The organism is Nemorincola caseinilytica, from assembly GCF_039540515.1.
GTDB lineage: Bacteria > Bacteroidota > Bacteroidia > Chitinophagales > Chitinophagaceae > Nemorincola > Nemorincola caseinilytica.
Map to the genome: position 1 here is coordinate 115,343 of NZ_BAABFA010000007.1, position 99,912 is coordinate 215,254.

Annotated in this window: 93 protein-coding genes, 1 tRNA gene, 1 pseudogene and 1 riboswitch; of the genes and pseudogenes, 43 read left to right on the forward strand and 52 right to left on the reverse strand. The window is 53.1% G+C overall.

From position 1 onward, the window contains the following. The first annotated feature begins 26 nt into the window (after nt 1–26). From ABD843_RS04520 to ABD843_RS04530, 3 genes are all read left to right on the forward strand, one after another. The gene (locus ABD843_RS04520) at nt 27–404 is read left to right on the forward strand and encodes an STAS domain-containing protein (protein WP_345079165.1); all 378 of its coding nucleotides are present in this window, start codon (nt 27–29) and stop codon (nt 402–404) included. 75 nt (nt 405–479) lie between these two features. After that, nucleotides 480–986 carry a SixA phosphatase family protein gene (locus ABD843_RS04525; RefSeq protein ID WP_345079168.1) on the forward strand — a complete coding sequence of 169 codons (507 nt, stop codon included), beginning with the start codon at nt 480–482 and terminating at the stop codon, nt 984–986. Then, nucleotides 970–2,469: a RapZ C-terminal domain-containing protein gene (locus tag ABD843_RS04530; protein WP_345079171.1), complete on the forward strand. Its 1,500-nt coding sequence runs from the start codon at nt 970–972 to the stop codon at nt 2,467–2,469. The genes ABD843_RS04525 and ABD843_RS04530 overlap by 17 nt, the downstream gene beginning before the upstream one ends. Before the next feature lie 139 nt (nt 2,470–2,608). Here the strand turns inward: ABD843_RS04530 and ABD843_RS04535 are convergent, their stop codons facing one another. Next, nucleotides 2,609–7,090, reverse strand: a complete 4,482-nt coding sequence (locus ABD843_RS04535) for a T9SS type A sorting domain-containing protein (protein WP_345079174.1) — start codon at nt 7,088–7,090, stop codon at nt 2,609–2,611. 40 nt (nt 7,091–7,130) lie between these two features. Continuing rightward, complete coding sequence (locus ABD843_RS04540) at nt 7,131–7,526, reverse strand: hypothetical protein (RefSeq protein ID WP_345079177.1); 396 nt, start codon at nt 7,524–7,526, stop codon at nt 7,131–7,133. A 347-nt stretch (nt 7,527–7,873) separates the two neighbouring features. Here ABD843_RS04540 and ABD843_RS04545 point away from each other — a divergent pair, with 347 nt between their 5' ends. Beyond that, entirely contained in the window at nt 7,874–8,461 is a 588-nt protein-coding gene (locus ABD843_RS04545; RefSeq protein WP_345079180.1) for a NifU family protein, read from the forward strand. 169 nt (nt 8,462–8,630) lie between these two features. Beyond that, entirely contained in the window at nt 8,631–9,716 is a 1,086-nt protein-coding gene (locus ABD843_RS04550; RefSeq protein ID WP_345079183.1) for a mannose-1-phosphate guanylyltransferase, read from the forward strand. A 6-nt stretch (nt 9,717–9,722) separates the two neighbouring features. Here ABD843_RS04550 and ABD843_RS04555 read toward each other — a convergent pair whose 3' ends face one another. The 3 genes from ABD843_RS04555 to ABD843_RS04565 form a co-directional block, all read right to left on the reverse strand. Beyond that, on the reverse strand, nt 9,723–10,163 hold the full coding sequence (locus tag ABD843_RS04555; protein WP_345079186.1) for a c-type cytochrome: 441 nt from the start codon (nt 10,161–10,163) through the stop codon (nt 9,723–9,725). A gap of 79 nt (nt 10,164–10,242) precedes the next feature. Beyond that, nucleotides 10,243–10,776, reverse strand: a complete 534-nt coding sequence (locus tag ABD843_RS04560; RefSeq protein WP_345079189.1) for a GNAT family N-acetyltransferase — start codon at nt 10,774–10,776, stop codon at nt 10,243–10,245. Between the two features lie 103 nt (nt 10,777–10,879). Then, complete coding sequence (locus ABD843_RS04565; protein WP_345079192.1) at nt 10,880–11,392, reverse strand: hypothetical protein; 513 nt, start codon at nt 11,390–11,392, stop codon at nt 10,880–10,882. A 142-nt stretch (nt 11,393–11,534) separates the two neighbouring features. Between ABD843_RS04565 and ABD843_RS04570 the strand changes: the two genes are divergently transcribed. Then, nucleotides 11,535–11,954 carry a hypothetical protein gene (locus tag ABD843_RS04570; RefSeq protein ID WP_345079195.1) on the forward strand — a complete coding sequence of 140 codons (420 nt, stop codon included), beginning with the start codon at nt 11,535–11,537 and terminating at the stop codon, nt 11,952–11,954. Here ABD843_RS04570 and ABD843_RS04575 read toward each other — a convergent pair whose 3' ends face one another. The 11 genes from ABD843_RS04575 to ABD843_RS04625 all read right to left on the reverse strand — a co-directional run bounded on the left by ABD843_RS04575 (nt 11,955) and on the right by ABD843_RS04625 (nt 23,679). After that, nucleotides 11,955–12,371: a DUF4293 domain-containing protein gene (locus ABD843_RS04575; protein WP_345079198.1), complete on the reverse strand. Its 417-nt coding sequence runs from the start codon at nt 12,369–12,371 to the stop codon at nt 11,955–11,957. A gap of 17 nt (nt 12,372–12,388) precedes the next feature. Further along, nucleotides 12,389–13,660 carry a serine--tRNA ligase gene (serS, locus tag ABD843_RS04580; protein ID WP_345079201.1) on the reverse strand — a complete coding sequence of 424 codons (1,272 nt, stop codon included), beginning with the start codon at nt 13,658–13,660 and terminating at the stop codon, nt 12,389–12,391. Nucleotides 13,661–13,724: 64 nt separating this feature from the next. Continuing rightward, nucleotides 13,725–15,107, reverse strand: a complete 1,383-nt coding sequence (gene dgt / locus ABD843_RS04585) for a dGTP triphosphohydrolase (protein WP_345079204.1) — start codon at nt 15,105–15,107, stop codon at nt 13,725–13,727. 247 nt (nt 15,108–15,354) lie between these two features. Beyond that, on the reverse strand, nt 15,355–17,106 hold the full coding sequence (gene rho, locus ABD843_RS04590; protein ID WP_345079207.1) for a transcription termination factor Rho: 1,752 nt from the start codon (nt 17,104–17,106) through the stop codon (nt 15,355–15,357). Between the two features lie 285 nt (nt 17,107–17,391). After that, nucleotides 17,392–17,967 carry a S24 family peptidase gene (locus ABD843_RS04595; protein ID WP_345079210.1) on the reverse strand — a complete coding sequence of 192 codons (576 nt, stop codon included), beginning with the start codon at nt 17,965–17,967 and terminating at the stop codon, nt 17,392–17,394. A 181-nt stretch (nt 17,968–18,148) separates the two neighbouring features. After that, nucleotides 18,149–19,282: a type IX secretion system protein PorQ gene (gene porQ, locus ABD843_RS04600; RefSeq protein WP_345079213.1), complete on the reverse strand. Its 1,134-nt coding sequence runs from the start codon at nt 19,280–19,282 to the stop codon at nt 18,149–18,151. Nucleotides 19,283–19,338: 56 nt separating this feature from the next. Then, on the reverse strand, nt 19,339–20,166 hold the full coding sequence (locus ABD843_RS04605; protein ID WP_345079216.1) for an enoyl-ACP reductase FabI: 828 nt from the start codon (nt 20,164–20,166) through the stop codon (nt 19,339–19,341). Between the two features lie 135 nt (nt 20,167–20,301). Further along, on the reverse strand, nt 20,302–21,318 hold the full coding sequence (locus ABD843_RS04610) for a hypothetical protein (RefSeq protein WP_345079219.1): 1,017 nt from the start codon (nt 21,316–21,318) through the stop codon (nt 20,302–20,304). A gap of 121 nt (nt 21,319–21,439) precedes the next feature. Continuing rightward, entirely contained in the window at nt 21,440–22,732 is a 1,293-nt protein-coding gene (locus ABD843_RS04615) for a M28 family metallopeptidase (RefSeq protein WP_345079222.1), read from the reverse strand. A gap of 41 nt (nt 22,733–22,773) precedes the next feature. Continuing rightward, complete coding sequence (locus ABD843_RS04620; protein ID WP_345079225.1) at nt 22,774–23,445, reverse strand: M15 family metallopeptidase; 672 nt, start codon at nt 23,443–23,445, stop codon at nt 22,774–22,776. Beyond that, nucleotides 23,446–23,679 carry a hypothetical protein gene (locus ABD843_RS04625; protein WP_345079228.1) on the reverse strand — a complete coding sequence of 78 codons (234 nt, stop codon included), beginning with the start codon at nt 23,677–23,679 and terminating at the stop codon, nt 23,446–23,448. Between the two features lie 111 nt (nt 23,680–23,790). Between ABD843_RS04625 and ABD843_RS04630 the strand changes: the two genes are divergently transcribed. Both ABD843_RS04630 and ABD843_RS04635 read left to right on the forward strand, forming a co-directional pair. Further along, entirely contained in the window at nt 23,791–24,720 is a 930-nt protein-coding gene (locus ABD843_RS04630; RefSeq protein ID WP_345079231.1) for a geranylgeranylglycerol-phosphate geranylgeranyltransferase, read from the forward strand. Between the two features lie 6 nt (nt 24,721–24,726). Further along, nucleotides 24,727–25,293 carry a Maf family protein gene (locus ABD843_RS04635; RefSeq protein WP_345079234.1) on the forward strand — a complete coding sequence of 189 codons (567 nt, stop codon included), beginning with the start codon at nt 24,727–24,729 and terminating at the stop codon, nt 25,291–25,293. An 18-nt stretch (nt 25,294–25,311) separates the two neighbouring features. Here ABD843_RS04635 and ABD843_RS04640 read toward each other — a convergent pair whose 3' ends face one another. Next, nucleotides 25,312–25,992, reverse strand: coding sequence for a DUF4397 domain-containing protein (locus ABD843_RS04640; RefSeq protein ID WP_345079236.1), 681 nt, complete (start codon nt 25,990–25,992; stop codon nt 25,312–25,314). 133 nt (nt 25,993–26,125) lie between these two features. Here ABD843_RS04640 and ABD843_RS04645 point away from each other — a divergent pair, with 133 nt between their 5' ends. Then, nucleotides 26,126–27,550: an MBOAT family O-acyltransferase gene (locus ABD843_RS04645; protein ID WP_345079239.1), complete on the forward strand. Its 1,425-nt coding sequence runs from the start codon at nt 26,126–26,128 to the stop codon at nt 27,548–27,550. A 2-nt stretch (nt 27,551–27,552) separates the two neighbouring features. Next, entirely contained in the window at nt 27,553–28,707 is a 1,155-nt protein-coding gene (locus tag ABD843_RS04650; protein ID WP_345079242.1) for an alginate O-acetyltransferase AlgX-related protein, read from the forward strand. Nucleotides 28,708–28,713: 6 nt separating this feature from the next. Here the strand turns inward: ABD843_RS04650 and ABD843_RS04655 are convergent, their stop codons facing one another. The 4 genes from ABD843_RS04655 to ABD843_RS04670 all read right to left on the reverse strand — a co-directional run bounded on the left by ABD843_RS04655 (nt 28,714) and on the right by ABD843_RS04670 (nt 33,916). Beyond that, nucleotides 28,714–30,684: a tetratricopeptide repeat-containing sensor histidine kinase gene (locus tag ABD843_RS04655; protein WP_345079245.1), complete on the reverse strand. Its 1,971-nt coding sequence runs from the start codon at nt 30,682–30,684 to the stop codon at nt 28,714–28,716. A gap of 61 nt (nt 30,685–30,745) precedes the next feature. Beyond that, on the reverse strand, nt 30,746–32,029 hold the full coding sequence (locus tag ABD843_RS04660; protein ID WP_345079248.1) for an adenosylmethionine--8-amino-7-oxononanoate transaminase: 1,284 nt from the start codon (nt 32,027–32,029) through the stop codon (nt 30,746–30,748). A 31-nt stretch (nt 32,030–32,060) separates the two neighbouring features. Next, a complete protein-coding gene (locus ABD843_RS04665) occupies nt 32,061–33,221 on the reverse strand; it encodes a glycosyltransferase (protein WP_345079251.1) in 1,161 nt (386 codons plus the stop codon). Then, nucleotides 33,218–33,916, reverse strand: a complete 699-nt coding sequence (locus tag ABD843_RS04670) for a sugar phosphate nucleotidyltransferase (RefSeq protein WP_345079254.1) — start codon at nt 33,914–33,916, stop codon at nt 33,218–33,220. The genes ABD843_RS04665 and ABD843_RS04670 overlap by 4 nt, the downstream gene beginning before the upstream one ends. A 202-nt stretch (nt 33,917–34,118) precedes the next feature. Between ABD843_RS04670 and ABD843_RS04675 the strand changes: the two genes are divergently transcribed. Next, the gene (locus ABD843_RS04675) at nt 34,119–36,929 is read left to right on the forward strand and encodes an outer membrane beta-barrel protein (protein WP_345079257.1); all 2,811 of its coding nucleotides are present in this window, start codon (nt 34,119–34,121) and stop codon (nt 36,927–36,929) included. Nucleotides 36,930–36,936: 7 nt separating this feature from the next. Then, entirely contained in the window at nt 36,937–37,689 is a 753-nt protein-coding gene (locus tag ABD843_RS04680) for a GLPGLI family protein (protein WP_345079260.1), read from the forward strand. 3 nt (nt 37,690–37,692) lie between these two features. Here the strand turns inward: ABD843_RS04680 and ABD843_RS04685 are convergent, their stop codons facing one another. From ABD843_RS04685 to ABD843_RS04695, 3 genes are read right to left on the reverse strand one after another with little or no spacing between them, the layout of a single operon-like run. Continuing rightward, the gene (locus ABD843_RS04685; RefSeq protein ID WP_345079263.1) at nt 37,693–38,550 is read right to left on the reverse strand and encodes an FkbM family methyltransferase; all 858 of its coding nucleotides are present in this window, start codon (nt 38,548–38,550) and stop codon (nt 37,693–37,695) included. 36 nt (nt 38,551–38,586) lie between these two features. Continuing rightward, complete coding sequence (locus ABD843_RS04690) at nt 38,587–39,219, reverse strand: response regulator (protein WP_345079266.1); 633 nt, start codon at nt 39,217–39,219, stop codon at nt 38,587–38,589. Nucleotides 39,220–39,265: 46 nt separating this feature from the next. Further along, entirely contained in the window at nt 39,266–42,250 is a 2,985-nt protein-coding gene (locus tag ABD843_RS04695; RefSeq protein ID WP_345079269.1) for a ligand-binding sensor domain-containing protein, read from the reverse strand. A 157-nt stretch (nt 42,251–42,407) separates the two neighbouring features. On the opposite strand from ABD843_RS04695, the pseudogene ABD843_RS16445 reads away from it, so the two are divergent. Both ABD843_RS16445 and ABD843_RS04705 read left to right on the forward strand, forming a co-directional pair. Next, a pseudogene (locus ABD843_RS16445) lies at nt 42,408–42,722 on the forward strand (BglII/BstYI family type II restriction endonuclease); the annotation flags it as partial. Between the two features lie 64 nt (nt 42,723–42,786). Further along, on the forward strand, nt 42,787–43,029 hold the full coding sequence (locus ABD843_RS04705; RefSeq protein WP_345079275.1) for a BglII/BstYI family type II restriction endonuclease: 243 nt from the start codon (nt 42,787–42,789) through the stop codon (nt 43,027–43,029). 62 nt (nt 43,030–43,091) lie between these two features. On the opposite strand, the gene nusG is transcribed toward ABD843_RS04705, so the two are convergent. The 4 genes from nusG to ABD843_RS04725 form a co-directional block, all read right to left on the reverse strand. Continuing rightward, complete coding sequence (nusG, locus tag ABD843_RS04710) at nt 43,092–43,673, reverse strand: transcription termination/antitermination protein NusG (protein WP_345079277.1); 582 nt, start codon at nt 43,671–43,673, stop codon at nt 43,092–43,094. Between the two features lie 11 nt (nt 43,674–43,684). Then, a complete protein-coding gene (gene secE, locus ABD843_RS04715; protein WP_345079279.1) occupies nt 43,685–43,882 on the reverse strand; it encodes a preprotein translocase subunit SecE in 198 nt (65 codons plus the stop codon). A 130-nt stretch (nt 43,883–44,012) separates the two neighbouring features. Further along, nucleotides 44,013–44,083, reverse strand: a tRNA-Trp gene (locus tag ABD843_RS04720). 142 nt (nt 44,084–44,225) lie between these two features. After that, on the reverse strand, nt 44,226–44,966 hold the full coding sequence (locus ABD843_RS04725) for an MlaE family ABC transporter permease (protein WP_345079282.1): 741 nt from the start codon (nt 44,964–44,966) through the stop codon (nt 44,226–44,228). A 66-nt stretch (nt 44,967–45,032) separates the two neighbouring features. Between ABD843_RS04725 and ABD843_RS04730 the strand changes: the two genes are divergently transcribed. Then, nucleotides 45,033–45,224: a hypothetical protein gene (locus ABD843_RS04730; protein WP_345079285.1), complete on the forward strand. Its 192-nt coding sequence runs from the start codon at nt 45,033–45,035 to the stop codon at nt 45,222–45,224. A 25-nt stretch (nt 45,225–45,249) separates the two neighbouring features. Here ABD843_RS04730 and ABD843_RS04735 read toward each other — a convergent pair whose 3' ends face one another. The 5 genes from ABD843_RS04735 to porX all read right to left on the reverse strand — a co-directional run bounded on the left by ABD843_RS04735 (nt 45,250) and on the right by porX (nt 49,402). Further along, on the reverse strand, nt 45,250–45,951 hold the full coding sequence (locus ABD843_RS04735; RefSeq protein ID WP_345079288.1) for an ATP-binding cassette domain-containing protein: 702 nt from the start codon (nt 45,949–45,951) through the stop codon (nt 45,250–45,252). Next, nucleotides 45,927–46,226, reverse strand: coding sequence for a hypothetical protein (locus ABD843_RS04740; RefSeq protein ID WP_345079291.1), 300 nt, complete (start codon nt 46,224–46,226; stop codon nt 45,927–45,929). The genes ABD843_RS04735 and ABD843_RS04740 overlap by 25 nt, the downstream gene beginning before the upstream one ends. 198 nt (nt 46,227–46,424) lie before the next feature. Next, nucleotides 46,425–46,610 (reverse strand): type II toxin-antitoxin system antitoxin, encoded by a 186-nt coding sequence (locus ABD843_RS04745; protein ID WP_345079294.1) that lies wholly within the window; start codon nt 46,608–46,610, stop codon nt 46,425–46,427. A gap of 80 nt (nt 46,611–46,690) precedes the next feature. After that, nucleotides 46,691–47,560 carry an SPFH domain-containing protein gene (locus ABD843_RS04750; protein WP_345079297.1) on the reverse strand — a complete coding sequence of 290 codons (870 nt, stop codon included), beginning with the start codon at nt 47,558–47,560 and terminating at the stop codon, nt 46,691–46,693. Nucleotides 47,561–47,845: 285 nt separating this feature from the next. Further along, nucleotides 47,846–49,402, reverse strand: a complete 1,557-nt coding sequence (gene porX / locus ABD843_RS04755) for a T9SS response regulator signal transducer PorX (RefSeq protein ID WP_345079300.1) — start codon at nt 49,400–49,402, stop codon at nt 47,846–47,848. A 144-nt stretch (nt 49,403–49,546) separates the two neighbouring features. On the opposite strand from porX, the gene ABD843_RS04760 reads away from it, so the two are divergent. Next, nucleotides 49,547–50,011: a GNAT family N-acetyltransferase gene (locus ABD843_RS04760; protein ID WP_345079302.1), complete on the forward strand. Its 465-nt coding sequence runs from the start codon at nt 49,547–49,549 to the stop codon at nt 50,009–50,011. A gap of 144 nt (nt 50,012–50,155) precedes the next feature. On the opposite strand, the gene porG is transcribed toward ABD843_RS04760, so the two are convergent. Next, the gene (porG, locus tag ABD843_RS04765) at nt 50,156–51,016 is read right to left on the reverse strand and encodes a type IX secretion system protein PorG (RefSeq protein WP_345079305.1); all 861 of its coding nucleotides are present in this window, start codon (nt 51,014–51,016) and stop codon (nt 50,156–50,158) included. Between the two features lie 132 nt (nt 51,017–51,148). Here porG and ABD843_RS04770 point away from each other — a divergent pair, with 132 nt between their 5' ends. Next, nucleotides 51,149–53,464 carry a GH92 family glycosyl hydrolase gene (locus ABD843_RS04770; protein ID WP_345079308.1) on the forward strand — a complete coding sequence of 772 codons (2,316 nt, stop codon included), beginning with the start codon at nt 51,149–51,151 and terminating at the stop codon, nt 53,462–53,464. Between the two features lie 32 nt (nt 53,465–53,496). On the opposite strand, the gene ABD843_RS04775 is transcribed toward ABD843_RS04770, so the two are convergent. The 3 genes from ABD843_RS04775 to ABD843_RS04785 all read right to left on the reverse strand — a co-directional run bounded on the left by ABD843_RS04775 (nt 53,497) and on the right by ABD843_RS04785 (nt 55,732). After that, entirely contained in the window at nt 53,497–53,823 is a 327-nt protein-coding gene (locus tag ABD843_RS04775) for a HesB/IscA family protein (protein WP_345079311.1), read from the reverse strand. A gap of 143 nt (nt 53,824–53,966) precedes the next feature. Continuing rightward, nucleotides 53,967–54,383 carry a Fe-S cluster assembly scaffold IscU gene (gene iscU, locus ABD843_RS04780; RefSeq protein ID WP_345079314.1) on the reverse strand — a complete coding sequence of 139 codons (417 nt, stop codon included), beginning with the start codon at nt 54,381–54,383 and terminating at the stop codon, nt 53,967–53,969. A 128-nt stretch (nt 54,384–54,511) separates the two neighbouring features. Next, entirely contained in the window at nt 54,512–55,732 is a 1,221-nt protein-coding gene (locus ABD843_RS04785; protein ID WP_345079317.1) for an IscS subfamily cysteine desulfurase, read from the reverse strand. A 122-nt stretch (nt 55,733–55,854) separates the two neighbouring features. Between ABD843_RS04785 and mce the strand changes: the two genes are divergently transcribed. Together mce and ABD843_RS04795 are read left to right on the forward strand one after the other, a co-directional pair. Beyond that, on the forward strand, nt 55,855–56,256 hold the full coding sequence (gene mce / locus ABD843_RS04790) for a methylmalonyl-CoA epimerase (protein ID WP_345079320.1): 402 nt from the start codon (nt 55,855–55,857) through the stop codon (nt 56,254–56,256). 94 nt (nt 56,257–56,350) lie between these two features. Next, nucleotides 56,351–57,034: a peptidylprolyl isomerase gene (locus ABD843_RS04795; RefSeq protein ID WP_345079323.1), complete on the forward strand. Its 684-nt coding sequence runs from the start codon at nt 56,351–56,353 to the stop codon at nt 57,032–57,034. Between the two features lie 107 nt (nt 57,035–57,141). On the opposite strand, the gene ABD843_RS04800 is transcribed toward ABD843_RS04795, so the two are convergent. Both ABD843_RS04800 and ABD843_RS04805 read right to left on the reverse strand, forming a co-directional pair. Further along, nucleotides 57,142–58,122, reverse strand: coding sequence for a hypothetical protein (locus ABD843_RS04800; protein WP_345079326.1), 981 nt, complete (start codon nt 58,120–58,122; stop codon nt 57,142–57,144). Next, complete coding sequence (locus ABD843_RS04805; protein WP_345079329.1) at nt 58,122–59,582, reverse strand: MBOAT family O-acyltransferase; 1,461 nt, start codon at nt 59,580–59,582, stop codon at nt 58,122–58,124. Before ABD843_RS04805 ends, ABD843_RS04800 begins: the two co-directional genes overlap by 1 nt. Before the next feature lie 142 nt (nt 59,583–59,724). Here ABD843_RS04805 and ABD843_RS04810 point away from each other — a divergent pair, with 142 nt between their 5' ends. After that, the gene (locus ABD843_RS04810) at nt 59,725–60,450 is read left to right on the forward strand and encodes a pyridoxine 5'-phosphate synthase (RefSeq protein WP_345079332.1); all 726 of its coding nucleotides are present in this window, start codon (nt 59,725–59,727) and stop codon (nt 60,448–60,450) included. A gap of 36 nt (nt 60,451–60,486) precedes the next feature. Then, complete coding sequence (locus tag ABD843_RS04815; protein ID WP_345079335.1) at nt 60,487–61,467, forward strand: sensor histidine kinase; 981 nt, start codon at nt 60,487–60,489, stop codon at nt 61,465–61,467. Nucleotides 61,468–61,555: 88 nt separating this feature from the next. Here the strand turns inward: ABD843_RS04815 and ABD843_RS04820 are convergent, their stop codons facing one another. Beyond that, nucleotides 61,556–63,055, reverse strand: a complete 1,500-nt coding sequence (locus ABD843_RS04820; RefSeq protein WP_345079338.1) for an oligosaccharide flippase family protein — start codon at nt 63,053–63,055, stop codon at nt 61,556–61,558. 56 nt (nt 63,056–63,111) lie between these two features. Here ABD843_RS04820 and ABD843_RS04825 point away from each other — a divergent pair, with 56 nt between their 5' ends. Next, nucleotides 63,112–64,242: a glycosyltransferase family 4 protein gene (locus tag ABD843_RS04825; RefSeq protein ID WP_345079341.1), complete on the forward strand. Its 1,131-nt coding sequence runs from the start codon at nt 63,112–63,114 to the stop codon at nt 64,240–64,242. Nucleotides 64,243–64,267: 25 nt separating this feature from the next. Here ABD843_RS04825 and ABD843_RS04830 read toward each other — a convergent pair whose 3' ends face one another. Then, the gene (locus tag ABD843_RS04830; RefSeq protein ID WP_345079344.1) at nt 64,268–64,900 is read right to left on the reverse strand and encodes a hypothetical protein; all 633 of its coding nucleotides are present in this window, start codon (nt 64,898–64,900) and stop codon (nt 64,268–64,270) included. Nucleotides 64,901–65,083: 183 nt separating this feature from the next. Here ABD843_RS04830 and ABD843_RS04835 point away from each other — a divergent pair, with 183 nt between their 5' ends. The 7 genes from ABD843_RS04835 (at nt 65,084) to rpiB (ending at nt 71,916) form a co-directional block, all read left to right on the forward strand. Beyond that, nucleotides 65,084–66,454 (forward strand): HAMP domain-containing sensor histidine kinase, encoded by a 1,371-nt coding sequence (locus ABD843_RS04835; protein ID WP_345079347.1) that lies wholly within the window; start codon nt 65,084–65,086, stop codon nt 66,452–66,454. A gap of 177 nt (nt 66,455–66,631) precedes the next feature. Beyond that, on the forward strand, nt 66,632–68,593 hold the full coding sequence (locus ABD843_RS04840) for a T9SS type A sorting domain-containing protein (RefSeq protein WP_345079350.1): 1,962 nt from the start codon (nt 66,632–66,634) through the stop codon (nt 68,591–68,593). Nucleotides 68,594–68,737: 144 nt separating this feature from the next. Continuing rightward, nucleotides 68,738–69,760 carry a Holliday junction branch migration DNA helicase RuvB gene (ruvB, locus tag ABD843_RS04845; RefSeq protein ID WP_345079353.1) on the forward strand — a complete coding sequence of 341 codons (1,023 nt, stop codon included), beginning with the start codon at nt 68,738–68,740 and terminating at the stop codon, nt 69,758–69,760. Nucleotides 69,761–69,843: 83 nt separating this feature from the next. Beyond that, complete coding sequence (locus tag ABD843_RS04850; protein ID WP_345079356.1) at nt 69,844–70,050, forward strand: hypothetical protein; 207 nt, start codon at nt 69,844–69,846, stop codon at nt 70,048–70,050. 2 nt (nt 70,051–70,052) lie between these two features. Beyond that, a complete protein-coding gene (locus tag ABD843_RS16365; protein WP_425575665.1) occupies nt 70,053–70,319 on the forward strand; it encodes a type II toxin-antitoxin system RelE family toxin in 267 nt (88 codons plus the stop codon). Nucleotides 70,320–70,603: 284 nt separating this feature from the next. Further along, nucleotides 70,604–71,470 carry a twin-arginine translocase subunit TatC gene (gene tatC / locus ABD843_RS04855; RefSeq protein WP_345079359.1) on the forward strand — a complete coding sequence of 289 codons (867 nt, stop codon included), beginning with the start codon at nt 70,604–70,606 and terminating at the stop codon, nt 71,468–71,470. Further along, nucleotides 71,467–71,916 (forward strand): ribose 5-phosphate isomerase B, encoded by a 450-nt coding sequence (gene rpiB / locus ABD843_RS04860; protein ID WP_345079362.1) that lies wholly within the window; start codon nt 71,467–71,469, stop codon nt 71,914–71,916. The genes tatC and rpiB overlap by 4 nt, the downstream gene beginning before the upstream one ends. 163 nt (nt 71,917–72,079) lie before the next feature. Here rpiB and lolA1 read toward each other — a convergent pair whose 3' ends face one another. Together lolA1 and ABD843_RS04870 are read right to left on the reverse strand one after the other, a co-directional pair. Further along, entirely contained in the window at nt 72,080–72,736 is a 657-nt protein-coding gene (gene lolA1 / locus ABD843_RS04865) for an outer membrane lipoprotein periplasmic chaperone LolA1 (RefSeq protein WP_345079365.1), read from the reverse strand. Nucleotides 72,737–72,814: 78 nt separating this feature from the next. Next, nucleotides 72,815–75,394 carry an FtsK/SpoIIIE family DNA translocase gene (locus tag ABD843_RS04870; RefSeq protein ID WP_345079368.1) on the reverse strand — a complete coding sequence of 860 codons (2,580 nt, stop codon included), beginning with the start codon at nt 75,392–75,394 and terminating at the stop codon, nt 72,815–72,817. 172 nt (nt 75,395–75,566) lie between these two features. Here ABD843_RS04870 and ABD843_RS04875 point away from each other — a divergent pair, with 172 nt between their 5' ends. The 4 genes from ABD843_RS04875 to ABD843_RS04890 all read left to right on the forward strand — a co-directional run bounded on the left by ABD843_RS04875 (nt 75,567) and on the right by ABD843_RS04890 (nt 79,147). Then, nucleotides 75,567–76,619 (forward strand): AI-2E family transporter, encoded by a 1,053-nt coding sequence (locus tag ABD843_RS04875; protein ID WP_345079371.1) that lies wholly within the window; start codon nt 75,567–75,569, stop codon nt 76,617–76,619. Between the two features lie 155 nt (nt 76,620–76,774). Then, entirely contained in the window at nt 76,775–77,491 is a 717-nt protein-coding gene (locus tag ABD843_RS04880; protein WP_345079374.1) for a T9SS type A sorting domain-containing protein, read from the forward strand. Nucleotides 77,492–77,621: 130 nt separating this feature from the next. Then, a complete protein-coding gene (locus ABD843_RS04885) occupies nt 77,622–78,317 on the forward strand; it encodes a T9SS type A sorting domain-containing protein (RefSeq protein WP_345079377.1) in 696 nt (231 codons plus the stop codon). Between the two features lie 128 nt (nt 78,318–78,445). Then, nucleotides 78,446–79,147: a T9SS type A sorting domain-containing protein gene (locus tag ABD843_RS04890; RefSeq protein WP_345079379.1), complete on the forward strand. Its 702-nt coding sequence runs from the start codon at nt 78,446–78,448 to the stop codon at nt 79,145–79,147. 6 nt (nt 79,148–79,153) lie between these two features. On the opposite strand, the gene ABD843_RS04895 is transcribed toward ABD843_RS04890, so the two are convergent. Continuing rightward, nucleotides 79,154–82,189 (reverse strand): tail fiber domain-containing protein, encoded by a 3,036-nt coding sequence (locus ABD843_RS04895; protein ID WP_345079382.1) that lies wholly within the window; start codon nt 82,187–82,189, stop codon nt 79,154–79,156. 128 nt (nt 82,190–82,317) lie between these two features. On the opposite strand from ABD843_RS04895, the gene ABD843_RS04900 reads away from it, so the two are divergent. Next, on the forward strand, nt 82,318–84,603 hold the full coding sequence (locus tag ABD843_RS04900; protein ID WP_345079385.1) for an ATP-dependent helicase: 2,286 nt from the start codon (nt 82,318–82,320) through the stop codon (nt 84,601–84,603). 6 nt (nt 84,604–84,609) lie between these two features. On the opposite strand, the gene ABD843_RS04905 is transcribed toward ABD843_RS04900, so the two are convergent. Further along, nucleotides 84,610–84,897 carry a GNAT family N-acetyltransferase gene (locus ABD843_RS04905; protein ID WP_345079388.1) on the reverse strand — a complete coding sequence of 96 codons (288 nt, stop codon included), beginning with the start codon at nt 84,895–84,897 and terminating at the stop codon, nt 84,610–84,612. 85 nt (nt 84,898–84,982) lie between these two features. Beyond that, nucleotides 84,983–85,197: riboswitch (cobalamin riboswitch) on the forward strand. 149 nt (nt 85,198–85,346) lie between these two features. On the opposite strand from ABD843_RS04905, the gene ABD843_RS04910 reads away from it, so the two are divergent. From ABD843_RS04910 to ABD843_RS04920, 3 genes are all read left to right on the forward strand, one after another. Next, nucleotides 85,347–86,327 carry a DUF4465 domain-containing protein gene (locus tag ABD843_RS04910; protein ID WP_345079391.1) on the forward strand — a complete coding sequence of 327 codons (981 nt, stop codon included), beginning with the start codon at nt 85,347–85,349 and terminating at the stop codon, nt 86,325–86,327. Nucleotides 86,328–86,401: 74 nt separating this feature from the next. Next, nucleotides 86,402–87,397 carry a T9SS type A sorting domain-containing protein gene (locus ABD843_RS04915; RefSeq protein WP_345079394.1) on the forward strand — a complete coding sequence of 332 codons (996 nt, stop codon included), beginning with the start codon at nt 86,402–86,404 and terminating at the stop codon, nt 87,395–87,397. Continuing rightward, complete coding sequence (locus ABD843_RS04920; RefSeq protein WP_345079396.1) at nt 87,370–88,440, forward strand: DUF5074 domain-containing protein; 1,071 nt, start codon at nt 87,370–87,372, stop codon at nt 88,438–88,440. The genes ABD843_RS04915 and ABD843_RS04920 overlap by 28 nt, the downstream gene beginning before the upstream one ends. 75 nt (nt 88,441–88,515) lie before the next feature. Here the strand turns inward: ABD843_RS04920 and ABD843_RS04925 are convergent, their stop codons facing one another. Beyond that, on the reverse strand, nt 88,516–89,808 hold the full coding sequence (locus ABD843_RS04925; protein ID WP_345079398.1) for an aminopeptidase P N-terminal domain-containing protein: 1,293 nt from the start codon (nt 89,806–89,808) through the stop codon (nt 88,516–88,518). Nucleotides 89,809–89,978: 170 nt separating this feature from the next. Between ABD843_RS04925 and ABD843_RS04930 the strand changes: the two genes are divergently transcribed. The 3 genes from ABD843_RS04930 (at nt 89,979) to ABD843_RS04940 (ending at nt 92,731) form a co-directional block, all read left to right on the forward strand. After that, entirely contained in the window at nt 89,979–91,853 is a 1,875-nt protein-coding gene (locus tag ABD843_RS04930; protein ID WP_345079400.1) for a vWA domain-containing protein, read from the forward strand. Between the two features lie 71 nt (nt 91,854–91,924). Next, nucleotides 91,925–92,227, forward strand: coding sequence for a hypothetical protein (locus tag ABD843_RS04935; RefSeq protein WP_345079402.1), 303 nt, complete (start codon nt 91,925–91,927; stop codon nt 92,225–92,227). Nucleotides 92,228–92,281: 54 nt separating this feature from the next. Further along, nucleotides 92,282–92,731 carry a GNAT family N-acetyltransferase gene (locus ABD843_RS04940; protein ID WP_345079404.1) on the forward strand — a complete coding sequence of 150 codons (450 nt, stop codon included), beginning with the start codon at nt 92,282–92,284 and terminating at the stop codon, nt 92,729–92,731. Nucleotides 92,732–92,829: 98 nt separating this feature from the next. Here ABD843_RS04940 and ABD843_RS04945 read toward each other — a convergent pair whose 3' ends face one another. Beyond that, entirely contained in the window at nt 92,830–93,549 is a 720-nt protein-coding gene (locus ABD843_RS04945; protein WP_345079406.1) for a hypothetical protein, read from the reverse strand. A 365-nt stretch (nt 93,550–93,914) separates the two neighbouring features. Here ABD843_RS04945 and gyrB point away from each other — a divergent pair, with 365 nt between their 5' ends. Further along, the gene (gyrB, locus tag ABD843_RS04950; RefSeq protein ID WP_345079409.1) at nt 93,915–95,888 is read left to right on the forward strand and encodes a DNA topoisomerase (ATP-hydrolyzing) subunit B; all 1,974 of its coding nucleotides are present in this window, start codon (nt 93,915–93,917) and stop codon (nt 95,886–95,888) included. Between the two features lie 80 nt (nt 95,889–95,968). On the opposite strand, the gene ABD843_RS04955 is transcribed toward gyrB, so the two are convergent. From ABD843_RS04955 to ABD843_RS04970, 4 genes are all read right to left on the reverse strand, one after another. Further along, a complete protein-coding gene (locus ABD843_RS04955) occupies nt 95,969–96,328 on the reverse strand; it encodes a PDZ domain-containing protein (protein WP_345079412.1) in 360 nt (119 codons plus the stop codon). A 4-nt stretch (nt 96,329–96,332) separates the two neighbouring features. Beyond that, entirely contained in the window at nt 96,333–96,878 is a 546-nt protein-coding gene (locus tag ABD843_RS04960; protein WP_345079415.1) for an SRPBCC family protein, read from the reverse strand. Nucleotides 96,879–96,891: 13 nt separating this feature from the next. Next, nucleotides 96,892–97,308: a hypothetical protein gene (locus ABD843_RS04965; RefSeq protein WP_345079418.1), complete on the reverse strand. Its 417-nt coding sequence runs from the start codon at nt 97,306–97,308 to the stop codon at nt 96,892–96,894. A gap of 151 nt (nt 97,309–97,459) precedes the next feature. Beyond that, nucleotides 97,460–98,002, reverse strand: a complete 543-nt coding sequence (locus tag ABD843_RS04970) for a 5-formyltetrahydrofolate cyclo-ligase (RefSeq protein ID WP_345079421.1) — start codon at nt 98,000–98,002, stop codon at nt 97,460–97,462. Nucleotides 98,003–98,086: 84 nt separating this feature from the next. Here ABD843_RS04970 and ABD843_RS04975 point away from each other — a divergent pair, with 84 nt between their 5' ends. After that, the gene (locus ABD843_RS04975; protein ID WP_345079424.1) at nt 98,087–98,770 is read left to right on the forward strand and encodes a hypothetical protein; all 684 of its coding nucleotides are present in this window, start codon (nt 98,087–98,089) and stop codon (nt 98,768–98,770) included. Next, nucleotides 98,771–99,052, forward strand: coding sequence for a DciA family protein (locus ABD843_RS04980; protein WP_345079427.1), 282 nt, complete (start codon nt 98,771–98,773; stop codon nt 99,050–99,052). It abuts the gene before it with no gap. A 100-nt stretch (nt 99,053–99,152) separates the two neighbouring features. Here ABD843_RS04980 and ABD843_RS04985 read toward each other — a convergent pair. Beyond that, nucleotides 99,153–99,912, reverse strand: a 760-nt coding sequence (locus ABD843_RS04985; protein WP_345079430.1) for a T9SS type A sorting domain-containing protein, incomplete at its 5' end; no start/stop codon positions are given.

Genomic DNA, 99,912 nt, shown 5'->3' on the forward strand with positions numbered 1-99,912 from the left:
CCATCACCTCTAAATGAATTATACCAATGGACTTCAAAATTGATACCAGAGACACTTTTTCAGTAATAACGCCTATGGGCGATGAAATATCGGTTAATTTGTCAGAGGAGCTGCATGCTACTATCCGAAAAATGAGGCAAAGCGGCAGTCAGAACTTCATTGTAGACCTGCAGCACTGCAGCAGCATTGAAAATGAGGCCATTGAGGGGCTGGTGGCCATGCACGAGGAAAGCTACAGCATGGGCAGATCGCTGGTATTCACGGGGGTAAAGGGCAAAGTGCTGGCCGCCATAAAGCAGAGCGAGACCGATGAACTGATAAACCTGGCACCCAAGATGATAGAGGCAATAGATATAATAAGTATGGAGATACTGGAGCGCGACCTCTTTGAAGAGGAAGGATAGCTTAGGGCAAGTGCGCGGTTTTTAGTTACTTTGCGTTTGTGTAGCACTGCCCAATAAGACACCCCTTCTTTGAATATGGAACGTACCCTTGTAGTGATAAGGCATGCCAAATCGAGCTGGAACGACCCTTTGAAGAGCGACTTTGAAAGGCCGCTCAACGACAGGGGCAACCGCGATGCACCCGAAATGGCGGCAAGGCTGAAAAAGGCAGGGCTGATACCCGACCTGGTAATAGCCAGCTCTGCTAAAAGAACACGCCAGACGGCACTGCTAATGGCCGAGGTGCTGGGGTACGACAAAGACCGCATACAACTGGAAGAGAAACTGTACCACTGTGTGCCTGCCACTATGGAAGAGGTGCTGTATGCCGTGGCCGATGATGTGAGCACTGTGTTCATGGTGGCGCACAATCCCGGCATCACAGAGTTCGCCAATCAGTTGTCGCCACAGTTCTATGTAGGCAACCTGCCTACATGCGGCGTGGTAGCGGCCAGCTTCTCTGCCGCAAGCTGGGCCGAGCTGGCTACCGCAAAGAAGAACGTTTTTTTATACGACACCCCTAAAAATGAGCATGATCGCTAATAAGGCCACTACAGCACAGATAACGGCCACACTGGAAAAACTGTTCGAAGAACACTTCGATAAAAAGCCGGAGTCTATAGAGGCGCTTGCCGTATCGGGCTCCGACAGGCGATACTATCGCATCACATCGGGCAGTACAGTGGCCATAGGTACCTACAATACCAATGTGGCCGAGAACAATACCTACTTCTACTTCACAGAGCTTTTTCGCAGGCACCAGATAAATGTGCCCGAGATATACCACCGCAGTAAGGACCGCAGGGCATACCTGCAGCAAGATGTAGGCAAGACCACCCTCTTCGACCTGGTGATAAAGGAGGGCTATACCGAGAACGTGCGCAAGCTGTACCACAAGGCGCTGGCACAACTGGCCAAGGTACAGTGGGTGGCCGGCCGCGAGGCCGACTACAAGCAGTGCTTCTCTGCCCGCCAGTTCGACGAGAAGGCCATCATGTCCGACCTGCTGTATTTCAAATATTACTTTGCCGACCTGCAGGGCATACCTTACGACCGCTCGCTGCTCATAAGCGAGATGGAGCTGCTGAGCAAGGACCTGGGCCGTGTGCAGCCGCAGACCTTCATGTACCGCGACTTCCAGAGCCGCAATATAATGGTACATGAGGGCAAGCTGTACTTCATAGATTTCCAGGGCGGCATGCAGGGGCCGCCGCAGTACGATATAGCATCGCTGCTGTGGCAGGCGCGCGCACAACTGCCCGCGCCGTGGAAGGAAGACCTGCTGAACAGCTATATAGCATCTCTTGCCGACCTGCATGTACCGCGTATGGACGAGATATACTTCAGGCGCGGCTATGTACAGTTCGTACTGGTGAGGCTGCTGCAGGTACTGGGCGCATATGGCTTCAGGGGACTGCTGCAGCACAAGGCACACTTCATCACCAGCATAGGCCCCGCGCTGAAGAACCTGGAGACCTTCCTGTCCGGTCATCCGCAGACACCCAACTACCCCGAGCTGCGCTCGCTGCTGGAAAAGATCACCTCGCGCGATATGCAGGACAGGTACGCTACCGCCATTACAGACAAGGAGCCCAAGCTGGAGATACAGGTATGCAGCTTTTCTTACAAGGGCGGCATACCCAAGGCATCGGGCCCGCATGGCGGTGGCTATGTGTTCGATTGCCGTGGCCTCCTCAACCCCGGCAGGTATGCGGCCTACAAATACCTTACCGGCAATGACGAGCTGGTGAAACAGTTCCTGGAGCGCGAAACGCGCATGCCCGACTTCATGAACCATGTATATGCCCTGGTGTCTATAAACGTGGAAGACTATATAGCACGCGGCTTCGAGCAGCTGAGCATCTCCTTTGGCTGCACCGGCGGGCAGCACCGCTCGGTATATGCCGCCAACGAGCTAGCAAAGCACCTGCGCGCCCGCTACAACGTAAAGGTGGAAGTGACCCACCTGAACGAGAAGAAGTGGCTGCTGGCCGATGAGCAACCTACCGATACCAATGCACACTAAACCATAGCGCAACGCGATAATGATAATGGGCCAATGTCTTCCGACATTGGCCCATTTCTTTTAGTGGCCGCACGCTAGCAAAACAAAGGGCCGGTATCATACCGGCCCTTTGAAAGGATAAGAATAGCAAAGCACGCTACTACTTCTGCACTACGAAGCGTATAGTGCGGTTCTGGTCATTCCCTGTGATCCTCAGCAGGTATGTACCATTGGCTATCTCATCATCCATTTTCACTGCGGCCTTTATGTGTCCGTTCGTCACAGGCACAGTGTTCTTGTATATCGCCCTTCCCAGCATGTCCACTATCTCCATTTCCATGGTCTTTTCGCCGGTCATGCCAGCTATATCACCCATCAGGGTGAATGTGCCGGTATTGGGGTTGGGTATTATACGCACCAGGCTTGCTGCATCGGCCGTAGCGGCCATATCACCTTCTTCGGCAGCGCCTGGTCTTGGCGCAGGATATGGCATATGCACATTGCAATCAAAACCCCATGTACAATCGCCTATACCGAACTGGAACACTGTGAGGTACAATGCACCGCTATACAATGGCGACATAGGTGTAACGGCCGCTGTGAGTGTGATAGTACCTCCTGCCACAGGGTTCAGGCTGGCATCCAGCGCCCATATTTTCACAAATACGCCGGGCACCCAGCCTACCACTACCAGCGAATTGGTAACATCATCATAGTACACAGGGCAGCCAGTAGGCGGCGTTACCACCGAATCGGTGATGCTGCAACCGGCCAGTATATGGTGGTTGGTACAGCCGCCATCTGCGGCAGATGCTGTAACGCTGGTAAGCGCAAAGTGTACCGGCATGGACGAGGTAGGCACAGCTACCGTAGCAGAGCCATCGCCACTGATATTGAGCCCTGCAGAGCCAGAACCACCGGGGAACGAAGGACTGCTGGTGAATGACACCGAGCCAAGCGAAGGACCACCCGTGAAGTTAAGTGTGACAGGCGATGTGGCCGCCGATGGGCATACAGCGCCACCACATGTCATAGACACTACAGGCAGCGGGTGAACAATGACATCTACTACAGAATTCGCCTCGCAGCGAAGCCTTGCATTCCTGTCAACTGCCGCACCGGTAACCGCATACAGGCCATTGTATGCAGGCGTAACACCCGATATGGTATATGTAGGGGTAGATGAATAGTCTGGCAGTATGCCCATACCTGTTGGGTAGGCAGGCCCTTCCCAATAATACGGGTCGGTACAGCCGGTGCAGGTGGCAGTGAGTACCAGGTCATTGCCCTCGCACAGCGGGTCGTTATACGTCAGCGTCATGGTAGGGTATGGCAGCCTTACCACCGTTACAGGTGTACCGGCAACAGTATGCAGGCAGCAGCCCAGCACCCATGCCACCTGGAAAGTAGTGGTAACACCTATCGTCCGGGTGAATGAACCATTGCCCATAGCATCCAGCGGTACCAGTATGGGTGGGAACACCGCCGGTGTAGCCGTAACAGACACCGTAGTATTGGGGGAGCCGCATATCTGCAGTGTCACAGGCTTGGTGCCACAGGCTGCCTTACCATTGCTGCATATATCGGCATAAGGCCAAGCTACTTTTTGCTTGCAGCTCTGCAGCTTCACACCCTTGCAGTATGGCGCGAGGTGCGAGGTGACGCTGGTAGCCGTCATCACCACCATGCCTTCATTGTGTACGCCATATAATACTGTGGCATAGCCTACGCCCGAGCTATTGAGCGTAACGGGAGACCCGGTGATCGTTCCGGGGCAGCAGGGGTCGTTGTATTCCCATGTCACGGTAGCGCCGGGTGTACCTGTTATCTTGTACACCAGCGGTGTACCGGGGCATGGTATCTTGCAGCCTACATAGGTGATAGAGGTGACCACAGGCAGCGCCCTTACCACCAGGTTCACACTGGCGCTTGTGCCGCAGCGATGGTTGTATACGGTAACACCGTTATACCCATTGTCTGCCATTGTCACCGAAGAGAGCGTTACAGATGGAAGACCCACAATAAAGCCCGGCCTTACAGGATCGGCGAAAGACCATACATAGTCGGTAGCTGTAGGTGTAACAGTAGTGGTGAACACTACATTATCGCCCTCGCATACAGGGTTTGGCGTAGCCGATACTACTACTGTAGGATACTCGTATACCGTGAATGTAAAGCAGTTGCCTGCATACATGTGGGTGCAGCAGCCTGTAGCGCCGGTGATGCAGTAGGTATAGGTGCCTGCTGCCAGGGGCCCTGTAGTATAGGTGCCCTGTCCTGTTGCATCGAGGTCTACATACATATCGGGGCCGGAAGGCGCCAGGTGGAACCATGCCTTGCCATATTTAGGCCCCTGGAAGTAGAGTGTCATGGTCTGTCCTACACACTTGGTCTCGGGGTCGTTCATTATCGTAGCCTGTGGCCATGCTATCTTTATCATGCCGCCGGCATTGTTGCGGCCGTGGCAGCCTTTGTCGCTTATTATGTCGTCTATGCGTACATATACCATACCTTCTCCCGAGGCGCCAGGTGTAGCAAAAACAGTAGCTATACCTGAGGCAGGTATCGTTGCGGTCAGCCCGCTATGCCATATCAGGGTAGCTGGGTCTTGCCAGCTCCAGTATACGGTAGCGCCCGGTGTGCCGGTGATGTGGAAATAGAGGTCCATATTGGGGCATGGCAGCAGGCAGCCGAAGTACGATATATCTGTTACCGACGGCAGTGGGTTCACAGTGATAACGGTAGAGTTGCTGGAAGAAGCGCAGCAGTTGGTAACGCCATAGTATACCGTAGCAGTGCCGGGGCCAACGCCAAGGCCTACATATCCTGCCAGCCCCAGATCTATAACACCCGGGTTATCTGTGCTCCAGGTACCGGTGCCGCTACCAAGGCCCATTATCAGTGAAGAGAACGTTACTGTTTCGCCTACACATATCTCCAGCTTATCGCCCCATACCGATCGTACATCGGGTACAGGGTCTACGCAAATGTGGAGCCATGCATCGGGGTATATGGTACAATGCGATAGCGGGTCCTCTATACTGATGATGTGTATAGATGTATTGGGAGACGCTGCAGTAGTACTATAAGAGAACAGACCAGAACCAAGCGCAAGACCGTAGGCGAGGCCACCGGGTACAGTTTCGAAATAAATGATCGCATTTGGTGCCGTATAGAACTGAAAGGTAAGTTCAGTGCCTTCGCAGTGATGACCTGTGACCTCGGCAAAGCCGGTGAATGTTGGTAAAGGGTTGACCGATACCAGCGCGGTGGTGAATGCAGTACCACAGGCATTTGTATAGGAATATGTGACAGTGGTCGTCCCTCCTGCAACACCTCTGATACTGCCATCAGCATTTATATCGGCAATGGCAGTATTATCTATACTCCATGTACCACCCGGGCTATAAGGCCCGGTATGTACCGGCATGACAGAGGACCCTTCGCACATTGTCATATCGTCTATGTGCCCAGCCAAAGGCGTGGGGATCACGGTAATGGTAGCTGTAGCATATGTAGGGCCGCAGTCGTTAGAAACAGAATAGGTGATCAATGTCGTTCCTCCTGCAAGACCGGTAACGGTCCCCCCGGGGCTCAAGCTAGCTATCAATGGGTTTTGTATGCTCCACGTCCCGCCGGGAGTTGGGGTACCGGTGTGTGAGGGGGTAACTATATCGCCCTGGCACATCGTGATATCGGCTATATGCCCGGGATCGGCACCTGGTCTTGGTTCGGCATGTACATAAAGTGTCTCGTTACATCCGAAACCTGGGAAAGCCGTCATTACAAGAGCATAGTCTGTAGGGCTGCTGGGAGCTGAAATGGAAGGAGCGCCGCCAGCAGTTGTAGAGCTTATGAATGTCCATAAGGGCAACTCATACCAGTTGTAAGTGCTATAACCCTGAGGGGCATTGGGGAGCGAGGTAGTTCCCGGATAGCAAGGACGTATGGTGGATAAGAATGGCGTACAATCGACATCGACATAAGCATATGCAAAATGTCCGCCTTGAGAACAGTCTGCCGTAACGAATTCTATAGTGGCAGGGGAAGCACTCAAAGGTATCTTCAGGCTGCCTGTACGCCAATTCTGATACCATGTCATACCGCCGCCTATTGGATTGGCAGACAGTATGAATCCCGGAAGGCTCACGGCATTGTAATTGTAGGAAGCACAAGAGAGGACGTTGCCACTATTATCATAAGCTGAAGCCTTGAAGAATGGCTGGTCTACTTCATCATGACCCGGATCCTGTATCACAAGAGCGAAAGCATAGTTCACTACGACATAAGACTCGGTAGCAGGTACGGTCACAGTATATTTTGCCCTGGTGGCTCGCTGGCCGGCCAAGGTACCACCTAGCTTTAAAGAGAAATTGTTGCCGGGCAATATGCTAGTCGGACAAACCACAGGGAATCCGCCATATCCATCTGTGCCTGTACCAGACATGATCTCGGCCTGATTGATGACCGGCGGTACTACGGTCGCCGACCATGCGATAGGGGGAGCATTGGAACCTAGTGTGATCTGCCAGTTGCTAAAGCCACCCGTTTCAAAGTCCATATTCGGTGCGAAGCTGCATTGCGCCATCGCAGAAAAGTTGGCTATCATTGCGATGATAAGCCATAATACATATCTTTTCATTGTGTTTTCTTTTTAGTTTACGATCTGAGAAAGAAGAATATCAAAGCCCTGCTGCAAAGGCACTTATAGCAGCATTGAGATCTGCTGCATTGCCCTTCATGTCCGCGGATAACAGCATGACAGTATTCAGCAAAGACCCCTGATCCGATATTTTGGTCTTTGCCCGAGATATACCCGAGGCATCATTTGCCTGTTTCGCTTCCTTCAGTTGTTGCTCGTATGCTAAAAAGAAGATCTTCACCATTCCCTGCATCTCTCGCCATTTGGCTACTATCGCTTCCTGCGAGCCGCCCTCTAAGAGGGTTTCCAGCTCATGGGCCTTCGATATGAATTCGGTCTTGGATGCTGCCACTTGGGCAGCGGTATAGCTGGTCTGTGCCAGTGCATGTGCCTGGATGATGATACCCAGCCCGCATATCAGGATGAATTTTTTCATTTGGGTCATATTTTTATAAGGTGAAAAAGAATTTGTTGGGGATATTTTTAGCTGTTATGGCTCACGCGCCAGGCGATCGTATGCGTTTCTCTGAAAGCATTATGTGTCTAGACTTTAAAGTGTTAATGATTTTATTTCATAGCAACTTAGTATACATTATTACGGATCTGCTACTAAACCCGACGAAGTGCCGTTTACAGACGCCGAAATGTCGTTTCGGGCCGACAAGTAGTTATCCGCTTGTTAATCATCTTTAACTCTTAGACCATACTGCCGATATGCGTATCAGCACAAACAATGTGGTACAAAGCGCAGATCTCACTACTTTTGTGACAAATACAAGCGATATGTTGAAGACCGGAAATACCATAGTGAGCATATATACCGAGATGACCCCCAACCCGGAGACAATGAAATTTGTGGCCAACAAGCTGCTGTACCCGGGCAAAAGCATCGATTTCCCCGATGAATCTGCTGCAGGGCCATCGCCCCTGGCGAAAGAGCTGTTCGCCTTCCCCTTCATCAGGAGCGTGTTCATAGCCAGCAATTTCGTGACCCTCACAAAGACCCCCGATACAAACTGGGACGATGTGATACCATCGGTAAGGCAGTTCCTGAAGGAATACCTGGAAGAAGGCCGTGCGGTGATAAACGAAGACCAGATAGTAAAACAGGCCGAAGCGACCATAAGCGGCGACGATACCGACGTAGTGGTGCGCATAAAAGAGTTGCTGGAGAACTATGTGAAACCCGCAGTAGAGATGGATGGCGGCGCTATCAGCTTCAAGGGTTTTGAAGATGGCACCGTGAAGCTGATGCTGCAGGGCTCATGCTCGGGCTGCCCCTCATCTATGATCACCCTGAAATCGGGCATAGAGGGCATGATGAAACGCATGATACCCGAGGTAAAGGAAGTAGTGGCCGAGGCAGAGTAATGACCAGAAATAAGATAATGGCAAGGCAGTATACCCCGGTATGCTGCCTTGTGTGCTATATAGCGGTAAATGACAGGGAATTACCTTATTTTTATACCCGAACCAAACATTGTTTCCCAACAAATATACTTGGTGCTGCAGCCACCGGCAGCGCCATCAATAGCCCGCAATGAACATTCAGAACAACTATGTGGCCATAATGGCCGGCGGTATAGGCAGCAGGTTCTGGCCAGAGAGCCGCACACACCTGCCCAAGCAATTCCTGGACCTACTGGGTACCGGCAAGTCGCTCATACAGTGGACGTACAACCGCTTCAAGCATATTTGCCCCAAGGAGAACATATACTTCATCACCAATGAGCAGTATATGGCCACCCTGCGCCAGCAGATACCCGAGATAAATGATGCCAACATCATATCAGAGCCATCGCGAAAGAACACCGCACCCTGCGCGGCCTACTTCGCACACAAGATAATGGCGCTGAATCCCAATGCCAATATAGTGATGTCGCCGGCCGACCACCTGATAATGGACGAGCACTCCTTTGAGCGTACCACGCAGGATGCGCTGGAGTTCGTATCGAAGCACAAGGCCATGCTGACGCTGGGCATAAAACCCACCCGCCCCGATACTGGCTATGGCTACATACAGTACGATGTAGAGCAGGAGATAGACAAGGTCTACCGCGTGAAGACCTTTACCGAAAAACCATCGCTGGAGCTGGCCCGCACCTTCCTGAAGAGCGGAGACTTCCTCTGGAACTCGGGCATATTCGTATGGAACGTGCAGACCATAATGGAAGCGCTGGAGCACTTCCTGCCCGAGATGAACGATGTGTTCCTGCAGGCAAAGAACGTGTACAATACCCCTGCCGAGCACGATGCCATAGTAAGGCTGTACCCTCACTGTACCAACATATCTATAGACTATGGTATAATGGAGAAGGCGCGCAATGTATATGTGATACCTTCCTACTTCGGCTGGTGCGACCTGGGCACATGGGAGTCGGCATATGACAACAGCGAGAAGGACTACCTGGGCAATGCCGTGCTGGGCAATAATGTGATGGTGATAGACGCCACCGAGTGTATGATAAAAGCCCCCAACGAAAAGCTGGTGGTGCTGCAGGGCCTGGAGAAATTCATAGTGGTAGACACGCCCGATGTACTGCTGATATGCGAGCGCAACCGCGAGCAGCAGATAAAGGAATATGTGGCCGAAGTGAAACGCAACAAGGGCGACAGGTACCTGTAAAGGGTACTACTTCGCCCTGGCGGCCTTTACCTCATCTATGGTAACGGCAGTACCCGTATTTCCCATATTGGTGTATACATAAGACAGTACGGCTGCTACCTCCTCGTCGTTCAGCTGCTGGGGTGGCATAGTATTGTTATACGTTTTGCCGTTCACCACCATTTCGCCGCTGCTGCCTTTTATCACCTGCAGTATGGTCTTCTCCCTGTTGGCCAGGTAATCCGATCCCGCCAGTGGCGGGTACACATTGGGTAGCCCGTCGCCGCCCGCCATATGGCACTGCGCACAGGCACGCTTGTATATATCTTCTCCGCCGGGCTTCGATGCCTCGGCCTTTACATCATCGGTAGAGAATGGTTGCTTGTCGGTAGTGCTTTCGCTGCTGCCGCAAGACACTGCGAACATTACTGCAAGGGCAGCACAAAATAGCAGGGATACTTTCTTCATGTCAGAAGGGAGGCTTTGTGTGAACGGCGGTAAATTTAGCAAGAAGCAGAAAATAAACACAACTCCTGTACTTTTTCTTTTAGGGTCGGTCGGCAGGCCTGTAGCCGGCATTCTGTATCCACTGCTCTTCGGCGAGGCGGTATTCCACTTCATTTTGCAGGGTCTTGTACAGGGTAGCACCCGTTTTCTCTACCGTCTTTCGCGAGCGGTGGTTGTGGCTGCCTACATGAAAAGATATGGTCTTTGCAAAAGTAAAAGCATGGTCTATCATCAGGCATTTCATTTCCTTGTTGTAGCCATTGGCCCAGCATCTGCGTACCAGGAAGGTATAGCCTATAGCTATGTTACCTGTAGCGGGGTCGTAGTTATAGTAGCGAGAGCTGCCTATTATCTCGCCGCTGATATTATCTATAGCCACAAAGGCGCTCTGCGATGCCATTGCGCTTTCCAGGTAGCGGGCGAATACCTCCGGCATATAGCGGGTACGCTCCGGATGCTGCTCCCATATCAGCGGATCGGCTGCTATATGGTAAAGCGCCTCATGATCGGCAGATAGCATGGGGCGCAGCGTTAGCAGTCCGCCTTTAAGTGTGATACCGGAATGTGGAGACATGAGCATGCGGTGTATATGCGAATATAAGGCCCCTGTGCGCCACGCACCAAAAAAGCCCCTGTGTACACAGGGGCGCAAGGGATATTGGAAGGGGTAATGATGACTATCCTTTTTTAATGCCACGCTTGGTCTGGCGCTTCAGTTTGCCCTGGCTGCGCCACTTGCTGCGGGGCTTGCCGGCCATTGCTGCGGGTACGTCTATCAGGCGGGGTTTCAGTGTCAGCAGGTTACCGGTAGGCCCATCTATCAGCCAGCCTATGCCTGCCGTCAGCAGGGCATCTGCTATCACCATTTTGCCCCACAGCTTGGGTTTCAGCGCTACAGTAGCTTTTTGCCCGGTAGATGGCGAGTACAGCTCTAGCGTGGCTCTTTTTTTGCGGGGCAGCATCACTGCCGTTGTATAGAAGGCCACAGCGCCATTGGTACGGCCATTGGCGGCAAATACCTCGCTTGTCTTACTCAGGCTTTGCCCGTTCGATGATGCCTGTATGTCGCCGGGCGCATCTATGAGGAATACCTCTGTCTTACCCTTCTTACTGGCATTGACGATGGTGGCACAACTGTGAAGCATGGACATAAGGCATATTGCCGATGCGATGGTGATGAACTGTTTCATATTGCTGCGTGTTATTGGTGAGACAATGTTTTGTTTTTCATCAGCAAAACTATCCCGGGGCCAAAGGCCGCCAATCACACTTTAGTTGTATTTTACGGTCAGGCCGGGGCATGGAACGAACCACTCACTATCCCGGCACAGCATGGGAAGCCACCAACAACAACCTGTAGTACATAGCCTGAATGCAGGCGCGCAGCAGATCCTGCGCATACGCGCGGCAGAGCGCTACTCTATGCAGCGTATAGCGGTAATGGAGGGGCAGAGCTATAACATAAGATGCGATGCAGGACAGCGGTGGGTAGATATGGTGATATGGGCATCGCCCAAAGGTTACCCCAACCCGCTGGCGCGCCTCTTCGGTATGCGGGTACACGATGCCAGGTGCTTCTGCCTGTGCGGCGCGTATAACGATGCAGATACAGATGCCTTTGCCATAGGTACGGACCATACCATAGCGCATGTACCCATCAATGGTACACTATCGTTCTTTGCCAATGATGTGCATGGCTACGAATGGAACAACTGGGGCAGTATAGATATAACGGTAACGAGGTTGCAGTGATCACCGCAGCCTGTCGGTAGAGCGTACCAGCTTCTCATCTCCGCGAATGCCTATCGCGGCCAGTACCAGGAATATGATAGCTGCTACGGGCAGCACTGCACCTATCCAGTAATTGCCGTTCACGGGTGGGGGTACGGCATTGTCCAGGCGGGTGATGCGCGAGAGCATGAACGATGTAAAAATGCTATTGTCCAGCACACATACCATGGTCATACGCGCCTGGCGCTTCCGGTTCCTGAACATGAATATGGTGATGAGCGGCAAGGCCGTCATGATAAGCGCTATCAGCAGCGATGGGAAATTATCGGCCACACGCACAGGCGGTATACCATCGGCCCTGTAAAGGTCGAAGAAGAATACGCCCGAGTTCAGAAGTGCGGCTACCAGCAGCCATATCGATTGTTTGCGTTGTATCATATCGTGTCAGGTAGGTCTTAGTTTATCATGTCTTTGCCAAAGTATGAGTGCAGCACAGCAGGCAGTTTTATGCCATCGGGCGCCTGGTTGTTCTCCAGCAGGCAGGCCACTATACGAGGCAGCGCCAGCGAGCTGCCATTCAGCGTATGCACCAGGTTGGTCTTATTGTGGGCATCCTTGTAGCGTATCTTCATACGGTTCGACTGGAACACCTCGAAGTTGGACACAGAGCTTACCTCCAGCCAGCGCTCCTGCGCTGCGCTATATACTTCAAAGTCGTAGGTGAGCGCCGAGGTGAAGCTCATATCGCCGCCGCACAGGCGCAGTATGCGGTAGGGCAGGCCCAGGCTTTTTACCAGCGCCTCTACATGGCTTACCATGCCTTCCAGTGTCTCATAACTGGTGGCGGGGTCGGCTATATGCACTATCTCCACCTTGTCGAACTGGTGCACACGGTTCAGGCCGCGCACATCCTTGCCATAAGAGCCTGCCTCGCGGCGGAAGCAGGGAGAGTATGCGGTCATCTTTACCGGCAGCTCGCTCTCCTGCAGTATCACATCGCGGTATATATTGGTAAGCGGCACTTCCGATGTAGGTATCAGGTACAGGCCGTCGGCGGTCACATGGTACATCTGTCCTTCCTTGTCGGGTAGCTGGCCTGTGCCATATGCTGTTTCCTCGTTCACCATAAAGGGCGGGCAGTGCTCTACATAGCCCGCAGCGGTATTATAGTCCAGGAAATACTGAATGAGCGCACGCTGCAGCTTTGCCCCCTGCCCTATGAACACAGGGAAACCACTGCCTGCTATCTTATTGCCCAGTGCCAGGTCCATCAGGTTATACTTTGCCATCAGGTCCCAGTGGGGCAGCTTCTGTGCGGTCAGGTCGGGCATATCGCCGCCGCTGCGCACCACTACGTTCTCCTCGGGCGTTTTGCCCTCTGGCACGCTGGTATGGGGCAGGTTGGGCAGGCGCACCAGCGCATCGTGCAGTTGCTGTTCCATATCGGCCAGCTGCTGTACCAGGTCTTTTATGGTCTCTTTGTGCTGTGCTACCTGTGCTTTCAGTTGTTCTGCCTGCTCTTTCTCGCCCCTGGCCATATGCTGCCCTATCAGCTTCGATGCACTATTCACCGACGCCGCCAGCTCGTCGTGCGCCAGTTGTATGCGGCGGCGGGTCTCGTCGGCCTCTATTATGGTATCTACGAGTACTACATCCTTGAAGTGCTTCTTGGCCAGTCCCTGCAGTATCAGTTCCTTGTTCTGCCTGAATAAGTGTATGGGCAACATAAATATGGTAGGTATTACTTGCGGCAAAGATAATCTTAATACAGTAACTACCTACGCAGGGCCGTCAGCGTATATCGGGTATGGAGATACCTGTCATTTTGCGGTACAGGTCTATGGCGTACAGGTCTGTCATGCCCGATATGAAGTCTACCACAGAGCGTACATCGCCATACACATCCCTGCCCTTGCCCGTAACGGGAAACTGTGCCGGAATGATCTTCAGTACCTTGCCCGATTTGCTGAGGCCCGGGTGCAGCACGGCCTGCACCAGCTCGCGCAGCAGGCCGCCTATCACATTATAGCCTGCCACTTCTATCTCTACCACAGAGCGGTAGTTATATATGTTCTCTACAGAGAATGTATTGATGCGGCCTATCAGCTCATGGTCGGCAGGGGACAGGCACTTCAGCAGGTCTTTATCCAGGGTGCCTGCCAGCAGTTGCTCCTCATGCGCCATAAAGGCCGCAGCCAGCTTGTCTACCATCAGGCCTATCCAGCGGGCGCGTATGTACTGTACCTTCTGGTTGTCATCGTTTATGGCGGCCAGCTTGCCATCTATATAGCTACGCCTTGTGTATGGCCCTGTCTCCCCGTCGAAGAAGGGCAGGAAGAGGTCCATAAAGGTGTCTGTGCTCACTATGCGCAGGCGGTGGGCATCTTCCAGGTCTATGACCCGGTAGCATATGTCGTCGGCGGCCTCGGTAAGGTATACGAAGGGGTGGCGGGCATATATGTTGCTGCCCTCGGCCAGCCGCGGTATGCCCAGTGCGGCGGCTATCTGCGTATAGGTGTCTATCTCGCTATCGAAGAAGCCCGATTTCTTGGTAGAGATGGAATTTTTATTGAAGCCCTCGGCCGATGTGCAGGGGTACTTTACCAAGGCGGCCAGCGTGGTATAGGTAAGCCTGTAGCCACCGGGCTCGGGCTCGTTGAAGTTGTGCGTGAGTATGCGGAAGGCATTGGAGTTGCCCTCGAAGTATTCCAGGTCGCGGCGCTGGTTGGGAGAGAGGTTGTCCTCTATTATCTTTTTATTGTCGCCCTCCAGCTCCCTGAAAAAGGCGCGTATGGCATCCTCGCCCGAATGACCGAAGGGGGGATTGCCTATATCGTGGGCCAGGCATGCCGATGCTATCACCGATGCCAGCTCGTACCTGTAGAACTCTGTATGCGTCTCGTTGGCGCATGCATGGCGGGCGGCTATCTGCTCTCCTGCGGCCTTGCCCAGCGACCGCCCTACCGATGCTACCTCCAGGCTGTGCGTGAGCCTGTTGTGTACGAATATGGCGCCCGGTAGCGGGAATACCTGTGTCTTGTTCTGCAGGCGGCGAAAGCCCGATGAGAATATGATGCGGTCATAGTCGCGCAGGAAAGAGTTGCGTACAGGATCGGTGCTGTTGCCGCGGGAAGAGCCCGTACGCTGCGTGGTGTATAACGACTGCCAGTTCATATTGTAAATATGCGACAAAATGAGGAGAATGACGGTGGTAAAAGCCCCACCCTACCTCCCCAAAGGGGAGGGGATGGGCTGTGGTCTGCTACGCATTGCAAAAAAATAAGTAGATATGACATAACGGGACCGGTTAACACCCGCACAGGTGTTCCTTCAAAGAGTACCATGCGCAATTTTGAGAACACACATACAAAAAGAGACAGCCTCGCAAGGCTGTCTCTTTTTGTATGACATCTGTATCGCGTTATTTGTTCATCGTGGCCAGGAACTCTTCGTTACTCCTGGTACCGCGCATCTGCTGCAGTAGGAAGTGCATGGCCTCATCGGTATTCATATCCGATATATGGTTGCGCAGCAGCCACATCTTGTTCTGCACATCTTTCTCCAGCAGCAGGTCGTCGCGGCGGGTAGATGATGATGTGATGTCTATGGCAGGGAATATGCGTTTGTTGGCCAGCTTGCGGTCCAGCTGCAGTTCCATATTGCCCGTACCCTTGAACTCTTCGAATATCACCTCGTCCATCTTAGAGCCAGTGTCTATCAGCGCCGTGGCCAGTATCGTCAGCGATCCGCCGTTCTCTATCTTGCGCGCCGCGCCAAAGAATTGTTTTGGTTTCTGCATGGCATTGGCCTCCACACCACCGCTCAGCACCTTGCCGCTGGCAGGGGCCACGGTATTGTGGGCACGCGCCAGGCGGGTTATAGAGTCCAGCAGTATCACCACATCGTGGCCTACTTCTACCAGCCTCTTGGCCTTTTGCAGCGCTATGGTCGATACCTTCACATGCTTGTCGGCAGGCTCGTCAAAGGTCGATGCTATCACCTCTGCGCGTACGCTGCGCTGCATATCGGTCACTTCCTCGGGGCGCTCATCCACCAGCACTATCATCAGGTAGCACTCGGGGTGGTTGGCGGCTATGGCATTGGCCACTTCCTTCAGCAGCATGGTCTTACCGGTCTTTGGCTGTGCCACTATCAGTCCGCGCTGGCCCTTACCTATAGGGGTAAAGAGGTCCATGATGCGGGTGCTGTAGTTGTTGGCAGTACTGGTGAGGTTCAGCTTTTCGAAGGGGAATAGCGGAGTGAGGTAATCGAAAGGTACGCGGTCGCGTATCTCGTCGGGCAGCTTGCCGTTTATGGTCTCTACCTTCAGCAGGGCAAAGTACTTCTCGCCTTCCTTTGGCGGGCGTACATGACCTTTCACGGTATCGCCTGTCTTCAGGCCGAAGAGCTTTATCTGCGATGGCGACACATATATATCGTCCGGAGAGCTGAGGTAATTGTAGTCGCTGCTGCGCAGGAAACCATAGCCATCGGGCATCATTTCCAGTACGCCCTCGCTGGCCACCACCCCCTCGAATTCCAGGTTGAAGGTGCTCTGCTGCTCGCGGCGGTTGTTATTATTATTGTTGTTGTTCCTGTTGAATTGCTGCTGCTGGGGGCGATCCTGGCGTACAGGCTCGGCGTCGGGCGCCTGCTGTGGCTGCTGCACCTCGGGATCAGGAGTAGGCATTATTATGCCCGACCCCTCTGCTGTTGCCGCTGCCTCATCGGCAGTATCTGTATCTTCCTCTGCGGCAGGGGCCTGTTGTGCAGGCACGGGGCGTGTCAGTTTCTGGTATGCACGGTGGGGCGAGTCTTCACGCTGTTTGCGCAGTTTGCGTTTTCTTTCGCCATCTGCGCCTGCAGTTGCCGGTTGTTCTGCCTCGGTAGCGCTTGCGGGCTCTTCAGCGGCAGGGGCCTGTGGTGCGGGTTCGGCTACCGGTGCTTCTTCAGCTGCGGCAGGGGCGGCCTCTTTGGCTTCCTTCGGCTTGCGGCCGCGTTTCTTTTTGGGTTCTTCGCCGGCTACCGCGGGTACGGCAGCCTGCTTGTCCAATATCTGGTATACCAGCGTCTTCTTGTCCAGCTTCGATGGCTCGGCTATCTTGAGTGAGTCAGCTATATCTATAAGCTCAGGAATGAGCATATCATTTAGCTGCATAATGTCGTAAGGCATGCTTGTGTTTTTTCCTGAATGATCTTGTATCGTGTGAATGGTCGGTGACCGTAGAACTTAATGATGAATGGCAATTGAAAAAAGGAATTTCGTGTTGGGGGAACGGAATGAAAGGAACGAAGAAATACCGGTTCCTTATTGCAAGATTACAACTGTTTTTTTAAAAAATAAAAAAAAAGAACAGTTCATGCTTCCGCATCGTACCATAATGCAAAATAAAATACTATGTATATCAATAAGTAACAAGCAACAAAGACACCTTGTTACGAACAATAGCCCGGCCTGCTAGAATGCCGACTGGAAGCGGATGCATGCCTTTATGAGCGCTATGGCCACTATACTTTCTGTAGGGAACTCCACAGGCTGGTGGTGCCTGTTCTCCGACACAAAACGGATGTATCCTTCCCTATCGGACCGCTGTATGTATTTGGCAAAGAAATACTCATCGCCCCTGTGCCTGATGGCCGCCAGGTACATCTCTCCCCATATTATGTTGCTTTTGTCGTGTATCTCTTTGTACAGTACCAGGTCGCCGCTTTTCAGCAGGGGGTACATGCTGTCACCGGTTATGCGCAGCGCCCCGTCGCAGTGGGGCATATCGGGCAGGCTTATGAGCTCTATGGGTATGTGCCGCTGGCGCACGGTATCGCACAGCAGTTGCTTCACACCGGCCGTAGCGTCTATATCGTAGAGGGGTACGGGCAGCGGGCTGCACCGCATATGCCTGCGCTGGCCATATGGCCAGCGTCTTCTCTGTGGCAGTATGGTGCAAGTGGCGCCGGTGGTGTCTTCTCTCTGTGTTATGCGGCCTTTGTACCGGCGCAGCATATGCGCGCTTGTATCATAGTGTTCTGTTCTCATAGGGTGGGTATAAAAGGGTAGTTCTCTTTACGAAATTATCGAAATGCCCCCTCCTCTACAGCCGCCACAGCAAGAATGTGGATAAGACCCGGCAGGCCGCAAGATGTGTGGAAAAAGAACGAAAAAAGGCCGCCTCATGGAGAGAGACGGCCTCGTTCTATATTCATTCAGTATACGCTGCCTACCAGTCGGGGTGGTCGGCGTTCCAGTGTATGCGTTCCCCGGTCTTGCCCAGGCCAAAGAGCTTGTTCATGCGCATAGTAAGCCCTATCTCGTTGTACGGGCCGGCTATGTGGTAGTACGAACGGCCGTAATGTATCATGAATTTATTGAGGTTGATACCTGCGCCAAAGGAGAAGCCTGCTATACCCTGCACCGTTTGCAGGGCCAGCTCGCGGCGCCGCAGCACATTGTACGATCCCGTTATGGTTATGCGGTCGCCAAGTGTTATCTCTGCCCCGAATATGAAGTGGCGGAACAGCTTATCTGTGAAGTACGACTTCGTTTTTTTGTTGCTGTCTATGGTCGATACCAGGGTGTTCGTGTTCTGGTCGTCGGGGTTGTCGTACCGTATGTCCCACTCGTACAGGTGGTGTATGGTGGTGAACAACCGCAGCGGCACATGCTTCAGCCGTTTCGATACGCCTATCTGCAGGTCGAAGGGTATGGGCTCTGCGGGGTTCTCGGGTATGTACCTATCCAGCATCACGCCCATGTTCTTGGCCACTATCCCTATATCCCACATCGATGCCGTGTCGTAGTAATTCACGCCCACATCCATCATGGCAGCCGTGGCGCGCTGTGTATACAGGGCAGAGTGTGCGAACTTCAGGTTGGCGCCATACCGCCAGTGCTCGCGGTAGCTGCGCGATGCGCCCAGGCTCACCGCATAGTCTATAGCGTTAAAGGAGCCCTCTTCCGTGCCTATGGTATTGGTCTTGGTAAAGCTGCCATAGTTCAGGTATTGCAGGCCGAACGCAAAAGATGTGTTCAGCTTGTCTACATGATAGCCATAGTTCAGGTTCGATGAGCTGATACCCGCATACAGCCCGTTATAGTTCAGCTGCAGCTGGTTGTGCAGCCCGGGGCGCATCAGTGCGGGGTTCTGCACGGCAAGCGATATATCGCTGCCGGGATTGGCCACGCTCATACCCCCCAGCGCCGACACATGCGGCGAGTTGGACATGCGCAGAAATTCGAACGCGAACTGTCCGCCGGTCACCTGCGCATGCGTGTATACACCCGCTAACAGCGCGCCGGCAAGTAGGGTAAAGGTCTTTCTGATATTTGGTAGTTGTCCTGTCCGCATCTCCATTCTTGTGAAAATATCCCATTAAGAACGCAGGGATATCTCAAATATTGCCCGGTATACTATTGCTGTCCGGCAGCTTTTTGCATGTCCTCTATTATGCGCGCGCTTACACCCGTATTAGAGAAACCACCATCGTGGAACAGGTTCTGCATGGTGAGCATGCGCGTAAAGTCGCTGAAGAGCATGGTGCAGAAGTCGGCACAGGCCTCGGCGCTGGCATTGCCCAGGGGCGACATCTTCTCGGCATAGTCGTAGAACACATCGAAGCCCGATACGCCCGAGCCCGCCGTGGTAACCGTAGGCGACTGTGATACCGTGTTCACACGCACCTTTTTGGCAAAGCCATAGTGGTAGCCAAAGCTGCGGGCTATGCTTTCCAGCACGGCCTTGGCATCAGCCATGTCGTTATAGCCGGGAAATGTACGCTGGGCGGCTATATAGCTCAGCGCCACTACCGATCCCCATTCGTTTATGGCATCGGCCTTCATGGCCGCCTGCAGCACCCTGTGCAGCGACAGGGCCGATATATCCAGTGTCTTCAGAAAATTCTCGTGGTTGGTATTGGTATAGGGTATGCTCTTGCGCACATTGGGCGACATACCTATAGAGTGCAGTATGAAGTCTACCTTACCACCCAGTATCTCCATGCTTTTCTGCATCAGGTTGTCCAGGTCGGCATCCGATGTGGCATCGGCGCCTATCACTTCTGCATTACATTCTTTGGCCAGTTCATTTATCTTGCCCATGCGCAGCGCTATGGGGGCATTGGTCAGCACTATCTGTGCGCCATTGGCCACCGCGCTCTGGGCGGTCTTCCAGGCTATAGAGCGTTCGTCCAGCGCCCCGAATATGATACCTTTTTTTCCTTTCAGCAGTTGAGATGACATAATATCGCTTTGGTGTGTTAGTGTTATGTATGGCCGTAGACCGTACCATACGGGATGGTAAAAGTAGAAAAAAGAAAATAAACACCCCCTATACGAGCCGTAAAAGGGGGTGTGCAATATGGAATATGCGAGGCACTAATAGGTCTCGTATTGTATATCGTAGGTATATGTGTACTTGTTCAGGTATTTATCCCTCAGATCCACGGTGGTTTGCTTTATCTTGCTGTCAGAGTCGTACTCGTAGGTTATGTAGGCATTCTTATCGGGCGATGATATGGACTCTACCAGGTGCTTGTTCATGTATATGTTCTGGCCATATTTGGTGAACGACTCCAGCTGCATATAGTCGCCTATACGGTTGGCGTTCTCGGTCCAGAAGTGGTAAGACTGGTTGCTCCACTCCCATGCAGGGTATACCAGCGAATCCTTGTACTGCAGCGTATCATCTACCCACAGCTGCATAGGCTGGTTGGGGTCGTAGGTGCTGAAGGTGTGGCTGAATGACATAAGGTCCTCTACATGGCCATAAGACTTAGGCGTCTGTATCCAGTCCAGGTCCAGCCCCTGCACCAGGTCGTTAAAGTTCGCATCCAGCTTGCTGGGGTACTGCTTCAGCAGGTCGCCGTCCACCGATGTATAGATGACCGAAGAGCTCATGGTCACATTACGGTTGTTGGCGGCCGTCATTATATCGCGCGACATCAGTTTGCCCAGGTATTCGAAATTGTGCTTTACAGTGGCATTGTTCACGCCCGGGGTAAAGGTGGTGACTATGAAGCCGTCAGAGTTCTTGATGAAGGTATCGCGCTCCACTACGCTTTTCAGCAGTATGTCTGTTATGGTCTTGAAAATCGTATCGTTCCTGTAGCTGAAATCTATGCGCTTGTGTATCTCTTCAGAGTCGTTGCCGGTGTATATTATCTGTACCACCCTGTTGTTCTCATCGTAGTAGAACCTGAAGCTCTCCGTTATCTTGCTGATGGCCAGCGGTACAGGCACACTCATATCTATGGTGGTTATCCTGTTGTAGCCCAGCATACGCACATTGTTCGGCGTAGGGGCAAAGGAGTGTACCCTTTTTTTGCACGAAGTACCCATGACCGCCATTAGGATGAATAGGACCGCTATGTACAACAAATTATTTTTCTTCATAAAGCATCTTCGTTAGAAACTCAAAAATAGTAAATAGGCATCAATTGTCAACACCCCACTGCATCAAAGATGCGGCAGGTCATTTCTTACCAAAAGACAGTAACTCTGCACTAAAGGTTTGCTACTGTTGCAATTGTATGGCAAAGTCTGTCAGCAACCGGGCCACACCTGCCATATTGTTCAGGCTTATTTCCTCTGCGCGGTCATATATGTCGTGGTAATAGCCCTTGCCGCCTATGGTATACATGAAGAAGGCGGGCACGCCCTTTTCAGAGAAATGATAGTGGTCGCTGTTGGCGGCCTTGCCACGGGTCTTTATCTCCGGCAGGTATCTATGCTCCTCGTTTATGGCCGTTAATTTTGAGAATTGCCAAGGGAAAACCGTAGCATTCACCACCGTGGCCCCGCCGGTAGCATCGCCCATTATATCTACATTAAGGAGCATTCTTATCTTCCGCAGCGCAAAGGGCGGGTGCTCTGTAAAATAGGCCGACCCCAGCAGGCCAGCTTCCTCCCCGCTGAACGCTATGAACACCATAGTGAACTTTTGCGGGTGCGCGGCAAAATACTCGGCCAGGTACAGCAGCATGGCCACGCCACTGGCATTGTCGCTGGCGCCGGGAAAAACGGCATCGCCCATGCGCCCCAGATGGTCGTAATGGGCAGAGAACACTATTATGCTGTCCTTGAGCTCGCCCGGCACCTTCCCTATTATATTGAAGTTCTCATACTTCGGCACCACCTTGCTCTCTATGTTCATGTCGGCGGTGGTCACATTGGCAGGCAGTACCGAGTCGTATACATATATGATGGTGGCATCCGCCAGGTCCTGGGCTACCGTCCACGACTGTTTTGTCTTTACAGGCACTATGAAGCAGCCTTGTGGCAGAACGGTATAGAGCAGGCTTGCCCGTATACCGGCCACCTTGCAGAAGCTGTCGGCATTCTGCAGCAGGTATATGGTCTTTTTGTCCAGGTCGGCGGCGGCTTTCTTCCATTCCTCTACTGTAGCATAGGTGCTTATATCCTTCTGCGCCACGCGCATCTTACTGCATTTGAATGGTGGGCTACCGGCATCTACCAGGTAGTCGCGGCCGGGTACCAGCTTTTTGCCGTTCAGCGCCACATCTGCCCGGCCGGGAAAGGTGTTCACCGAAAAGTGATAGCTCTGCCTGTAAGATCTCATGCCCGATATCCGCTCCAGCCGATACCTGCGAAACTGCTGCTCTATATACTCGGCGGCCAGTTCCACGCCCTCATTCACATAGCCGCGGCCATGCATATTGGGTGCGGCCAATATGTTTATATGACTGCGCAGTATCTTTTTTATCTCGTTACTATCGGGCTGTGCAGCAGCGCGGCCTGCTATGAGCAACAACAATACACATACGCGAATGGCAGGCAACATCTTCATAAATGACCGGTAAAAAGGAATACGCTCAAAAATAGATAATATCATTCTAGCTCTGCAAGATCTATGTCCAGCACCTCGTAGTTCTTGTCGCGCCAGTGGTAATGCCACCATTCTGTAGGCACAAAGTTGAAGCCATGTTTCCACATCAGCCCCTTCAGCAGCCTGCGGTTCGCCAGCACCTGTGCAGGCAGCGCTGCGAATGCATGGTGAGCGCTATCGGTAAAGTTGTCGAAGCCCGTGCCCATATCCAGCTCGCGCCCGGTGCGCAGGTCGGCCAGTGTCAGGTCGGCAGCTATACCCCTGTTGTGGTGGCTGCCCCTTCGCGGGTTGGCCACATATCTTTTATCGGTGGTAGCGTTCCACAGGGCCACGGTCACGCTGTAGGGGCGATAGGCGTCGTATATCTTCAGGCACAGCCCTTTCTTTGCCAGCTCTTCCTGCACTTTTTTCAGCGCTTCGGCCGGGCGGCGGCGCATATAGGCCGCTGCTTTTTTGTATTGGGGTCTGCCGGTAAAATTATTGGGGGTTGCATAGCGTATATCCAGCAATATGCCGGGTATCACCTGCCTTAGCGGCACCATTTCCTTGCCGGGGTCGGTGGCAGTGGTTGTGTTGAGCGCTGCGCGTGTGGTTATGGCAGGCGGTCTTTGCTGGCAACGGCCGGTAATATCGCCTGCCAGCAATAGCAACAGTAGAAAGGCCCGGCCGTACATTTATTTCAGTTCTTCGTAGTCTATATAGTCGCCATCTATATTGGCCTTCTTAGCGGCCGGGGGCGGCGTGGCTTTCGTCTCGTTCATCTTGCGTTCCATTTCGCGCATCTGGTCCTGCATGCGGCGCATATGGTCGTTCGTCACAGAGGTGATGCGGAACAGCGGCAGCAGGTAAGAGAATACCACCCTGAAGATGAGCCCGAACACGAATAGCCAAAATATCAACCTTAGCATAATGCACAAAGGTAGCTTGTTCGGCGTATTTATTGCCTAGAGGAGTGTTAATATATACTGCCTGCCGCAGGTGAGGCATACGGCTATCGCCATCTGTTCTATATTCGCAGCATGGCAGCATGGCTCAGGCTCATACGGTGGCAAAATCTGCTCATCATCTTGCTAACGCAGGGGCTGGCGTGGTGGTGCCTGGTATGGCCTGCTGCGCCGCAGGTGCTACACCCTGTCGGTTTCCTGCTGCTCAGCTTGTCTACCATGCTTATAGCCGCTGCGGGCTACATTATCAACGACTATTTCGACATCAAGATAGACCAGGTGAACCATCCCGAAAAGGTGGTGCTGGGCAAGGTGATACCCCGCAAAACGGCCATCATAGCCCATACCCTCATCAATGTAGTGGCCATAGCACTGGCAGGTAGCGTGGCCCTGGCCGCCCGCCACCCCGAATGGCTGGCGCTGCAACTGACCTGTACCGCCCTGCTGTGGGTATACTCTACCACCTATAAGCGGCGGTACATGAGCGGCAACATCATTGTATCGGCCCTTACTGCCTTTACGGTAGTGGCCCTTTTCGTGTACGAGCCGCGCCTGCACCTGGCGGCCGGTGCGCCCCTCACCCGCAGTCGTGCTGCACTCTCTTCCCTCCCGGTATGGATACTGGCAGTATATGCCTATTTCGCCTTCATGCTCACCTGGGTGCGCGAGATAGTGAAGGATATGGAAGACATAGAGGGCGATGCCGTCGACGGCTGTGTGACCATGCCCATAAAGCGCGGGCTGGGCTATGCGGCCTGGTTCGCATCGGCGCTGGCGGCGCTGGCTATCATACCCCTGGTGATATGGGGCGTAGTGCTGCTGCAGTATGAGTACACTATGCTGGGTACATACATACTGGCTTTGCTGGCTTTGCCACTGGCCGTTTGGATAGGCTATCTATGGCGTGGCCCCGCGGGCCCGGCGCACTACCATGCCGCCAGCCGTATGCTGAAGGTGATAATGCTACTGGGCATATCCTCTCTACTGATCTATAAATTTCAATAACGAAAAATGCAGCAGATAATACTTGCATCGCAGTCGCCCCGGCGCAAACAACTGATGGAAATGGCCGAGCTGGAATTCAGCATCATAGTGGCCGATGTGGACGAGACCAATCCACCCGGTATGCCGGGCGAGGAGGTGCCCGCCTTCCTGGCGCGCAAAAAAGCCGATGCTGTGTCGCACCGCACACCGGGGGCCATAGTGGTATCGGCCGATACCATAGTATTGCTGGATGGCATGATACTGGGCAAACCCCGCGATGCCGCCGATGCTGCCGGTATATTGGGTATGCTATCGGGCCGCATGCACAGGGTCATAACCGGGGTGTGCATTCGTAAGGATGACATGGAAAAGGTATTCTCGGTAACTACAGAAGTATATTTCCGCAAGCTGAGTGCAGAACAGATAGACCACTACATAAGCCGGTACAAACCGTACGACAAGGCCGGGGCCTATGCCATACAGGAATGGATAGGCGCTACCGGTATAGAAAAGATAAATGGCGACTACTACAACGTGATGGGCCTGCCCATAGGCGATGTGCTGCATGTACTAAAGGCAGACTTCGGCATATAGCTACCTCTATAGAAAAGATCAGTTATTGGATATCAGCGTCAGCTGCAGTGCCGATACCCCCGTGCCCGATGTAGTACCCGTGAGCATCAGGGTATATATCTTGCCCGCTGCCAGTGTCCTGGTGTTCAGAGATACCACTGTGCTCAGGTTCGATGGGTCGCCCGCCTTCAGGTCATATACACCTGCTATCACCTCCCTGAAGGGGCTCACCTCCATAGTGGTCACGGCAGAGTCTATCACATTGTTGCCCGCATTGGCAGTTACGTTCAATCCATCGGGGCTCAGGTTCACAAAGCGTATCTTGGCCCCATTGCTGCCTGGTGCCGTCAGGTCGTCGGTAGTGAAAACGAAGGTGGGGGATGTTACTATACCTCCCGCAAATGCCGAATAATGCTTGCCTGTCTCTATGGTCACCGTCTTGCTGGCCACGGGCGTACCTACATTGGTAAGGTAGTAGTCCAGCTTTACCGATGTACCTGCGCCTATGAGCCTGTAGCCCGAATTGCTGGGGAAGGTAAGGTTCAGCGCGCCCGATACGTTCCGGTCATCGGCCTTGGCATCTATGCCGGGAAGGGTGCCTGCGCAGCCGTTCACGAACATCACACTGGTACTGGTGTTGGTGGTGTTATCTTTCTTTTTGCATGCATGCAGCGATACCAGCAGCGACAACACCAACGAGGACAGCAATATTCTTTTCATAAGCAGGAGCGATCTTATACGTCAAATATACAGAAAAAAGTTCCCTGCCATCTATTTGCCGCCCGGTAGCGGCAAATACCTCGCCATGCCCCACCGTTTGCTGCCATTGGCATATATTGCATCTGCTTAGGATATGGTATTCAGCAGCATTGCTTTTCTATTCTATTTCCTGCCACTGTTCTTCCTGCTCTACTACCTGGCCCCGGCACGGTACAAGAACGCGGTGATACTGGCAGGCAGCATGCTTTTCTATTCGTGGAGCGCTCCGCGTTTCCTGTTCGTGATACTGGGTACTACACTGGCAGACTTCTATGTGGTGCGGCAAATGGGCAATACCCGGGCACGGTCCACGCGCAGGGCACTACTGGCAGCATCAGTACTGCTGAATGTGGGCCTGCTCTTCTACTTCAAATACTCCAATTTCTTTGTCGACAACCTGAATCATGTGCTGGCGGCAATGGGTATAGGTACTGTAAAATGGCTGCAGATAGCCCTGCCCGTGGGCATTTCTTTCTATACCTTCGAGACCATTACCTATGTGGTGGATGTGTATCGCGGTACGCATAAGCCACTTACTAAGTTCGGCGATTACCTGCTCTATATCATCTTTTTCCCCAAGCTCATAGCCGGTCCCATCATTCGCTTTCACGAGTTCGCATCGCAGGTACATGGCCATATCGGTCACGACCATATGGACAACCGCCTACGCGGCTTTTACCGTTTTGTGCTGGGCCTGTCAAAAAAAGTGCTCATAGCCAATGTGCTGGGCGCTGTGGTAGACGATATACTGTCCATCAACAGCTATGCCCGGCTCGATTCCATTACCGCATGGGCGGGCGCGCTGGCCTATACCTTCCAGATATACTTCGATTTCTCCGGCTACTCCGATATGGCCCTTGGCCTTGGGCAGATGATGGGCTTCCGCCTGCCCGAGAATTTCAACGACCCCTATACCGCCACCTCCATCACAGACTTCTGGCGGCGCTGGCACATCACCCTCGGCGCATGGATGCGCAACTATCTCTATATACCCCTCGGTGGCAACCGTGCAGGCAAATGGCGTGTCTACTTCAACCTGTGGCTGGTATTCGTGGCCTCCGGCCTGTGGCATGGGGCTGCATGGGCCTTCCTGCTGTGGGGCATGTATCATGGTTTTTTCCTGGTGGTAGAGCGGCTCTTCCTGGGGCGCTGGCTGGCGCGGCTGGGCAAGCTCTCTGTGCTCTATACTTTCATAGTGGTGGTGGCAGGCTGGGTGCTTTTTCGTATAGAGTATGTGCGGCCCTCGGCGCAGTACCTCTCGCGCATGTTCATCTGGCGGCCATACAACAGCCTCTGGTTCTTCGATGGCGACTTCTGGCCCATCATGTGCATAGCCGCCTTTTTCTCCTTCATCACCCTTACCCGCGCGGGCAGGTGGTGCCAGCAAAAGGTATTTTACGATGCATATACCCCCGGCCGCCATATGCTGATGACCACCATCACCGCACTGTTGCTGATGGTATGTGCCGCGCGTATAACGGCAGGCAACTTTAACCCCTTCATCTATTTCAGGTTCTAGGTATGGCAGGCAGGTATAAGATATGGTTGTTCGGTGTGCTGGCAGTGCTGGTCTTTGCACCTATGGCGCAGCATGGCCTTGGGCTCTACAAGAGCCGCCCGCTGGATGGCGCCGTTACCATAGCGCCCGATGCGCAATGGAGCATGCGCGCATGGTGGAATGGCGAATACCAGGATGCCAAAAATAAGTATCTCAACGACAACATGGGCTTCCGGCCCGACCTAGTACGGCTGAACAACGAGATAGACAACAGGCTCTTCCGCAGGCTGCATGCCAACAATGTGGTGATGGGCCGAGATGGCTGCCTGTACGAGCAGGGTTATATAGATGAATATACCGGGCTGGAATACCAGAAAGACAGCATCATACGCCGCCAGCTCATACGCCTGAGGCGTGTGCAAGATACGCTGGAGCAACTCGGTAAGACCTTCGTCTTCGTAGAGGCCGCATCAAAGGCCTACTACTATCCCGATAAGTTCCCGCGCGGTATACGCAACCGCAGGTATCGTACCGCTACTACCTATGGCAAGCATATTGCGCTCTGCGACTCGCTGGGTATACAGCACATCGATGCCAATGCATGGTTCGCTTCGCAACGTGGCAAAGATGGCAAAGACAAACTGTTCTCGCTCACGGGTACACACTGGTCTTTATATGGCTCGCTGCTGGTGGCCGATAGTCTTTCGCGCTACATAGAGCTCAGGCAAAATATCCTGCTGCCTTCGCTGTACATACAGGAAATGAGATACTCTGATGTGCCGCGATATACTGATGATGACATAGCGCGCGGCCTGAACCTGCTGAGCAGACCACCGCGCGAAACGCTCTGCTATCCCGAATATGACTTTATGTACAGCAACCCGCGCACTACGCGGCCAAAGATGATATTCATAGGCGACAGCTTCCTGTGGACGATGGCCGACAACAAATATATGCGCTCGGTAAGCGAGGGATGGGAGTTCTGGTACTACAACAGCGAAGTATGGACGGCAAAGAGCGGCGACAAGCCCTACCCTATGGACACCTACGACTGGAAAACATCGCTACAGCAGGCCGATGTGGTAGTGGCCATGTATGGCACCATCAACCTGAAGACCTTCTGGGACCAGCATTCATTCATAGAAATGATGTACACGCATTTCTACGGCAACCAATAGTTGGCACTATGCCTGCCGCAGCGCCAGGAAAAAGGTAGCGCCCTTGCCCTCTGTACTCTCTACCCACATCTCACCGCCATTCAGTATGGCGAATTCGTTGCAAAGCATCAGGCCTATACCGGTGCCCTTCTCATTGTTGGTGCCGGGTGTACTGTTCACCGGCGTGAAGATGCGCGTCAGCATATCGGGCGTTATGCCTGTACCATTATCCTTTACCGACAGTACCACATAGCCCGGTCTTATATGGGTATCGGCAGCTATCTCTACCTTGCCACCATCGTGCGTGTATTTCACTGCATTGGTGATAAGGTTGCGCACTATGAAGTCGAAGTGCGTGGCATCGGCCTGTACATTCAGGTCTCCGGCTACTTTATTGACAATGGCTATGTCTTTTTCTTCCAGCGCCAGCTTTTTCAGCGCCAGGTCCTGCATCACATAAGTGCTCACGTTCACGGTCTCTTTCTGCAGCATGATGCCCTTCACCAGCGACTGCCCCCACAGCAGCAGTTTTTCCAGCATCTCTATCAGCTCCTTGGTATGAGCGCGCATATTGTCCAGCAGGAACTGTTTCTCATCATCGGGCGTCTCGGGGTCTTCGTATATGTCCAGTATCACAGGTATGCGAGCCACTGGGCCGCGCAGGTCGTGCGCTATTATAGAGAACAGCTTGTCCTTCATGCCGTTCAGTTGCTGCAGCGCTGCCTCCTGTGCCCGCAACTTCCGGTTCAGCATCACCGACCGCCTGGTGAATATGAACAGTATGATGAAGAGCACACCTACCCCCAGCAGTATGCCCAGGTACAGATTGCGCTGGGCGGTACGCTTCATGTGCTTCACTTCCAGGTCCTTTACCTTGCTGTTAGAGCGTTCCAGCTCATATGTGGCCAGCAGGCCGTTTATCTCCGAGGTCTTATTGGTAGCAAAAAGGCTGTCGGTCACCTGTGTCCTCATTTGCGATGCCTCCAGCGCCTCTTTATACTTGCCCAGGCGTTTGTACACATCTACCTGGTGCTCGTATACCGTTGCCATAAAGGTCTTGTTGCCCATTTGCAGGGCTATCGCCAGGGCCTCGTTCAGCAGTCCGGCCGCCGTGGCCGGGTCGTTCTCCTTTATTATCACGGCCATCTCCTGCAGCGTATTGGCGGCCAGTTCGGGTATGTTGTTCTTGCGTGCCATTGCCAGCGCCTCTTTCAGGTAGCTCAGTGCTTTATCGGGCTGGCCGTTCTCCAGGTAGTACTGGCCTATGTACGTCAGCGATTCCACATGCGCCGTTATGAAGCTCGGGTGGTCGCTCAGCTCCAGGTTGCGCAGAAAGCACTCTATGGCCTTTTCATTCTGCCCCGTCATGGCATACTGCACACCTATCATATTGTACAGCCCCAGTATCTTGTCAGACAATGGCATCTTGCCGGCCATATCCGATGCTATCTTCAGGTACTTGCCAGAGTTCGCCGTATCGCCCGTCTGCATGTATATGGTGGCTATGTTCATATAGCCGGTGAGCGCCACATCGGTATTGCCCAGTGTTTCCTCTAGCTTCAGCGATTCTATGAGGTACTTTATGGCGTTCTCATAATTACCCACACCGGCCTCCAGCGCGCCCAGGTTGCCTATAGTGGTGGCTATGCCCGGCTTATAGTTCAGGTCTCTGTATATGCTTAGTGCATATTGGGTACGCTGCCGGGCTATATCCATTCGCCCCTGGTTCTGGTCTATTATCGATAGCTGGTCTATGATGTGCGCCTCGCCCAACCGGTAGTTGCGCTGCCTGAAGTAGGCGATCCCCTTGTCCGAATAATATTTCAGCGAGTCTATATTGTGGCGGGCATAATGTCTCAGCGCATCTCGGTATACCTCAGCTCGCGCCGAATCGTTCTTCGCTGCATTCAGCCGCCGCTCAAAGTCGAGTTTGTCTACCTGTCCATAGCACACTACGGACACCAGTATATATAGCAAGGCAAGCACAGGTCTTTTCATGCGCTAATGTGTGTTGTTCTACAAATTAACTACCACCGCACCAATAACCAAATGTTATTCACTATAATAACATTCCATTTTCAAGCGCCGTCAGTAGCTCTTGTATACATGTATATACATGTGCCAGCTCTTCTTTCGTTATGCAGTATGGGGGAAGGATGTAGACCACATTTCCTAATGGCCTTAGTATCATCTTCTTGCCTATGAAGAAACGGTAGATGGCATCGCGCAGTGCGCTGTGGTAGGTGGTAGTATCGGCACGCAGTTCTATGGCCAGTATGGTGCCTGCCTGTCTTATATCGGCTATCATACCGTGGCCTGCCAGCGTGACCGCAAATGCAGCATGTGCCTCCACTATCATCCTGCGCGCAGTGGTACAGTCCTCATGCAGCAGCAGGTCCATACTGGCCAGCGAGGCTGCACATGCGGTAGCATTGGCGGTAAAGGAATGCCCGTGATACAGCATGCGGCTGCGGTCATCGTCGTAGAATGCATCGAACACCTCTGCCGTAGTAGCCGTCACACCCAATGGCATCACACCACCGGTAATGCCCTTGGACAGGCATATGATGTCGGGCCGTGTACTCACCTGGTCGCAGGCAAAGAGGGTGCCTGTTCTGCCAAAGCCTGTCATCACCTCGTCATCTATGATGAGCGCGCCATATCGCTTGCACAAGGCAAAGTAGCGCTCCAGCGTAGCGGCATCGTACATGCGCATACCGGCCGACCCCTGCACCAGCGGCTCTGCTATGAAGGCCGCCACATCGCCCGCGGCCAGCACGGCATCCAGCGCACTGATGCTCGCTGCCTCATTGCCTCTTTCGGGGAAGGGTATGAAGGTCACATCGAACAGCAGCTCTGTAAATGCCTCGGTGAAAACGCTCCTGCCACTCACCGCCATTGCGCCAAAGGTATCGCCGTGATAGGCGCCCTCTATGGCCACTATACGCTTGCGCGGCATACCCTTGTTGCGCCAGTATTGTATGGCCATTTTCATGGCCACTTCCACCGCCGTCGATCCGTTGTCCGAATAGAATATCCTGCTCATGTCGGGCAGTATGTGCAGCAGCCTTTCGCCCAGCCGCACAGCGGGCTCGTGCGTAAAGCCCGCGAACATACAATGCTCCATGGTGGTCATCTGCTCTGCCACCTTCTGCGCTATATACTTATTGCCATGCCCATGCAGGCATACCCACCACGATGATATGGCATCTACATACCTGTTGCCCTGCTCATCTACCAGGTACACACCCTCACCCCTTACCATAGCTATGGCCTCGGGCCATGCCTTCATGGGCGTATAGGGGTGCCACATTATCTTGCTGTCGCGCTGCGATATGTTCATGTTCTGTACGTCTATATTTCCATTATGCCGGTCACTTACCACCTCCCTCTCCTCGGGAGAGGGCCGGGGAGAGGCTCTTCATCATCACCTCAGTAAAGGTGTCCCAGCTATATTTTCTCTTCTCTGCCAGTATGTTCTCTTGCAGGTCGGGTATAGCGCCACCCTCAAAGAATTTCAGTACCGCATCGGCTATGGCTGTTGGGTTCGGCTCTGCCACATAGCCTACCTTGCCATCAGGCACTACCTCTGCCAGCCCGCCCACATTGGTCACTACCATCGGCTTCTCAAAGTGGAAAGCTATCTGTGTGATACCGCTCTGCGTGGCATGTTTGTAGGGCTGCACCACCAGGTCGGCCGCGCTGAAGTAGTAGCGCACCTCGCTATTGGGTATGAAGTCCGTTCGCAGGTGTACTCTGCTTTGTAAATTATGTTTTGCTATCAGCTCATTGTTAAGGGCCTCTACATCCTTGTTGTAGTATTCGCCTGCCGCTATCAGCTCTATACCTGCCTGCTGCATACGCGTGTCCGCCATGGCCTGCAGAAGCAGGTCCAGCCCTTTGTATTCGCGTATGAAGCCGAAGAAAAGCATATACCGTTTCGCCGGGTCCAGCCCCAATTTGGCACATGCCTCGTCCTTGCTTACGACCTCGTTGTAGCTGTCGTATATAGGGTGGGGCGAGAAGGCGGCAGGCTTGTCGGTGAATGTCCTTACATCCTTCAGCACATCTTTGCTCATGGTCACAAAGGCATCTACCGCGCCTATGAAGTACTGCGTGAATTGCTTATCGCCCGGCCGCTGCTCGTGGGGTATTATATTGTCCACTATGCACAGCACTTTGGTGTTGCCATTCTTTTTGGCCCTGCGCAGTATAGTGCCAAAGGCAGGCCCCATAAAGGGCAGCCAGTACTTTACTATTACCAGGTCGTAGCGTTCTTTGTTCATGCTGCTGCCTGTGTTCAGCCAGTTCAGCGGATTCACAGAGTTCACAGCAGTGCGTATATCCAGTCCCTCGGGCGCAGGCTCATCGGTATACTGTGTCTTGCCGGGGAACAGGAAGCCCGGGTACTGCAGCGAGAAAGACCATATGGTCACCGTATGGCCCTGCTGCTGCAACTGGTAGGCAAGCCGCTCGTTGAAGGCCGCCAGTCCGCCTCTCAGCGGGTGCGCCGTGCCCAGTATGGCTATCTTCATGAGAATATGATCTTAAGGTCCTGCTGTGCTTTTTCGTAGTCTACAGGTATGCCTATGTCTATGAAATAGGCTTCACTTTCAAAGCCGTAAAATCTTCCTTCCATCGTATACCGCTCCAGGTAGGCTTTCTCAAAGGAGTGTTTCGCGGGCAGTTGTTTGCCCAGGTAGTGGCGGGTATCTACTATATACACACCTGCGTTTATCATTCCTTCTTCGCGGTACTGTTTCTCCTCGAACGATGTGATGCGGCCATGATCGTTGGTCACTACTATGCCATACCTGTCAAAGGCATACATCTTCTTCAGCCCCAGGGTGGTGCCGGCATGCATAGAGCGGTGGTATTCCATCTGCGCGCGCAGGTCGGCCATGAACATGGTATCGCCGTTCAGTACTATCACATGGTCGCTCACGGCATCTTTTATTGCCAGTTGTATGCCACCGCCGGTGCCCATAGGCTCCTGCTCCACCACATGGTCTACCACGAAGGGCGGCGTTTGCTGTGCCAGCCACTCCAGTATCACCTCGTGCTTGTAGCCCAGCGACAGTATAACGCGAGTACAACCCTGCGTGCCCAGGTAGTCGAACAGGTAGGCCAGAAAGGGCCTGCCGTTCACTGCCGCCATGCATTTGGGATATTGTCCTATTACGCCCTGCAGCCTGGTGCCCAGCCCGCCGGCAAGTATGATCACTTCCATTTTTCTGAAACTGCTACAAATGTAAGCCCGCCCGTGATATGTAGGACAAAACCTGCGCCCCACCCATATAGGGGGATGTTTATCTATAAAACTATGTTAAATCCGTTCTGCGCTCTTCTATACGGTCGTGCCGTACACTGTTGATGCACAAGAGTTTTGTTCTTTTACATTAGAATTCCCTTAAAAGCTCCCGTACGCCTATATGAAGCACCTCTCCATCCTGCTTTTCCTTGTGGTATGCTGTGTACTGCCCAGTGCTGCCCAGTCATATATCATAAAAGGCTCTGTTACCGATACGCTCAACAACAATAAGCTCTCCATGGCATCGGTAGTGCTCATCCGCACTGCCGACTCTGTCATAGCTGCCCATGGCCGCACCGGCAACGATGGTCGCTTCGAGGTAAGGGTAAAGCAGCAGGGCAAATACTTCCTGCGCATAGCCTTTCCCGGCTTTGCCGAGCATATAGACGAGGTGGACGTGAAAAAGAGCACCACCGACCTCGGCGACCTGCCCATGATATCACGCGAATACCTGCTGAAGGAATTCGTCCTTACACAGCAGGTGGCCGCTATAAAGATAAAAGGCGATACCACCGAGTATATGGCCGATAGCTTCAAGGTAAAGGAGGGCGCTACGGTAGAGGACCTGCTGAAAAGGCTACCCGGTATACAGGTAGACAAGAACGGGCAGATAGTGGCACAGGGCGAGGCCGTGCAGAAGGTGCTGGTAGATGGCGAGGAGTTCTTCTCTGACGACCCAAAGGTGGTGACCCGCGGCCTGCAGGCCGATGCCGTGAAGAAGGTACAGGTATACGACAAAAAGAGCGACCAGGCCGACTTTACCGGTATAGATGATGGCGAAAAAACACGCACCATAAACCTGGAGCTGAAGGAGGACAAGAAGAAAGGATACTTCGGCAAGCTGGAGGCCGGCGCCGGTACCGATGGCTACTTCCAGGAGCAGGCCATGGCCAATGCGTTCAAGGCCAAGCGGCAGTTCTCGGTCTTCGGCATAGCATCCAATACCGATAAGGCCGGCCTTGGCTGGGAAGACAGCGACAAGTTCGGCAACGGCAGCGGCACCACCGAGATAACCGAGGATGGAGATTTCATAAACCGCTTCACACCCGATGAGTTCTCGGGCTGGGACGGCCGCTACAATGGCGAGGGCCTGCCACAGACATGGACAGGCGGAACCCACTATGCCAATAAGTGGAATAGTGGCGAGCATCACCTGTCTGCCAACTACCGCTATGGCAAACAGAAGGTGAACATAGATGGCAATACCGATGTGCAATACTCTATGCCCAACGACTCCATACGCGTTACCGAAACACACAAAGAACAATCCAGCAGCAGCGACAGGCACGGCTTCGATGTGATGTATGAATGGAAGATAGATACCGCCACATCGGTAAAGATCACCTCCAATGCAGGCGTAAAGGCCACCGAGACCCGCTCGGAATACAGCACGGACAACTACTTCAAGATAAAGGATGCCCCCGGCGCCAACCTGAACAACCTGCGGCAGATAACCGGCGACGGCAATGCGCAGTTCATCAATACCGACCTCATACTGCGCCACCGTTTTCCCAAGAAAGGCAGGACACTGGCCATAGATGCAAAGGAGAACTACAGCGAGAACACCAATACCGGCACCCTCTTCTCTGTCATATCCGACACCTTCGCCCTCACCCCCGATCTTGTTACCCGCCAGAGGAAGGACAACTATTCCAGCTCCCTCGCATTCTCGGGCAAGGCCACCTATACCGAGCCATTATCGAAGACCGTGTTCACCGAGGTGAACTATGGTATCACTGTGAACAACAGCACCGCCCGCAACCTCTCGTTCGATACCCTAGCCACCGGCCAGTACAGCGATGTGCCCAATACCACCTTCAGCAACGACTTCACCTACAATATCCTCTCCAATGCAGGTGGTCTCAGCTTCAAGTTCATGTACAAGACATACAACTTCTCCTTTGGCAGTGATGTCTCCAGGGCCGACTATGTACAGACCGACAGGACGAACACCAACAATACTACCACCTATCACTTCACCAATCTCTTCCCGCGTGCGAATTTCACTTACAGGTTCGGCAAGCAGACCTCTTTCAACTTCAACTACAGGGGCAATACCAAGCAGCCTACCATCACCCAGATGCAGCCCTTCCTGCAGAATACCGACCCGCTGAACATTACCATAGGCAACCCCGACCTGCGGCAGGAGTTCGTCAACGAGTTCAACATGCGCTTCAATGATTACAAGATATTGCAGAGCCGCTTCCTGTGGGCCAGTGCCTCGTTCAGCACTACGTCCAATGCCATCAGTACAGAGCAGAGCAATGATAGCGGTATCAACAAGACCCGCTACATAAATGTAGATGGCAACTACTCTGGCTACGCATTTATAGGTTATGGTTTCAAGGTGCCCAAGACCGACCTCTCTATAGGTGGCCGCCTCAATGGCTCTACCTACCACATCAATAACATCATAAACCGCCAGCAGAACAGCAGCAATACCAACAGCATATCGCTGGCGCCATATGTGAGCTATACCAAGGACAACAAGTTCGATATACGCTGGGAGCCGCAGATAGCCTACAACGTCAACACCTCTACCAACAACCCTGTAGATGTTACCTACTACATCTTTACCAACGAACTGAGCGGCTCTGTACAGCTACCGAAAAAGATAGAGATAGGCAGCTCGGTAGACATGATGTTTCGCCAGAAGACGCCCATATTCACTACCAATAACAATGTGATAAAGTGGAACGCCTACGTCACCAAGAAGTTCCTGAAGAAGAGCCAGCTGGAGCTGCGCGCATCTGTCTACGACATACTGAACCAGAACCTCGGCTTCAGTCGCATAGGTCAGGGCAATATGGTGACACAGAACAGCTACAACACCATTCGCCGCTATGGCATGCTCAGCCTCATATGGAATTTCACCCACACACCCGTTGGCGCACCGCCCGCACAGGATGGCGGCACCATGATAATAAAATAACTGCACCATGAAGAAGACACTGCTTTTTATATACACACTGCTGGCGCTGGCCGTTTCCGCCGGTGCGCAGCATACCTATAAGGGCCGCATAGAGTATGAGCGCAAGGTGAACATGCATGCCCAGATGGAGGAAATGGAACAAATGGGCAACAACTCGTGGGTGGAGAAGCTGAAGGCACAGATGCCCAAGTTCAACAGCAGCTATTTCGATATGCTGTTCGATGCCGGACACACGCTTTACAAGCCCGGCAGGGAATTGCCCGACAATAATCCCTTCAAGATGTTCGGCGGCGGGCCTGCTACAGATAATATTGTCCTCACCGAATTCTCAAAGAACCTGGTACGCGCCAATAAGAACGTCTTCGACCAGAAGTTCTTTGTAGAAGATACGATACGCGTGATGGACTGGAAAGAGCGCGACGAGGTACGCACTATTGCAGGCTATAAGTGCCACAAGGCCGTTGGCCGCATATGCGATACCGTATATGTGGTGGCCTTCTATACCGAGGATATACCCGTAAGCGGCGGTCCCGAGATGTTCGGCGGCCTGCCGGGTATGATAATGGAGCTGGCCATACCGCGCCTGCACACTACATGGGTCGCCAACAAGGTAGAGCTCATACCGCCCAAGACAGAGGACTTCACCATACAGGAGAAAGGCAAAAAGGTGAACGAGCAACAACTGCACGACACCATCTACGACAGCTTCAAGAAATGGGGCAGCATGGCCAACCGCAATGTGTGGTGGGTAGTGCTTTAACGGCTATCTTTCGTAGCGGCACAGCCAGTTGCCGTTCTGCACCTCCGCCGCCGACCTTATAGGCATCAGCGCCTTATCACGCGCCAGGTATATGGTATAGCCATATGCTGTTATGGCCTCATACAGTGCGCCTGTATCGGCATACTTCTGTATGGCCTCGGTATATATCATGGGTCTGTGTGTGGCTATGGTCGCTGCAGCGCCCTTTAGCGCATCGGGCTCACTGCCCTGTATATCCATCTTCAGAAGGTCTACCCTCTTTATACCGTTCTCTGCTACAAAGGCATCTATAGTGTACTGCTGCACTACTATCTCCCGGGTCTCGTCCGTTATTACGCTCCGCCCCGATCGCCCCGGGTTGTGATGCCCCTGCGGAAAAATATTGAACCTCACATCTCCACTTGCCTCACCTACTGCTGCATTATGGGCCGTTACATTCGCCAGGCCATTCAGTGCTATGTTATCGCACAGCATGCTGTAAGAGTGCGGGTGTGGTTCAAAACCGTATACATGCCCCTCATCGCCCACCAGCTTTGCCAGCAGCAGCGTTTCTGTACCTACATGGCAGCCTGCTTCTAGCACTACATCACCCGTCTTTACATGCTGTATCAGCACATGATCGGTAGTGGGCTCATATGCCCCGAAGAAGAACAGCTCCCATCCTATCAGGTCTTTGGTATTGATGCGGCATTGCAGGTCCATATGCTGCAGGGGTACTGTTATATCTATGCCTGCCAGGTCGGGCCGCTTATAGTCATACAGCAGCATGGCCGCGCGTGGCCGTAGTCGCCGCGGCAGCAGCGACAATATCTTTTTGGCCCGCATCAGTTTTTGCAACTCGCGCTCATACGGCATAGGCATACCGTAAAAATACACAGTAGGCGCGTATATGGCGCATCAGATGAACTTATTATCCCTGGCCGCTTTTATGGCATCGGCCTTAGAGTGTACGTCCAGCTTGTGGTATATGTTCTTTATATGCGACTTCACCGTTTCCAGGTCTATGAACAGTTCCTCGGCTATGCGCTTGCGGCTCTTCCCGGTGGCTATCTGTTCCAGTATCTCGGTCTCGCGGCGGGTAAGGGGTGTGGCCTCGTTCCGCTTGAAAGAAGAGATGACCATACGCGCTATGTGGGCACTCATGGGGCCGCCGCCCTCCATCACTTCGTGTATGGCGGCCACTATCTTCTCGGGTGGTGTGTTCTTGGTAAGGTAGCCCGCCGCGCCATTACCCAGCGCGCGGAATATGAGCATCTCCTGCTCGTACACGGTCAGTATCAGTACATGGGTCTCTGGCAGCAGCTTTTTCAGCTTTGGCAGCGCCTCTATACCCGATAACCCAGGCAGCTCTACATCCAGCAGTATCACATCGGGGTTATCCGTCACTATCTTTTTGGCCGCATCCTCGTAAGACGGGTAGGTACCGGCTATCTTATAGCCTTTCGTATTCCCTATCAGGAAGGCATATCCTTCGCGAATGGTCTCATCGTCCTCTATGATGGCCACATGTATATCCAGGTCACGTTTCATACGTCTGCTATTTATGTAAAGTTCGCGAATAGCCCCTTTGAGTGCATCACCTGTTAGGGGGTATTTTGAAGGTAAGGCTGATGATGGTGCCCTTGCCCGGCTTGGAGTCTATGTACAGCTTGCCTTTCAGCCGCTCGGCGCGGTTGTGCATATTGGTGAGGCCGTTGCCCTTGTAGGCTATCTGTGTGTCAAAGCCCTTGCCATCGTCCCTTAGTACTATCTGCAGCACATTGCGCTGTTTCCAGTGCACATCCATGCTCACATTTTTGGCGTCGGCATACTTCAGGCAGTTGTTCAGCGCCTCCTTGAATATCATCGTCAGGTTTCGGCTCATCTCCATATCCAGCCGGTAGTTGTTCCACTTCTCGTCCGTACCGGTAAAGGAGAACTGTATATCCGTATCCTGGAAAAGCTCTGTGCCCAGGTCGCGTATGCGGTGCAGTATCTCGTACAGCACATCGTTCGATGGTTTCAGCGACCACAGTATATCGCGCGTGCCGCTATACAATTGCGATGTGTTGTCCTGTATCTGCCCCAGTATGCGGCTTGTCTCCGGCGATAGCTCCACCTTGCTCTTCAGCACATTGGTCAGCACATTTATGCGGGTCAGCTTGTTGCCTATCTCGTCATGAAAATCCTCTGCGGTGCGTGTCCTCACTTTGCCCTGTTCCTCTGCACGCAGCTTGGCCAGCAGCCGCAGGCGTTCCTGCTTGCGGCGGTTGTAAGAGTACTGCAGCAGTATACCTGCCAGTATACAGGCCAGTATCACCGACAGGCGGAACCATGTTGTCTGCTGGAAGGGGGTTATGATCTCGAAATGGTAAACAAGGTCTGGCGTGCCTGCACCTGCATTGCTGCGGCACTGCACCCGGAAGGTATACTTGCCCGGCGGCAGTGCCGAGTACGTCACCGAGTTGTTCGTCGACCAGTCCGACCACGGAGCATCCAGCCCCTCCATGCGGTAGCGGTACAGTGCCTGCTGCGCCCCGCTCAGTGTCACCGCCTGGAAGGTGAACGCTATATTGTTCTTCTTATATGGCAGGCTGAGGCCATAAGGTATGCTGTACCAGTTGTCGCTGCTGTCGTACCACCTGGGGTCTATCACGTTCTCCCCCGCTATCTTCACCGACTGCAGTATGATGTATGCCGGAGATGCGCTCACGGCAGGTGTATTGGGGGTATAATGCAGTGCGCCGTTCGTAGTACCGAACCATATGCTGCCATCCGGCATCTTCAGCACCGAGTTGATATTGCTCTCCATGCCCGATATGCCCTGTGCCTTGCCGTAGAAGGTCACCAGCGGCTCGCCATTGGCTTTTATCTGCACCTTGTGTATGCCAAAGCCCGTGCCTACCCATACATTGTTCTCCTCATCGGTCACTATGTTGTAGATGAAGTCCGACCGCATGCCCTGGCTCTTGTTTATCAGTTGTGCCTTGCCGGCACCCAGGTCGTAGCGTATCAGGCCATTATCGCTGCTGCCCAGCCACAGTTCCCTGCCCCGCATTATGAAGCACTGTATGGCAGAGTTGTCTATGACCGTACCGGTGCGGAAGGGCGTTGCCTCGCCTGCATGGAACAGCCGCAGCCCACCCTCTGTGGCTATGAGTGTACTGTCGTAGCCTATGGTAAGGAAGGAGTACACAGGGCTGGTGTTCGTATCCGCCATTTTGAACATGCCATCCTCCAGCACCATGGTACCATTGGTAAAGCCTATCCACATGCGGTTGAAGGTGTCTATGTACAGCCGGTTTATGTAGTTGGACGGGAAAGGCTGCTCGGGCTTGGCATACTGCCTGAAGGAGCCATTGTCATAGGTCCACAGGCCGCGGCCGCGGGTACCTATCCACAGCCGCTGGTCGGGCGTGTAGCACAGCGTCATGATGGCCGGTACAGGCGCCGACGGGAAAGGCAGTGCGCGCACCTTGCCGTTCTGGAAGATGTGTATACCTGCATCGTAAGTGCCTATGAAGAGCGAGTCCACGCCATTGTAGGCCAGCGCCATCACCTGTGCGCTGGGCAGCCCGGCGGCCTCATCCAGCCCGGTGAACTGCGTACCCGAGAACCTGAACACACCCTGCCCGTCCGATGCCATCCATATATTGCCCTCGGCATCCTTTATCGCATCGTTTATGTTGTTGTCGGTAAGGCCGTTGCGCTTGTTGTAGTAGAATATGCTGCTGCCTATGATGCTGATGGCGCCATTGCCCGTACCCAGCCATATCGATCCGTTATTGTCCTCTGCCGCCGACGATATGCCGGGCAGGAAGGTAAGCGGCTCGCTATTGATGGTGTGCGGCACTATGTAGCTCTCTGCCACCTGGTATATGCCATAGGTACCGGCCATCCATATGCTGCCGTCATTGCGGCGTAGTATCTTGTGTATGATGGGTGGCACCTCTGTAGAGTCCAGCAGGAAGTAGAGCGTGTCCCAGCAGCGCTTGTGGTAATGGTATACCGCGGTCTTCTTTGCCACCCACAACCCGTTACTGTCGGCCATGATGGCCGATGCCACTCCGCTCTCACCCGGTGTAGGGAAATACTTGATACTGCCCCCTGTCACGCAGAACACATCGCCCTGCACGCGCCACCATGTGGTATCGCCCAGGGGTATTATCTGCTGGGTATTGTTCAGGTCGCGGGTCACCTGCACCTGCTTGCGGTAGTGTTTGAAGGTCTTGCCGTTGAAGCACGACAGGCCCTCTATGCCACCTATCCATATATTGCCTGCCTTGTCGGCGGCCACAGCCCGTACGGTATTGTGCAGCAGGCCATCGTTCACGGTATAGTTGGTAAAGCCGCGCCCGTCATACCGCGACAGCCCGCCAAAGGTGCCCACCCACAGGTGGCCTGTCTTATCCTGCGCCAGGCATGTGGCCTGCGACTGCACCAGGCCATCTTCTACCGTCAGGTTATGGAAATGGTATTTCTGCGCATGGGCAGCCGTGCTGCCCAGCACACACAGGCATACTATGGCCATATAGTGCAGCACAGCATAGTGCCCGGTATATTTTTTTGCATGCTCTCTCATTCGGTCTTGGTAGGGTATAGGACCTTGGGGGGTCGTTAATGCCTAAAGTTACTCCAAGTTCCCGGCTTACAAATGCCTTTTTGCGGGGGATAATGTAAAGCGTGGCAGGCAATATAAATGTGCGGCACCTTGCTATATTTACAGATACTTCGCCTCTATGCTATACACTACCCACTCCTTCCGCTATGCCGATGTGATATTGCAGCAGCCCGAATTTGCGGCCGATACTGCCGAGCTGCTGGCCATAGTGCAGGGCATTACCGACACCCACCTTATAGAGCAGCACAACGGCTACCGGCAGGCCGGGCTGCGCGTACCCAAAAGCCTATCGGTGGCCATAAATCATTTGCTGAAAGACCGTTTCAGGGAACATGGCTGGGCATTGGAATCGCCCATCTTCCAGGATGCCGAATACCAGGACAACCGCTGGCGGCTCGATTTTGCGAAGGGAACCATATCGGTAGAGGTCGCCTTCAACCATGCCGGCTCTATAGCATGGAATATGATAAAGCCCGTACTGGCCAGCGAACTGAACCATGTGCGCAAGCACCATACAGACCAAGGTAGGCGTCATCATCACCGCCACCAATGCCATGCGCGATGCCGGCGGTTTCGATGGCGCTATCGGCACCTTCGAGACCTTTCAGAACTACCTGAAGCCATTCAACGGCATACTTACCACACCCATGCTCATCATAGGGCTGCAGCCACCCGCCACATTCCGCATACGTCAGTCGCGCCGCGAGGGGAAAATGATAGGAGATATAGAAATGCTGTGACCACAAAACAAAAGACCGCACCCTAATGAGTGCGGTCTCCTTATATCTGTTGATACGATAGCTTATGCTATCTTCTCTACCTGCATATAGTTCAGCTCTACCGGTGTGGCGCGGCCAAATATCTTTACCACTACCTTCAGCTTCTTCTTCTCCTGGTTCACTTCTTCCACAGTACCGTTGAAGTCGTTGAACGGACCATCTACTATCTTCACGGTCTCGCCCACTATGTATGGCTCTGCATAGCTTATACCCTGCTCGCTCACCTCGTCCATCTTACCGAACATCTTGTTCACCTCGCTCTTGCGCAGGGCCGTAGGATTCTCCTTGCCCAGGAAGTGTATCACACCGGTCACGTTCTTCACCGTGTGTATGATGTCGTCGGTCAGTTTGCCGTCATTGGCCTCCAGCAGTATATAGCCGGGGAAGAGGGTCTTTTCGCGCAGCACTTTTTTGCCGTTCAGCACCTTGAACACCTTCTCTACAGGGCACAGTACCTGCACCACAGAGTTGCCCCAGTTGTTTATCTTCACTTCCTTATCCAGGTACTCTTTTACCTTCTTCTCCTTGCCACTCACTACGCGTATAACGTACCATTTGGTATCAGGGGCCGGTTTGGCGTCCTGGATAGCTACTGTTTCATTCATAACTTCCATTGTTAACTGCCTAAGATCTTATAAAGGAATTTCAGTACGTTCTCTGATGCGAGGTCCATACCGAATATGACCATTGTTACGAGGCCCAGCGCAGCCAGCACTATAAGGGTGGTCTGCTGCAGCTCGTCCCACGATGGCCAGGTCACCTTATGCAGCAGCTCATCGTATGCTTCCTGCACATAATTGCCCAATTTGCTCATATTCTTCTTTTTGAGTTAAAAGGTCAATTGGTTAAAAGGTTAATAGGTCAAAAAGTTGAGAGGTAGTTGCTACCTATTAACGTATTGACCATTTAACATATCGACCATTTGACCTGTCAACATTGTTCAGCACGGGCACGCGGATTCGAACCACGATCAAAGGTTTTGGAGACCTCTATTCTACCATTGAACTATGCCCGTATCTTGGCCTTTACACCGGCCGAATAAAAGCAAAAAGTCAAAAGAAGGCCTTTTGACTTTTGCAGTTCGTTGCAAAGATAAGTAAACTTTTCGGTTTCGCACGACAAAATATCCGGGTCATACGAATTTCAGCCCTGCCGCATCACAGCAGCAGTACCGACAGGCCATAATCGGCGCACAATATGAGTATACAGCTCACTACCACCGATGTGGTAGAGGCACGGCCTATCTCCAGCGCGCCGCCCTCTACATAGTACCCGTAATAAGAAGGTATAATAGATATGATGAGCGCGAACACGAATGCCTTCATCATGGCAAAGAAAAGGTTGTAAGGCAGGAAACCCATGGTAAGGCCCTGCACGAACTGCTCTTTGGTGAGTATCTGCGAGAACATACCCGCTATATAGCCGCCCCATATGCTCACCGCTATAGATATGGTAATGAGGGCCGGCACCATTATCATGGCCGCTATTATCTTGGGCAGCACCAGATAGGTCTTTGTGTTTATACCCATTATCTCCAGGGCGTCTATCTGCTCGCTCACGCGCATATTGCCAAGCTCCGATGCTATCTTGGAGCCTACCACACCTGCCAGCACTATACATATCACCGTGGGCGACAGCTCCAGTATGGTAGAGTCGCGCACTATCTGGGCTATCACAGTTTTGGGTATCCAGGGGCTTATGAGCTGGTAAGACGTCTGTATGGTCAGTACCATACCCAGGAAGAGTGATATGATGAGCACTATGGGCAGTGAGCGTATACCTATGTCATTGCACTGTGCCATGAACTCTATCCAGTACACCCGTCCGTTCTCGGGCCGGCGCAGTCCGCCCTTTACCATCAGTACTATTTTGCCCAGGTGGCCCAGGAATACCTTCATAGCCTACAAAAGTAGGGAAAAGAGCATTGGAAAGGCTATTGCAGGGTTTTGTTTAACTTTATCTGTATGCCGATAATAAAAAAAACAGAAGCCGATAATAGTAATGCTGACAACGACCAAGCATTGACAGAAAATTCAGGCATCTCGGATATTCCTTCATGGCAGCTACATTTAGGCAAAGAAGAATTGCAACTTATCGCAGATGATACAGCCGGCCTTATACCTTGGGCAGAAGCAAAGAAACTATTCGAAGCATAACACAAGTCCGGAAGTATAAAACAGTTTACCTGGTAATGAGCGAGTTGAGTGTTGCTAAATACCCATGCACCACCAGGTCTTCTACCTCGCGTATATATACCGAGCGTCCTTCCTTCAGCAGGTAAATGGTATCGGCCACCTGCAGCAGTGGCTCGTACCGGTGATCGGTGATGATAATGCCCTTCCTGTACCGCTGCCGCTGCAGCGATGCCAGCAGGCGCTCTGCATACATCGGTTCTATATGTGCAAACGGTTCGTCCAGCATTGTGAAACGGCTATCGGCATACAGCACCAGCAGCACCGATAACAGCCGCTCATACCCCGGCGACAGCTCCCTTATGGGCGTATGGATATAAGCTTCCAGTTCCGGGTACTCCGCCAGCAGCTTTTCTTGCGGCACCCTATACTGCCGCATCAGGGCACCTACCCGCACATCCTGTGGCAGAAAAGGCCGCTGCGGCAGGTAGTTCATCAACCGCGGAATAGTATATGCATTGCGCAGCAGCACACCATTCACATGCACATCGCACTCTGTGGCCGCCCGGGTACCAAATATGCACTGCAGCAGCAGGCTCTTGCCTGCCCCGTTGCGGCCCAGCAGCGCAGTGATGCTGCCACGCGCCATGCGTATGGTGGCATCGGCCAGCAGCTCGCGCCCACCTATGGCCAGGCATACATGCTCTGCCGTCAATATGTCCGATGCTACCACATAAGCGCTGTTGCCCATAACGAGATACCGAATAATAAAAGGTCTGTAAAGAACCATGTAAGGAATAGTACCGGCCGCGACACATGCAGGTTGTAATAGTAGTAGAACCTATCGTGGCGTGTTGTGGATATCAGATACCACAGCAGGCCGTTCACCGCCGCCTTCATCAGCAACAGTGGCAGCAGCAGGCCATCTAAGGAATACACCCATATGCCCGGCAGCCATAGCAGCGTGGGAACAAAACAGTGATACCTGTAGAAGAGCAGGGCTATACGCAACCTGGGAATATACATGCAGCAAGAACCTTAAAGTATATCTGCGATCGGTAGCGCCTGTTTTAGTGTGTGCGAAAAAATAGTAAGGGAACTGATAAGGCAGGGGCCGGCAGCACTGGTGGCTCGTATACAGTATTAACGCACCTCATGCACATATATTGCGTATGCAGGTATATAAAAACACCAAGGACCCTGCGTTGTGCAGGAGCCTTGGCCTCATTCCTTATCTTGTTCTTTCTTTTTGTCCTTGTCGTCCTTCTTCCTTCCGGCCTTCTTCATGGCGGCATCTATTATCCATTCCAGTTGCCCGTTCACACTGCGAAACTCATCGGCAGCCCACTTCTCCAGGGACTTGTATACGTCCTCGTCCAGCCTCAGTACGAATGTTTTTTTTGCTGCCACAGTTTCGTCGATTTGTCAAAAGGTCAATTAGTTAAAGGGGTAAAAGGTCTATAGGTATGCAAATGTACATGCCGCTATCGTTACTGGTACAGCGATCCCGTATTCAGCACCGGCTGTGCGCCCTTCTCGCCACATAGCACCACCATCAGGTTGCTCACCATGGCAGCTTTCTTCTCCTCGTCCAGTTGCACTATATCTTTTTTGCTCAGGCTTTCCAGCGCCAGCTCTACCATGCCCACGGCGCCCTCTACTATCTTGAACCTTGCCGCTACTATGGCCGATGCCTGCTGGCGTTGCAGCATGGCGCCTGCTATCTCCTGCGCATAGGCCAGGTGGCTTATGCGTGCCTCGTTCACTATTATACCTGCCGATGCCAGCCTGTCGTTCAGCTCTTCGCGCAGCAGGTCCATTATCTTATCGCCACCCTCGCGCAGGGTTATATCGGCATGCTGGTCTTCTATGCTGTCGTAGGCAAAGCGCATGGTAAGGGCTCGCACCGCCGATTCGCTCTGCATGCGTACAAAGGCATTGTAGTCGGCCACCTCGTATGCGGCCTTGTAGGTGTCCTGCACCTGCCATACCACTACTGCTGCTATCTCTACCGGGTTACCCATCTTGTCATTCACCTTCAGGGTAGGTGTGGCCATGTTCTGCACACGCAGCGACAGCTTCAGGCTGGTGTAAAAGGGGTTCACGAAGAACATGCCATTGTCTTTTATAGAGCCCACATATTTACCAAAGAGCGACAGTACCCGCGAGTGATTGGGCTGCACTATCAGCAACCCCTTCCATATGAAGAAGCAGAGCAGCATCAGCAATGTGCCCGGCAGGGCATACATCGGCTCCTGCTCGCTACCGGTCTGAACGAAGAAATATACGCTTGCCGACAAGCATACTAACGATAAGAATAAGGCCAGGTAGCCATTGGTGGGTTTGATGTTCTTTTCCATAGACAGAAAATTGTTTGATATCAATTTGATATCAAAAGTACATCATTTTGTAAGACCACAAAATAATATCTGAACTTTTACAGATCTTAACAGGCACAGGGTAGGAAAAAATGGGGTACACCTGCCTAATGTTACACTGGCGCGGGTCTGGGGCGTAGCCCAGTGCCGTGGCCGACCCGTGCCTCACAAAAGAGAACCGATCTGCGATCGGAGTGACACATAGGCGCAAAAAAATGCGGTACACCTATCAGGTGTACCGCAGCACTATAAATATCTATCAGCTTCCTACTTGCTTTCCATACGCACCACGGGCACTATCATCTCCTCCAGCGATATGCCGCCATGCTGAAACGTATTGCGGTAGTAGTTCACAAAATGGTTGTAGTTGTTGGGGTAACAAAGGAAAATGTCTTCCTTGGCAAAAATGAATGCGCTGCTCACATTGGGCTTGGGCAGGCCGGCCAGCTTGGGATCGCGGAAGGCCAGCACATCCCTGTCCTCGAACTGCAGGTTGCGGCCGTGTTTATAGCGCAGGTTGGTAGTAGTGGTACGGTCGCCCACACATTTGCTGGGGGTCTTCACACGCACACTGCCATGGTCTGTGGTCAGCAGCACCTGTATGCCCTTCTCGGCTACCTTCTTCAGCGCACGGTACAGCGGTGAGTGCTCGAACCAGCTCACCACCAGCGACCGGTACGATACCTCATCGCCGGCCAGCTCTTTCAGCACCTCCATCTCGGTACGCGCATGCGACAGCATATCTACGAAGTTGTACACCACCACGGTCAGGTCGTTGTTCAGGCAATTGTGGATGTTATCCTCCATCACCTTCGCATCATCGTTGTTGGTTATCTTTATGTACTGTGTCTTCAGGCCATCCAGCTTCAGGTGCTTCAGTTGGTTGCGCAGAAATTTCTCTTCGTACAAGTTCTTACCTCCCTCCTCATCATCGTTCTTCCACTCCAGCGGAAAGTACTTCTCTATATCGGCGGGCAGCATACCTGCAAAGATGGCATTGCGGCAATACTGCGTGGCCGTGGGTAGCAGGCTGTAGTACAGGTCTTCCTCCGTTACGCGGAACGAGTCTGATATAATGGGCTGTATGGCCTTCCAGTGGTCGAAGCGCAGGTTGTCTACCACCACCAGGAAGGTGGGCTTGCCCTGCTGCAGATTAGGTGCTATCTTCTCTGCAAAGAGGTTGTGCGATAGCAGCGGGGCCGTCTTGCTATCCTTTATCCAGTTGGCATAGTTCTTCGATATGTATTTGAAGAAATCCTTGTTGGCTTCGGCCTTCTGTGTCTGCAGCACTTCCATCATTTCCTCGCTGTCGCTCTTGCCCATTTCCAGCTCCCAGTACACCAGGCGCTTGTACAGCTCCTTCCATCCCTCGTGGTCGGGGTTGTTGCTCAGCGCCATAAAGAGGTTGCGGAAATCCTGCTGGTAGGCTATCGTCGTTTTTTCCGATATCAGGCGTTTACCATCCATTATCTTCTTCAGCGACAGTAGCACCTGGTTAGGATTCACGGGCTTTATCAGGTAATCTGTTATCTGTGCGCCCAGGGCATCCTCCATTATGTTCTCGGCCTCGTTCTTGGTTATCATCACCACGGGCAGCAGGGGGCGTATCTCCTTTATGCGGGTCAGTGTCTCCAGCCCTGTGAGGCCGGGCATGCTTTCGTCCAGCAGTACTACGTCCACCTCTTTCTCCTTCAGCAGTTCCAGTGCATCATAGCCATTGCTCAGGGCCGTTACCTCATAACCTTTGTTCTTCAGAAAAAGTATCTGCGACCGCAGCGAATCTATCTCATCGTCTACCCATAAGATCTCGGCCTGTGTGTTCATGCTATTAGCAGTTTAGTGTGTGATGAGATAAATTTATTACAAATATGCGTGGCGAGTATACCCCAAAGGGTTGTTTAACGCAAGTTTGGCAGTATTTGGAATAACGTCATCAAGCCATTACTATTGCACAACAAAACGTTAAACATGACAGATAGCGCGATACTTGTGCGCCGCGCACAGGAGGCCGACTGCGAACGCATGATGGAGCTGGTGCGCGAGCTGGCGCTGTACGAACGTGCGCCCCATGAAGTGACCGTGACGTTAGACCATTTCAGGCAGAGCGGCTTTGGCCCTCACCCTGTGTGGTGGGCTTTCGTGGCCGAGGAGAACGGGGTGATACAGGGCTTCGCGCTATACTACATACGCTACTCTACATGGAAGGGCCAGCGCATGTACCTTGAGGATATAATTGTCACCGAGGCCGCGCGTGGCCGCGGCATGGGCGCCATGCTCATGAACGCACTGATACAAGAGGCAAAAAACAAACAGTTCACCGGCATAGTATGGCAGGTACTGGAATGGAACGAGCCCGCTTTCAACTTCTATCGCAAATTCAATGCTAAGTTCGACCCCGAATGGGTGAACGCGGTACTGGATGTGAATGAATAATGTGGCAATGCGATAATGTGGCAAATGCGATGAATGGCATCAGCATACCGTATCGTCACATTCGGTCATGCAGCCACATTATCGCATTCAATAACACGCGTCGCATTGTCGCATTCCTACGCATTATCGCATTCACGAAAAGCATTAGTAAGTGCTGATCATATCATGGTCCATGAAGGACGGGCAACGGTAGGTAACAAAATGCCACGATATGCTGAACATGGCCATCAGGTACTGGTCTTTGGTGGCAGAATTGCCGCGCTGCTTGCCTTTGCGGCCCAGTGGCGCTGTACCCGGGTTCTCTGTAGAGCGGTCCTGTAGCAGGTAGGTAGGGTTCTGTGCCGACTTCGGAAAACGGTCCAGCCCCACATAGGTAGTGCTCACATCGTCCAGGTAGTCGGTAAGGGTCAGCCGGTCGGCCACTTCCAGTGTCAGGTTCACACCGCCCTTCAGCCAGAATTTCACGCCCGCGCCTATGGGTATGCAGGGCGCTATATTACCGTATTTCCTGTCGTCGAAGCCACCTACATACTGCCCCTCTGTACCCAGCGGCCGCAACATATATCTATTGCCATTGTAGGTAGTATAGGGATCGAACATGAACGCCCCTATGCCACCAGTGAGGTAGGGTGTGAAGCGGTGATACGGGTCGCCGGTAGTGAAACGGAAGAAGTTGAACTCTGCCTGTACCGAGAACTCATATATTTTACTGGTGAAGTCCAGGTTGCGTGTCCGCTGGAACAGGTCGTTGTTCAGCTTGTCGCTATAGCTCACCTTGGTGTAGTAGCCACCGGCCTTTATAGATATGTACTGCGTAAAGTGCTTGCGCACATACACGCCGCCTCCCAGGTTTATGGTCTTGAAGCCATAGCGGTCATTGAGGTCGCCGAAGTACTGCGAGCCACCACCGCTTATGCCGAACTCTGTAGATGTAAAATAGGTTTGCGCATATGCCTTTCCGCACATGCCCGCCATACCCAATAATACTACCAGCAAACGCTTCATAGAATTCACATACATCGCCCGGCCCGCAAGGCAGGCAAGTACCCGTATAACGACAAATGTAGCCATTTATTGCATAGCCGGTCGCAAAACGGGCATCTGTATCGTAACTTGTGGAGGAACATACATACACACATGCATCTTTCTACCATCAGGCGCACGCTACTGGCAGCAGCGCTTTGTACCGCATATAGTACACAGGCGCAGGAGCGCCTCATAGACCATGTGAACCCGCTGATAGGCACCCACAAGATGGGCCATACCTATCCCGGCGCTACGGTACCCTTCGGCTCGGTGCAGCTAAGCCCCGAGACCGCCACCATACCCTATGAGGTGAATGGCAGGTATAACAAGGATGTATACAAATACTGTGCCGGCTACCAGTATGCCGATACTACCATTGTAGGCTTTGCGCATACACACTTCAGTGGCACCGGCCATTCCGACCTCGGCGATATATTGGTAATGCCAACCACCGGCAGGCTCCTGCTTGAGCCCGGATCGGCCGAAGACCCAATGAGCGGCTTCCGTTCTCCATTCTCGCATACTACCGAGATGGCGCAGCCCAACTACTACAGGGTACTGCTGCAGCGCTACAACATACAGGCCGAGCTCACCACTACTACCCGCGTAGGCATGCACCGCTATACCTTTCCCGCAGCAGATAGTGCCCACATCCTGCTAGACCTCGTTTATGGCATCTACAACTACCCCGACAAGAACGTATGGTCCTTCGTGCGGGTAGAGAACGATACACTGGTCACCGGCTACCGGCAGACCAATGGCTGGGGCCGCACACGCACGGTATACTTTGCTATGGCTTTTTCCAGGCCCATCAAAGAATATGGCTGGCAGAACAGCAGCAAAAAGCAGGTGTACCGCGGCTTCTGGCGCAAGTGGGACCAGGAAAAGAACTTTCCCGAGATGGCAGGCACACAGCTACGCGCATACTTCAACTTCGGCGCCACTGCACCCAATGCACAGATACAGGTAAAGGTGGCCATATCGCCCGTCAGCACAGCCAATGCGGTAGAGAACATGGCATATGAGGCGCCAGGCTGGAACTTCGACGGTATAAAAGCACAAGGCCAAGCACAGTGGGAACAAGAGCTGGCAAAGACCACCATAGATGCCGATAAGGACACGAAGGTGAATTTCTATACCGCCCTCTACCATGCCTACATAAACCCCACCATATATATGGATGTGAACGGCCAGTACAAGGGGCTGGACCAGAACGTGCATACTACCGATACATTTACAGCACGCGCCAATTACACTACCTTCTCGCTATGGGATACCTACCGTGCGCTGCACCCTTTGTTCAACATCACCCAGCCCCGCCGCAACGCGGGCATGATACGCTCTATGCTGGCCCACTACGACCAAAGCGTACACAAGATGCTGCCGGTATGGAGCAACTCTGCCAATGAGAACTGGTGCATGATAGGCTACCATGGTGTATCGGTAATAGCCGATGCTGTAGTGAAGGGCAATACCCGGGGGTACGAGGCTAACCGGGCGCTGGATGCATGTGTGGCCACCGCAAAGAATAGAAAATACGATGGCCTGGGCCACTACATGGCGCTGGGCTATGTGCCCGAAGACAAGAATTCATCATCGGTATCCAAGACGCTGGAGTATGCCTACGACGACTGGTGCATAGCGCAAATAGCGCAGAAGCTGGGACGCGATGATGTGTACCGCGAGTTCAGCAAACGGGCAGGCAACTACCGCAATGTGTACGATGCCGCTACCGGCTATATGCGCCCACGGCTCAGCAGCGGGGCCTTCCGCCAGCCCTTCGATGTGCTGAACACCGACGAGCCCGGCTATATAGAGGGCAATGCATGGAACTACAGCCTCTATGTGCCCCACGCCCCCGATGATATGATACAGATGATGGGCGGCAGGAAGCGTTTCACAAAGCATCTCGATTCGCTCTTTACCATGCAGTTGCCCGACAGCTTCTTCGCACATACCGAGGACATAACGCGCGAGGGCATAATAGGCAACTATGTGCATGGCAACGAGCCCTCGCACCATGTGGCCTACCTGTACAATCACTGCGATGCCCCATGGAGAACGCAGGAGCGTGTGCGCATGATAATGAAGAAAATGTACCGCCCCACGCCCGATGGCCTTGGCGGCAATGACGACTGCGGGCAAATGAGCGCATGGTACATCTTCAGCGCGCTGGGTTTCTACCCCATGGCGCCCGGCAGCGACAGGTACGAGCTGGGTAGCCCTGCGGTGAACACAGCCACCCTGCGGCTGGATAATGGCCGTACCATGTACATATCCACACGCGGGCAGGGCGATAAAAATGTATATGTACAGCAGGTACTACTGAACGACAAACCCCTGAACAGGAGCTACATCACCCACAGCGAGATAATGGAGGGTGGCGAGCTGGTGTTCCGTATGGGCAGCAAGCCTGTAAAGAAGTAAAAGAATGAATTGGGAAGATCTCTACAGGAAAACTATACTGCAAAGCTATCGCCACAGCCGCAGCTACGGCTGGCATTGGGGTTGCTGAAGTGGAAACCCTTGCCATTGAGCCCGTCCGAGAAATCGAGCGTGGTATCGCACAGGTAAAGAAAGCTCTTCAGGTCGGTCACTACCCTTACGCCCTGGTCTTCGAACACCTGGTCCTTGGGTTGCGTCTCGTTATCGAAATCAAGCTTGTAAGATAAGCCCGAGCAGCCACCGCCTACCACGCTCACACGCAGAAAGTAATCATCGCCCAAAGCAGCCTCCTGCCTTAGCTTCATCACCTTCTCCTTTGCCCTGTCACTTACATATATCATTGTTACCCTTATTTTATATGGTATATAGTAGTTAGTACATAGTAGATAGCTGAAGATCAACACTCATTGCGCCATCATACACTTCATACAACGCTCAATGACCATTTACTACTTACTATCTACTATGTACTAACGACCATTTACTAATGTCCTTTTTTCTCGGCCACCAGTTCAGGCAGGCCGTTCTTTACACGGTAGTCGTTTATAGCCGCTTTTATGGCGTCCTCTGCCAGTACCGAGCAGTGTATCTTCACAGGTGGCAGGTTCAGCTCTTCCACTATATCCATATTGTCTATGGCCAGTGCCTGGTCTATTGTCTTGCCCTTCAGCCACTCTGTGGCCAGCGAAGAAGATGCTATGGCAGAGCCGCAGCCGAATGTCTTGAACTTGGCATCGTTTATCACGCCGCTCTCCTCGTCCACCTCTATCTGCAGGCGCATCACGTCGCCGCATTCTGGTGCGCCCACCAGGCCGGTGCCCACATTCGTCTTCGCCTTATCCAGCGTACCCACGTTCTTGGGGTTGGAATAATGATCTATTACTTTCTCTGAGTATGCCATTGTTTTGAATTTGATAATGTGCAAATATGCAGATGTGCAAATTGCCCACTATGTATAATAATATTTTTATCTACTTTTTTTGCCGTCACACCATTTGCACATTCTTCATCTGCACATTTGCACATTCATTAGTGGTGCGCCCACTCTATCGTGTTCAGGTCTATACCTTCCTTGTACATTTCCCACAGCGGGCTCATTTCGCGCAGCTTCAGTACCGTGGTGGTTATAGCATCTATGGTAAAATCTATCTGCTCCTCGGTAGTGAAACGGCCCAGGCCAAAGCGCAGTGAGCTATGTGCCAGGTCGTCGCCCAGGCCCAGCGCCTTCAGCACATACGATGGCTCCAGCGATGCCGACGTACACGCCGATCCGCTCGACAGGGCTATGTTCTTATTGAAGCCCATCATCAGGCCTTCACCCTCCACATATTTGAAAGATATATTGCATACATGTGGCAGGCGATGTTCGCTGTTGCCGTTCACATATGCCTCTTCTATCTTCATCAGTGCATGCTCCAGCTTGTCGCGCAGCTTGCTCAGGCGCGCGGCCTCTTCGGCCATCTCGTTCATGCACAGCTCGCATGCCTTGCCAAAGCCCACTATGCCCGGCACGTTCAGCGTACCGCTGCGCATACCGCGCTCGTGGCCGCCGCCGTCCATCTGGGCGGTCACCTTTACCCTTGGGTTCTTGCGGCGTACATACAGCGCGCCCACACCCTTGGGGCCGTACATTTTATGCCCGCTGAAGGCCATCAGGTCTATACCGTCGGCATTCACGTCCACAGGTATCTTGCCCACGGCCTGCGTAGCATCGGTAAAGAACAGTACACCGTGTTTGCGCGCTATCTTACTTATCTCGCGCACGGGCTGTATCACACCTATCTCGTTATTGCCATACATTATGGCTATCAGTATGGTCTTGTCGGTTATAGCCGCTTCCAGCTCGCCCAGGTCTACCAGGCCGTCGGCCTTTACCTCCAGGTAGGTCACCTGCGCGCCCTGCTTTTCCAGGTGCTTGCAGGTATCCAGCACTGCCTTGTGCTCTGTGGTGCAGGTGATGATGTGGTTGCCCTTGGTGGCATACATCTCAAAGACACCCTTCAGGGCCAGGTTATCGGCCTCTGTAGCGCCCGATGTCAGTATTATTTCCTTTGCATCAGCGCCTATCAGCCTGGCTATCTGCTCACGCGCATAGTCCACGGCCTCTTCGGCCACCCAGCCAAAGGAGTGGTTACGGCTGGCAGCATTACCGAATTTTTCGGTAAAATAGGGCATCATCGCATCCAGCACACGGGGATCCATGGGCGTGGTCGCGTTATTGTCAAGATATATCGGCAATTTAAGTTCCATACGAATTTGTTGTGCTCTGAAAAGAGACTTCTTCAGGCAAAATTACGTCAATTTGATAACTTTACGGCCCCTTGCACTGTTTGCAGGTCTTATGTAGCCATTTATAAAAACTATTTGTTGCCATGCTAAGGATAGAACACCTGGGAATAGCTGTAAAAGACCTTTCCGTATCGCTGCCCCTGTACGAACAACTGCTGAACACCCCCTGCTACAAGCAGGAAGTGGTAGAGACCGAGGGCGTTAGCACGGCCTTCTTCCGCACCGGTGAGTCGAAGATAGAGCTGCTGGAGGCCACCAACGAGAACAGCCCTATAGCCAAATTCATAGCCAAAAAAGGCGAGGGCATACACCATGTGGCCTTCGAGGTAGAGAATATAGAGGCCGAAATGAAGCGCCTGGCCGCCCTCGGCTTCGAGCTGCTGAACACGACACCCAAGAACGGGGCCGACAATAAGCTGGTATGCTTTCTGCACCCCCGCACCACCAATGGCGTACTCGTAGAGCTGTGCCAGGAAAAAAGGTGACCGTTACCACATCGTTGACATTATTTTGTTACACAGGCATTGGCATATCGTTTTTATCATTATTATTACAGAACTTTAGCTACTTATGAAACGAATGATATTGCTCGCAGCTGTAGCTGCTATTTCTCACGGTGCTATCGCCCAGAAGAATAAAGTGAAGATAGAGACCGAGTATGGCAATATAGTGCTGATGCTTTACGACAATACACCGCTCAACACCAACAATATGGTGAAGATGGCCAACGAGCATTTTTACGATAGCACACTCTTCCACCGTTGCATTCCGCAGTTCATGATACAGGGCGGCGATCCCGACTCCAAGCAGGCCAAACCCGGCCAGTCGCTGGGCAATGGCGGCCTGGGCACCACCATACCTGCCGAGATAAATGATGTGAACTACCACAAGCGCGGCGCACTGGGCGTGGCCCGCGAGCAGACCCCCGATAAGTCGGGATCGGCCTGCCAGTTCTATATAGTGGCAGGCAAAACATTCACCGATGCCGAGCTGGACAATATGAGCAAACGCACCGGCCGCAACTATACCCCTGAGCAGCGCGAGGTGTACAAGACAGTAGGCGGTACGCCCCACCTCGATGGCAACTATACTGTATTTGGCGAGGTACTGGAAGGACAGGAGATAATAGACAAGATAGCCAACGAGCCCCGCGATGCCAACGACCGCCCCAATAAGGATATCCGTATGGTGAGCGTACGCGTGGTAGAGGAAAAGAAGAACATCATATCCAGCGTAAAGGGCTTCTTCAAAAAGAAATCATAGGCCACCGGCCAGATGTTAATGAACCCGCGCGACCGCGCGGACATTGACACTCCCTCTCCTTGGGAGAGGCCTGCCTGCCGGTAGGCAGGGCCGGGGAGAGGCTCTAGCTACTGCCGCATACCTGCCGGGTGTGCGGCAGTGTCTTTTATGTAGGGCGCTATTTGCTGCGCCAGCATACGCGAGAACAGCTCTGACCCCTGCTTGTTCAGGTGCTGGCTGTTGTAGAAGTATGCCTTGTTCGAGTCTATGTAGGTATGCGTATGGTCCAGCAGCGGCACCTCATACTTCACCGACATATCTCTTAGCACGCCCATCACCTGGTCCATATTTTTGATGAAGGCCGTAGCCTCGTAGTAGCAGGGCGAATACACCAGTATCAGCCGCACACCATTGTCTTTGCAGAACTGCACATACTCGTTCAGCAGGGCTATCGCCTCCGGCTCTATGGCCAGGCTCATGCCATTGGGGTTCTGCCGCACCATCTCGTCAAATGCATTGTCCCACGTCAGCAGCCTGCCCTCGTAGCCCTTATACTTCACCGCCTTTACACCACGGCCCAGGTAGCTCATTATACCTTCCTTTATCAGCGGCAACTGGTTGTTGTATTTGTACAGCGGAAAGAACCTGTCTGCCACCGACACCCCGGGATACATACTGCTGTATATGCGCCACATGGCCGTATCGGCCAGGTAGGGAAGGAACTGCTCGTAATGCGGCAATTCCTTCGAGCGCGACATGGCCGTGTTCAGGCCTACCTCCTGCACTATGTACTTCGGCATCTTGTTGTAGCGCAGGTATATCTTCAGCCTTTCGAATTGCAGGTCCAGCGGCGTGCCGTCCAGGCCCAGGTTGTAAGTGTTCACACCCAGGGCGCTGTCCATTATCTGCGGCGAGAAATGCACCCACGACCGCGATGAGCCCATGAACAGCATATCGGCCTGTATACGCCCTGCGAACAGGTCGTTCCACTCGGCATAGAGGAAGCTGCGCGACCGCTGCAGGCCCGCATCTACCATATACGCCAGCGGTATCAGCGCCACCATAGGCAGCACGCAGAACAACACCAACCTGTATACGAACCGTTTCATCAGAACTGGAAATAAATGAATTCTTTATTATTGAACATGCCCAGGTACAGTATGGCCAGCACCAGCACATAGTATATACCCCACCGCACCGCTACCGGCCTGCGCTCTACCAGTTGCACCACATCATACTTGCCCTGCAGCATATGCACGCCTTCCATGAACAGTATCAGGGCCACGCACAGCAGCATGCGCATGGGCGCCAGTTGTATACCTGTGCTGAAGTGCCTGCTGCTTATCATCTGCGGTATCTCGGTAAAGACGCCCGGCAGCCTGCCCACCATATACAGCGCATCGCTCACATTCTCTGCCCTGAAGAATATCCACGAAAAAGCTATGAAACCCACCGTGCAGAACTTCCCTATTGCATTTGCCACCGGCACTGGCAGCTTTTTGAAGAGCTTCTTGCGTTTCTTACGCGTCAGGTACTCATACACCAGCGCCAGCCCGTTCAGCACACCATATATCACGAACTTCCATCCCGCCCCGTGCCAGAAGCCACTGATAAAGAAGGTAATGAGCAGCCCGAAAACTATGGCCATAGTGCCCCAGTTGCGCAGCCCCACCACTATGGGGTTGAACAGGTAATCGTTGAACCATGTAGAGAGCGATATGTGCCACCTGCGCCAGAACTCCGTTACACTCTTGCTATTGAACGGGCGGTCGAAGTTCAGCATCAGCTTGAAGCCCATCACACGCGCACTGCCCAGCGCTATATCAGAGTAGCCCGAGAAGTCGCAGAATATCTGGAAGGCGAACATCACGGCCCCTATCGCTATAGCCACCGATGAATGGTGGTGCGGATCGCTGAACACCATATCCGTCACCACGGCCAGCCTGTCGGCTATCACCACCTTTTTGAACATGCCCCACAGCATCAGCCGCAGGCCGCTCACCACATTATCGTATTTGAATGTCTGCACCTCGTGGAACTGGTGCAGCACGTTCTGCGGGCGCTCTATAGGCCCCGCCACCAGTTGTGGGTAGAACATCACATAGAGCGAGTATATGCCGAAGTGTCGCTCGGCCCTCTGGTTGCCCCTGTATACCTCTATGGTATAGCTCATGGCCTGGAAGGTATGGAACGAGAGCCCTATGGGCAGCAGTATGCTCAGGTAGGGTATGGGGTTCTTATACCCCATATACTCTGCCACACTGGTTATATTGTCGTTGAAAAAGTTGAAATACTTGAACACTGCCAGTACGCCTATATTGGCCACCAGGCTCATTACCAGGTACCGCTTTTTCTTTGCCTTATCGGGTTCGTTCTCCAGCAGTATGCCCGCATAGTAGTCTATCACTATGGTAAAGCCCAGTATCAGTATATATATGGGCTTGAAGAACATGTAGAAAAAACATGAAGCAACAAGCAGCAGCACCCACCGGAACTTATGCGGCAACAGGAAGAAAGCTCCCGTTACTATAATGAAGAAAAAAACGAATTCGATGGAATTGAACAGCATACCGGCGGTCAGGGGTCAGGGCAGGTACTTACACCCTGCCCTAAAAACAGTGCGAAGGTAATAATTACCCTGAGATAGTAGATAATACCATAAGACCCCTCCCCACCACCATACCGAAAAGCAGCCTACTTTTGCAGCATATATGCTCACGAAACTCTCGGTCAACATCAACAAGATAGCCACCCTGCGCAACAGCCGTGGCGGCAGCAGGCCCAGTGTGCTGCAGGCGGCCATAGACTGCCAGGCCTTCGGCGCCGACGGCATCACCATTCACCCCCGCCCCGATGAGCGGCACATACGCTACTCCGATGCCCGCGAGATAGCAGGCATCATCACTACCGAGTTCAATATAGAGGGCAACCCTAAGGAGGACAAATTCGTGCAGTTGGTGCTGGAGGTAAGACCCGCCCAGGTGACCCTTGTGCCCGATGATCCCGGCCAGCTAACCTCCAATCACGGCTGGGACACCATAAAGGAAAGAACCTACCTGCGCGATATGACAGAGGTCTTTCATAAGGCCGGCATACGCGTATCCATCTTCACTGATCCGGTAGAAAGCATAGTGGCCGCCGCCGCCGATACCGGCACCGACCGCGTAGAGCTTTATACCGAAGATTATGCCCGCCATTACCAGCAGGGCCGCGAGGCCGCTGTGGCCACATATGTAAAGGCCGCACAGGTAGCTACCACTCATGGCCTGGGCATCAATGCCGGCCACGACCTGGATATGGACAACCTGGGTTACTTTACCCGCACTGTACCCCGGGTGCAGGAGGTCTCCATCGGTCATGCCCTCATAGCCGATGCCCTCTACTATGGCCTGGAGAATACCATACAGCTCTACAAGCGTGCCATCGCCCGCGGCTAGGCAGTACTGTTCATCATCATTTTATTATCTTTCGCTATGCGCGTTGTCACATCCCTCTACCTGGTCATACTGGCATATATCATTGCCGCCCTCGTCTTCTGGGAGATGAGCCTGCAGCAGCAGAGCGGCCGCATATATGCGCAGGAGGTCATCACCCTGCGTACCCAGCTCGATAGTATGCAGTTCCCCCGCGAGTATGCCGCAGAGATGCACCAGCTCAACGAAAAGCTCGATAGCCGCACCACCCAGTATGTGGCCGAGGGTATTACCTTCCTCGTGGTCATACTCATAGGTGCGGCCGTGGTATATGGCTCCTTCAGCAGGCGCATCAGCCTGTCGCGCCAGCAGAACAACTTTATGCTGGCCGTCACGCACGAGCTCAAATCGCCACTGGCATCTATAAAGCTGAACCTGCAAACGCTGGAGAAACACCAGCTGGACGATGAGAAACGCCGCAAGCTCATAGACCGCTGCATCTCCGAGTCGAACCGGCTCAACGATCTCTGCAACAATATGCTCTTCACATCGCAGATAGAGGGTGGGCAGTACAAGCCTGTGCTGGAGGCCTTCAGCCTGTCCGATATGGCAGAAGATGTGGTGGCAGAATTTGCCGCCCGCTACCAGCGAACATTCGAGGAAGACATATCAGAAGGCTGCCGCATCATTGGCGACAAGTCTATGCTGCGCATAGCCGTTACCAATCTTGTAGAGAACGCCATAAAATACACCCCCGCTACAGGTGTCATAAAGCTAAGCCTGGAAATGCGCCAGCAGACCGCCATACTACAGGTGGCCGATAAGGGACCCGGCATACCCGATGCCGAGAAGAAGAAGGTCTTCGACAAATTCTACCGCGTGGGCAACGAGGAAAGCCGCAAGACCAAGGGCACAGGGCTGGGCCTATACCTCAGCAGCCGCATAGTGGCACAGCACCGTGGCCGCATGCTCATAAAGGACAACGCGCCCACCGGCAGCATCTTCGAGATACAACTGCCTGTGCTGCAGAACCGTCCCTGACCTTACTTTTTCCTGTACACATCCGCATGGTCTCTTCTATGCCTGCGGCTATATACATGCACCAGGTGGTTCAGGTAACGAACACTGCTTACATAGCAGCCACATCCGTGGTATCGCCCGATGCCGTCTGCCGGTTGGCCAGCTTCTTTATATCCCCTATCGATATGAACCGGAACACGAACATCAGCGCCATACACACCCCGCCAAATACCGCGAACTGTACCGGCCTTGCAGCATGCCATACTACCGTCAGCCCATAGCCCAGGGCCAGCACCAGTAGTGCATAGCCTATATGCGCCAGTGTCCAGCGCAGGTTCAGCGGCAGCTTTATTATGCGTATGGCCACAACCATGAACGCCAGCGCCAGCGCCGTCTGCGTGGCCAGCGATGTTATGGCCCCGCCAAATGCCTTGTATTGCGGTATCAGCCAGTAGTTCAGCGCCAGGTTGAAGACCACACCGCACAGTGCTATCGTGTTCAGCGCCCGCATGCTGCCATTGGCCGTCAGCAGGGTAGAGTATACATACATCAGGCACCATGCCGGGAATGATAGCATGAGGCAGGAGAACACCATATGGTAGCTCACATGCTGCGTGGCATATAGCTCGCCCTTGTGGTACAGCAGGTACATTATATCGCCGCCAAAGAACAGTGCGGCCACCGCCACCACTACCGAAAAGGGCAGCATCATGTTCACGCACAGGCGCACGATAGGGCGCACATCGTCCTTCTGCGCCAGCATGCGCCCAAAGAGCGGTAGCAGCATAGTGGCGAACATCAGGCCCAGTATATTGGCCATATCCAGCAGGCGGAAGGCCGCGGCCCATATACCTGCCTGCGCCTTGCCGTCGGCGCTCAGTCGTTCTATCATCACGGCATCGGCCCGGTTATATACCGACATCAGGAAGATGAGCAGCGCATACGGAAAGCTGCTCCTCATCACGCTCAGTATCTCCGGCATGCTGAAGGAGAAACGCAGTTTTACCCTACCTATACGCCTCAGTATCACATACCCCATACCTGCCGCTACAAAGTAGCACACCACCTGCGCTATCACGAACCACTGTATGCGAAAGGCCCTTGCCGTGGGCGGGTACAGCAGCAGGAAGCCGCATATCAGTATCATCAGCGTACGGTCGGTTATAGACAGCAGCGCATCGGTCTTGAACCTGTGCAGCGCCGACACATTGCTGCGTATGAACGACAGCAGCGCATTCAGCGAGTGTATGAGCAGTATGCCTGCCAGCAGCCCCAGTTCCCATCCCCTGTAGCCCAGTATGTAGCCCCATGTGTAGGCTATGGCTATATATATGCACATCAGCACCAGCCTTGCCGACAGCATGGCCGGGAAAAGCTCGGGCAGCCGCTCGGGATTGGCGGCTATGGTCTTGCTGTTATAGTTGCTGATGCCGAAGTCCAGCAGGGTCTGGAAGATGATGCCCAGGCTGAACAGCGCCTGGTAGGTGCCATAAGAGGCAGCCGCCACCGTGTTCTGCACCGACCTGTCTATCACCAGCACCCACACCGGTTTCACCAGCAGGTTCACAGCTATGGTAAAAAGGATATTTTTTACAAAAAAGCGCTGCATTCGTACAAATAACGGCGGATAAGTCGGTAAAAGTATATTTTTGTCGGCATTAAGCTATGCGCATTGCGGTAAATACACGCTTACTGTTAAAGGGGAAGCTGGAAGGTATCGGTTGGTTCACATATCAGACATTGGAGCATATCGTCAGGCAGCACCCTGAGCACGAGTTCTATTTCTTTTTCGACCGTCCGTACGACGAGCAATTCATTTTCGCACCCAATGTCACTCCCGTGGTCGTTCATCCGCAGGCGCGCCACCCTATTCTCTTCTATCTCTGGTTCGAGTGGAGCATACCTATGATGCTGCGCAAGTACAAGATAGACCTCTTCCTCTCTACCGACGGTTACCTGTCGCTCAGTACCAAGGTGCCCACCTGCCTCGTCATACACGATCTCGCGTTCGAGCACTATCCCGAGCATTATGTTACCAGCCACCGCCTGTACTGGCGGCATTACTCACCCCTCTTTGCCCGCAAGGCCGCGCGTATCGCCACCGTATCTACCTTTTCGAAGAACGATATCAGCGAGCGGTACGGCATAGCGCCCGGCAATATAGATGTGGTATATAATGGTGCGCACGAGGAGTACCGCCCACTTACCGCACCCGAGCGCGAGGCCGTGAAGGAAAAATATACCGATGGCTGCGAGTACTTCGTGTTCGCAGGGGCCATACACCCCCGCAAGAACATACTGAACCTGCTGAAGGCCTTCTCGGCCTTCAAGAAGCGCCAGCGTACCAATATGAAGCTGGTGATAGTAGGCCGCCCCGCCTGGAAGTACGACGAGGTAGAGATACTGCGCCACACCATGCCCTTCAAGGAAGATGTACGATGGGTAGGCTACATGAATGTGGACGAACTGAGCAAGGTGATAGGCGGCGCCTATGCGCTGGTATATGCATCCCTGTTCGAGGGTTTCGGTATACCTATACTCGAGGCCTTGCAGTGCAATGTGCCCGCCATCGTCAGCAATACATCGTCCATGCCCGAGGTGGCCGGCGATGCGGCCCTCCTCACCGATCCCGCCGACCCCGATGATATAGCCGCTAAGATGCACACCCTGTACAAGGACGAGACCCTGCGCGCCCGCCTGATAGCCAATGCCGCCACCCAGGTACAGAAATTCACCTGGCAGGGCGCAGCCGACCGCCTGTGGGCCTGTATGATGCAGTGTGTAAGCGGCAAATAATTCTCTTGTGCTGGTTACCTACCACCTAATTCAATTGTTTATACGGTAGGTCGGGCAGCGCAAAAATATTATCGTCCAATTTCTTCCTCGTCACCTTTTTTGCCTCGGTGATGATGGTCGACGAGCCGGTCTCAGCTATTATCTTCAGATAGGGCGCATTGCAATATTCCGACATCAGATCGAAGCTCATACATTTATGCCGGGTGAAATATTTCTTACTCATTCTCAGTTTAGGCGAGTAAAAGACCGTCTGTGTTCCTTCTTCGTCCTTCATTTCTATGGCACGGCACTTATATCCCAGTATGGTGGCCTGTGCATCTATGCGCCCGATCGCCGATCTGCCGGTCTCTTTCGAACAATCCAGGAAATAGATAGTGTCCCTGTCATGCGCTTTAAAGCAATACCGGTTGGCGTATTTGTCATACATGATCCACTCAAGCGTTCCGTGCTCCAGTACCTGTTTATAAGATCCCTTCTTTAGGTATGTAGTATACGATGTACCGAAAGTGCTTGTATAAGCGCCGGTACCCGCAAGCGTATCTTTTGCCACCTCTTTTGTAGAGAACTCTATCGTTCCTTCAAACTCTTTCCTTTGCCCCATGGCGCTATGGGCAACTATCAGTAAATAGAAAAACAAATGGAGGGTATATGATCTCATAGGTCGTTGTTTATGAACATTCTATTACGCAGCTATCTGCCTGCGATATTGAGGCCGCCAATGTATGAAAATAATACCTAAGCCACTTCAAGTATTACAATAGCCGTGCCTTATACCCTTTCGGCAACTGCGCTTATTACCTGTACGTTCGCCTGCTCCCATAGCTTATATTTGTAGTATACCATGAGAACGCAGACCAAGATAGCCGCCATATTCTTCCTATTCTCCCTCTTCGTCATCATACTGTTCAGTGTGTCGGTATACTACCCCATGAACAAGTTCGCCTTCTCCGACTTCTACAAGCGGCTGGAGATACGCGCCGTCATAGCTGCCCGCTCCGCACTAGAGACCGAGGCCGACAAGGCAAGTGTGATGCGCGAGATACGCGCCCTGCACCTGCAAAAGCTGCCCCAGGAAAAAGAGTACATTTTCAAGATAACGCCCGGCCGCTCCTTTGCCGAAGAGGCCGAAAGGTTAAAGGTGCCCGTATCCTTCTTCCAAAGCATAAAGAACAACAGGCCCGCCATCTACCAGCAGCGCAATATCTTTTTCTCGGGCATCAGCTACCAGGCCGGGCCCGACAGGTATGCCGTCATCGTATCAGCAGAGAATTACTTCAATATCCACTACCTGGCCTATATACGCAATGTGATACTGGCGGCCATTATCATCTCTTCCCTCTTTGCGCTCTCCATGTCGGTGCTTTTCTCGCGGCAGGTGTTCAACCCCGTTATCGCCATTACGCGAAAGGTGAAGGAGATAGGCTCGCAGAACCTGCATGTACGGCTTGATGGGGCCAATGAGAAAGACGAAGTAGGCGAGCTCGCTGCCACCTTCAATAATATGCTGGACAGGCTGGAGACCGCCTTCGAGACCCAGAACAACTTCATCAGCAATGCCTCGCACGAGCTCAGCACACCCCTCACCACCATCATAGGCGAGGCCGATGTGACCCTCTCCAAAGTGCGCCCGCCCGATGAATATATACGCGCCCTATCAGTTATACTGCACGAGGCCGAAAGGCTTGACAGCATCACCCGCTCACTACTATTCCTGGCACAGACCGGCTTCAATGGCAAGACCCAGAAATTCGAGCGCATGCGTGCCGACCAGCTGGTATACGATGCCAAAGAGACCATAGATAAGATAAACCCCGACAACAAGATATCTATAGACCTGAGCCGCATACCCCACAACCCCGACGAACTGAAGATAAAGGCCAATGGCCAGCTGCTGCACCTTGCCATCACCAACGTTATGACCAATGCCTGCAAATACTCTAACAATGGCCCTGTGACCGTATCGCTTTACCCCACCGAGGCCAGTGTGATCATAGCCATACAAGACCATGGCATAGGTATACCCGGCAATGAGCTGCAGCACATCTATGACCCCTTCTTCCGCGCCTCCAATACCGGCGAATATGCCGGCTATGGTATAGGCCTGCCCCTCTCGCGCAATATCATGCGCATTCACCGGGGCGAGATAGTTGTATTATCCCGACAGAACGAGGGCACGCTTGTACAGCTCATCTTCCCCCACTGGCAGCCATAGCATGGTGCGTTGGAAAATATGGCCCATTGGTTAATAGTTATTTACATTGACCGATATATGTACCGGTCAATAAGTAATTATTTATATTTCATATGTTATTTTATTGACAACTTTTACCTATCTTGCTCCAAAGCGACCATTATTTACCAAACACATTACCAAACACATCTAATAATTATGAAACAATTCTCCCTCCGCTTGTCCCTCATAGCGGCATTATTCTTTGCCCTCTCTCCCGGTAGGGCATCGGCGCAGTATTGTTCCCCCAGCTACAATCAAGGCTGTAATCTGGGCTACGGAGTAGGTACATTTATCCTCAATGGAGCAAGTAGTACCGCCATCAATGACCCCTCTACGGGTTGTTCTGCCGGCCCTTCTTATTATCTCGACAACACTGCGATGTCTGTTACCCTCAACGCAGGTGGCACATACACAGTATCTGCCAGCAATAACCCCCCTACAACACCTTTTCCTTTCCCCCCTACCGGTGTTCCTTGTATGGGAGTGTGGATAGACCTTAATAACAACAACTCATTCGAAGCATCAGAGCTTCTTGGTGGCAGTAGTTCTATGACCACCAGCTTATCCACTTTTAGCATCACCGTTCCCTCTACCGCTACTGCAGGCACCCGCAGAATGAGGGTCGTCGCATCCTCCGACCCTGCTGACTATACTGCGCTTAATACCTGCCCCAACCTCCTGATGGACATCATGGGAGAAGTGCATGACTATACAGCCGTCATAGCCGCTGCGGCACCTACCTGCCCGCCTGTGACAGGCCTTAGCGTCAGTGCCATCACATCGGGCTCTGCCACCCTCACCTGGACGGCCGCCACAGGCGCCACAGGCTACGAATTTGCTGTTACCACCTCATCTACCCCACCTGCATCGGGCACATACACGGCTACTACTACAGCTAATGCCACAGGCCTCAGCCCCAGCACTACCTATTATGCGCATGTGCGCACACAGTGCGGCACTCCTTATTCTACATGGGTCACCAGCGCATCTTTTACTACCCTGCCATCTACGTCTACCTGTGCTGCCGTTACCGGCGTTACCATGAGTGGCATCACAGCGGGCAGCGCCACCCTCAACTGGGCCGCTGTCACAGGTGCCATAGGTTATGAGTGGGCGGTTAACACCTCTGCTACTCCTCCTGCATCAGGTACGCTCACCACGCTGCTTACAGCTACCGCATCGGGCCTTACCGCCAGCACTGTTTATTATGCACATGTGCGCACCAAGTGCAGCGCTACCTCCTTTGCCGCCTGGACCACCAATACATTCACTACCACAGCGGCATCTACCTGCCCTGCCATCACAGGTCTTACAGCTACTGCCATCACCAGCGTTAGCGCTACTGTAAGCTGGACAGCAGTTACCTCCGGCGGTTCTCTCGGCTACCAGTATGTCATCAACAATACCGTTACCGATCCCGTAGGCTCGGGCACCAATACCACTGCTACCAGCACCAGCCCCACAGGCCTCACACCGGGTACTACCTACTATGCGCATGTACGCGATAGCTGTGGCGTAGGCAACTTCTCTCCATGGAGCACCATACCCTTTACCACACTGGCTGCGGCCGGCGGTTGCAATGCAGTTACCGGTCTTACCGCTACTGGCATCACGGCCAGCAGCGCCACGCTCAACTGGACAATGGCCACCGGCGCCGTAGCAGCCAAATGGGTAGTGGACAACACCCCTGCCGATCCTACCATCAGCGGCACCCTGTCTACTACATCTACAGCGGCAGTATCGGGTCTCACAGGCTCTACCACCTATTACGCCCATGTGCGCGATACCTGTGGTCCCACATCGCTCTCGGCATGGGTCACTATACCGTTCACTACACTGGCTACCGTTAATATCCCCAATATCAGCAATGGCACAGCGCCCTTCAGCGTAGCGGCCTACCCCAATCCCGTGAACCACGAGCTGACGCTGCAGGTAAGCGGTATCATCAGCAGCACTGCTACTATGGTACTTACCGACATCACCGGCAAGACCATCCGCACCATGCACATCGATGCCTACAGCACAACTATAGATGTGAGCGCACTGCCACAGGGTATCTACATCATCCGCTACAGCGATGGCGGCCATGTACAGACCCTCAAGGTGAGCAAACAATAAATAACTGACACCATACATTACCACAGGGGCCGCGGTGCGGCCCCTGTTCTTTTTATGAGAACATCTCCTTCCCCTTGGGGGAAGCCTGGCTACCGCAGGCGGACCCGGGATGGGCTTCTTTCACTTTTTCGCTACTTTTGATAAATGGCAAGTTCACACGTCAGGCCGTCAGACCAACTGAGCAGCAAAGACCGGGAATATGAGAATACCATACGCCCCCAGACCATAGAGGATTTTGCAGGCCAGCCCAGCCTTATAGAGAACCTGCGTATATTCATAAAGGCCGCCAACCTGCGCGGCGAGGCGCTCGACCATGTGCTCTTCCACGGTCCTCCCGGCCTGGGCAAGACCACCCTATCGCGCATAGTGGCCAACGAGCTGGGTACCAGCATCAAAGAGACCAGCGGCCCCGTCATAGAAAAACCCGCCGACCTCGCAGGCCTGCTTACCAGCCTGGAGCCCCGCGATGTGCTTTTCATAGATGAGATACACCGCCTCAGCACCGTGGTAGAGGAATACCTCTACGCCGCCATGGAGGACTTCAAGATAGATATAATGATAGACAGCGGCCCTGCGGCACGTTCCATACAGCTCACCATCAACCCCTTCACCCTTGTAGGGGCCACCACCCGCAGCGGCCTGCTCACGGCCCCGCTGCTGTCGCGCTTCGGCATCAAGTCGCGGCTGGAGTATTATACCGCCGATGTGCTGCAGCGTATACTCCTACGCGCTGCAGGCGTCCTCAATGTGCGCATCACATCTGATGCCGCTATGGAGATAGCACGCCGCAGCCGTGGCACGCCGCGTATAGCCAATGGCCTGCTGCGCCGCATGCGCGATTTTGCACAGGTGCTGGGCAATGGCGTCATAGACATGGCCATAGTAGAGCATGGCCTTCGCGCCCTGAATGTGGACGAGAGCGGACTGGATGATATGGACAATAAGATACTACTCACCCTTATCGATAAGTTCAAGGGAGGTCCCGCGGGCATCAGTAATATAGCCACCGCCGTGAGCGAGGAAGCAGGTACCATAGAAGAGGTATACGAACCCTTCCTCATACAGGAGGGCTACATCATACGCACCCCCCGCGGCCGCGAGGCCACCGAAAAAGCCTACAAACACCTGGGCAGGAAAAAAGGCGGGCACAGTGGTACGTTGTTCTGAAAAGAGATCATAATACCGTGATATGTAGGTCGACCAAGTTTTCGTCCTTAGATATTGTATCTTTGTAATGCTAAATGTTTTCCATGAAAACTGTTGTGATAAATGCTGAAGATGATAAAGTAGCCAAACTCCTTACCACTCTTGCCAAGAAAATGGGGCTTAGCTCTTATGTGCTGAATGACCAGAAAAAAGAAGAGATAGCCCTTTTCCGCGCTATAGATGAAGGGATGAAAGGCGAAAAACTACCCCTCACCTCCAGTTACGATATATTAGACAACTTACTTAGTTGATCATGCTTATTGAAGTTACATCCAGTTTCAATAAGGACATATCTAAGCTGCGTGACAGAAAATTGATCTTGGCAGTAAAAACCGCGTTACAGCAATTGGAATCAGCAAGTAGCCTGGCAGAGCTATCGAACCTAAAAAAGCTACAGGGCACATCCAATTACTACAGATTGCGCATACACGATCACCGAATGGGAATATATGTTGATAACAACAAGGTGACCATAGCGCGTTTTTTGCATAGGAAAGATATCTATCGCTATTTCCCATAGCTTTGAAAATGATCATCGGGCATACCACCGGAAAGCACCTATTCAAGCCTAGTTTGGCGAAGTCTGCCGACTTCGTCATAGCAGAGCGCGGTCTCCTGACCGCCGAATAATACATCATGCCCATCCTTCCATCCTTAGGTTCAATAATTATCGCATTGCCACATTGGCAGATCGCCCAATTTTCACATTGCCACCCTCACATTATCGCATTCCTTCACATTTTCGCATTTTCGCATTAATACCCCCATAACCCCTACCTTTGCGCCGCAAATAACACCCGAGCCTTGAGCCGCATCAACCGATTTCTGAGCAAGCGAGTAGAGAACCCAAAAGCAGAAATGAACTTCCTCGATCATATCGAGGAGCTCAGGTGGCATATACTGCGCTCGGCCGTGGCCATAGTACTGGGCGCCTGTATCGCCTTCTGGAAGGTAGAGTGGATCTTCGACCACATCATACTGGGCCCGGCCCACAAAGAGTTCATTTCCTACAAATGGTTCTGCGCCCTCGGCCGCATGCTGCATTCCGACTCGTTCTGCATGAACCAGATAAACATGAAGTTCCAGAACACTGCCGTTACAGGCCAGTTCATGATGAGCCTCTCCGTCTCTACCATGATAGGCTTTGTAGGTATGTTCCCCTATGTCCTCTGGGAGCTCTGGAAATTCATCAAGCCTGCCCTCCGTGCCACCGAGATCAAGATGGCGCGAGGCATCGTTTTCTGGTGCTCGCTGCTGTTCTTCATGGGCGTATGCTTCGCCTACTTCATCGTAGCCCCCTACACCATCAATTTCTTTGGCAATTACAGCCTCAGCCCCCTGTTCGAGAACATCATCACTATAGATAACTATTACGATACCATGAGCAACCTCATACTGGCCCTGGGCGCTGTTTTCCAGTTGCCTATGCTGGTATACTTCCTCTCGCGCATCGGCATCCTTACACCCGAGTTCCTCAGGGCGCGCCGCAGGTATGCGTTCCTCATACTGTTCATACTGGCCATGGTCATAGCTCCGCCCGATGTGTTCAGTTGCCTGCTTATCTTCGTGCCGCTTTACATACTTTTCGAAATATCTGTGGCCATCAGCGGCCGTGCCGTAAAAGCCCGCAAGCTGCGCGAAATTATGAAACAACAAAATGGTGATATATGAGCAACCTGATCTTCGATAAAAGCCTTCCCATAGCCATCGGCAGCGATCATGCCGGTTTTGAATACAAAGAGCAACTGCGCGCCATGCTGGCCGCCGACGGCTGGCAGGTGGTAGACAAGGGCACCTACGATATAGGCAGCACCGACTACCCCGACTATGCACACCCCGTAGCCGCAATGGTAGAGGATGGTCTGGCCACGGCAGGTATACTGGTATGCGGCAGCGGCAATGGCGTATGCATGACCGCCAACAAGCACCAGGGCATACGCGCAGCCCTCTGCTGGACAGAGGAACTGGCATCACTCGCCCGCCAGCACAACAATGCCAATGTACTATGCATCCCCTCGCGCTTTGTGCCCTACCGCACTGCCGAGCAGATGACGCATGTGTTCCTCACTACCGCCTTCGAGGGCGGCCGCCACGAAAAACGCGTGAACAAGATCTGATATCATATAAACTCGACCTCACCTCCCCGGATGGGGAGGCTGGGAGGGGCTGAACACATATCTACGGGCAGATCGTCGAATAGTGATATTGATCGTTCTCTTACCGAAACAAGAAAGGCACTGTATCGCTACAGTGCCTTTCTCTATTTTGAATGAGGTATCCTTACCGCAGGTCCACTACCTCTACACCGGGGTGCGCTTTTGCATCCCACGCGAAATGGCTATCGGGTATATCGGCGTTCTGGGTCACATTGCTTACCGTTATGGCATATTTGTTGCCATTCTTCTCCCAGTAGTTGCCACCCGCTATCATGCTGGCGCTCTTATCTACCATCAGTTCTATTTTGGCCAGTTGCTTGCTCTTGTCGTTGGGTACAAGCTCTATTATTTCGCAGTTCTTGCCGTTCTCCTTCCTTTCGCCCTTGTAGGTATATTTATATTCCTTGTCAAAGAAGCTGGGGGTGAACAGCTTGGCAGGAGACATGCTCTGCTGCGTAGGGTCGTACTTGGCCACCTGTACCTCTTTGGCATCCTTGTTATACGTCCACACGGTAACGTTATCGCTCATTATCTCCTGGCTGCCCATCGTCAGATGGTATTTCTGGCCCTTCAGCTCCACACTGCCCTTGCGGGTATCGGTCACATTGCCTCCCTTGCCGCCTGTCAGTTTCAGGGTAAAGGAAGCCTTCATTGTCTTCAGCGAACTTACCTTCTTGCTCACGGCATCCAGTATGCCTTTCGCCTTGGGGTCGTTCTGTGCCATTGCCGGGGTAGCTATGCACATTGCCAGCGCTATACCGGCAGTGATGAATTGTTTCATTTGAGTGGTTTTGAGTGAGTGTAGTACTAGCGGGCAAAAATATACAATAAAATGTGTGTGTTTTGTTAACTCTCCCTGCTAGTCCAGCGACTGCAGGAAGCCCTCCAGCTCGGCCTCTGTCTTGAAGTACACCTCGCGGGGCTTGCTGCCTACTGCCGGGCCTACTATGCCTGCGGCCTCCAGCTGGTCCATTATACGGCCTGCGCGGTTATACCCCAGGTTCAGCCTGCGCTGCAGGTTCGATGTAGAGCCCGACTGCATCTGCACCACCAGCCTGGCACAGTCTTCAAATAATTTGTCCCTGTTCGATAGGTCCACCTCCTTGGCGCCCTCGCCATCCTCGCCCTCATACTCAGGCAGCTCGAAGGCCGAGAGGTAGCCGCGCTGGCGGCCTATGAAGTTCACCACATCCTCTACCTCGGGCGTATCTACGAATGCGCACTGCAGGCGCAGCAGCTCGCTGCCGTAAGATATGAGCATGTCTCCGCGGCCTATCAGTTGTTCTGCGCCGCCCGTATCCAGTATGGTACGAGAATCCACCTTTGCCGATACCTTGAACGCTATACGCGCCGGAAAGTTGGCCTTTATGGTACCTGTTATCACATTCACCGACGGGCGCTGTGTGGCTATTATGAGGTGTATGCCTATGGCACGCGCCAGCTGCGCCAGGCGGGCTATGGGCATTTCCACCTCCTTGCCTGCGGTCATTATCAGGTCGGCGAATTCGTCTACCACCAGCACTATGAAGGGCAGGTACTTATGCCCACGCTCGGGGTTCAGCTTGCGGCTTATGAACTTCTCGTTGTATTCCTTTATGTTACGCGTACCGGCCTCTTTCAGCAGTTCGTAACGGTTGTCCATCTCTATACACAGCGCGTTCAGGGTGTTTATCACCTTCTTTGTATCGGTGATGATGGCCTCTTCCTCATTAGGCAGCTTGGCCAGGAAGTGTTTCTCTATCACCCTGTATATAGACAGCTCCACCTTCTTCGGGTCCACCATCACGAACTTCAGTTGCGACGGATGCTTCTTATACAGCAGCGATACCAGTATGGCATTTATACCCACCGATTTACCCTGGCCCGTAGCGCCCGCCATCAGCAGGTGCGGCATGGCCGCAAGGTCCACTATGTAGTTCTCGTTATCTATCTTCTTACCCAGCGCTATGGGCAGGCTCATCTTGTTGTTCACAAATTTGTCGCTGCCCAGCAGTGTACGCATAGACACTATCTGCTTGTTGGTATTGGGCACCTCTATGCCTATGGTGCCACGGCCCGGTATGGGCGCTATGATGCGTATGCCCAGTGCCGACAGGTTCAGGGCTATATCATCCTCCAGGTTGCGGATCTTCGATATACGCACCCCTTCGGCAGGCACTATCTCATACAGGGTCACGGTAGGGCCTACGGTGGCGCTGATGCGCTGTATCTCTATACCAAAGCTCCTCAGTGTCTGTATGATCTGTGTCTTGTTCTTCTCCAGTTCTTCCTTGTCCAGCGATATGGCCTCTGTCGCGCGGTCCTCCATCAGGTCCAGCGTGGGGAACCTGTAGTCCGGCAGGTCCAGCTCAGGCGCATAGGGCTCGTTGCTGGCTATCGATATATGCGACCCATGCGTTATAGCGGGCTGCTCTTCCTGCTGTATCACCTCGAAGGAGAATTCCGGCTCATCACCATTCCCCACAGCAGGTTCGGGCTCCAGTTCAGCCTCGGCCATGGGGCCACGGGCGGCCAGCGCTGCAGTCTCCTTCTCCTCCAGGTACTTCTGGTAGGCGAGGTATTCTTCGTTCTCTTCTTCCTGCGGCTCTTCTCCCGGCTCTTGTATATCATTCTCTTCAGGCGCCCCTTCATGCAGGGTTATCTCCCACTGCTTCTCTTCCACAGATGGCGCTGCGGCCTCTGCTACAGGCATGGTCGCCGCAGGTTCTGCCCCTGCAGGTACAGGTTCTGCTTCCTCTGCAGTCTGCTCCGGCTCATTGAACACCGGTGCAGGCCCCACCGATGCTGCCATTGCCGCAGCGCGTGCGCGCATACGATCCATAAATGGCCTTATATCCAGCGAGAAAATAACGAAGACAAAGAAGAGTATAGTGGCCAGCAACACCATGCCGGTACCGGCCGTACCAAGGAAACCATTCAGATAGGTGATGGCGCCACTGCCCAGCCGCCCGCCCAGCGGGAACGAGCTATGCGGGAAAAGATAGGTGAGCGTAGGCGCTACCAGTAGCAGCAATATAGATACCCAGCGTATGTAGCGCAGTGCGGGCAGCACCTTCGAGTCGTATACCACATGCAGGCCCAGGGCCGCTATGGCCATACCCACCACCAGCGATGCTATGCCGGCACCCTTGTATACAAGTATGTGCGATACGGCCGCACCGAACCTGCCTCCCCAGTTGGCCACAGGCTGCGCCGTACCATCCCACACAAAGCTCCACATGCTGCTGCTGCCAAAGAGCTTATCCTGGTCCGACATCCAGCTAAAGAAGTAACTGATGATGGAAAAACACATGAATACACCCGCCAGTATCAGGAAGATACCAACACCCAGGCGCACCTGCCTGCGACGCTCCAGCGCTGTCTGCGCCAGTTCATCGGGCTTGGGCGGTGGGGGTGGTACAGGTGGTGCTTTTTTGGTCTTGGTAGTTGTAGTAGCCATCGGTAGGATAATGTTGTAAAAATACAAGGAATACCAACGCAATGGGTCTATTTACTTCACCATCCATATTATATATTTCAGCACAGCGTCGCACGTTATATATTTCGCAGGTAGGCCGCCATTTTTTTGCGTTCTGCCGCTTTTCAGTTAATTTGTATGCACATATGTTCGCATGAACGATCTCAAACTTCCTTTTTACGTTCGCCTATCACTTTCGCTGCTCACCGTTGTACTGCTGTTCATTATACTGCGTGCGGCTGCAGGTATATTCATACCACTGCTTTTCGCCCTATTGGTGGCCATCATGCTGCTACCGCTCAACAATTTTTTCGAGACACGGCTGCGCCTGGGGCGCTCCGCATCGCCCCTGCTCTGTGTCACGCTGGCCATAGCTGTTATGGGCATATTCCTCTATTTCGTTTCCACACAGCTGGCCATCTTCCTGCAAGATATACCCGCCCTGCAGGTGCGCCTCACCGGCCTGTTCGATACCATACAGCTCTGGCTTTCCTCCAAGATGAAAGTATCGGCGGGGCAGCAGACGGAGTATATAGGCAAAACACTGGAGCGCGTTATGGAAATGATAGGCAGCTCTGCCAGCAACCTGCTGCTCTATGTGTCCGGCACATTGCTGCTGCTGGTCTTTGTGTTCCTTTTCACCTTCTTCATACTCTACTACCGCAGGCTGCTCATGCGTTTCCTGCTGGCACTCTTTGGCGAGCGCAACGGCGCGCAGGTACAAGAGGTGGTAATGGGTACCCGCAACATGATAAATGCCTACATAGTAGGCCTGGTGGTAGAGATGGTGCTGGTAGGGGTGTTCTCCTGCGCCCTGTTGCTGCTTATGAATGTGCATTATCCCTTCCTGCTGGGCATTATGGTGGCCATATTCAATGTCATACCCTATGTTGGGTTTTACAGTGCCATGGTCATCACCATGCTGGTCACCTTTGCCAATAGCAATATGAACATGGCGCTGCAGGCGGGCGGTGTACTATTTGCGCTGCACCTGGTAGATGCCAATGTGCTCTTTCCCCGCATCATGGGCCGCCGCATGCGGGTCAATCCCTTCGTTACCATAGTAGCGGTCATAATAGGCCAGTACCTGTGGGGTGTGCCGGGCATGTTCCTGTCGGTACCGGTAGCAGGCACCGTGAACCTGGTGTGCGAAAGCGTGGGCCGCTTCAAGGTATGGAGCATACTCATGGGCTCCGACGAGGGTTGACCAACGGAAAATATTTCATGTATTCTTCATATACCACTGCCTAAAAGTGAAGGAAAATTCTAAATATCTTCTTAAAACCGCCAAATAATGCCCCCATCCTTTGGTTTTAAAGGAAGTATTATCTAATTTGCATACAGATAAATTTCCGTGTAAAGATGAAAAAGGTATTTACCCTCTTATCGATAGTATGTGCAATGTTCGGTGCGAAGAACGCCGATGCACAGTCTTTCTCTAGCCAGCACGATACCGTTTGGGTGAACGTGCCGGGTACTTTCAATGCAGCCAACCACCTCAATAACCTCACCTCGGGCAATATAACTTACCGCTGGAGCGTAGTTGCTACCAACTGCCCTGCCGATTGGCTGGCTACCTTGGGCGTATGCGATAATGTAGGCTGCTATTCATCTACAGATATATGGCCTGCGTCTTCATCTACCGTTAAGACATCTGCGCCATATGCTCCCGGTCTGGGCGACTTCCATGTACAGGGCGACCTGAGCGCTGTGAGCACTCCCGGCCCTTACTATGTAAAGATATACATAGCCAACAAGGACGTATCGACAGATACCGCCGTACAGACGTACATCATCAGCAGGTCTGCTACCAGCACACCTTCAGTACCTAAGATCACGAACGAAGTAGCACTCTACCCCAACCCCGCTACATCTTCTGTGAACGTGGTATACGATGCCGCTACCGATGTGAAGAACATAGCCATCTACAGCATCATAGGCAAACAGATGAACATATACAGGCCAGTAGGCAACAGCGCCAATCTGAATATAGAGGCCCTGCCTGATGGCATCTACTTCCTGAGGTTACTCAATTCCCGCGGCGAGGTAGTAGCCACACGCAAGTTCACCAAGCAATAATATAGGTCACTTATCATACTGAAAGAGCTGCTCCACAAGGGCAGCTCTTTTATTGTGTGCCCGTGAAATATTCTTTGTTAACATGCGATATGGAAAAGATCGATTATCTTGCAATATAAAACCGGCCCTTATGAAGCATCTTTTACTTCTTTTTCTCACATATTCTCTTACCGCCGGCCTTGCAAAAGCGCAGTCTTTCTCTGTGGCACACGATACCGTAAGGCTCAATACCGGCGGGCATTATACTGCCTCCAACAATATCACGAACCATACCTCCGACAATATCACCATACAGTGGCAGGTAGCAGAGACCAACTTTCCCGCCGACTGGATGGAAAATACGGGCATATGCGATATCGCCTCCTGTTGGACATCGTCAGATATATGGCCTACCAAGATGAAGCAGGCCGTATACACTCCCGGCGAGGGCGACCTTCACCTGCAGGGCGATCTTTCTACCGTACTCTCCGATGGCCCCTACTACCTTCGTGTGTACCTGCGCAATAAAGACATACCTACCGATACCGCCATGCAGACCTACATCATCTCCCGCAGCTTTGCAGGCATAGCCGCGGCCAAGGGCTCTGCCGATGATCTGTTCACACTCTTCCCCAATCCCGCCACTACCACCCTCAATGTCATATTCAATGGGCTGGGAGGTGTGTCCAACATAGCCATCTACAGCATCATAGGCAAGCAGATGAGCATATACAAGGCCACCGATAATACCATCAATATAGAGCATATACCCTCCGGTATATACTTCGTGCGGCTGCTCAATGCACAGGGCTATGTCATAGCCACACAGCGCTTTACCAAACAGTGATCAACCGATAGCTAATATTCTCAAGCTGCCTATTAGGTGGCCTATTTTTTTGTGGGGCAGTGGCACCCATTTAGTTGTTTTATATGCAAATAAGTTCATAAATTACATATCAAATACCCGGTTTCCTTATGAAATGCTTACGTCATATACTGTTTGGCTTCCTGCTGTCGGCAGGGGCTATCGTTGCCCAGGCGCAGTCGTTCACAGTGGTGCATGATACCGTATGGCTCACCGCTACCACATGGCCTTCCGTGGCCACTGATACTATATACAATCCCTCATCGGCAGGTATAAACATACAATGGAAAGTAGTGGCCACCGATATGCCCACCTGCATGCAGGATATATCGGGCATGTGCGACCCCACCGCCTGCTACCAGATGAACACGCTATGGCCCTCTTCCGTACATACCAGCATGTACGGCCCCGGCAATGGCCTCATCACCCTCAATAGCGATGTCAACTCATGCCCGCCCGGCTGCTACTATGTTCGTGCCCGGCTCAATAATGCTGCTATACCTACCGATACAGGCTATGTCACCTTCATAGTATGCAAGCCTGCACCCTCTCGGGTAACGAGCACTACGCAGGCCCCAGAGATAGCCCTCTATCCCAACCCTGCCACTACAATGCTGACCATAGAATATGGCAGCGCCGATGTAAAGAACATAGCCATATACAACATCATAGGCAGGCAGGTAGGCATATACCCTGCCGGCGCCCACAGTGCCACTATAGGCGTAGAGCATGTGCCTGCAGGCATTTACTACGCACGCCTGCTCAATGGCCGGGGCGATGTAGTGGCCACCCGCAGGTTCACCCGGCAGTGATGCGTGTTATTTGCGCCCCTCTGCCGTTACTGTATTATTTTTCCTTAGTTCGCTCTCTATCGCATCCAGCCTGTCGCCCAGGCTTGCGCGTAGTTCCATGTTCTGCTTTTGCTGGTCGTTCAGTTGTGCTTTCAGGGCTGCTACCTCTTCACGCAGTTGCGCCACCTCTGCACTGCGGCGTTCCAGCGCCTGAATGGCTATCATGCTCACGCCCATCATATCGGCCTGGTTGATGGTGGTATCATTTCCTATCACACCATACGCATCCCTGCCAAAGGCCGCATAAAAATCCTGCGCCATAGGCCCGTAGTGGCGGTGATGTGCGGCATCTTGTCCCTTATAATTCCAGCTACCAAGGTCCCATTTCGCTATCTTTTTCAGGAATACCTCACCATCTGCCACACAGAATTTCTCCTTCTTCCTTCGGTCGCTTATCACGCTCCAGCTATTGTCCGAAGGCGCAAGCTGCGCACCCACTGTGGCCTCGGCATTGGTATACAGCTTATACCCGCCCGCAAAGCGCATCATCATCTGGTTATCGGTATCGTTCACTGTTGGGGTACCATAAGCGGCCTCACCACCTCCCAATATGAAGGAACTCACTCTACTATTCGTTGAAACGTACTCACCCATTGCGAATGAACGCGCACCACTGGCCTCTACCATACGAGCCCCGAATGCATAAGCACTATCGCCTGTAGCAGCGGTATACCAATCCGTACCTATAGCTACAGCGCTTCTGCCTGTTGCTTTCGCTCCTTGCATAGCTATGGCTCCCCACCCACTGGCAACACAATTTACCCCACCTATAGCAAAAGCCCTTTCACCCGTGGCCTGGGCTCCCCACCCAAGGGCATAAGCAGTTGCCCCGGTTGCTCGTCCTCCACTAGCGAACGAACCCAGACCACTGGCCTCACCTCCTGTAAACGCCACCGATCTTTCTCCACTGGCATCGCATGTGCTACCTATGGCCACAGCACCAACTCCACTGGCCATATTCGCCGACCACCCTGCGCCTGCCGCAAATGAGCCCCAACCGCTGGCATTAGAACCTGTACCTATAGCAATGGCATCACGCTCACTAGCATTCCCGCCGCCAATGGCAACAGCGTCTATTCCGCTGGCAATTGTCCCTGGAAAAGCGCCGATAGCAATAGCACTATTTCCGCTCGCATTGCCACCTCCAATGGCAGTAGAATTGTATCCCGATGCCGTGGATGGATTAGTACCCCACCCTATCCACCCACTTACTCCTATAGCTACTGCATTACTACCGCTGGCATTTCCGCCACTCATAGCAGTAGAATTTTCTCCACTCGCAGTGGAGTTATAACCCATAGCAGTTGCTATATCTCCACTAGCTATAGATCTGCTACCCATAGCAGTAGACGCAGTGCCGCTAGCAATTGTGATGTTACCCATAGCAGTAGAAAGATCGCCAATGGCAGCAGAACCATATCCCATAACAGTAGACCCGCCACCACTGGCAATGGTGCTTATACCCATTGCGGTAGCATGTTCTCCACTTGCATTGGTGGCATTACCTATTGCCACTGCTCCATCTCCACTTGCGTTACCGCTTCCTAATGCCACTGCGCTTATTCCACTGGCGGTAGCTGCTCCCCATGTAAGATCGCCTCCCATAGCGATAGCCCCCTCTCCGCTAGCCATTGCCGATACCCCATATTGCCCACCCATAGCCACAGCATAATTGCCAGTAGCATTTCCACCACCCATTGCGGTGGCATTTGTCCCGCCGGCCGTGGAGCGGTACCCCATAGCAGTAGCCCATGGTCCGCTGGCCGTAGAATACAAGCCCATAACAGTAGAATGCGACCCGCTGGCGATGTTAGTCCAGCCCAAAGCCAAGGCACCACCCCCGCTTGCAGTGCTTCCCCCTATCGCCATGGAATACCACTCGCTTGCGACCCCGCCCATTGCTGCAAAACTGGTTGGTGCGTTGGCGGTGGAAAACCATCCGATAGCTATAGAATTATCCCCACTTGCAGTACCACTTCCCATAGCCACAGCCCCTGATCCACTGGCTATCGATGCACCCATAATATTTCCCCCCATGGCAATAGCATCTTCTCCACTAGCTGTGGCCGGTGCCCAGGAGTTACCACCCATAGCCACAGCATTATTGCCGCTGGCAGTACCTCCGCTCATAGCAGTAGAATTTTCTCCACTCGCATTGGAGTAATACCCCATAGCAGTAGAAGAATGCCCGCTGGCAATAGAGCTCTGGCCCATAACGGTCGAGTATGTTCCACTAGCTATATTATACCATCCCATAGCCAGGGAAGGCCCCCCACTTGCAGTGCTTCCCCCTATAGCTATAGAATACCACTCGCTTGCAATACCACTCATTACCGCAAAACTGGTGGGTCCACTGGCAATAGAGTTGTATCCAATTGCAGTAGAATTATCCCCGCTCGCAGTACCGCTGCTTATAGCTACAGCGCCTACACCACTAGCGATGGTTGGCCCCCATATATTACTGCTTCCCATAGCAATACCACCCTCCCCACTAGCTGAGGCAGGAGTTCCATAATAACTCCCCATAGCCACAGCATTATTGCCACTCGCATACCCACCGGCCATAGCGGTAGCATTAGCGCCACTGGCCACACTATGCTCACCCAGTGCGGTAGTACCAAGTACATGCAGCTTGGCCCCTGGTGCGCTTGTACCTATGCCCACACGGCCAGAGTTGGCATTGTATATATCATCTCCGCTGGCAACCCAGTGGCTGTCGCCACCACCACCGCTCATGGCCACCCATAGGGCGCCATTGTAGTAGTAGAAACCCGCAGTACCATCTACCTGGTATACCAGCAGGCCGGTAGCGGGCGCTACTATGGCATCACGCTGTGCTTGTGTCATGCGGGGCGCCAGCATGCCGCGTGTGGCAGACCGCACATCCAGCATGGCACTTGGGTGGGCCGGCGCTCCGTCGGTACTCATGGCTATGCCCTGGGCATATGCATTATCTGCCACCAGCGCCACCATGGCAGTTATATACAGGTAAGAGCTTCTCATAAGGAATGTTTTTTGCAATATAACGATTTAAGCATTATTTCAACATCTCATATGTCCATAGGCCGTCTAAGGTCTATTACTTTTCCCCATGCACGCATACATGATGCATGGTGCGTAAATTTGCCGCTATGCACAAATATCTGGAGGGACTGAACGAGCAGCAGATGGCTGCTGTGTTGCATATGGATGGCCCATTGATGATAGTTGCCGGCGCAGGCAGCGGAAAGACCAAAGTACTCACATCGCGCATTGCACACCTCATCAATAGCGGTGTAGATGCGTTCAATATACTGGCGCTCACCTTTACCAACAAGGCCGCAGCCGAAATGAAGGAACGTGTAGAGCATGCCCTGGGCAATACCGAGGCTCGCAACCTGTACATAGGCACCTTTCACTCGGTGTTCGCACGCATACTGCGCGCCGATGCCAACAAATTGGGCTACCCCAACAACTTCACCATATACGATACCGATGATGCCAAAAGCATCATAAAAGAGACAGTAAAGAGCCTGAACCTGGACGACAAGCATTACAAGCCTGCCTACATATACAACCGCATATCTGCTGCCAAGAATGCCCTTGTAGGCTATGCTGCCTACAAACAGGATATGCAGATACAGCAAGAGGACAGCCGTAGCAACAGGCCCCTTATGGGCGACATCTACGAGGCATATGCCAAGAAGTGCTTCAAGAACGGCGCTATGGATTTCGACGATCTGCTGTTCAATATGTATGTGCTGCTCACACACTTTCCCGATGCGCTGGCAAAGTACCAGGGCCGCTTTCGCTACATACTCATAGACGAGTACCAGGATACCAATGTGGCGCAGTACGCCATCATGAAGATGCTGGCCGCACGCAACGAGAACATATGCGTGGTGGGCGATGATGCGCAGAGCATCTACTCCTTCCGCGGCGCTACGGTGCAGAACATATTGCAGTTCCAGAACGACTATGAGGATGCTGCTGTGATAAAGCTGGAACAGAACTACCGCAGCACACGCACCATACTGGAAGTGGCCAACAGCATAATAGGCAACAACAAGAACCAGATACCCAAGAACCTGTGGACCGACAAGACCGAGGGCGACAAGATACTGCTGGCACGCACCGCTACCGACAATGACGAGGGCCGCTTTGTGGCCGATGCCATAAAGGAGCAGATGATGCGCAACCACTATGCCAACAAGGACTTCGCAGTACTGTACCGTACCAATGCGCAGAGCCGCTCGTTCGAGGAAAGCCTGCGCCGCATGAACATCCCATACAAGCTGGTAGGTGGCACATCGTTCTACCAGCGCAAGGAAATAAAGGACTACCTGGCCTACCTGCGTGTAGTAGTGAACTCGCAGGATGAAGAGAACATCAAACGCATCATCAACTATCCCACACGCGGCATAGGCAAGACCACCATAGAGCGCATCATAGTACGCGCCGACGAGCTGAACACTACCTTCTGGGAAGTGATAGCCAACCCCGAGATAGACGGCCTGCGCTCATCGCAGACCAATGCCTTTGTTACTATGATACAGAGCTTCCGCACCATGCTGGAAAAGCAGAATGCCTACGAGGTGGCATTTGCCGTAGGCAAGCATACCGGCCTGGTAAAGGAACTGTACGACGATAAGAGCGTAGAAGGTGTGGCCCGCTACGAGAACGTGCAGGAGCTGCTGAACTCTATAAAGGAATTCACTGAGACACCCGATGAGGAAGGCGAGCTGCAGGATAAAAGCCTGGGCAGCTACCTGCAGCAGATAACCCTGCTCACCGATGCCGATCAGGACAAGGAAGAGGATGCCAATGCCGTGAAGCTGATGACCATACATGCTGCCAAGGGGCTGGAATTTCCCTGTGTCTTTGCCGTAGGGCTGGAGGAGAACCTGTTTCCCAGCGCCATGAGCATGTACGACCGCAACGACCTGGAAGAAGAACGCAGGCTCTTCTATGTAGCGGTGACACGCGCCAAGGAACGCTTGTGGATCACCTATGCCAACAGCCGCTATCGCTTTGGCAGCCTGGTGCAGAACGAACCCAGCCGCTTCATAAAAGAAGTACCCGCATCTTACATAGACACTACTTACACAGGTATAGGCAACAAAGGCCCCATAGGTGGCAACACCAGGGGTGGCGGCCTCTTCGGCGAGCAATCGTTCGATAAAGTACCATCACTGAAGAAGCTGGCCGATAAGCTTGCCGCGCCAAAGCCATCGACACACACACCTACCGCCGACTTTGCTGCCGATGATACCACCGACCTGCAGGTAGGCATGCAGGTAGAGCATCAGAAATTCGGCTTCGGCAAGGTGCTGACCCTTGAAGGCGGCACGCAGAACCGCATCGCAGCCATAGATTTCGGCACACATGGGGTGAAGAAGATAATGCTCAATTTCGCCAAGCTGCGTATAGTGAAATAGTAATTACTACCCGGCTACTATATCGGCCCATTGGGTATGCTGTTGTATATAAGCCGCTACCATAGGGCAATACACCCTTATGCGCAGCCCATGCGTGCGTGCATGTTCCAGCACATGCTTTATAAGGGCATCTCCCACACCGCTGTCCTTTGCAGCCGGTGGCACCGTGGTCTGCATCAGCAGCATATCGCCCTTTAGCCACCTGTATGTAAGGGTGGCCGGTATACCCTGCGGCATTGTCGCCTCAAAGCGGAATTCCCGCTTGTTGTTCACTATATCGTAGTGCTGTTGCATATACTTATGCGGCAAAGATACACAGCCTCGAAGGCCCCTCGCCGGCGCATCACAAAAAATATGTTGCTATCTGTGCGGTATTCCCTACTTTTGCATCCGCATAGGTGCCCGCTCTAACAGGCGAGCTTAAAAGGGAACCGGGTGAGAATCCCGGACATTTCCCGATGCTGTATGCTCCATTTTTTAAGCCTCTTGCGACCTGCAACAGCCACTGCCGAAAACACCGGTGATACCGGATGGGCGGGAAGGCAGCAAAGAGGTGGAGCGAGTCAGAAGACCTGCCTTTGCACCCCATATACGGGGACGAACTTATCGCTGCTTTCGGGACAAAAAGCACAGGTGAGAAAAAGGCAGGGCATACCCTGCACTTATCATATCTGGATCTGCCGCAAGCTGCATAAATGACCGTGTTTTTTTTAAACCAGTTCTATATGCGCAAATTTACATTAATGCTTTCCGCCCTTGCAATGGGCACCTCTGCCCTCAGGGCGCAAACAGTGGCTACCTTCGAGGCGCTATCCCTCGCACATGCCGACACCTTCTACACCAACTACACAGCATCGGGCACCGATGTAGGCTTTGCCAACGGTATGGCCTATTTCCCCTGCGTATACGATGCTGCCTGGGGCGGCATCTGGACATCCGGCTGGGCATACTCCAACATGACGGATAGTGTCACTAGTGGTTTCACCAACCAATATGCTGCAAAGGCCGGTATAGGCCATGCCGGATCGGAGAAATATGTAGTGGCCAACGCCTTTGGCGGTGTAAAGGTAAAGCTCACCGATGCTGCCATCGGGCACCCTGTAAAAGGCTGCCGCATCACCAATAGCACCTATGCCTACAACAGCATGAGGGATGGCGATGGCTTTGCCCGCAAGTTCCACAATGGCGACTGGTTCATGCTTGTGGCGAAGGGCTACTACCATGGTGTAAAGAAGACAGACAGCGTTGGCCTATACCTTGCCAACTTCCTTCAGCCCGACTCTAATGACAACTACATACTGCGTACCTGGGAATGGATGGACCTGGAACCACTGGGCAAGGTAGACAGTATAGAGTTCACCCTGGCCTCTACCGATGTAGGCTCCTTCGGCATGAACACACCTGCATACTTCTGCATGGACCACTTCACTACCTACGAAACATTCGATACCTCCACCCCTCCTCCCACATTCACCGCTGGCCATGAGGTCGCACAGACCATCAGGGTATATCCGCAGCCCGCCACCGACCGTCTCTTTATAGACCTGCCGGACAATGCCCCTGTGCACATGACCGTAGTAGGTATGGACGGCAAAGTAATACTGACCCTCGACAATGCTGCACCACACACCGAGATAAGCACCACATCGCTGCCTGCAGGCATGTACCTGCTGCAAATAACAGGCGATGGCCGCAAGGCTGCCATCCGCTTTGCAAAACAATAGTTCTTCCGGGTGCCCCGTGACGTATCTTTGCGCCACAGGGCACCCTATAATCAATAGCAATTCCAAATAGTACCATGAGAGCCTTATTATCTATAGCAGCTATAGCGCTGTGCAGTGCTGCACATGCACAGTTCGCACCGCAGGCCGGTGTAGCAGGCAGCACGGCCATACCATCTTCCAGCCCGTTGTTCGCAGGCTGGGCCACCTCGTGCACGGTGCAGCGTGGCTATATAGACATCGCCGACCCACCGGCAGGCCTTACCTCTCTGGGTGACCCGGCCAATGCCACAGGCATGTCCAACAGCTCTATAGTATCGCTGGGCGATAGCGGCGTGGCCACCCTCACCTTCAGCGGCCACCTGTACAATGGCAGTGGCCCCGACTTCGCTGTATTCGAGAACGGATTTGCCGACCCCGCCGACCCTTCTATGGCCTTCCTGGAGCTGGCCTTTGTAGAGGTGAGCTCTGATGGAGTGACCTTTTTCCGTTTCCCTGCCACCTCCAATACACCTGTAAGCCCACAGGTACCCGGATCGGGCGTATATATGGATGCCTCCAAAGTGCACAACCTGGCAGGCAAGTACATATCAGGCTATGGCACACCCTTCGACCTGCAGGACCTTGCAGGCACACCCGGCCTCGATGTGAACAATATCACCCACATACGCCTGGTAGATGTAGTAGGCTCGGTCAGCGGGCATTCCTCTACCGATAAAGAGGGCCAGGTCATCAACGACCCCTACCCTACCAACTTCCCATCGGGCGGCTTCGACCTCGATGCCGTGGGCGCCATCCACCTCATCAGTACCGGTATAGATATAGCAGGCCCTGCCTTGCAGGCCGCCATATTCCCCAACCCCGCTACCGACAAGGTCAATATCCGCATCGCACATGCCATGGGCAACACCCGGCTCACGCTCACTTCCACTACAGGGGCTGTGCTGCTACAGGCACCCATAACAGGCACTACCGCAGAGCTGAGCATAGCAAAATACCCCGCCGGTATATACTACCTTTCCATTTCTGACGATAACGGCAACACATGGACAGGCAAGCTGGCAAGATACTGATACTGCTGTACTTGCTGCTCTGCACAGCCTCCTGCGTAAAGGACAGACCCACACCGCGCGGCAACACCTATTCTGCCAAGGGCGATGTATACATTGTATGCGAGGGCAACTTCGGCACGGGCGATGCATCTCTTTATACCTACGACCCTGCTACAGACAGTGTGTACGGCGACCTGTACAGCGCCGCTAACGGGCAGCCGCTGGGAGATGTGTTCCAGAGCATGCTCCGCATGGGCGACAGCCTCTACCTCTGCATCAATAATTCTGACAAGATAGTGGTGCTGAACGCCACCGACCGCAAACTGGCAGGCACCATCAGCATACCCAAGCCGCGCTATATACTGCCCACGGGCAATGGCAAGGCATATGTATCTACCCTATACAGCCACAACATATACACCATAGACGTACACACCCTACAGGTGACAGGAACTATAGCCCTGCCCGACAGGAACCCCGAGGGTATGTGCCTGCACAATGGCAGCGTGGTAGTATGTCCGTGGGATACCTTGTGCAACAAGGTCTATCAACTGGATGCCGCTACAGGGCACATAACAAGGTCGGTGGCACTGCCGGGCTATTCGCCGCATGCTGTAGTAGTAGACAAAGACCAGATGCTGTGGGTGATGGCCGGTAATGTGACCAAAAAGCGCAGGGCCACCCTCAGTCGTATAGACCCATCTACAGGTACAGTGCTGAAGACCTATACATTCCCCGAGAAGACAGATCCTATAAAACCCATCTTCAATGCCACACGCGATACACTATACTTCATACAGGTAAAATATGACGGCAGCACTGCAGACAATGGTATATACCGCATGAGCATATACGATGCGGCGCTACCCGCTACTGCCTTTGTACAGGGCACCAAGTACCAGTACTACTGGGCGCTGGGTATAGAACCGGCCACAGGCCACATATATGTGGGCGACCCAAAGGGCTTTGTGCAAAAGGGCAATGTGACCGTATACCGGCCCGATGGCGCTCTTGTTACTACTTTCCTTACCGGGCTGGGGCCGGGTATGTTCTATTTCAAATAAGCAGCCTCCTCATTGCAGCAAAAAAACAGGGTACCTCTTGCGAGATACCCTATACAGATCGTTTACCGCCATTCATCACTTTCTTTTCATCACGGCCTCTATCTCCTCAGTGGTTATGGGTATGCCTTTGAAGAGGTCTATGTTACCGCTCTTGGTCATCCAAATATTGTTCTCTATGCGTATGCCCATCTGCTCCTCCTCTACATATATACCCGGCTCTATGGTAAAGAGCATGCCCTCTTTTACGGCATCGGTATAGGAGCCCACGTCGTGTACCACCAGGCCCAGGTGATGCGATACCCCATGGTAGAAATACTTGCGGAAGGCAGGGTCGGCGGGGTCTTGGTTCTTTATATCGCTCTTGGTGATGAGGCCTATCTTCAGCAGTTGCTTCTCCATCTCGGCATTGATGCTCTTTACATAGTCGGGGAAGAGTATGCCCGGCTTCAGTATGCTCTTGCCATGGTTGTGTACGGCCAGGCAGGCATCGTATACTTCCTTCTGCCTCTTGGTGAATTTTCCGTTCACAGGTATGGTACGCGTCAGGTCGGCATTGTAGTTGCCATACTCTGCGCCAAAGTCCATCAGCAGCAGCTCGCCGTCCTTGCACTCCTGGTTGTTCTCCTCATAGTGCAGGGTACGCGCCCTGTCGCCCGATGCTATGATGCAGCCATAGGCATGGCCCGTGGCCCTGTTGCGCAGGAACTCGTGCGTTATCTCGGCCTCTATCTCATACTCCATCACACCCGGCTCCACGAATTTCAGCACCCGGTCGAACGCTTTTGCCGTTATGGCTATGGCCTGCTTCGTTACTTCTATCTCTTCCTTGGTCTTCACTGCGCGCAGCTCCTTCATTATACGCGCCGCGCGGTCGTAGTTGTGCGCGGGATATTTCTTCATCAGGTCGTGTACAAAGGCCAGGTCGGTGCGGGGTAGTTCCACATCCAGCCTGTTGTGCTCGTTGGTGTTCACATACACCACATCGGCGCTGTTCATCATCACCTGCAGCATGGTATCAAAACCATCCAGCCACTGCACATTGCTTATACCCGATATGGCCGTGGCCTCATGCTTGCGCAGCTTGTGACCCACCCATTTTTCCAGCATATCGTTGGGCCGCAGCAGTACCAGTACCTCGCGCATGTTCTTATCGGGGTTGTCGGGGTATAGCACCACTATCGTCTTTTCCTGCACTATGCCCGATAGCCACATCACATCGGCATCGGGCTTGTAGCCATACACGCCATCGCCGCTTTTGGGAAAGGTAGGGCTGGCCGGGAAGATGGCCACAGAATTGGGCTTCATTTTTTTGATGTACCGCTGCCTGTTCTGCTCGTATAGTTTGGATGGTATGGGTGTGTATTTCATTGAAAGACCATTTTATGGCTGTGAAGTTAATTCGACAATTCGACAATTCGTGCAAAGGGGTATTTGAGGGGGGATGCGAACAAAAAAGCCGCGCATCTCATACCTCCCGGCCGGCAAGTTTTAGGGCGGTATTCGGGCAAATGGCGTAGGTTTGTAGCCATTAGTAGTACATGTTGCTGAAGAGATCGCTGTTTTCCCTTTTACTGATGGGGTGCGCATATGGCAGCTCTGCCCAGGTGGACAGGACCGCCACGCAGCCGCGCATCCTCCTGCTGCTCGATAGGTCGAGCAGTATGACCCTGCCATGGGAGGGCAACCGCATCAAAACGAAGGTGGCCGATGAGCTCATCCTCCGCCTGATGGACAGCGTGTACCGGGTGAATAGCGATGTGGAGTTCTCCCTGCGTGTTTTCGGGCACCAGTCTACCGTGCAGGAGAACGACTGCCATGACACCCGCAACGAGGTACCCTTTGCCAAGGACAATAAGCTGCAGATGGAATACCGGCTGGACGATATAAAGCCGCTCGGTGTCACCTCTATAGCCTATGCCCTGCAGCAGGCCGCCGAGTACGACCTCATAGATGTGAACCGCAACGCCTATAGCATCATCCTCATTACCGATGGGGGCGAAAGCTGCGGTGGCGATATATGCGCCGTCATGAAGAAGCTGGCCGAAAGCAAGGTGTTCTTCAGGCCCTACATCATCAACCTCGAGAGCAGTGCCTCCGTACGCGCGTCCTACACCTGCATGGGCGACTACCTGGAGGTGACCAGGGGCAGCGACATACCCACGGCCGTGAGCACCATAGTAAGGGCTTTCCGCCCCGTTATAAATGTAAATACCAAAGAGTACACCAGTATAAAGGAAGTGGCCGCAAAGTCGCCCACGGTAATGGGTGTGACCATACCTACAGTAAAGGTCTCAGACACCGTGAAGACGGTGGTCACCATGCCGGTACCTGCACCACCTCCGCCACCTGCACCTAAGAGACCCACGCCCGAGGTCATAAATAGCCTGCCGGTCTCCGGCATGGCCATGGTCAGGATATATGCGCCCACGCCCGTGCTCACCGCCGCCAGAAAGGTAGCACCCTACAAGGCCGTAGTGACCGAGGAAGCGCCGCCACCACCGCCTGCGCCAGAGCCCAGGCCGGTAGTGAATGTGGATAAGGTAGCACCTGCCGGTATAGTAACTATAAAGATGCCGCTGGTAACACCCGCAGGCGCACGCCTCACGCGCGTAAGCCCCTATGTGGCCGTGGTACCCGACGAGCCCTGGCAGCGCCCCGCACTGCAGGCGATAGACCGCCTGGCAGGTGGCAAAGCCGGCGCCATGACCATGGACCGTCCCCGCCAGCCCATTGCAAAGGAAAGGGCAGTGGCGCCATACAAGCCACTCATAGTAGAGGAACTGCCGCAGTTGCCGCCGCCCGAGAAGATAGCCAGGGTAGTACCCATGCCTGCCAAGCGAATAATGACCTTCATACTGCTGGAGAATGGTACAGAATCGCGCCTGCGCAGCAAGATACCACCACTGCCCCCGCTGAAGTTCGATGCCGAGCCACCGGTAGCCGTAAAGCCCGTTACACCCACTAAGCCGGCCGTACCTGTGAAGCCCGGCCCAAAACTGCCCGAGCCTAAGATAGCCGAATACACCATAGAGAAAGAAGATGCCGAAAAGACCACGGTAGAGGTATACTTCACCAATGGTCATGGCAAGTTCTTCCCCACTACGCCGCAGGTGCTTATACTGGAGCCCGGTACCGATAAGATGGTGAAACGTTTCTACCGCACGGTAGATGCCGATGGCAACCCCGACCCGCAGGAGGGCATACCGCCCGGCACCTACAAGCTCGCCTTCTCCGAAACGCGCAGCCTGGTGGTGAACAATGTAGTGATAGAGCCCAACAAGCGAAACAAGGTGATAGTGACGGTGAAGAAGGCCAGTCTCAGCTTCGAGTATGGCGGCAACCTGGGCAGGCCAGTGAAGGAATTCGAGGCCGTGGTAATAGAGCGCAACAAGGTAGAGGGTGGCTCTCTGTAGTAAGGCAGAAGTGTACCGAGAAGCTGGAGTATGAGCCCGGCAACTACCATATCGAGATCAACACCTTTCCTATGGACAGGCGCAATATAGACCTCGACTTCAACGAGAAGGTGATCACTATATTGCAGCCCGGCTTTGCCAAATTCGTGGCAGAAGAAGGCATGAATAGTGTGACCCTGTACCAGCGCCTGGCCGACAAGTATATGTCTTTCTTCACCCTGCGCCTTGCAGACCCCGTGGCGCAGCACCTGCAGATACAGCCCGGCGAATACCAGGCCCATTATCACAAGGCCGGTGGCGGCCCCGGCGGGCAGGAAAAAGTTGTGCCCTTTGTCATAAAGGCTACGGAAGAGACGGTAATAGAGCTTAAGTAATGTTCGGCATCACCCGGCATCATACACATTTCAATAAATAATACCACTACCCATATGCATACCATCCATACCCATGTCATCAACTCAGCCGCGCCCGAATATGCCGAGGTCTTTGCGCTGAGGGAAGAGATATTGCGCAGGCCGCTGGGCATGTCTCTGCACAACGAAGACCTCTCGCGCGATCATACCGATGATATAATGGTAGGCAAGGCCGATGGCCGTGTCATAGCCTGCCTCATGCTGCATCACCTCGATGACGGGCAGGTGCAGCTTCGCCAGATGGCCGTCTACAACGAATGGCAGGGCAAGGGTATAGGTCGCCAGTTGGTGGCTGCCGCCGAAAGGTATGCCGCCGGCAAAGGCTACAGCACAATGGTGCTGCATGCCCGCGAGGTGGCCATGGGCTTCTACCGCAGTATGGGCTACCGGCAGGTAGGCGATATGTACCACGAGGTAGGCATACCGCACTATACCATGGAGAAAGACCTACACGCATCAGCATAAAAATATAAAGGAGCCCATGGGCTCCTTTATATTTTTATAATAGTTCATTTGCATACGGTCCATCACCCTCTCCTTCGGAGAGGGACGGGGAGAGGCCCCTAATAAAGCCTCCAGCGTATGCCCAGTGTCTGCGGGAAGTGCATAAGGCGGTAGTGCGATATAGGCGCTGCCCAATGGTCGCCGGTGGTATGCACATCCACATAGCGCAGTGCCAGCTCGGCATTCACACCAAAGCGCGGGGTGATGTAGTAGATGAAGCCCGTCTGCAGGCCCAGCGTATAGCCCATGCCCGATCCATAGTTCACACCATTCGTATACCGTACGCTGGAATCGGTGGCAAGCACGCCATACGAGCGCGAACCATCGTTCACAGTGTTCACCATACCCGCCTGTGCGCCAAAGTATAGGTTGGCACGGTTGAAGGTGGTGAACTGCGAGTAGAAGGGTATCACATAGTTCATCTGTACCGATGAGGTAATGGCGTGGTCGGCTATCAGGAATTTTACCTTGTAGGGGTTCAGCGGCTTGCCATAGCGGTCGTCCATCTGCCATTCTCCAAAGCTCTCCCAACGGCGGTTGCCTATGTCCACAGACATCATCCAGTGCCAGTTGAAATAATAGCTGGCCCGCAGCGAATAATCCTTCGATACGTTGGTGCTGTTGCCGCTGTAAACTGCAGGTGGGCCGTCGGGCCTTGTAATGGTACTATAGCCGCCATTCACGCCTATCTCCCAGCGGTATACCGGGGGTAGGTTCTGCGCGAATGCACCGCCCGCAAAAGCCACATATATGGCTGCGGTAAGCAGGAATGACCTCATACTATGAGCTACGGTTTTATAAATTAAGTATCAAATCTAAGCAATTTTTTTTGCTGTCAAAGCAATTCCGGGCAACAATGTGCCGATAGCGGCAAATGAGCCCTCGCTCCGCCACCGGGGATCACAGCGGCAGCACAGGCAGGCAGCACATCTCCACAGCTTCTTATTCCATGCCCAAAGGAGCGAAGATCACCCCAAAAAAGTCCCTCTTCTTATGCTACTTTTTTGTTGTTAAATACCTTTATAAAAACTATCTTTGTAAGGCTGAATATCCGGTCATATGGCCGGATATTGTTACATATTAAGACCGTTCGGGGAACGCACTAGCACGCTCTCCAACGGCACAGATACACATTAGAAGATACATGGAAACAGAAAATGAGGTAGTAAAAGCCCCTGCAGAGTACGACGCGGGGAGTATACAGGTTCTGGAAGGTTTGGAAGCGGTGCGCAAACGCCCCGCGATGTACATAGGCGATATAGGCGTGAAGGGCCTGCACCACCTGGTGTACGAGGTAGTGGACAACTCTATAGACGAGGCGCTGGCAGGGCATTGTAAGAACATAACAGTGACCATACATGCCGACAACTCTATAAGCGTGCTGGACGACGGCCGCGGCATACCTACGGGCATGCACCCCAAAGAGGGTCGGTCGGCACTGGAAGTGGTGATGACGGTACTGCATGCAGGTGGCAAGTTCGATAAGGACAGCTACAAGGTATCGGGCGGGCTGCATGGTGTGGGGGTGAGCTGCGTGAACGCGCTGAGCACTGTGATGCACACCACTGTCTTCCGCGAGGGCAAGATATTCGAGCAGGAGTACCGCACGGGCATACCACAGTATGCAGTGCGCGAGATAGGCACCTCTACCAACAGGGGTACCCTGCAGCATTTCTGGCCCGATAATACCATCTTCAAAGAAACAGTATACAACAGGGAGATACTGGCAGGTCGCCTGCGCGAGCTGTCTTACCTGAACAAGGGTATACGCATAGTACTGACCGACAACCGCGAATTCGCAGAGGATGGCCAGCCACTGAGCGAGACCTTCTTCAGCGAGGGCGGTATCATAGAGTTCGTGCAGATGCTGGACCGTACCGGCAAGCGCGATCCGCTGCTGGCCACACCCATATTCGTAGAAAGCTACGACAAGGAATCGAACGTGGCGGTAGATGTGGCACTGAGCTACAACACCTCTTACAACGAGCATATCTTCTCCTACGTCAACAACATCAATACCATAGAAGGTGGTACGCACGTTGCGGGCTTCCGCCGCTCTATAACGCGCGTATTCAAATCTTATGGCGACAAGAACAAGCTGTTCGAGAAGGCCAAGGTAGAGATAACGGGCGACGACTTCCGCGAAGGCCTGAGCGCCATCATATCGGTGAAGGTGCCGGAGCCACAGTTCGAGGGACAGACCAAGACCAAACTGGGCAATAACGAGGTGATGGGCGTGGTGGACGTATGCGTGAGCCGCGTATTGGACGCCTACCTGGAAGAACACCCCAAAGAGGCCAAGCTGATAATAGACAAAGTGATACTGGCCGCACAGGCACGCGCAGCAGCACGCAAGGCACGCGAGATGGTACAGCGCAAGAGCGTACTATCGGGCGGGGGCATGCCCGGCAAACTGGCAGACTGCTCTGAGCGCGACCCCGAAAAGTGCGAGCTGTACCTGGTGGAAGGAGATTCGGCCGGTGGTACTGCCAAGCAGGGCCGCGACCGCAGCTACCAGGCCATACTGCCGCTGAGGGGTAAGATACTGAACGTAGAAAAGGCGCAGGAATATAAAATTTACGAGAACGAGGAAATAAAGAACATGTTCACTGCATTGGGCGTATCCATAGGTACACCCGAGGACCCCAAGGCGCTGAACCTGACAAAGCTGCGCTACCACAAGATCATCATAATGACGGATGCCGATGTGGACGGATCGCACATAGCCACCCTCATACTTACTTTCTTCTACCGCTATATGAAAGAACTGGTACTGCAGGGCTATGTATACCTGGCACAGCCACCGCTATACCTGGTGAAGAAAGGCAAGGAAGGCAAATATGCCTGGACCGAAGAAGACCGTAAGGCGGCCATAGAAGAGCTGGCAGGCGGCAAGGAAGACTCGGTGAATGTGCAGCGCTATAAAGGTCTGGGTGAGATGAACGCAGAGCAATTGTGGGATACCACCATGAACCCCGGAACACGCACGCTGAAGCAGGTGACCATAGAAAGCATGACGTATGCCGATGAGATATTCTCTATGCTGATGGGTGATGAGGTACCACCTCGCCGCCAGTTCATAGAGACCCATGCCAAGTATGCCAAGATAGACATCTAGGTATTCGAGACCGGGTATTAGGAATTAGTTATTAGGCGGCTGAGATCTCAGCCGCTTTTTTTGTGGGCATAGCAGAACACCTAGTCTTTTGCGAAGCGCGTCCTTATGACCATAGGCTTCTTGTCTCTGAGCAATGTTATGACCACAGAGTCGCCTGCGTGATAAGTACCCAGCACATCTTTGTAGGCGAATATATTCTTGATGTTCTTCTTATCCAGTGCAGTGATGATGTCACCTGCCTTTATGCCTGCCTGTGCGGCTGTCTGCCCCGGTAGCACATCGTTCACCCTTACACCGTCTCCACTGGTAGTATACCAGTAGTCGGGCTTTATGCCCAGGGTCACATTGGTCTTAGGCTGCTGTGCCGGCAGGGCGCCGCTTACACAACACAATGTGATGACCATACTGCAGGTATTTATAATGGCTTTACCTCTTGTCATATCCTTACATTTTTTTCACGCCATCTTCCAGGGCACGGAGTAGCAATATCATATTCGCATTGCGCCCTAGCGCATTCAGTATGCTGCGCATTATAAGGCCTTCGGTTTGGGATGTTTCGGTTATGGTGACCCTTGTATAGCCACCCACCGGCACCAGCGTGAACTGCCATGTGCCATGCATCCCGAAGTCGCTCTTGTCCATTCGGATCACCATCAGGTCTTCAGGCCGCTGCTGCAGGGCGGTATAGTACATATCGCCTACAAGCAGGGTGTGCTCGCGCCAGCGCCTGGGGCCATTGGTGCCATCTTCAAGCATCTCTACCGAGCGTACTTCATGCCTGTTGGCATCGAACATACGGGTATCGGCCAGCAGGGCCCATACCTTAGCTGCGGGTGCATGTACGATGCGGGTCTCGCTGCCATAGTAAGGCACATGGGCAAAAGCGCCCATTATCAATAAGACCATGAAGAAAAGCAGCGGTATACATGCTATGATAAGGAGTATCCTCCCTACTTTACCCGTGCGTTTCTGGGGAAGAAGTGAGCTCATAGAATGTTCGTTCTTACAGGTTGTCAATAGCATTGGTAGCGTTACCCCTCACCCACTGGCGCGCAGCCATCACCAGCACTGCCGATAAAACAAAGGTGAGGCCCAGCAACATTATCTGGCTGGGATTATCCCCCTTTCGCACCTCGCCTATGAAGTGCGCAGCATTGGCGCCCAGGTATAGTATGGATAATACCATATTCACCTTCCTGGCCACAGCGCCGGCATACCACATCAACGTTACGGCATATAGCAGCGGCAGAAAATGGAAGGCCGTCCTTATGATCAGTATCGTGGGCGGCACCGTACCATTGGCGCCTGCCTTTCTTACGTCTATACCGTAAAAGATCTCGCTTACATGGTAATCGAAATGCAGTATCATGCATATCACCAGTATCACCCACAAGAGTACTATACGCAGCTGGCCGCTCATACACTATATATTTATTGCCGTGAACCCGGCATCATTAAAAAAAGTACAGACAGAAAAAGCGCACATAGCAGTACGCAGGTGGGAGCAAGAGAACACCACAAAGAAAAGAAAGTTGCGGGGCGGTAGTTTATATTTTCGGGAAATACCGCGGCTAGAAAATTATCTTATCCAGCGGCACATCGTGCGGCTCTGCCGGAAATTCAGAAATGTACTGGAAAGGATAGCATATACCCAGCTTATACCCCGGTGGCATAGAGGCGAAGTACACATCGTAATAGCCCGACCCATAGCCCAGCCTGTAGCACCGCCCGTTATAGCCTATGCCGGGCACTATGAAGAGATCTATGTTGCCATTGTATTCATTATTACCTGCTGGGTGTTTGGTGCCGAAGCGGCCTTCTTCCAGCTCATCGAGCGAGGTAAGCACAAGGTTCTGTATGGTACGCTTGGGCAACGACCTTGGGCATATTATGGTATGGCCTTTCGCCAGCAGGTCCCGCAGCAGGGGGTTGATATCTATTTCGCTACCAAAGGGGATATATGAGTGAATGACCTGTGCCTGCCGCTCTGTGATGATGTCCATTATCTTGCTGCACATCTGCCTGTCCCATTCGCGCTTCACATCTGCCGACAGGCCGTCTCTTTGCGCAAGCATGTCTTTCCGTAGTATCGCTTTTTGTTCTTTGGGTGTCATGGACAGATGTTTACTACAATATTAGGCTATCGGTGGGGTATTTTTCTTACTCCCTGTCGCCCAATTGACCGATATTTGCCGTATATGAAGAAGCTGCTGTTGATATCGGTAATGGCAATGGCTACATGTGCCTATGGCCAGATGAAGGTAGACACTACGCGCACCAGCGTTACCGTGCGGCAGACAGTGGCCTCGGCGGTAAAGACCTTATCGATATACAGGGCCTTTGTACCCGGGCAGGGCATGCGCTACCTGGCGGTATACCAGCCTACAGCAGCAGAGCTGGGCGAGGAGCCCGATATATCGAGAATGAAATTCACGGATGAGGCGGTGCGTATAAAGGCAATGCTGGATGCTGCCCTTGCACAGAAGCCGCTCAACTTCTCGCGCCTCTCCATCAACCTGCTGCCATATATAGACCTTACAGCGCGCCTGGTAGAGCTCTATTCCACATCGAAGGAATGGAACGACTACCTGCAAAAGAATGCAGCCTCGCTGCGCAAGTCGGTGACGCTGATGGACGGATCGGAGGTGACGGAGATATCTTATGACATACAGGTGGCAGCGGCCGTATTTGAGAAAAGTGATATGCTGAAGGAACTGCAGGAACTGTTCGGGCCATATGGCTATACAGTAACACAGGGCGGTTTTCCCGATGAGCACCAGCAACTGGTGAGCACCGACAAACTGATGCTGCTGGGCAAAGACCCCAACCTGTTCGTACCTGCGCCCAATACATTCATCAACCTTTTAAAGACAAAGAAATAAATGGGCAGCTATAGCATAGGAGAGGCGATAAACCTGCTGATAGAGCGCTCGCACTGGAAGCCCAAAATGCTGGCGCTGCGCATGAGCCAGGAGTGGGAGGCCATTACCGGCAAGGCTATAGCCAAATATACACGGTCGGTAAAGCTGGAAGGAAAGACGCTGCACATATATACCGATGTAGCTGCACTGAAACAGGAGCTACAGTATGGCAAGGAACAACTGATAGTGCGCATCAACGAATACTTCAACGAACGGGTCGTAGATAGTATAGTTGTCAGGTAAGGCACATCTCTTCACAGTATTCCCCTTAGATATTCTTTGAACGCACAACGGCTTTCCTTTCGGGAAAGCCGTTGTGCTTCTATCGTGTATCGTATGTTGTCTACTTCTGCATCACGAAGTGGAAGGTGCGTACCTCTGTGGCCGTGCGCAGGTTCAGCATATACATGCCGTTGGCAAGGTCGCCACCCAGCTGCAGTTGCTCATCTATCGCACCGTTCTGTACCCGTACCACACCACGGTATACAACCTGGCCCAGTACATCCACTACATCCACGTTCACTTCCTTAGCATCACCACCCACAGTACCGCGTACCGTGAACCTGCCGCTGTTCGGGTTGGGCAGCAGGCGCACATCCGTACCAGTGGCCGTGGTGCCCACACCCAGAGGGCTCACCTTCATCGTCACCGTCTCAGTGCCCACAAGGCCTGCACAGTAACCGCCGCTCGTCACCTCTGCCGTCACCTCATCGCCATCCTGGAGCTCGCTGCTCATGTACATCGCGTTCGTAGCGCCGCTCACCACCGTCCCGTTCACTGACCACCTGTACAGGGGCTCGCTGCCGCCATTGGCAACATGAGCCGTCAGCCTCACGTTCTGGCCCTCCGATATCGACAGCCCGGGGTTCGCGCTTATCGTCACCACAGGTGCCTGGGGCACCACCACACGCATCTTCACATCGCTGCTCACAACATCCTGAAGCCTGCACGGGAAGTTGCTCGTCATCTCGCACGTTATCACATCACCATTGGCAGGTACATACGAGTATACAGGACCCGCACCTACCGTCACGCCGTTCTTCTTCCATACATAGAACGGTGATGTACCGCCTGCCACGTCCGTAGCAGTATAGGTCACTGTA

What these genes read in the sequence shown, in the direction of transcription:
- secE (WP_345079279.1), bottom strand. Translation starts at nt 43,882, where the DNA reads ATGAGCAAATTGGGCAATTATGTGCAGGAAGCATACGATGAGCTGCTG.
- ABD843_RS04785 (WP_345079317.1), bottom strand. Translation starts at nt 55,732, where the DNA reads ATGGAACTTAAATTGCCGATATATCTTGACAATAACGCGACCACGCCC.
- mce (WP_345079320.1), top strand. Translation starts at nt 55,855, where the DNA reads ATGCTAAGGATAGAACACCTGGGAATAGCTGTAAAAGACCTTTCCGTA.
- ABD843_RS04565 (WP_345079192.1), bottom strand. Translation starts at nt 11,392, where the DNA reads ATGAAACAGTTCATCACCATCGCATCGGCAATATGCCTTATGTCCATG.
- serS (WP_345079201.1), bottom strand. Translation starts at nt 13,660, where the DNA reads ATGTTGCCCATACACTTATTCAGGCAGAACAAGGAACTGATACTGCAG.
- ABD843_RS04925 (WP_345079398.1), bottom strand. Translation starts at nt 89,808, where the DNA reads ATGAAATACACACCCATACCATCCAAACTATACGAGCAGAACAGGCAG.
- ABD843_RS04575 (WP_345079198.1), bottom strand. Translation starts at nt 12,371, where the DNA reads ATGATACAACGCAAACAATCGATATGGCTGCTGGTAGCCGCACTTCTG.
- ABD843_RS04660 (WP_345079248.1), bottom strand. Translation starts at nt 32,029, where the DNA reads ATGAACATATCGCAGCGCGACAGCAAGATAATGTGGCACCCCTATACG.
- ABD843_RS04960 (WP_345079415.1), bottom strand. Translation starts at nt 96,878, where the DNA reads ATGAGCTCACTTCTTCCCCAGAAACGCACGGGTAAAGTAGGGAGGATA.
- ABD843_RS04760 (WP_345079302.1), top strand. Translation starts at nt 49,547, where the DNA reads ATGACAGATAGCGCGATACTTGTGCGCCGCGCACAGGAGGCCGACTGC.
- ABD843_RS04615 (WP_345079222.1), bottom strand. Translation starts at nt 22,732, where the DNA reads ATGAAGATGTTGCCTGCCATTCGCGTATGTGTATTGTTGTTGCTCATA.
- ABD843_RS04880 (WP_345079374.1), top strand. Translation starts at nt 76,775, where the DNA reads ATGAAAAAGGTATTTACCCTCTTATCGATAGTATGTGCAATGTTCGGT.
- ABD843_RS04730 (WP_345079285.1), top strand. Translation starts at nt 45,033, where the DNA reads ATGCCGATAATAAAAAAAACAGAAGCCGATAATAGTAATGCTGACAAC.
- ABD843_RS04875 (WP_345079371.1), top strand. Translation starts at nt 75,567, where the DNA reads ATGAACGATCTCAAACTTCCTTTTTACGTTCGCCTATCACTTTCGCTG.
- ABD843_RS04820 (WP_345079338.1), bottom strand. Translation starts at nt 63,055, where the DNA reads ATGCAGCGCTTTTTTGTAAAAAATATCCTTTTTACCATAGCTGTGAAC.
- ABD843_RS04795 (WP_345079323.1), top strand. Translation starts at nt 56,351, where the DNA reads ATGATATTGCTCGCAGCTGTAGCTGCTATTTCTCACGGTGCTATCGCC.
- ABD843_RS04970 (WP_345079421.1), bottom strand. Translation starts at nt 98,002, where the DNA reads ATGACACCCAAAGAACAAAAAGCGATACTACGGAAAGACATGCTTGCG.
- rpiB (WP_345079362.1), top strand. Translation starts at nt 71,467, where the DNA reads ATGAGCAACCTGATCTTCGATAAAAGCCTTCCCATAGCCATCGGCAGC.
- ABD843_RS04975 (WP_345079424.1), top strand. Translation starts at nt 98,087, where the DNA reads ATGAAGAAGCTGCTGTTGATATCGGTAATGGCAATGGCTACATGTGCC.
- ABD843_RS04695 (WP_345079269.1), bottom strand. Translation starts at nt 42,250, where the DNA reads ATGAGAGAGCATGCAAAAAAATATACCGGGCACTATGCTGTGCTGCAC.
- ABD843_RS04825 (WP_345079341.1), top strand. Translation starts at nt 63,112, where the DNA reads ATGCGCATTGCGGTAAATACACGCTTACTGTTAAAGGGGAAGCTGGAA.
- rho (WP_345079207.1), bottom strand. Translation starts at nt 17,106, where the DNA reads ATGCCTTACGACATTATGCAGCTAAATGATATGCTCATTCCTGAGCTT.
- ABD843_RS04775 (WP_345079311.1), bottom strand. Translation starts at nt 53,823, where the DNA reads ATGATATATGTAAGTGACAGGGCAAAGGAGAAGGTGATGAAGCTAAGG.
- ABD843_RS16365 (WP_425575665.1), top strand. Translation starts at nt 70,053, where the DNA reads ATGCTTATTGAAGTTACATCCAGTTTCAATAAGGACATATCTAAGCTG.
- ABD843_RS04675 (WP_345079257.1), top strand. Translation starts at nt 34,119, where the DNA reads ATGAAGCACCTCTCCATCCTGCTTTTCCTTGTGGTATGCTGTGTACTG.
- ABD843_RS04735 (WP_345079288.1), bottom strand. Translation starts at nt 45,951, where the DNA reads ATGGGCAACAGCGCTTATGTGGTAGCATCGGACATATTGACGGCAGAG.
- ABD843_RS04645 (WP_345079239.1), top strand. Translation starts at nt 26,126, where the DNA reads ATGGTATTCAGCAGCATTGCTTTTCTATTCTATTTCCTGCCACTGTTC.
- ABD843_RS04890 (WP_345079379.1), top strand. Translation starts at nt 78,446, where the DNA reads ATGAAATGCTTACGTCATATACTGTTTGGCTTCCTGCTGTCGGCAGGG.
- ABD843_RS04810 (WP_345079332.1), top strand. Translation starts at nt 59,725, where the DNA reads ATGCTCACGAAACTCTCGGTCAACATCAACAAGATAGCCACCCTGCGC.
- ABD843_RS04920 (WP_345079396.1), top strand. Translation starts at nt 87,370, where the DNA reads ATGGACAGGCAAGCTGGCAAGATACTGATACTGCTGTACTTGCTGCTC.
- ABD843_RS04930 (WP_345079400.1), top strand. Translation starts at nt 89,979, where the DNA reads ATGTTGCTGAAGAGATCGCTGTTTTCCCTTTTACTGATGGGGTGCGCA.
- ABD843_RS04595 (WP_345079210.1), bottom strand. Translation starts at nt 17,967, where the DNA reads ATGAGAACAGAACACTATGATACAAGCGCGCATATGCTGCGCCGGTAC.
- ABD843_RS04895 (WP_345079382.1), bottom strand. Translation starts at nt 82,189, where the DNA reads ATGAGAAGCTCTTACCTGTATATAACTGCCATGGTGGCGCTGGTGGCA.
- porG (WP_345079305.1), bottom strand. Translation starts at nt 51,016, where the DNA reads ATGAAGCGTTTGCTGGTAGTATTATTGGGTATGGCGGGCATGTGCGGA.
- ABD843_RS04520 (WP_345079165.1), top strand. Translation starts at nt 27, where the DNA reads ATGGACTTCAAAATTGATACCAGAGACACTTTTTCAGTAATAACGCCT.
- ABD843_RS04750 (WP_345079297.1), bottom strand. Translation starts at nt 47,560, where the DNA reads ATGGAAAAGAACATCAAACCCACCAATGGCTACCTGGCCTTATTCTTA.
- ABD843_RS04570 (WP_345079195.1), top strand. Translation starts at nt 11,535, where the DNA reads ATGGGAAGCCACCAACAACAACCTGTAGTACATAGCCTGAATGCAGGC.
- ABD843_RS04940 (WP_345079404.1), top strand. Translation starts at nt 92,282, where the DNA reads ATGCATACCATCCATACCCATGTCATCAACTCAGCCGCGCCCGAATAT.
- iscU (WP_345079314.1), bottom strand. Translation starts at nt 54,383, where the DNA reads ATGGCATACTCAGAGAAAGTAATAGATCATTATTCCAACCCCAAGAAC.
- ABD843_RS04535 (WP_345079174.1), bottom strand. Translation starts at nt 7,090, where the DNA reads ATGAAAAGATATGTATTATGGCTTATCATCGCAATGATAGCCAACTTT.
- ABD843_RS04545 (WP_345079180.1), top strand. Translation starts at nt 7,874, where the DNA reads ATGTTGAAGACCGGAAATACCATAGTGAGCATATATACCGAGATGACC.
- ABD843_RS04955 (WP_345079412.1), bottom strand. Translation starts at nt 96,328, where the DNA reads ATGACAAGAGGTAAAGCCATTATAAATACCTGCAGTATGGTCATCACA.
- ABD843_RS04840 (WP_345079350.1), top strand. Translation starts at nt 66,632, where the DNA reads ATGAAACAATTCTCCCTCCGCTTGTCCCTCATAGCGGCATTATTCTTT.
- ABD843_RS04680 (WP_345079260.1), top strand. Translation starts at nt 36,937, where the DNA reads ATGAAGAAGACACTGCTTTTTATATACACACTGCTGGCGCTGGCCGTT.
- ABD843_RS04555 (WP_345079186.1), bottom strand. Translation starts at nt 10,163, where the DNA reads ATGAAGAAAGTATCCCTGCTATTTTGTGCTGCCCTTGCAGTAATGTTC.
- ABD843_RS04610 (WP_345079219.1), bottom strand. Translation starts at nt 21,318, where the DNA reads ATGAAGAAAAATAATTTGTTGTACATAGCGGTCCTATTCATCCTAATG.
- gyrB (WP_345079409.1), top strand. Translation starts at nt 93,915, where the DNA reads ATGGAAACAGAAAATGAGGTAGTAAAAGCCCCTGCAGAGTACGACGCG.
- ABD843_RS04630 (WP_345079231.1), top strand. Translation starts at nt 23,791, where the DNA reads ATGGCAGCATGGCTCAGGCTCATACGGTGGCAAAATCTGCTCATCATC.
- ABD843_RS04690 (WP_345079266.1), bottom strand. Translation starts at nt 39,219, where the DNA reads ATGAAACGTGACCTGGATATACATGTGGCCATCATAGAGGACGATGAG.
- ruvB (WP_345079353.1), top strand. Translation starts at nt 68,738, where the DNA reads ATGGCAAGTTCACACGTCAGGCCGTCAGACCAACTGAGCAGCAAAGAC.
- ABD843_RS04640 (WP_345079236.1), bottom strand. Translation starts at nt 25,992, where the DNA reads ATGAAAAGAATATTGCTGTCCTCGTTGGTGTTGTCGCTGCTGGTATCG.
- ABD843_RS04900 (WP_345079385.1), top strand. Translation starts at nt 82,318, where the DNA reads ATGCACAAATATCTGGAGGGACTGAACGAGCAGCAGATGGCTGCTGTG.
- ABD843_RS04830 (WP_345079344.1), bottom strand. Translation starts at nt 64,900, where the DNA reads ATGAGATCATATACCCTCCATTTGTTTTTCTATTTACTGATAGTTGCC.
- ABD843_RS04915 (WP_345079394.1), top strand. Translation starts at nt 86,402, where the DNA reads ATGAGAGCCTTATTATCTATAGCAGCTATAGCGCTGTGCAGTGCTGCA.
- ABD843_RS04650 (WP_345079242.1), top strand. Translation starts at nt 27,553, where the DNA reads ATGGCAGGCAGGTATAAGATATGGTTGTTCGGTGTGCTGGCAGTGCTG.
- ABD843_RS04965 (WP_345079418.1), bottom strand. Translation starts at nt 97,308, where the DNA reads ATGAGCGGCCAGCTGCGTATAGTACTCTTGTGGGTGATACTGGTGATA.
- ABD843_RS04705 (WP_345079275.1), top strand. Translation starts at nt 42,787, where the DNA reads ATGTGCGCAAGCACCATACAGACCAAGGTAGGCGTCATCATCACCGCC.
- ABD843_RS04770 (WP_345079308.1), top strand. Translation starts at nt 51,149, where the DNA reads ATGCATCTTTCTACCATCAGGCGCACGCTACTGGCAGCAGCGCTTTGT.
- ABD843_RS04805 (WP_345079329.1), bottom strand. Translation starts at nt 59,582, where the DNA reads ATGCTGTTCAATTCCATCGAATTCGTTTTTTTCTTCATTATAGTAACG.
- ABD843_RS04670 (WP_345079254.1), bottom strand. Translation starts at nt 33,916, where the DNA reads ATGGAAGTGATCATACTTGCCGGCGGGCTGGGCACCAGGCTGCAGGGC.
- ABD843_RS04540 (WP_345079177.1), bottom strand. Translation starts at nt 7,526, where the DNA reads ATGAAAAAATTCATCCTGATATGCGGGCTGGGTATCATCATCCAGGCA.
- ABD843_RS04935 (WP_345079402.1), top strand. Translation starts at nt 91,925, where the DNA reads ATGGACAGGCGCAATATAGACCTCGACTTCAACGAGAAGGTGATCACT.
- dgt (WP_345079204.1), bottom strand. Translation starts at nt 15,107, where the DNA reads ATGAACTGGCAGTCGTTATACACCACGCAGCGTACGGGCTCTTCCCGC.
- ABD843_RS04620 (WP_345079225.1), bottom strand. Translation starts at nt 23,445, where the DNA reads ATGTACGGCCGGGCCTTTCTACTGTTGCTATTGCTGGCAGGCGATATT.
- lolA1 (WP_345079365.1), bottom strand. Translation starts at nt 72,736, where the DNA reads ATGAAACAATTCATCACTGCCGGTATAGCGCTGGCAATGTGCATAGCT.
- porX (WP_345079300.1), bottom strand. Translation starts at nt 49,402, where the DNA reads ATGAACACACAGGCCGAGATCTTATGGGTAGACGATGAGATAGATTCG.
- ABD843_RS04625 (WP_345079228.1), bottom strand. Translation starts at nt 23,679, where the DNA reads ATGCTAAGGTTGATATTTTGGCTATTCGTGTTCGGGCTCATCTTCAGG.
- ABD843_RS04685 (WP_345079263.1), bottom strand. Translation starts at nt 38,550, where the DNA reads ATGCCTATGCCGTATGAGCGCGAGTTGCAAAAACTGATGCGGGCCAAA.
- nusG (WP_345079277.1), bottom strand. Translation starts at nt 43,673, where the DNA reads ATGAATGAAACAGTAGCTATCCAGGACGCCAAACCGGCCCCTGATACC.
- ABD843_RS04885 (WP_345079377.1), top strand. Translation starts at nt 77,622, where the DNA reads ATGAAGCATCTTTTACTTCTTTTTCTCACATATTCTCTTACCGCCGGC.
- ABD843_RS04945 (WP_345079406.1), bottom strand. Translation starts at nt 93,549, where the DNA reads ATGAGGTCATTCCTGCTTACCGCAGCCATATATGTGGCTTTTGCGGGC.
- ABD843_RS04815 (WP_345079335.1), top strand. Translation starts at nt 60,487, where the DNA reads ATGCGCGTTGTCACATCCCTCTACCTGGTCATACTGGCATATATCATT.
- ABD843_RS04635 (WP_345079234.1), top strand. Translation starts at nt 24,727, where the DNA reads ATGCAGCAGATAATACTTGCATCGCAGTCGCCCCGGCGCAAACAACTG.
- ABD843_RS04665 (WP_345079251.1), bottom strand. Translation starts at nt 33,221, where the DNA reads ATGAAGATAGCCATACTGGGCACGGCGCACCCGCTGAGAGGCGGACTG.
- ABD843_RS04725 (WP_345079282.1), bottom strand. Translation starts at nt 44,966, where the DNA reads ATGAAGGTATTCCTGGGCCACCTGGGCAAAATAGTACTGATGGTAAAG.
- ABD843_RS04525 (WP_345079168.1), top strand. Translation starts at nt 480, where the DNA reads ATGGAACGTACCCTTGTAGTGATAAGGCATGCCAAATCGAGCTGGAAC.
- ABD843_RS04530 (WP_345079171.1), top strand. Translation starts at nt 970, where the DNA reads ATGAGCATGATCGCTAATAAGGCCACTACAGCACAGATAACGGCCACA.
- ABD843_RS04910 (WP_345079391.1), top strand. Translation starts at nt 85,347, where the DNA reads ATGCTTTCCGCCCTTGCAATGGGCACCTCTGCCCTCAGGGCGCAAACA.
- ABD843_RS04550 (WP_345079183.1), top strand. Translation starts at nt 8,631, where the DNA reads ATGAACATTCAGAACAACTATGTGGCCATAATGGCCGGCGGTATAGGC.
- ABD843_RS04655 (WP_345079245.1), bottom strand. Translation starts at nt 30,684, where the DNA reads ATGAAAAGACCTGTGCTTGCCTTGCTATATATACTGGTGTCCGTAGTG.
- ABD843_RS04850 (WP_345079356.1), top strand. Translation starts at nt 69,844, where the DNA reads ATGAAAACTGTTGTGATAAATGCTGAAGATGATAAAGTAGCCAAACTC.
- ABD843_RS04835 (WP_345079347.1), top strand. Translation starts at nt 65,084, where the DNA reads ATGAGAACGCAGACCAAGATAGCCGCCATATTCTTCCTATTCTCCCTC.
- ABD843_RS04740 (WP_345079291.1), bottom strand. Translation starts at nt 46,226, where the DNA reads ATGTATATTCCCAGGTTGCGTATAGCCCTGCTCTTCTACAGGTATCAC.
- ABD843_RS04560 (WP_345079189.1), bottom strand. Translation starts at nt 10,776, where the DNA reads ATGTCTCCACATTCCGGTATCACACTTAAAGGCGGACTGCTAACGCTG.
- ABD843_RS04870 (WP_345079368.1), bottom strand. Translation starts at nt 75,394, where the DNA reads ATGGCTACTACAACTACCAAGACCAAAAAAGCACCACCTGTACCACCC.
- ABD843_RS04605 (WP_345079216.1), bottom strand. Translation starts at nt 20,166, where the DNA reads ATGTCATCTCAACTGCTGAAAGGAAAAAAAGGTATCATATTCGGGGCG.
- ABD843_RS04800 (WP_345079326.1), bottom strand. Translation starts at nt 58,122, where the DNA reads ATGAAACGGTTCGTATACAGGTTGGTGTTGTTCTGCGTGCTGCCTATG.
- ABD843_RS04905 (WP_345079388.1), bottom strand. Translation starts at nt 84,897, where the DNA reads ATGCAACAGCACTACGATATAGTGAACAACAAGCGGGAATTCCGCTTT.
- porQ (WP_345079213.1), bottom strand. Translation starts at nt 19,282, where the DNA reads ATGGAGATGCGGACAGGACAACTACCAAATATCAGAAAGACCTTTACC.
- ABD843_RS04980 (WP_345079427.1), top strand. Translation starts at nt 98,771, where the DNA reads ATGGGCAGCTATAGCATAGGAGAGGCGATAAACCTGCTGATAGAGCGC.